Here is a 115,343-nt window from a genome sequence, read left to right as displayed (position 1 = left end):
CCGCCAGGCAGGCCGCGTCGAATGCCTCCATGCCCTGGGCCAGCAATGCGCCGACCAGACCGGCCAGTACATCGCCCAAACCGGCGGTGGCCATGGCCGGGTGCCCCTGATGACACAGCGCCAGGCGCCCATCGGGATGGGCGATCAGGCTGCCGGCACCTTTCAGGACGACGACCGCTGTATATTTTTTACTCAAGGCATGGGCCGCTGCCGGTCGATCGGCTTGAACCTGGGCCGTACTCATTCCGAGTAAACGCGCAGCTTCGCCCGGATGCGGCGTGAGCACGCAACTCTTGGGTAAACTCACACGATCCTCGGCCAACATATTCAGCGCATCGGCGTCCCAGACTTGCGGCAGCGGCGCGTTGGCGGCGGCGGACAACAAGCTGCGCCCCCAGCCAGCCTGGCCCAGCCCCGGACCGACAACCAACACAGAAACTTTTTGAAGCAAACCCATCAACTGATTGGCCGACGAAGTGCCCAGCACCATCGCCTCGGGGATCCGCGCCAGCGCGGCGGACACGTGTTCGCTGCGAGTCGCCACCGACACCATGCCCGCCCCGCTACGCAGCGCACTTTGCGCACTCAGCAGGATCGCGCCACCCAACCCACGATCACCACCGATCAGCAGCACATGGCCGAATCGGCCTTTATGGGAGGTCGGGGTCCGGGGTGCTGGACGCGAAAGGTTAGCGGCCGTCAGACGACGAGCGGTGAACGCCGCGTCACCAATCAACTGCGAATCGGCGTGCAAGTCATTGAACACCAGTTCGCCGACCACATCCGCCGCATCACCGGTGAACAACCCCACCTTCAAGCCAATGAACGTGACCGTAAGGTCGGCATGCACGGCATGACCTAGGATGCGGCCCGTATCAGCGCACAACCCTGACGGAATATCCACCGCAGCAACCGGCAGTCCGCTGGCATTGATCGCGGCGATGGCACTGGCATACGGCTCACGCACATCGCCGCTCAGACCAGTGCCAAGCAAAGCATCCAGCACAATGCCGCGCAATCCGGATTGTGCCGTCCAGGGCTCGATGAGCACGTTTTCAGACACCGCCTCGGCATGGGCCAACACCGCATCACCCTGCAAGCGCTGCGGATCCCCCACCGCCAGCACCCGCACCGACCAACCGGCACGCTGGGCCAATACGGCCACCAGATACCCGTCCCCAGAGTTGTTGCCATGACCGGCCAGCACGCTCAGTTCGTTCGCTGTCGGCCATTGCCGCACCAGCGCCCGCCACGTCGCCCGCGCCGCGCGCTGCATCAATTCGAAGCCCGCTGTGCCGGCGGCGATCAGGCTCGCGTCGAGTGCTCGCACCTGGGCGGTGCTGTACAGCACGTCGGGTAATTCATCTTTAGTGTGCGGCATGCGTCTTCGGGCTCCGATGTCTGGCAGAATTATACGCACCTCAGCTCCGGTTTCTCTCGCCTCATGCCCGCTATTACCACAGACCTGCCTGCCCTCGCCCAATCCATCAAGGACTGGGGTCGCGAGCTGGGCTTCCAGCAAGTCGGCATCAGCGGCCTCGACCTGGCCGAGCATGAGCAGCACCTGGAACGCTGGCTCGAAGCCGGCTACCACGGCGAAATGGACTACATGGGCGCCCACGGCAGCAAACGCTCGCACCCCGAAGAGCTGGTGCCGGGCACTTTGCGCGTGGTTTCGCTGCGCATGGACTACCTGGCCGGCGACACCCAAATGGCGAAAGTGTTGGCCCAACCGGAAAAAGCCTACGTCTCGCGTTATGCCCTGGGTCGCGATTACCACAAGCTGATCCGCAAACGCGTGCAACAACTGGCGGAAAAAATTCAGGCAGAAATCGGCCCGTTTGGGTATCGCGCCTTCGTCGACAGCGCGCCGGTGCTGGAAAAAGCCATCGCCGAACAGGCGGGTCTTGGATGGATCGGCAAAAATACCCTGGTCTTGAATCGCAAGGCAGGCAGTTATTTCTTCCTCGCCGAACTGTTCGTCGACCTGCCGCTGCCGGTCGACCCGCCCCACGCTACCGAACACTGCGGACGGTGCAGCGCCTGTCTCGACATCTGCCCAACCAACGCCTTTGTCGGCCCCTATGTGCTGGATGCCCGACGCTGCATTTCCTACCTGACCATCGAACTCAAAGGCGCGATCCCTGAAGACCTGCGGCCACTGATCGGCAATCGGGTGTTCGGTTGCGATGACTGCCAGATCGTCTGCCCGTGGAACCGCTTTGCCCGCCCGTCCGGTGAAAGCGACTTCAAGCCGCGGCACAACCTGGACAACGCCGGGCTGGCAGAACTGTTCATGTGGGATGAAGAGAAATTCCTGAGCAGCACCGAAGGCTCGCCGCTGCGCCGGACCGGTTACGAAAACTGGTTGCGCAACCTGGCGGTGGGGCTGGGTAATGCGCCTTCAACGATTCCGGTGCTGGAAGCGCTGAAGGCGCGACGGCAGCATCCTTCGGAACTGGTGCGTGAGCATGTCGAATGGGCGTTGCGGCAACACGCCGAGCGTCAGGCTTCGTCGTTGTAGACGAACTTGGGCATTTCCCAATGAAAACGGATCGCCAGCAAGCGCAGCAGAAAACCGCCGAACAAGGTGATCAGAATCGATTGTTCATCGGGTAATTGCAGATAGATGCAGAGCATGTAGCACCACGCTGCCGCAAACGAGACGCTGGCATAAAGCTCACGCCGGAAGATCAGCGGAATATCGTTGCAGAAGATGTCCCGCAGGATGCCGCCGAAGACGCCGGTGATCACGCCACTGACCGATGCCACCAACATGCCATGGCCCATTTCCAGGGCGGTGATGCAGCCGATCAGGGTAAATGCCACGAGCCCCATGGCATCAAGCACCAGGAACAGTGAGCGCAAATGGCGCATCCAGCGCGCCGTGAACACCGTAATCATCGCGGCGGCAGACGTCAGCACCAGGTATTCCGGGTGTTTGACCCAGGTCAGCGGGTAATGCCCAAGCAATACGTCGCGCACCGAACCGCCACCCAGCGCCGTGACACAAGCGATCAACACCACACCGAACCAGTCCATGCCACGACGGCCGGCAGACAAGGCGCCGGTCATGGCTTCGGTGGTGATGGCGATCAGGTAGAGCATCAGCAGCATAGTGGCGGTCCTTGCAGAAAGGCGCGCAGTCTACTCAGTTCACAGAAGCACCAAAAGAGGGCGCCTGAGAATCGACCCAACCATCTATGGTGACTGAACTGACGCCATCGTCGGAACGCCGCCCGGAGCAAGCTCGCTCCCACAGGGTCGGCGCTCTACCTGTGGGAGCGAGCTTGCTCGCGATGGGGCCGGTACGGACGGCCGTGATTCAAAACTTGATGAAATGCTTGCGGTAGTGCTGCAACTCAGCGATCGATTCACGGATATCGTCGAGCGCCAGGTGGGTGCTGCCCTTCTTGAAGCTGTCACGCACATCCGGTGCCCAGCGCGCAGCCAGCTCTTTGAGCGTGGACACGTCGAGGTTGCGGTAGTGGAAATAGCTTTCCAAAGATTTCATGTGGGTATAAAGGAAGCGACGATCCTGGCAGATGCTGTTGCCGCAGATCGGCGACTTGCCCTTGGGCACCCACTTCTCCAGGAAGGTGATGGTTTCGGCTTCGGCTTCGGCCATGCTGATGCGGCTGTCGCGAACCCGCTGGGTCAGCCCGGAACCGCCGTGCTGACGGGTGTTCCACTCGTCCATGCCGGCGAGGATTTCGTCGCTGTGGTGAATGGCGATCACCGGGCCTTCGGCCAGGGTGTTCAGGTCACTGTCGGTGACGATAGTGGCCATTTCGATGATGACGTCGGTGTCCGGGTTCAGACCGGTCATTTCCAGGTCGATCCAGATCAGGTTCTGTGGGTTTTGCATGTGTCGGCTCCTAGGCAATGCTGCGCAGTTTAGCCTAGGCCGGTAGCCGGGCGTGCTAAACTCGCGGCCGTTTTACCTAATCGCTGCATTCTTTATACGGAACACCCATGGCCAAACGCCAACTCAATCGTCGTCAAAACTGGCGCATCGAAAAGATTCAGGGCGAACGCGCTGCCCGCGCCGCCAAACGCGAGTCCTCGGCTGTCGAGGCGCTTGAGGGCGGCGATCTGGGCCCGGAACAGCACGGTCTGGTGATCGCGCACTTCGGCGTGCAGGTCGAGGTCGAGGCCCGCGACGGCGAACTGGCCGGCCAGGTATTCCGTTGCCATCTGCGCGCCAACCTGCCGGCGCTGGTGACCGGCGATCAGGTGGTCTGGCGTGCCGGCAACCAGGGCATCGGCGTGATCGTGGCGCAACTGCCGCGCAACACCGAGCTGTGCCGCCCGGACAGCCGTGGTCAGCTCAAGCCTGTGGCGGCCAACGTCGACATGATCGTCATCGTGTTTGCGCCGCTGCCCGAGCCCCACGCCAACCTGATCGACCGCTATCTGGTCGCAGCCGAGCATGCGGGCATCAAGCCGCTGCTGTTGCTGAACAAGTTCGACCTGATCGACGACAACAATGCGCCAGCGCTGAATGCCTTGCTCGCGGTTTACCGCACCCTTGGCTATCCGGTACTGGAAGTGTCGGCGCACCACGGCAACGGTATGGAGCAGTTGCAGAAGCAACTCGACGGACGTATCAGCGTGTTCGTCGGCCAGTCTGGTGTCGGCAAATCGTCGCTGGTCAACAGCCTGCTGCCGGAAGTCGAAACCCGTGTCGGCCCGTTGTCCGAGCTATCCGGCCAGGGCACTCACACCACCACCACCGCGCGGTTGTTCCACTTCCCCGGTGGCGGTGAGTTGATCGACTCCCCGGGTATCCGCGAATTCGGCCTGGGCCACGTCAGCCGTGCCGACGTCGAAGCCGGCTTCATCGAGTTCAACGATCTGCTCGGCACCTGCCGCTTCCGTGACTGCAAGCATGACCGCGAACCCGGTTGCGCCCTGCTCAAGGCCCTTGAAGACGGCCGCGTGCAGCAGCAACGGATGAACAGCTACCGCTCGATCATCGCCAGCCTGCCGGAAAACGGCTACTAAACAGACATGCCGACCGCCCTGCCTTCAGCGGGGCGGCCGGCGGCTGGATCTTCCCCCGCTGAAACATCAGACCTTTCTGTAAGACGCCCGTACCGGCGCTTGTAGGGCATTTCTCTTTAAGTCAGATCCCCTTGTAGCCACCAGCCAATAGCCTAGTTTCAGACCCTCTTCGCACTCCAGCGACACCGAGGGACACCCATGCAAACCTACCACCTGTTCATCAGCCACTCGTGGAACTACTCCGACGCCCACGACAATCTCGTGCGCCTGCTCAACGCCAAGCCCGGTTTCACCTACAAGAATTTTTCGGTGCCACCGGACAACCCGATTGTCGGCGCGAAAACCGACAAACAACTTGAGGAGGCCATCGAAAACAAAATTCGCCCGTGTTCGGCGGTATTGATCATGGCCGGTATGTACTCCACCTACAGCAAGTGGATCAACAAGGAAATCGAGATCGCCAAGCGCATGGGCAAGGTGATCATTGCGATCAAGCCGTTCGGTGCCGAGCGCATTTCCACGGTGGTACGTGACGCGGCACATGCCGAATGTGCGTGGAACACCAACAGCATCATCGATGCGATTCGCCAGCATACGGCGGTGTAACCATGCGCAAGGGACTGTTTATCGGCATCAACGACTACACCCATGTATCGCGCCTGAGCGGTTGCAGCAATGACGCCATGGCCATGGCGTCCGTTTTGAAGACCGACGCCAATGGCGATCCGAACTTCAAGAACATCGTACTGACCTCTGCCGAGGACTACCTGAGCCGGGAAAAACTCGAAGACCAGATCCGCGAGCTGTTTTCCGGGGACTGCAATGTCGCGCTGCTGTATTTCGCCGGCCACGGCAGTTTCGACACCGACACCGACGAAGGCATGTTGATCCCGCAGGATTACAAGAGCGCCAAGGACGGGATTCGCCTCAGCGACATTCTCAATTGGGCGAGCAAGGCAACCAAGATCAAAAACAAAGTGATCATTCTCGATTGTTGCCAGAGCGGCTCCGCCGGCGAACTGCGCGCCTTGCGCAGTGAAGGCAGCGTGGTCGGCGAAGGCATGACCATCCTGACCGCCTGCAAAAAGGAAGAGCCGGCGATGGAGGGCGTGCAGCACGGCGTGTTCACCGGATTGCTGCTCCAGGCCTTGCACGGTGGGGCAGCGAACATCCTGGGCAAGATCACCCCCGGCAGCCTCTATTCGTTTGTCGACAACGCCCTTGATGCCTGGGAACAGCGTCCGGTGTTCAAGACCAACGTCTCGCAGTTCATTTCCCTGCGCGAAGTGTCGCCGCTGATCCCCAAGGAAATCCTGCGCAAACTCCCCGAATGGTTTGCCGAAGCGGAGTCGGTATACCCCCTCGCCCCCAGCTTTGAGCCCACCGAACCCGAGTTCAACCCTGAACACGGCGAAGTCTTCGCCCAACTGCAAAAGTGCAACCGCCACAGCCTGGTCGAACCGGTGGACGCCGAACACATGTACTACGCCGCCATCCACTCCACCGGCTGCCGCCTCACCGCCCTCGGCGCCTATTACCGCGAACTCGCGATCAAGGGACATTTCTGATGCCAGTGTTTATCAGCTACCGCCACATGGATCGCGCCCACGCGGTCAAAATCAACGGGCGCCTGATCCAGGCCAATATCAAGACCTACCTCGACGTACTGGATATCGAATCCCAGACCACCGATGACATCACCGGGGTGATCACCCGCAACATCAGCGAATGCACGCACCTGCTGGCGGTGGTGTCGGAGAAAACCGCGCTGTCCTGGTGGGTGCCGTTCGAAATCGGCGAGGCGACCATCACCAACCGACGTATCTGCTCGTTCAAGACCGGCCCGACGGAGCTGCCGCTGTTCCTCGACAAGTGGCCGAAACTCACCAACGACAGGGACATCGACTTCTTTATCGATGCCTATCGAAACGAAGCGACACTCAAGCGCTCGATGTCACTGGAGTCGGTGACCGGCAGCGAGTCGGTGCGCAGCGTCAACAAATCCAATGCGGATCGCTTTCACGCCGACCTCAAGTCGCGAATCATCCGCGGCTTTTAATACAGAAAGCGCCGACAAAAAAGCCGACATCGCTGTCGGCTTATTTGTCGGTCACTGCTTAGGCGGTTCAGCCGGTTTCGGTGCCGGGTCATCGAACAGGTTCAGACGCTCACGAAGCTCGTGAGCCGGCAGAGGCTCCTTGTCCGCCGGCAACGCGTTCGGGTCGACCGGTGCGGCTCCCGGAGCAGCCGAACCTTGCGGCGCATCAGGAGCAGGCTCCGCCCCTTGCGAACCTTCGATCGCACGCTGGGCTTTCTTGGTCAGCACCACGATGTCGATACGGCGGTTAACCGGGTTGAACGGATGCTCGCGATCGAACAAAGCCGACGAGGCATAACCAACCACACGCGCCACCTGTGCATCCGGATAACTGCCCGCCACCAGCGCACGCCGTGCGGCGTTTGCACGGTTGGCCGAAAGCTCCCAGTTGCCGAAATCACCCATGCCGGTGTACGGCTTGGCATCGGTGTGGCCGCTGATGCTGATCTTGTTCGGCACCGCCTTGATGGTGTCGGCCATGGCCAGCAGGATGTCTTCGAAATACGGTTTCAGACGGGCCGAGCCTGAGTCGAACATCGGGCGGTTTTCCGCGTCCATGATCTGGATACGCAGGCCGTCCTGAGTGATTTCGAACAGGATCTGGTCCTTGAACTTCTGCATCTGCTGGTTTTCTTCGACCTTGTTCTGCAGTTCCTGCAGCAACAGTTCGAGGCGCTCTTTTTCGACCTGTTCGGCCATGCCTTCGACCTGGTCGGTATCGATGGTGACCTTGTCCGGCTGCGGCTGGGACTTCACCTCGGGGTTGAGGGTGTTTTCCGGCGCCAGGGTCGGCGTGCCGCCCAGATCGATGATGTACGGCGTGCCGCTTTCGGAAAAGCCGATCGGGTCCTTGAAGTAACCGGCGATGGCGATCTTCTGTTCCGGCGTGGCGGTGGACAGCAGCCACAACACCAGGAAGAACGCCATCATCGCCGTGGCGAAGTCGGCGAAGGCGATTTTCCATGCGCCCCCGTGATGCCCGCCGGCGATGCGCTTGACGCGCTTGATGATTATCGGCTGGTTATTTTCCATGACCTAAGTGCTCTGTCTCACAAATACTGTTCCTTTTTGGCAGTGCCTGTTGTCGCCATACCGCGTTGCCGCTCCTCGCCATAGCGGGCTATGACTCGTCGCGGCGCCTTGTCTGGCAACAACAGTCACTTGCCAAAAAAGGAACGTATTTGCGAAACAAAGCACTAACGACCGCGAACCGCTTGTTCCAGCTCGGCGAAGCTAGGACGGTGTGCCGGGTACAGAACCTTGCGCCCGAACTCCACGGCCAGCGATGGCGGCATGCCGGAAGCCGAAGCCACCAGCGAGGCCTTGATGGCTTCGTAGACGTTCAGTTCTTCCTTGGCATCGTGGGCCAGGGAATGGGCCAGCGGGCCGAAGAAGCCGTAGGCGGCGAGAATACCGAAGAAGGTACCCACCAGTGCCGCACCCACGTGCAGGCCGATGGATTTCTGATCGCCCTCACCCAGCGAAGCCATGGTCACCACGATCCCCAGTACCGCCGCGACGATACCGAAACCGGGCATGGCGTCGGCGATGCCGTTCACGGCGTGGGATGGGTGTTCCAGGTCTTCCTTGAGGCTGAACAGCTCCATGTCGAACAAGCCTTCCAGCTCGTGCGGGGCCATGTTGCCGGAGGACATGATGCGCAGGTAATCGCAGATGAACGCGGTCATGCGTTCGTCCTTGAGAACGGTCGGGTACTTGGCGAAGATCGGGCTCGCGGCAGCATCCTCGATGTCACCTTCGATGGCCATCATGCCTTCGCGGCGGCTCTTGTTGAGGATCTCGTAGATCAGGCCCAGCACTTCCAGATAGAAGCCGTGGTTGAAACGCGATCCGAACATGCTCAGGGACTTCTTGAGCACGTGCATCGTCATGTAGCCGGGGTTGGCCTGCAAGAAGGCGCCGAGGGCGGCACCGCCGATGATCATGACCTCGAAAGGCTGGATCAGGGCGGCAATCTTGCCATGGGAAAGCACGTATCCGCCGAGCACGCTCGCGAATACGACGATGATGCCGATAATTTTAGCCATAGGTTAGGAGAGCACTTACTGAGTCGGGTTCAAGGTCATATTCGGAAGTTAAAAAATCTCTTCTTCTCCTTATCGGCAAAACTGCGCCAGACTATAGCCAGTTCAGGCGAAAAACTGATTTGACCCCATCCGGGCACAGGTAATGTTGACGATGATCGCCTCCCACCATGGTTAACGAAACGAACGTTCCAACCCCGAAACCGACCACTCTCGAAGGCTGGGTCAAGCTTCTCGATGGCGTACGCCTGCCGGTTCCGCAAGCGAGCCACGACCGGGTCTGCAAGGCCATCGGCGACAATCGCAGCTCGCTGCGCGACATCGCTGACTTGATGCAAGGCAGTCCGGCCCTGGCCTTGAGCGTGATTCGCGAAGCCAACCGGCATACCCATGGCAGCATGACCGAGCCTGCGGAAAATCTTGAGATTGCGATCAACCGCCTCGGTTTGAAGCGCACCGAAGAACTGCTCGCGCGCCTGCCCGCCGAACCCCAGTCCGAGATTCCCAAAGCCCTGCGTCAGTTGCAGATGATCAGCCAGCACGCCACGCAACAGGCCAACGGTTTTTTTGCCAGTCGCCTGGCGCGCCTGTGGCAGGACATCCACTGGGGCAGCCTGCTGTTTCTTTCGCCCCTGTGGCCGCTGGCGCTGACCCATCCAGAACTGCTCGAAGACTGGGAACTGCGGGTCATCCATAAAGGTGAGTCGGCACGCAAAGTCGAACAACAACTGTTTGGTGTGCGCCTGCTGGACATCGGCCAGGCACTGGTGGAGATCTGGCGCTTGCCGATCTGGGTACGGCAGGGCTATCGACTGATGCTCACTGAACAGCGCGAACTGGTGAAAGTCCTGCGCATCGCCCGTGACAGCGAGCACCCACTGCGCCAGCAGAACCGCCTCGATGACGACCCGACCCTGCGTCGCTGGCTCAATCAACCGGCCAATACGGTGCTGCTGGCCAACGGTCTGGCGCTGTCGGCACAACACGCCTGGGACAGCCCGCACAGTGAGCGCTGGCAGTACCTGACCAGCCTTTACCTGCAAATGCCGATGGACGAGCTGCAGCAACAATTGCACCAGCAAGCCGCCAACAGCGCACGCCAACACGCCATGCCCGACCTCTGGCACCCCGCCGAGTCGCTGATCTGGCCGTGGGGCATGAACCGTGTCCACGCAGGCTTGCTGCCGGCAGCGGCACCCACCGCCGAAGACTTGGCGAAGTGGCGCAAGCAATGCGCCGAACTGCTGGTCGAGCCGAGTCGCTTCACCAACGCCATGCACTTGACCATCGCCGCCCGGGACGCCCTCGTGGCCTGCGGCATGCGTCGGGTGATGATCCTGATGGCCGACCGCACCCACGCCAACCTGCGCGTGCACCAGACGGCCGGCCTGCCGAAGGAAGCGGCCGGGCTAAACTTCGTGGTCAGCCAGAGCAACGTGTTGCAGCGCCTGCTCGCGCAACAGGCCCAGGTGCGCCTGACGCCAGCCAACAACACGCAATTCTCGGCCCTGCTGCCCAACGGCCTGCGCTCACAGTTCAGCGGCGAACACTTGCTGCTGCGTTCGCTGGTCAACAATGGCCGGGTGATCATGATCGTCGTGGCGGATCAAGGCGGCGGGCCGTTTTCGGAAATTTCCGTACAGGCCTTCGGCAAAACCGCACAGTGCATCGAAAAAGCCCTGCACAGCTTTAGCCACCGTGGCCAATAAGCTGCGTTACAATCCTCCCTTTTGTGCTCTGGAGACCTCACATGTCTGACTTCTCTGGCTTGCCGCTGGTGATCGAGCCGAGCGACTTGCTCCCTCGCCTCGACGCCCGCGAACTGATTCTGGTGGACTTGACCAGTCCCGCCCGCTACGCCGAAGGGCACATTCCCGGCGCGCGCTTTGTCGATCCGAAGCGCACGCAGCTCGGCCAGGCCCCTGCCCCGGGGCTGATGCCCCCGCAGGCAGCACTCGAAACGCTGTTTGGTGAGTTGGGACACAACCCCGACGCGGTCTACGTGGTGTATGACGACGAAGGCGGCGGTTGGGCCGGGCGCTTCATCTGGCTGCTGGATGTCATCGGCCACAGCAAGTACCACTATGTCGACGGCGGCCTGACGGCCTGGCTGGCAGAAGGCTTGCCCATGTCGATCCAGATCCCGCCACCCGTGGGCGGCCCGGTTCAACTGACCTTGCACGACGAACCCACCGCCACCCGCGAATACCTGCAAAGCCGTCTCGGCGCCGCCGACCTGGCAATCTGGGATGCGCGCGGGCCGCTGGAGTACTCCGGCGAGAAAGTCCTGGCAGCCAAGGGCGGGCACATTCCCGGCGCGGTCAATTTCGAATGGACCGCCGGCATGGATCGGGCGCGCCAGCTGCGCATCCGCACCGACATGCCGCAGATCCTCGAACAACTCGGGATCAGCAAAGACAAAGAAGTGATTACCCACTGCCAGACCCACCATCGTTCTGGCTTCACCTATCTGGTGGCCAAGGCTCTCGGTTATCCGCGGGTCAAGGGCTACGCCGGCTCCTGGGGCGAATGGGGCAACCACCCCGATACCCCGGTAGAAATTTAAGATTTTTAAGGACCGTTAATGAACAAGCGTCTGTTTCTCCTCGGCCAGTACCTGCTGCCCCACAACTTGCTCTCGCGTCTGGCCGGCTGCATCGCCGAATGCCGCGTGCGCTGGTTCAAGAATGCCTTTACCGCCTGGTTCGCCAAGCGTTATCAGGTGGATATGTCCCTGGCGCTGGTCGAAGACCTGACCGCCTACGAGCACTTCAACGCGTTCTTCACCCGTGCGCTGAAAGACGGTGCCCGTCCGCTGGACGAAACCCCGGGCGCGGTCCTCAGCCCGGCCGACGGCGCGATCAGCCAGCTCGGCCCGATCGAGCACGGCCGCGTGTTCCAGGCCAAGGGCCACAGCTTCAGCGTGCTGGAACTGTTGGGTGGCGATGCGGCAAACGCTGCGCCGTTCATGGGTGGTGACTTCGCGACCATCTACCTGTCGCCGAAGGACTATCACCGCGTGCACATGCCACTGGCCGGCACCCTGCGCGAGATGGTCTACATCCCGGGTCGTCTGTTCTCGGTCAACCAGACCACCGCTGAAAATGTTCCGGAACTGTTCGCCCGCAACGAGCGTGTGGCGTGCATTTTCGACACCGAGCGCGGGCCGATGGCCGTGGTGCTGGTGGGCGCGATGATCGTTGCCTCGATTGAAACCGTCTGGGCCGGTCTGGTCACGCCGCCGAAACGCGAGCTGAAAACCTTCCGCTACGACGAAGCCGCGCGCGCGCCGATCCATCTGGAAAAAGGTGCGGAACTGGGTCGCTTCAAGCTGGGTTCGACCGCTGTCGTGCTGTTCGGGCCGGATCAGGTGAAGTGGGCTGAAGAAATGACCGCCGGTACTGCGGTGCAGATGGGTCAGGGCATGGGCTCGCCAAAAGCCTGACCTGTAGAGATCTAATGTGGGAGCGAGCTTGCTCGCGATTGCATAGTGTCAGTCGACTTCTTCGTTGACTGATACACCGCTATCGCGAGCAAGCTCGCTCCCACATTTATTTGTGGTGCCTAGAGCTGCCCGTCGCGATCGCGGAAGCCCAGCAGATACAGCACGCCATCCAGCCCCAGCGTCGATATCGCCTGCTTGGCCGACTGCTTCACCAGCGGCTTGGCGCGGAACGCCACGCCCAACCCGGCAATCGCCAGCATCGGCAAGTCATTGGCACCGTCACCGACCGCAATGGTCTGCTCCAGGCGCAAGCCTTCCTTGTGTGCCAGTTCCTTCAGCAAATCCGCCTTGCGCTGCGCATCGACAATCGGCTCGACCGCCACGCCGGTGACTTTGCCGTCGACCACTTCCAGTTCGTTGGCAAACACGTAGTCGATACCCAGCTTTGCCTGCAGTTGCTTGGCGAAGTAGGTGAAGCCGCCCGACAGAATCGCGGTCTTGTAGCCCAGGCGCTTGAGTTCGGCGAACAGGGTTTCGGCGCCTTCGGTCAGGCGCAGCGAGGCGCCGATGGAATCCAGCACATTGACGTCCAGACCTTTGAGCAAGGCCAGGCGCTCCTTGAAGCTGGCGCGAAAATCCAGTTCACCGGCCATCGCTCGCTCGGTGATTTCCGAGACCTTGTCACCGACGCCAGCCGCCTTGGCCAGTTCGTCGATCACTTCGGCTTCGATCAGCGTTGAATCCATGTCGAACACCGCCAGGCGACGGTTGCGACGGAACAGCGAATCTTCCTGGAAGGCGATGTCGACGTTCAGTTCCTGGGCGACGCTGAGGAATTCGGCACGCAGCGCCTGCGGATCAGCCGCTTCGCCGCGCACGGAAAACTCGATGCAGCCCTTGCCCTTGTCGGCCGGGGTGTCCAGCGGCATGCGCCCGGACAGACGATCGATGTGGTCGATGTTCAGGCCATATTTGGCGGTGATCGAGCTCACGGCCTGCAACTGCCCGGCTGTCACCTTGCGGGTCAACAGGGTCACGATGTGGCGCTTTTTGCCCTGGTTACCGACCCACTGCTGGTAATCCACTTCGGACACCGGAGTGAAACGCACCTGTTGATCGAGCTCGTAACCCTTGAACAGGATGTCCTTGAGCACAGACTTGCCTTGCTCGGTGTCGGGAATTTCAACCAGGATGCCGAACGACAAGGTGTCGTGGATCACCGCCTGACCGATGTCGAGAATGTTCACACCACCCTGGGCCAGAACGCCGGTAATGGCCGCAGTCAGACCCGGACGGTCGACTCCCGTGATGTTTATCAGGACGATTTCGCGCAAGGCGCACCCCCGCAGGTGGAAAAAAACCGCATTCTACCCACTTTCAGTGACCATCGGGCACCGTGAGCGCTTTGACGGCCTAGGGCCTGTCGCTATACTGCGCGTCAACTTCACGGACAAAAGAGCCGAGCTCAAGTGAACCGGCCCACGCCAGTAAAAACCGACAACTTCTTCCTGCTGATCTTCCGGGCACTGCGCCACCGCCGTGTACCGATTGCATTGCGCATCGCCAGCCATAACGTGATCCTGGTCGCCCTGGCCCTGGTCATCTATGCCGGTGTGATGGGCTTGCAGTTCAAGCAGGCCATGCACGAGCAGGCGGATGCGCTGGGCGAAAGCCTGACCACGCAGACGGCCACCTCGGCCACCGAGCTGTTGGTGTCCAACGACATCCTCAGCCTCAACGTGCTGCTCAATAACCTGACCAAGAACAAGCTGGTGGCCCACGCCGCCATCTACAGTCCGGACAACCGCATCCTTGCCGAATCCGGCCAGCGTCCCAAGCATGGCCTGCTGGGCGAAGCCGAGGGCATGTACCAGAGCAAGATCACCTTCCAGGACGTGACCGCCGGGCAATTGCGTATCAGCCTGGACATGGACCAGTTCCAGCAGCCGATGACCATCAGCCTGCAAAGCATGGGCATTCTGAGCGCCATCCTGCTGGCCCTGTCTTTGGCCCTGAGCCTGCGCATGGGGCGTTATCTCTCAACGCCGCTGCTGCAATTGCGGGTGTGGCTGCGCAATATCGATGAATACACCCCGGCCACCGACCGCCAGGACGAAATCGGCGACCTGGCGCGTCAGCTCCACGCCAACTTCGCCCCAGAGCCCGCCCCTGTGCCGGAACCGGAATTCGACGACATGGATGACGAGGCCGACCCGGCCTTCGAAGTCCGTAACCTGCGCGACCCGAGTTTCGACGAGAGCCGCCCGGTAGCCGCGCTCAAGCCAGCGCCACGGCAGATCGTCAACACCGTCGAAGACGACGATGACGAAGACCCGTTCGCCGATCTGCGCGACGAGTCGCTGGACAGCACCCCACAACCGGTGGTTCGCAAGGCCACGCCGAGCGTGCCGCAACACAGCGCGGTGCTGGCAGTGCAACTGGGCTCCCAGGAGCAACTGCGACGCCTGCCACGGGCGCGTCTTGAAGAACTGCTCGAACGCTATCGCGATTGCCTCGATCAGGCCGCTTCGCTGTATCAAGGCGAAGTGGAGACCTTGAACGATGGCAGCACGTTGATGCTGTTCCACACGGAAGACTGCGGTGACGACTACCTGACCAACGCCATTTGCTGTGGCGAGCTGCTGCGGGCCCTCGGCCACCAGTTGCAGATCGAAGTCGCGGACAGCGGCATCACCCTGCAATTGCAGCTGGGCCTGACCCTGGGCGACGAACTGTTCGGCCTGAGTCAGATCGACTTGCTGCTGACCGACCCCGCCCAGGACGCCCTGGCCCTGTCGCAACACAGCCGCAACCTGCTGCTGGTGGAGCGCAAGATCAGTGACGACGCGTTGATCCGCCAGCGCGCGCGGATCCGTCCGATTGCCAGCCCTGAAGGTGCATGCTGCGTGGAACGATTGATGGAGCCGTATCCATCGATGCTGGAACGGCAATTGGCGCGGATGCACGAGCGTCGCGCTTAAGCCTTGACCCCGATGTGAAGAAGCCCGCAGATGAGTGATCGTCTGCGGGCTTTTTGTTGCCTGTTCTGGCCTCATCGCGAGCAAGCTCGCTCCCACAGGGGACGTGGTCGTACACAAGATCTGTGTTCACAGAGATAATTGTGGGAGCGGGCTTGCTCGCGAAGAGGCCAGAACTGACGCCAGATATCTCCAACCTGCAGAAACAACAAAGCCCGCATCAATGCGGGCTTTGTTTCAAATCCATCCAGGCTTAGAAGCGGAACACTTCCATATCCGTACGAATAGGCGCAGCCATTGGGATTTTCGGCTGCTTTTCCTGCTCTACCGCTGGCGCTGCCGCCTTGGCTGCCGGCTTGCGCGGGACGTCGGCGATCGGCGGCTGATTGGCCAGCGGCTTGAGCGCCACCGACAGTTGTTCGGCCAGGCGTTGCAGCAATACGCCCTGCGCCTGGACCTGAGCCGCCGTGGTACCGGCATGCTGTTCCTGCAAATGGATGATGCGGTTGTCGCGGACCTGCCCGCGACGGTCGATCAGACGCCATTGCGCGTCGAGGATCGCCGGTTGTTTTTCACCCGAGTCCAGGCGCGTGATGGTCAGCAGTACCTGAACGTCCGGGGTGAAGCCCACAGTTGCCGGGGCCAGCACTACGCGCTGGCTGTCCAGGCGACCAGCGACCTGACGCAGCAGCAACTGATCGATATCCGACGAAAGGCTGCCCGCCCAACGACCGTCGGTCGAGGCTTGCAGGCTGCCATCCGGCTGACGCTGCAACAGGGTTTCGCGTTGCAGGTAATCAGCCACGGTGACTGGCCCCAACAATACCGCCATGCCCGCGTTCTGTGCGGGCTGAACCGGACTACCAGCGTCCAGCTGATACAACGACACCGGTTGGTGAACGCTGCAACCCGCCAGGCCAAGAACGCCGGCGAGCAAAAGAATAAAAGGAAGGCGCAGAGCAGTCATCGTCCCATCCAGGTGATCGCTAAAAGGCTGACCACAGTGAAAATACTCAATAAATATGAAGAACGCGCGGCAATGCCGGCGCTTGAAAGGCCATATCATCCGTGAATATGCGTTCCGACTCCAGCGCAAAGCGCCGAACTACGGGTTAAATCGTAGTTCGGCGCTTCTAAGTCGCCTAATTGAGGTTTTCGACGAGCAGCGCATCGACCCTCTGGAAGCCACGCGGCAACTTATTGCCACGACGGCCACGTTCACCCTTGTAGTGTTCGAGGTCGTCCGCTTTCAGTGACAAGGTACGTTTCCCGGCCTGCAACACCAGCGTTGCACCGTCCGGCAATACGGCGATGTCCGTCACATACTCTTCACGACTGGCCACTCGCTCACCGGGAATCCCGATGATCTTGTTGCCTTTGCCCTTACCTAATTGTGGCAGGTCGCTGATTTTGAAGATCAGCAGGCGACCTTCGGTCGTCACCGACGCCAGCCAGTTCTGCTCTCGATCGGCCACTGGGCGCGGCAGCATGACCTTGGCGTTGTTCGGCAGGCTCAGCAGGGCCTTGCCCGCCTTGTTCTTGGCCTGCAGGTCTTCACCCTTGACCACGAAACCGTAGCCGGCGTCCGAGGCGATCACATACAACGCATCGTCTTCGGGCATCAGCACGCATTCGAAACTCGCCCCTGGCGGCGGCGTCAGGCGACCGGTCAGTGGCTCGCCCTGGCCACGGGCCGACGGCAGGGTGTGGGCGGCCACCGAATAACTGCGGCCGGTGGAGTCGATAAACACGGCAAACTGGTTGGAGCGCCCGGCTGCCAACGCCTTGAAACCATCTCCGGCCTTGTAGGAAAGCCCGGTGGCGTCGATTTCGTGGCCTTTGGCGGAGCGAATCCAGCCTTTTTCCGACAGCACCACCGTCACTTTCTCGTTCGGCAGCAGATCGTGCTCGGTCAGGGCCTTGGCTTCGGCGCGCTCGACGATAGGCGACCGACGGTCATCCCCGTAGGTTTCAGCGTCCTTGATCAGTTCGCTGCGCACCAGTTTTTTCAACTTGGCTTCGCTGCTCAGCAGGGCTTGCAGCTTGGCCTGTTCCTTGAGCAGTTCATCCTGCTCGGCGCGCAGCTTCATTTCTTCCAGTCGCGCCAACTGACGCAAACGGGTGTCGAGAATGTAGTCGGCCTGGATTTCGCTCAGGGCGAAACGCTCGATCAGCGCGGCTTTCGGATGCTCCTCGGTACGGATGATGTGGATCACTTCATCCAGGTTGAGGTAGGCAATCAACAAACCGTCCAACAGGTGCAGCCGACGCTCGACCTTGTCGAGGCGGAATTGCAGGCGACGACGCACGGTCTGCACCCGGAACTCCAGCCATTCGACCAGCAGCGCCCGCAGGTTTTTCAGCTGCGGCTTGCCGTCCAGGCCGATGATGTTGATGTTGACCCGGTAGCTCGACTCCAGCTCGGTGCTGGCGAACAGGTGCTGCATCAGCGCATCGTGGTCGAAGTTTTTCCGCGCCCCCGGAATGATCACGATCCGGCACGGGTTTTCGTGGTCGGATTCGTCACGCAGGTCGGCAATTTGCGGCGCCTTGGACGGTTTGGCCTGCATCATCGCGGCGATCTGTTCCAGCACCTTGGCGCCCGAGACCTGGTGCGGCAGTGCGGTGACGATGATATCGCCGTCTTCGATGTGATACACGGCGCGCATGCGCACCGAACCACGACCGGTTTCGTAGATTTTCAGCAGGTCGGCGCGCGGGGTGATGATTTCCGCTTCGGTCGGGTAGTCCGGGCCCTGGATGTGTTCACAAAGCTGTTCGACCGTGGCCTTGGGCTCATCGAGCAAACGCACGCACGCCGTGGCGACTTCCCGCAGGTTGTGCGGCGGAACGTCGGTGGCCATGCCCACAGCGATACCGGTGGTGCCGTTGAGCAGAATGTTCGGCAAGCGCGCTGGCAACACCAGCGGCTCGTCCAGCGTGCCGTCGAAGTTCGGGCCCCAGTCCGCCGTGCCCTGGCCCAGCTCGCTGAGCAGCACTTCGGAATAACGCGACAGCCGCGCTTCGGTGTAACGCATGGCGGCGAAGGACTTGGGATCGTCCGGCGCACCCCAGTTGCCCTGGCCGTCGACCAGCGTGTAGCGATAGCTGAACGGCTGGGCCATCAGCACCATGGCTTCGTAGCAGGCCGAGTCGCCGTGAGGGTGGAACTTGCCGAGCACGTCACCGACGGTACGCGCCGATTTCTTGTGCTTGGAATCGGCGTCCAGCCCCAACTCGCTCATCGCATAAATGATGCGGCGCTGTACCGGTTTCAGGCCGTCGCCGATATGCGGCAGGGCACGGTCCATGATCACGTACATGGAGTAGTTGAGGTAGGCATTTTCGGTGAAGTCAGCTAGCGAGCGGCGTTCTACACCGTCCAGGCTGAGATCAAGGGAGTCGCTCATGCGGGCCTCATCGGTTCGTTGTCTGGCGCAGCAGCATGGTGCCACCGCGCTGGGTAAATTCAAGTTTGTTCAGTGCGCTCATGCCGAGCAACACCTGATCGCCATGCAGCCCCGGGGCCACCAGTGCGCGTACATCCCGCAACACGATGTCGCCCAGTTGCAGGCGTTCGATACGGGTGCGATAGCCCTGGCTCAGGCCATTGGCCGTGCTCAGGGTCACGCCGAATCCTTCTTCGAGCTTCAAGCGCTTGGCCAGGCCCGCCGGAATCGACACATCGGTCGCCCCGGTATCGAGCATGAAGTCCACCGGCTGGCCGTTGATCTGTCCGCTGGCGACGAAATGCCCCTGAGCGTTGCTCACCAGTTTCACCTCGATGAAACCTTCACCCTGCTCCGAGCTGACCACCACATTCGGATTTTGCTGACGCGCTTCCCACTGAGCGAAAAATCGCGTGGCCAGAAACAGCGCGGCACACCAGGCCAGCACCATGAACACCCGGCCGATACGCTGCCCCGGGCGTTGTTGTCTCATGGCCTGGCACTCCAGCCACCTTCCGGTGCAGCGAAGCGCCAGACCACAGGACGGACTTCGCCATCGGCTCGCGCACCAAAATTGTTGTCGACACCGATCCAGGCGCCATCGGCATCCACGATCAACGCTTCTTCCAGCCCGTAGTTCTGTGGATAACGACGGTTTTCCTGCAACAACTCGGCGGCGTACGACCAGCAGCGCTCGACCTTGGCCGTCTGCGGATCCCGGCGGCAGATCTGGTAGGCGTTGCGTTCAAGGGTGAACAGCTTGCCATTGAACAGCGACAGGTCAGAAAAATCCCGCGGCACGGGCTTGGCATGGGGAAACTGCTCTGGCTGCATTTCCATGCCCGCCTCGCTCAGCAGCACGCAACCACCGTCGCAATCCCACAGGGTCTGTTTGCGCTTGATCATCAGCAGTCCCCGGCCTTGCCGCTCGGCGGCGAACCACATCTGATCGCCTGCCAAATTGACCGCCAGCCCTTCGAACAATGCATTGAACTGCAACAGCAGGCCTCGGGCCCGGGCCTCGCGAACCAGCATCGGCGAGATTTTCAGCCAGGTGACGGGCCCCGCGGGTGGCACTTGCAAGACAGCGGCATGGCCTTCGCTGACGATGTAGCGATTGCCGGCGCCGTCGCAGGTGATGCCTTCGAAGTCCAGATCACCGCCACGCACGAACGAAGCCCCCCAGACGCGAGACTTCAGCCCCCAGGGCAAACCGCTGTCAGGCACCGGCGGTACGTCGATGTGCACCGTTTGTGCCTGCCACACGGATTCGCGGGTATCGAGGCGGTAGATCTGATCATCGTCGCGGTCGGAAACTGCCCACAGGTCATTGCCGCACTGCGCCAGCCCGGACAGGTTGCCACCGCGCATGCCGTCGACGACATGCCCGGACAACACGCGCAGCTGTGGCGCCGGCTCGGCAGATACCGTAATCGACGTCAGCAGCAACCCACAGGCCAGGGCAAAGCCCAGACGCATCAGCCCAGCACCTCGGCCAGGTTGCCCTTGGACTCCAGCCAGGTCTTGCGGTCGCCAGCGCGTTTCTTCGCCAGCAGCATATCCATCATTTCCGAGGTGGCCTCGAAATCTTCCAGGGTCAACTGCACCAGACGCCGGGTGTTCGGGTCCATGGTGGTCTCGCGCAGCTGTGGCGGGTTCATTTCGCCCAGACCCTTGAATCGGGTAACTTGCGGCTTGCCGCGCTTCTTCTCGGCCACCAGGCGATCGAGGATGCCATCGCGTTCGGCTTCATCGAGGGCGTAGTAGATCTCTTTGCCCAGGTCGATACGGTACAACGGCGGCATCGCGACGTAGACGTGACCGGCATCCACCAACGGGCGGAAATGCTGGACGAACAAGGCGCAGAGCAAGGTTGCGATGTGCAGGCCGTCGGAGTCGGCGTCGGCGAGGATGCAGATCTTGCCGTAGCGCAGCTGGCTCATGTCCGCCGCACCCGGGTCGACGCCGATGGCCACGGCGATGTTGTGCACTTCCTGGCTGGCCAGCACTTCGCTGCCGTCGACTTCCCAGGTATTCAGGATCTTGCCGCGCAACGGCAGGATCGCCTGGAATTCCTTGTCCCGCGCTTGCTTGGCCGAGCCGCCGGCGGAATCACCTTCCACCAGGAACAGCTCGGAACGCATCGGGTCCTGCCCGGCACAGTCGGCCAGTTTGCCCGGTAGCGCCGGGCCTTGGGTAATGCGTTTGCGCTCGACCTTCTTGCTGGCCTTGAGGCGACGGCCGGCGTTGTTGATCGCCAGTTCTGCCAGCAGCATGCCGGTTTCCGGGTTGGCATTGAGCCACAGGCTGAACGCATCCTTGACCACACCAGAGACGAACGCCGCCGCCTCACGGGACGACAGGCGCTCCTTGGTCTGGCCAGAGAATTGCGGTTCCTGCATCTTCATCGACAGCACGAAGGCGATGCGTTCCCAGACGTCTTCCGGCGCCAGCTTCACGCCGCGCGGCAACAGGCTGCGGAACTCGCAGAACTCGCGCATCGCATCGAGCAGGCCCTGACGCAGACCGTTGACGTGGGTGCCGCCCTGGGCGGTCGGGATCAGGTTGACGTAGCTTTCCTGGACCGCGTCGCCACCTTCGGGCAGCCACAGCAGTGCCCAGTCCACCGCTTCCTTGTTACCGGCAAAAGCGCCGCAGAACGGTTCGTTCGGCAGGCGCTCGAATTCGCTGACCGCGTCGACCAAATAGGAACGCAGGCCGTCTTCGTAATGCCATTCGACTTTCTCGCCGGTGGCCTTGTCTTCAAAGCTGACCAGCAGCCCCGGGCACAACACAGCCTTGGCCTTGAGCACATGTTTGAGGCGGCTGATGGAGAATTTCGGGGAGTCGAAGTATTTCGGATCCGGCGCGAAGAACACGCTGGTGCCGGTGTTGCGCTTGCCGACCGTACCGATGACTTCCAGCTCGGTGGCCTTGTAGCCATCCTTGAAGGTCATCTGGTATTCGTTGCCGTCACGCTTTACACGCACCCGCACTTCGGTGGACAAGGCGTTGACCACGGAAATACCCACCCCGTGCAGACCGCCGGAGAACTGGTAGTTCTTGTTGGAAAACTTGCCACCGGCATGCAGCTTGGTGAGGATCAACTCAACGCCCGAAACTCCTTCCTCGGGGTGAATGTCCACCGGCATGCCACGGCCGTCGTCGCTGACTTCCACGGAATGGTCGGCATGCAGGATCACTTGTACCGATGTGGCATGCCCGGCCAAGGCTTCGTCGACACTGTTGTCGATGACTTCCTGGGCAAGGTGGTTCGGCCGACTGGTGTCGGTGTACATGCCGGGGCGTTTGCGCACCGGGTCGAGGCCCGAGAGGACTTCGATGGCGTCTGCGTTATAAGAGCTAGCGCTGGGAGTGGCCATGGGGTCTCGTCGTCAGTGTTCGGTGAAAAAAGAATTCATGGGCTATCGCTCACAATGCAGTGAAATCGATTGCCTGATACAAATCGGCGCCAATGCCGGCAAAACTCAATATGGCCGGCAGTCGCGTGGCAAAACCCTGGAAACTGTGGTCGCCGCCGGCCTGGATACGCAAGGCGCATGCCCGGTAATACTGCTGGGCGAGGCGATAGTCCAGCGTTTCGTCAGCTGTCTGCAACCATACCTGATAACGCTGCGGATCCTGGGGCGCCGGCACTTCCAGTTCGGCCAGGGCCGTCACGTGGTCGTGGGTCATTTCCCAGGTCTGTTCGGTGTACAGGTTTTTCTGCGTTCCCAGAAAGCCGTCGAACATCCGGTGCGGGCTGACGGCAGGGTTGATCAACAGGGCATTCAAGCCAAGGCGCTCGGCCAGGTGAGTGGCATAGTAGCCGCCGAGCGAGCTGCCGACCAGCAGTGGCCGCCCCAGCTCGGCAATCGCCTGCTCCAGCTGCTCGATAGCCTGGCGCGGGTGATGATGCAATGCCGGAACGCGCAAGTGTTCGCTCAGGCCCAGACGGTCCATCACCTCGATCAACTGGCAGGCCTTCTTCGATAACGGCGAGCTGTTGAAGCCGTGGATATAAAGGATCGAACCGGACATTTGAGCTCCCTGTGCGTCGGCTAAAGTGGTGGAGTTTACAGGGACTCGGGGGAATCGGGGATATCCACAGAATTCACGGCTTCTGTGTAGACGCCTTCGCGAGCAAGCCCGCTCCCACACTGGACCTGCGTCGGTCACAAGCCCCCCTGTGGGAGCGGGCTTGCTCGCGAAGGGCGCGACTAGGTTTTCCAAAAAAAATGAAAACCTCAGTAGCCGTTGGAACCGTAATCCACAGTGAAATCGAACCCGGTGACCCGCTCCACCCCGGTTTCCAGCCGCCCATCGGGCAGCAACCGCAGCCAGCGATACCCGGGCGCCTGCTCCCCGACCTTGAAATCCTCGCTGCCGGGCTCGAACTGGATGCAGGTCGAGGGCGAGGCAATCAACCGCACGCCATTGCGCATCTGGTCGATTTCCTGGTGCACATGCCCCCACAACACCGCGCGCACCTGTTCGAAACGGTCCAGCACGGCGAACAGCGCCTCGGGATTACGCAAGCCAATCGGTTCCATCCATGCACAACCGATGGACACCGGGTGATGGTGGAAGCACACCAGATGATGACGTTCCGGTGCTTCGCTCAATGAGCGGGCAAGCAACTGCAGCTGCTCATCCTGCAAATACCCCGGCACCGAGCCTGGCACCGCCGAATCGAGCAACGTGACCCGCCAGTTACCGATATCCACCACCGGTTCGAGCAAAGCGCTCTGCACCGCCGCCTCAGCCATGATCCACGGCTCATCGTGATTGCCGGGAATCCAGCGCGCCGGCGCATCGAGCTGGCGTGTCATGTCGCGAAACTGCTGGTAGGACTCCAGCGTCCCGTCCTGGGACAGATCACCCGTGGCCAGGATCAAGTCAATCCGCGGCTGTTGCGCGCGCACCAGCTCGATGACCTTTTGCAGGCTGTCGCGGGTGTTCATGCCCAGCAGCGCGCCGTCCGCTTCGGCAAACAGGTGGCTGTCGGAGAGTTGCACCAGCAACGCCGGATCGGCGGTGGTCAATGTGGATACGCTCGGCAAGGCGTTCTCCCAGGGCGTGATCACGGGGATGGGTAAGTGCCGCAATTATGCTGGGGGACGATCGAAAGAGGAAATCCGTGAACCTGACGCAGTTCACAACTGCGCTTCACAACTAACGTACTACTTCGTACTCATGCCCCAGCGCCAGGCAATGGCTCAGCCATTCGCCCAGAAACATGTTCAGCTGGGCCTTTTCGTCCGGCTGGTGCATCGAGGCGTTCGGGTAAGGATAGATGCCGCGAAAGCGTCGTGCATGTTCGGCGCTGACCACTTCGGCCATGCGCGCGTCGTGATAGACCTGCACTTCCAGTTGCGGCACCGGCAGCCAGGGCAGGCTGTGTTCCTGACGCACTTGCAGGGTCGTGGTGTAAGGACAGGTCAGCAGCACTTCCAGCGCCAGCACGCCGAGCATCTGGTCGCCATGGGTCACGGCGATGCGCCGCGCGGCGGGCTCGCTGCGCATGTCCGGCAGCAGTCGCATCAGGCGCGCGTAGTTCGCCTCGCAGGATGCTTGCAGCCCCACCAGGTCCACCCGATAGCGATCGCGCAGCTTGTTTACGACCATAACCCCCTCACTTCAACGCGGTTCAAAGCCAGCCATTGCAAGGCAATGATGCTCGCCGCGTTGGCAATACGCCCGTCGCGCACGGCTTGCAGGGCATCTTCGAAAGCCCAGACCGTGACGCGGATGTCTTCTGCCTCTTCCTCCAGCCCATGCAGGCCGCCAACCCCGGTAGTGTCGCAACGCCCCAGGTACAGATGCACGAATTCGTTGCTGCCGCCCGGCGATGGAAAGTATTTGGTCATCGGCCAGAGCGCCCCGATTTCAAGCCCAGCTTCCTCCTGCGCCTCGCGGTGAGCAACTGCTTCCGGCACTTCATCCTTGTCGATCAGACCAGCGACCAGTTCGATCAGCCACGGATTGTCGGTCTTGTCCATGGCACCGACGCGAAACTGCTCGATCAGCACCACTTCATCGCGTTGTGGATCGTAAGGCAGCATGCATACCGCGTCATGGCGAACGAACACTTCACGATTGATCTCGCGGCTCATGCCCCCGGCGAACAATTCGTGGCGCAAGTGCACGCGTTCGAGTTTGTAGAAGCCCTCGTAGCACTTTTCGCGCCGCACGATATCAACGGCGGTCGGAATGGCGTTGGCAAAATCCGTCATGACTATCCTCTTTTACTGCAAATCCTGTTCGAGGCTGCTTTTTTTCCTGGGCCTCGACTTCGCGCCATCCTAACGCGCCCGTGATGTTTGATGCAGCCCCTTTCCCGTCAGCGGGATGGACGGTGAGGGCGAAACCCACTCTAATTAGCTTAGTGGCGAACTGACTGCCCCGTTGATAGTCGAAGCGGGTAACTTTTTGCCTTCCCCTGTTTCAGAAAGGACGCTCATGTCGCTTTTCAAAATTGCTTCCGTGGCCGCTATCGCCCTGACCCTGGGCGCTTGCGCGAGCCTGTTCCAGCCCAATTACCGGGCGCCGCTGGAAACCACCCGCGACGCCTCCGAGCAACTCAAGCCCGGTTGCAGCAACCCGGATTGCCCTCTGGTCAACATCGACACCCTGCACTTCCCGGACGAGCCAGCACTGGACGGCATCATCGAAAAGCGCCTGCTGCAAATGACCCGGACTTCCCCTGATGCGCCGGTCGCGCCGACCCTGGCGGCCTATCGCGAAGAGTTTTTGCGTACAGCCGGCCCGCGCAACAGCAGCTACTTGCAGGCAAAGGTACGTGAGCAGCATGACGGCTTGGTGATCGTCGAATTGTCCAGCTATCTGGACACCGGCGGTGCCCATGGCACGCCGGGCCGGGGCTTCATCAACTATTCACGCCAGCAACATAAAGTGCTGACGCTGTCGGACATGCTGGTGCCAGGGCAGGAAGACGCGTTCTGGAAAGCCGCGCAGGTGGCACACAACAGCTGGCTGATCAGCACCAAGCTCGATCAGGAACCGGAGTTCGTGAAGAGCTGGCCGTTCCAGAAAACCCAGAACGTGGCGCTGACCTACGGCGGTGTGATCCTCAAGTACGAAACCAGCACCATCGCGCCTTACGCGCTGGGCCATGTCGAACTGAAGATCCCCTACCCTCGCCTGAACGGCATCATCAAGCCCGAGCTGTTTCCCGGCCGTAACTGAAGACCCGGCCCAGCACTAGCTGGAGCAACCCTGCCACTACCAGTGCCGGCAGGGTTGCACCGACATCCGGATACAGGTTGGCCAACAAGTGATAGGTGCTGACCCCGCCCAGCCAGGCGAGCAGCGCCGGCCAGCGCAATGCGGCCGAGGCCACCTGGGCGCTGCGCTTGCGCAGGATGAAGTGGTCCACCAGCACCACACCGAACAACGGCGCAAACACCGAACCGATCAGCAGCAGGAAGTTCTGGTACTGGGCCAACGGCGCCAACAGGGCAATCAGCGTGCAGATAACGCCTATGGCCAGGGCCAGGTGCTCGACTTTGGCGCGCAACAAAATCCCGCTGGACACCGCTGCCGAGTGAATATCGGCAAAGGCGTTTTCCGATTCATCCAGAAGAATCAGCAGCAGCGGAATCCCCAGGCCCGCACCGGCCAGCGCCAGCAGCAAGGCATTGACTTCACCGCTCGGCGCGAACGCCAGGGTGTAGGCCACGCCCAGGCTCATCAGCCAGAAATTACCGATGAAGAAACCGATGGCGGTGCCACCGAAGACGTTTTTCGCCCGCTTGCCGAAGCGCGAATAGTCGGCGATCAGTGGCAACCACGAGAGCGGCATGGCAATGGCGATGTCGAAACCCACGGCAAACGGCATCGAACCGTCACCGGCCTGGGCCCACAACGCGGCCAGGTCAGCCTTGGCGAACAAGTTCCAGGTCAGCCAGATGCACGCGGCCAGCAGCAGCCAGATGCCCCATTTGCGCAGGATCTTCCGCACGAACGTCAATGGGCCGCTAACGGCCAGCAAGGTCGCCAGTGCGCCGAAGAACAGCGTCCATATTATCGGATTGGACAGCCAGCTACCGTCGCTGAAAGCCTTCGCGCCCAGCAGGCTGGCGGCATCGCGCATGACGATGATTTCGAACGAACCCCAGCCGATCAGTTGCAGCAGGTTCAGCACCGCCGGCAGGCTCGCGCCTTTGGCACCGAGGCTGAGCTTGAGCGCGGCCATCGACGACAGGCCGGTGTCACTGCCAATCACCCCGACGGCGGCCAGCAGCAGAACGCCGACCAGGGTGCCGAGAAAAATCGCCAGCAACGAACCGGACAGGCCCAGGCCTGGCGCGAGCAATGCACCGGTCTGCAACACCATCAGGCCGATGCCAAGGGAAAACCACAGGGAAAACAGGTCGCGGCCGCCGAAGACACGTTTGTCGGTCGGCACCGCGATATCAGGAGAGTAAGTGCTGGGTTGAATGCTCAAGGTGTTATCTCAGAGGGACACATTTTGTTATTGGGAGTTTCGGTGTCTGAACTGGCGCTTTCGCGAGCAAGCCCGCTCCCACAGTTGACCGAGTTGTCCGGGCGGACGCGGTCTAATGTGGGAGCGGGCTTGCTCGCGAAGACGGCACCAAAGGCACCGTCAATCCCGGGTCAGATCAAACTTTCTGATACAGCTGACTGCCTTCCTGCTTGAAGCGCTCAGCCTGTTCGGCCATGCCCTGGGCGACGTCCACGTCGACCGCTTCGATCCGCTGGTTGGCCGCATACTCGCGGACTTCCTGAGTGATCTTCATCGAGCAGAATTTCGGCCCGCACATCGAGCAGAAGTGCGCGACCTTGGCCGAATCCTTCGGCAGGGTTTCATCGTGATACGAACGCGCGGTGTCCGGATCGAGGCCCAGGTTGAACTGGTCTTCCCAACGGAATTCGAAACGCGCCTTGCTCAAGGCATTGTCGCGGATCTGTGCGCCCGGGTGCCCCTTCGCCAGATCGGCGGCATGCGCGGCGATCTTGTAGGTGATGATCCCGGTCTTCACGTCATCCTTGTTCGGCAGGCCCAAATGTTCTTTCGGCGTGACGTAGCAGAGCATGGCGCAACCGAACCAGCCGATCATCGCCGCACCGATGCCGGAGGTGATGTGGTCGTAGCCCGGCGCGATGTCGGTGGTCAGCGGGCCGAGGGTGTAGAACGGCGCCTCGTCGCAGCACTCCAGCTGCTTGTCCATGTTCTCTTTGATCAACTGCATCGGCACGTGGCCCGGGCCTTCGATCATGCACTGCACGTCGTGCTTCCAGGCAATCTTGGTCAGCTCGCCGAGGGTCTCCAGTTCGCCGAACTGCGCTTCGTCGTTGGCGTCGGCAATCGAGCCCGGACGCAGGCCATCGCCCAGCGAGAAGCTGACGTCGTAGGCCTTCATGATTTCGCAGATGTCTTCGAAATGGGTGTAGAGGAAGTTCTCTTTATGGTGCGCCAGGCACCACTTGGCCATGATCGAACCGCCGCGGGAGACGATGCCGGTCACGCGCTTCGCGGTCATCGGCACGTAACGCAACAGCACGCCGGCGTGGATGGTGAAGTAGTCGACGCCCTGCTCGGCCTGCTCGATCAGCGTGTCGCGGAACAGCTCCCAGGTCAGGTCTTCAGCCGCGCCGCCGACTTTTTCCAGGGCCTGGTAGATCGGCACCGTACCGATCGGCACTGGCGAGTTACGGATGATCCACTCGCGGGTTTCGTGGATGTGCTTGCCGGTGGACAGGTCCATGACCGTGTCCGAACCCCAGCGAATGCCCCAGGTCAGTTTCGCCACTTCTTCTTCGATGGACGAACCCAGGGCGCTGTTGCCGATGTTGCCGTTGATCTTCACCAGGAAGTTACGGCCGATGATCATCGGTTCCAGTTCGGTGTGGTTGATGTTGGCCGGAATGATCGCGCGGCCACGGGCGATTTCGTCACGAACGAATTCGGGGGTGATGATTTTCGGCACGCTGGCGCCGAAGCTGTGGCCGGCATGTTGCTGGTCCAGCAGGCCGGCGGCGCGGGCCACTTCCAGCTTCATGTTTTCGCGGATGGCGACGTATTCCATCTCGGCGGTGATGATGCCTTGGCGCGCGTAGTGCATCTGGCTGACGTTGGCACCCGGCTTGGCGCGGCGCGGGTTGTTGACGTGGGCAAAGCGCAGCTTGGTCAACTCCGGATCGGCAAGGCGCTCCTGGCCGAAATTCGAGCTCAGGCCGCTCAGGCGCTCGGTGTCGCCACGGGATTCGATCCACGGCGAACGCACGTCGGCCAGGCCTTTGCGCACATCGATGATGACATTGGGGTCGGTGTACGGGCCCGAGGTGTCATACACCACAACCGGTGCGTTGACCTCGCCGCCGAAATCGGTCGGCGTCACGTCCAGGCTGATTTCGCGCATTGGCACGAGGATGTCCGGGCGAGTGCCCTGAACATAGATTTTTTGCGAACGGGTAAACGGCTGAACCGATTGCTGATCGACCTTGGCCGAGTCACTCAGGTTGGTGGCGATTTTTGCTTTTGTAGTCATCACGGGCTCTCCAGACACACATCCAGGCAGTGGATTTTTGTCGGAGCGAACCTGTAAACGAATGGACGCACGGGCGCTGGGAAAACCAGCTGTGCTGTGCTCAGTGCTCGAGGGGTGTTCGATTGTCGAACAACATCCCGGACGAAGCACAAGAGGACTCGCCGGGTGACGAGAAATCTTGTTCCCTACGCAGGCGCTAACCTGATCAGGTTCAACGGGATCCGAAATTATTCGATCTCAGCCTCATAGCAAGGCACCCCGACAAGAACCCGGCCAGTCTAGACACAACTGGCAAAGAACGCCAACCCCACTGCAAATACCATGATGAATGGCGTTATTACACGCAGTATCAGGATTGTTGCCGCCCCAATGCACAACTACACTCGCTACGCTGAGCCGGCATTGACGCTGTCAAAGCAGGGCCTTAGCCTTGGCGCTCAAATTACCTCTGTAATATCAATTCTAGGGATCGTCTATGCTGCGCAAACTCTCACTGGCCCTCGCCGTGTCTTGTGCGTCCAACGGAATGGCCTGGGCAGCAGATGTGCCCTTATCGGCCAAGACGGACCTGGTCAGCGTTTATCAGGAAGCCGTCAACAACAACGCCGACCTGGCGGCTGCCATCGCCCAATACGGCGCGCAGAAAGAAGTCGTGCCCCAGGCCCGTGCCGGGCTGCTGCCGAACCTCTCGGGCGGCGCCAATGTTGCCGAGGTGCGTACCTCGCTCGATCAACCTTCGGGCACGACCAACCGCGATGCTCACTCGTACCAGGCCACCCTGGCGCAACCCTTGTTCCGCGCCGATCGCTGGTTCCAGTTCCAGGCCGCCAAGGAAGTCAACGAACAGGCCGCCCTGCAACTCTCGGCGACCGAGCAAAACCTGATCCTGCAAACCGCTGACAGCTATTTCAACGTGCTGCGCACCCAGGACAACCTGGCCTCGACCAAGGCCGAAGAAGCGGCGTTCAAACGCCAGCTCGATCAATCCAACGAGCGCTTCGATGTCGGCCTCTCGGACAAGACCGACGTATTGAACTCACAAGCCAGCTACGACACCGCACGCGCCAACCGCATCGTTGCGCAGCGCCAGGTGGACGACGCCTTTGAAGCATTGATCACCCTGACCAACCGCCAGTACAACTCGATCTGGGGCATCAGCCATAACCTGCCGATCCTGCCGCCAGTACCGAACGACGCCAAGGCCTGGGTCGAAACCGCGGGCAGGCAGAACCTCAATCTGTTGGCCAGCAACTATGCCGTCAGCGCCGCCGAGCAAACCCTCAAGCAGCGCAGGTCCGGGCACTTGCCAACGGTTGACGCGGTCGCCAAGTACGAGAAAGGCGACAACGACGCACTGGGCTTCAGCAACCCGAATAACCTGCCCCAGGCATACGGCGGCAACGTCGACCAAACGACCCTGGGCCTGCAACTGAACATCCCGATCTACAGCGGCGGCCTGATCAACTCCCAGGTGCGTCAGTCCTATGCACAACTGGACCAGACCGAGCAGCAACGCGAATCCCTGCGCCGCAGCATCGTGGAAAACACCCGCGACCTGCACCGCGCGGTGAACACCGATGTCGAGCAGGTACAGGCGCGCAAGCAATCGATCATCTCCAACCAGAGCGCGGTGGAAGCGACTGAAATCGGCTATCAGGTGGGCACGCGAAACATCGTCGACGTGCTGGATGCGCAGCGCTCGCTTTACACCTCGGTGCGCGACTACAACAACACCCGCTACGACTACATCCTCGACAACCTGCGCTTGAAGCAACAGGCCGGCACGTTGAATCCGGGGGATCTGCAAGTCCTGGCACGCTGGCTCAATCCGAACTACAACCCGGACAAGGACTTCCTGCCACCGGATCTGGCCAAGGCGGCAGAGGAGCAGTTGAAAGCGCGACCTGATCAGTAAAAGCAAAAGCTTCGCGAGCAAGCCCGCTCCCACATTAAACCGAGTTCCTCCCTGTGGAATGCGTTCGAATGTGGGAGCGGGCTTGCTCGCGAATGCGTACGACCAGGTCTAACGGTCGATCAACCGTCCCAACCCGTCCAGCAAGCGCTGCAATGCGCCCTGATTGGCGCGCATCACGTTCAACCCGGCCTCTGCCATGCGCTGCGCATCTCGCGGCAGTTCGAACAGCCGCTGCACCGCCACCGCCAGCCCTTCGGCATCTTCCACTTCCTGCAACGCTCCGGCACTGCGCAACTGCGCGGCGATTTCGAGGAAGTTGAAAAGATGCGGACCGCTCAACACCGGTTTGGCGAGAGCCGCCGGCTCCAGCAGGTTATGCCCGCCATTCGGCACCAGGCTGCCGCCGACGAACGCACTGTCAGCCAGGGCGTAGAGAAACAGCAACTCGCCCATGGTGTCGCCCAGCAGCACTGAAATATTCGCGCTGACCGCATCGCCACTGGAACGGCGGACCGTGGCAAACCCCTGTTGCTGACACAACCCGTACACCGAATTGAAGCGTTCCGGATGACGCGGCACCAGAATCAGCAAGGCATCGGGGTGATTGACCAACAACTGACGATGGGCCGCCAGCACCACTTCATCCTCACCTTCGTGAGTACTGGCCGCGATCCACACCGGCCGCTCCAGCGCCTGCCATTGCCCGCGCAGCTCAACGGCGCGTTCCAGCAGTTGCGGGTCGATGGTCAAGTCGAACTTGATCGAACCGGTCACTTCGACGGTTTCGGTCCGCGCGCCCAGGTCGCGCAAGCGTTGCGCCTCGGCTTCGGTCTGCACCGCAAACAGGCTCATCTCCGCCAGCATCGGCTGGGTCAGCTTGGGGAACCGGCCGTAACCCCTGGCCGAACGCTCGGACAGCCGCGCATTGGCCAACGCCACGGGGATCCCGCGTTTGGCGCATTGATGGATATGGTTGGGCCACAGCTCGGTTTCCATGATCACCGCCAGTTTCGGCTGGACCCGATCAAGGAAACGCCGGGCAGCGCAAGGCAGGTCATAGGGCAGATAACAGTGCTGGATGCGCGGTTCATTGGCGAACAGTGCATGGATGCGTTCCGAACCGGTCGGGGTCATGCAGGTCACGGTGATCGGCAGATCCGGATAACGCGCCAGCAAGGCGCGAATCATCGGTGCGGCAGCAATGCTTTCGCCCACCGATACGGCGTGCACCCAGATGCCGTCCGGTTTCATTGCCGGCATCCCGCAGGAAAAACGCTCGCCGATGCGCCTGGCATACGCCGGCGCCTTGCGCGCGCGCAGCCAAAGCCGAATCGCTACCAATGGCAGCCCCAGATAAAACAGCGCGGTGTAGAGAGTTCTATTCATGGCGGCGGAGTTTATCGGCTTTTTTCACCAATCGCCTGCAAGTGCACGGCAAAACGTTCGGCGAGCCAACGCGCGGCCGGACCGAGCGGTTCATCCCGGCGCCACACCAGCTCCACCACCAGGGCCGGCGGGGTCCATTCGCTGACCAGTTCGACCATCTGGTTCTGATAAGTCGGGTACTGCACCACGTGGCGTGGCAACCAGGCCCAGCCGAGGCCGCGCACCAGCCATTCGGCCATCACATAGAAGCTGTCGGCGCGCCACACCTGCGGGCTGGCGGGATCACTGCCGGGATAAATGCTCGACTCCGTGGACATCAGCAACTGCCGATGTTGCGCCAGTTGTTGGCCGTCCACTGAACCTTTGCGCGCCAACGGATGATCCTTGCCGCACACCGTGACCATTTCCACGCTGCCCAGCACCCGCCGCTCTAGTGCTTCGGGAATCTGATCGTGAAAGAACAGCAGCCCCAGATCGGCGCGCCGCTCCACCAGCTTGCGCGCGACATCGCCTTGGGCGGCACTGGTCAGTTGCACTTCAAGGCTGGGAAATTTTTCCGCCAGGGCCTCGAAGCTTTCAATGATCGGCTGATAAGGCATCGCCTCATCCTGCGCCACGCGCAGTCGCGCTTCCTGCCCGCGCATCATCGCCAGCGCCCGACCGTTGAGCCGTTCGCACTGGCGCAACACCTCCCGCGCTTCGTCCAGCAAAGCCGTGCCGGCTTCAGTGAGTTTCGGCTGCCGGCCGCTGCTGCGGTCGAACAGGCTGACGCCCAGGTCTTCTTCCAGCAACGCTATCGAACTGCTGACCGCCGACTGCGCCTTGCGCTGATCCCGTGCCACGGCAGAAAACGAACGCTGCTCCGCCACGCTGACAAACAACCGCAGCTGCTCCAGATTCCATTGCATGCTCATGGCTCAACCCATCTTCAGAACAGATAGGTAATGACTTTACCGCATCTGGCGAATCTCTAGAATGCCGACCTCAGAGAGCAACACTTCACACGAGGATTGACCCATGACCGCCTACTACTACCTGGCCATTGCCATCTGCGCCGAAGTGATTGCCACTGTTTCGATGAAAGCGGTCAAAGGCTTCAGCACCCCACTGCCACTGGTGCTGGTCATCGTCGGTTACGGCATTGCCTTCTGGATGCTGACCCTGGTGGTGCGCAGCGTTCCGGTGGGCGTGGCGTACGCCGTGTGGGCCGGCATGGGGATCGTGATGGTCAGCGTCGCGGCACTGTTTATCTATGGGCAGAAGCTGGACGTGCCGGCGATGCTGGGAATGGCGTTGATTGTGCTGGGTGTTGTGGTCATCCAGCTGTTCTCCAAAACAGCCGGCCACTAAGGACGAAGTGAGGTCCGTTGTGGGAGCGGGCTTGCTCGCGAAGGCGTCAGTTCAGTCAATATCAATGTTGAATGAAACACCGCCTTCGCGAGCAAGTCGGAATGCCGCACCACCGCTCCCACAGGTTCTGCGTTCACCTCTCCCCGGCACATTGAGTCTGTATACTGCGCCCTCGTCTTGAACACAGAGGTCGCCGAATGCCATCCGTTATTTCCACCGACGTTCTGATTGTCGGCGCTGGTGTCGCCGGCCTCTGGCTGAATGCGCGCCTGCGGCGCCAGGGTTTTTCGACCGTGCTGGTGGAAAGCGCCAGCCTCGGCGGCGGGCAGAGTGTGAAGTCCCAGGGCATCATCCACGGCGGCGCCAAATACGCGCTGCACGGCGCCCTGACCGGCGCCTCGGAAGCCATCGCCGACATGCCGCGCCGCTGGCGTGAAGCCCTGGCCGGTAACGGCGAGCTGGACCTGTCCGGCGTGCGCCTGCTGTCCGAAGCCCATTACCTCTGGTCCCCCGGCACCCTCGCCGGCAACCTCACCAGTTTCTTTGCCAGCAAAGCCGTGCGTGGTCGCGTCGATCAGGTCAAGGGCGAGCAATTGCCGCCGGCCCTGCAAGACAAGCGCTTCAAGGGCAAGGTCTATCGCCTGGCGGAACTGGTGGTCGACGTGCCGAGCCTGATCCAGCGCCTGGCCGACCTGGCCGGAGATGGCTTGCTCGCCGGGCAGAAGATCGAGCCTCTGCTCGAAGGCGGCGTGCTGGTCGGCCTGAAGGTGGACGAGCGCGAGATCCGTGCCCAGCGCATCGTCCTGAGCGCCGGCGCCGGAACCGCAGCATTGCTTGAAACGCTGGGGCTGAGCCAACCCGCCATGCAGCGCCGCCCGTTGCACATGATCATCGCCAAGGGGCCGAGCCTCAAACCGCTGTACGCCCACTGCCTGGGTGGTGGCACCAAACCGCGTATCACTGTGACCACGCACCCGGCGGCAGATGGTCAATGGGTCTGGTACCTGGGCGGCGATATCGCGGAATCCGAAGGCGTGACCCGTGAGCCCGCCGAGCAGATCGCCACCGCACAGAAAGAACTCGGCCAATTGCTGCCATGGATCGACCTGAGCACGGTGCAATGGGCGACCTTGCGCGTGGATCGCGCCGAACCGCTGCAATCAGGCCTGACCCGTCCCGACAACGCCTTTGTGGCCGAGGAAGGCCGACTGCTGGTGGGCTGGCCGACCAAGCTCGCCCTGGCGCCGGACTTCGCCGACCGTGTGATCGCCAGCCTGACCCGCGACGGTATCCAGCCAAGCCCCCCGGCAGCACTGCCTGAGCTGCCGAAGCCACCGATGGGCGTACCGGCCTGGGAGCAACTGCTGCCATGAGCCAACCGACCCTGCACGACTTGCATCGCCCGCTGGGCAGCACCGGCCTGCTGGTTTCACCCCTGGGCCTGGGCACGGTGAAACTGGGCCGCGACCAAGGGGTGAAGTACCCCAACGGCTTCCAGATCCCCGATGACGATGAAGCACGCATGCTGCTCAAACTCGCCCGCGACCTGGGTATCAACCTGATCGACACCGCCCCGGCCTATGGTCGCAGCGAAGAACGCCTCGGCCCGTTGCTGCGCGGTCAGCGTCAGGATTGGGTGATTGTCAGCAAGGTCGGCGAAGAGTTTGCCGACGGCCAGTCCCGTCACGATTTCAGCGCCGCACACACACGCATGTCGGTGGAACGCAGCCTGCAACGCCTGGAAACGGACTTCATCGACCTGGTGCTGGTGCACTCCGATGGCAATGACCTGGCAATCCTCAATGACTGCGAAGTCTACGAGACTCTCGCCGAGCTCAAGGCCGAAGGCAAGATTCGCGGTTTCGGCTTTTCCGGAAAAACCGTCGACGGTGGCTTGAAGGCGCTGGAGCAAGGCGACTGCGCGATGATCACCTACAATCTGAACGAACAAAACGAGAAGGCCGTCATTGACTATGCTGCTGCACACGGCAAAGCCATTCTGGTCAAAAAAGCCCTCGCCAGTGGTCATGTCTGCCTGAGTCCGGGCGTGGATCCGGTGCGCGCCAGTTTCGAGTTGTTGTTTGAACATCCGGGTGTTGCCAGTGCTATTGTCGGGACCATCAATCCGCTGCACCTCGCCCACAATGTCGCGACCGTTGCCCAGGTCCTACGTAGCCACTGACGCCGCCCGCGCGGCCTTAAGCAGGAGCCGACATGTCGCGTACGCTCATCAGAAAGAACCCGAGCAACTTCAAGACCCTGCCGTTATTCGTCGAAGCGACCCCCGAAGGCCTGGCTTATCAGAGCGTCGGCAGGCCGCTGAATTTCTCCCAGACCCTGCAACGTCGTCGGCCGGTGACGGTCGGCAACAGCGAACGGTTTGCCCTGGAACTGGCCAATCTCGGGGTTTCGGTGCGCCTGACCCTGCATTGGCAGAATCGCGACTATTGGGTGCTGGTGCGCCAACGCCGACAGGACCGTGGCGATGTGGTGCTCAAGCTGATCTCCGGGTACGTGCCGGCCCATGAACTGAACCTGCCCTTGCACACGGCGATCCAGGAGATAGCCGAAGAATGCCTGCTGGAAACCCCGGAGGGCTGGCTCGGTGGGCGGTTCAACGACACCTGGCTGCCAGCGCCCTACTCGGCCGCCCTGCATTACCGTGAAGCCCTGCCGTTTCGCTTGTCGCCACTATCCGGCTCGGCGCGGCCGGTACGTTGCGCCAACCTGATGCTGATAGAGCGCCCGCGGGCTTACGTGCATTTGCCAACGGCCTCGCTGCAACTGATCTACGACTTGCGCCTGGACGTTCCCAAGGAAGCCAAATCCCTGAGCCTGTTCCATGTCGATGAAAGGCTGGAAGGCGATCAACTCGTCGCCCGCCTCGACCGCAAGCGACCCGACCTGTACTTGATGCCCTTGCAGGACGGCCACCCGATGGCTGAGCTGTACACCTTGAAAAAGGATCAGCTATACCCGGCCAGCACGCGCGGACTGTATCTGGCCGAGAGTTTTGCCCGACAGGAAGGCTGGCTGGTTCGCGATGAGCGAATTCGCTGGAAGGACTGGGTGAGGCAGCAGGGTCTGACCCCGCCGGTGAAGGATTCAGGGTTGGCGCGGTTGCGCGGGAAGGCCAAATTGCTGCTGAAGAAAATCGTGCCGCGCAAGGCGGCACGATAGCAAGATCAAGTGGGTTTGTTGTGACCAGGGGCTTGCCCCCTGGCCACAACAAACCCGCGCCACATTCAGGACTTGCGGATCTTCTCGACAATCGCGGTAGTGGAGCTGTTCTCCACCAGCCCCAGCACTTTCACGGTACCGCCATAGGCCGTCACGATGTCCGCGCCGACCACCTGGTCGATTCCGTAGTCGCCGCCCTTGACCAGCACGTCCGGCTTGACCGCGCTCAGCAGGCTTTCCGGAGTGCCTTCCGAGAAACTGATGACCCAGTCCACCGCACCCAGGCCGGCCAGTACGGCCATGCGCCGGTCGACACTGTTGATCGGACGGCCCGGCCCTTTCAGGCGACTGACCGAAGCATCGTCGTTGATCGCGACGATCAGGCGATCGCCCTGGGCCCGCGCCTGCTCCAGATAGGTCACGTGACCAGCGTGCAGGATGTCGAAACAACCGTTGGTGAACACGATCCGCTCGTTGTGCGCGCGGGCATCATCGACCGCCAGCAACAGCTGCTCAAGGCCCAGTACACCGCGTTCGGAACCCTCCTCGCGCTGAATCGCACGACGCAGTTCCGGCGCACTGATGGCCGCCGTACCGAGTTTGCCGACCACGATGCCCGCCGCCAAGTTGGCCAGCGCCACCGCGTGGGGCAGTTCTTCGCCAGCGGCAATCGCGGCCGCCAGGGTGGAAATCACCGTATCGCCGGCACCGGTCACGTCGAACACTTCACGGGCCCGGGCCGGCAAGTGCAGCGCCGGATGATCCGGGCGCAGCAAGGTCATGCCGTGCTCGCCACGGGTCACCAGCAAGGCACCGAGGTCCAGGTCGTGCATCAGCTGCGCGCCCTTGCTCACCAATTCGTGCTCATCGGCGCAACCACCGACGATGGTTTCGAATTCGTTGAGGTTTGGCGTGATCAGGCTCGCACCGCGGTAGATCGAGAAATCCTTGCCCTTGGGATCGGCCAGCACCGGAATGCCGCGGGCACGGGCGGCCTGGATCAGCGCCTGATGGTTTTTCAGCGCGCCTTTGCCGTAGTCGGACAGCACCAGCACCTTGATGCCTTCGAGCAACTCGTCGACCTGCGCGGCCAGCGCCAGCGCGTCGGTGGCGAAGGGTTCTTCGAAGTCGATACGCAGCAGTTGCTGGTGACGGCTCATGACCCGCAGCTTGACGATGGTCGGCTGGTGCACAATGCGCTGGAAAATGGCCCGCACGCCGGCGCCCTTGAGGCTGTTGACCAGGCTGTTGGCGGCTTCATCGTCGCCGGTGACACCGACCAGCGAGGCCGGAGCCCCCAGGGCGGCAATGTTCAAGGCAACGTTGGCAGCACCGCCCGGGCGGTCTTCGATGTGATCGACCTTGACCACCGGCACCGGCGCCTCAGGAGAAATCCGTGAGGTACCACCATGCCAGTAACGGTCGAGCATGACATCGCCGACTACCAAGACAGGGGCTTGATCGAATCGCGGCATGGACAACTTCATGGTGCAACCCACATACAGAATGAACAGGGGCGCGATATTAACACAGGGTTGGTGTCGGCTTGTGTGGTGGCTGCAACCGGATGATTCGCCGGGTTTTATTGCTCATTTTTTGAGCAAGAAAGCCGCCAGACGACGACACGCCTCACTCATTTCCATCGCCTGTGTATCGATTTCGCACTCCGCGTGCAGCGGCGCCTCGTAGGGACTGTCGATGCCGGTGAAATCCTTGATCAGGCCTTCCCGGGCAGCTCGATACAATCCCTTGGGATCACGTTGCGCGCAAACCGCGAACGGCGTGCTCACAAATACCTCGATGAAATTTCCGTCGGAAAACAATCGACGCGCCGCCTCACGCTCGGCGCGGAACGGCGAGATTGCCGCAACGATCACAATCAGCCCCGCGTCGACCATCAGGCGCGCCACCTCGGCGGTGCGCCGGATATTTTCCCGCCGACATTCAGCCCCCATCCCCAGATCACGACACAGACCGGCGCGCAGGTTGTCGCCATCGAGCACGAACGTGTGCAGCCCCTGTTGATTGAGTTGCAATTCCAGGGCATTGGCCAGGGTCGACTTGCCGGCACCTGACAACCCCGTCAGCCAGAGACAGCGTGGTGTCTGCGACTTGAGGGCCGCGCGGTCCTCGCTCGACAGCAATAACGGGTAGGGTCTGATCGTGTGGCGGGACAACGACACGGCTTCATTCATATCCAAGCATCTCGTAATCACGCTGATAGACCCGCCGCACCAGCCTGCGGGTGCGTACCGTGCAGAACTCGCGCGCCAGCATCGGGCGCCGCTGCTGCGACCGGTTCACATGGGGCAGTTCCACCGGATAGCCCACTTGCTCGCAAACCAGCCTGAAATCCCGCTCCAGATGTTCCTGGCAGCCGACGAAATCCAGCGCCAGATGCCCCATGGAATCCGTCAGGAAATCCGTTTGCGCGGCGAAGTGTAATTGCCGCTGGATCGTCTCCGGGTGCAGCCAGCGGCCGACGAAGTCGTCAAAGTCACGGTAGTGGCTGACCAGTTTCTGCGCCGCGTGATCCCGTTTCCCCAAGGCATTGCCCTTCAGGAATGCGTAGGCCGAGTAGGCCCTTTCCAGGGGATCGCGAACGAACGCGAACTTGAAGCTGGCGGCAAACTGCTCGGGAAATTGCTGCTCGTACCAGTACAACGGCAAATGGCCCGGGCTCCAGTCGTCAAACATGGCCGCACAGACACTGCTGCCGGCACATTTTGGGACGTGGATGAACAGACATGAACGCTGCTCGAAGGGTTTGGGGAAACTGACGCTGGCCGACATCGACTTGTTCACCACTTGACGGTCCACGACCGACAGGCGCCCCAGCAGAAAAGCCCGTTGCGATTTGGGCAACAGCTTCCAGAGATAACGTTGCAACATAGAGACACCCGCGCGAAAGGGATGGCCCTCTCGATTCAAGTCAAAGTTCGTTCAGGAACCTTAACAAGCGCGTTGCCGAGATTTATTCAGGTTTGGTCAAGAAGCGTAAAGGTCTGGATACAAATCACCGGACGCGTTGCACGCCGGGTGTGCGAAAGGGCGAGCCAGGCTCGCCCTTTCGGGGTCAGGCGATGTCTTCGGCCGGGGCGTCGAGGCCCATCGCGTTGAGGCGCGAGTAGTAGCCGTTTTGCGCCAGCAGTTGTTCATGGGTGCCGCGCTCGACGATTTTCCCCTGATCCATGACCAGGATCAGGTCTGCCTTCTCGATGGTCGACAGGCGGTGAGCGATCACCAGCGTGGTACGACCTTTCATGACCTGATCCAGGGCTGCCTGAATATGCCGCTCGGACTCGGTATCGAGTGCCGAAGTCGCCTCATCGAGAATCAGCAGCGGAGCATTTTTCAACAGTGCCCGGGCAATTGCCAGGCGCTGGCGCTGGCCACCGGACAGCAGCACGCCGTTTTCCCCAACCTGGGTGTCCAGGCCTTCGGGCAATTGGGCAATGAAGTCCATCGCGTAGGCATCTTTGGCCGCTTTTTCAATGTCTTCACGGGGGGCGCCAGCCAAGTCGCCATAGGCGATGTTGTTGGCCACGGTGTCGCTGAACAGGGTCACGTGCTGGGTCACCTGGGCGATATGCCGACGCAGGTTCAACAACTTGTACTGCTCCACTTCGACGCCATCGATGAGGATTTCGCCCTTGTCGTGGTGATAGAAACGCGGAATCAGGTTGGCCAGGGTCGACTTGCCGCTACCCGAACGTCCCACCAGCGCCACCATTTGCCCGGGCTCGACCGAGAAACTGATGTCATTGAGCACCTGACGCTCGGTGTCAGGGTAGGTAAAGCTGAGGTTGCGCACGTCCAGGCGACCGCTGACGACATCACGCTCGACGGTGCCGGTATCGACTTCAGGCTGGACATCCAGTTGTTCGAAGATACTTTCAGCGCCGGCCACACCTTTCTGGATGGTCGAGCTGACTTCGGACAGCTGGCGAATCGGCTTGGGCAGCAAGCCAGCCAGGGTGATGTAGGCCACCATGTCGCCGGCGGACGCATCGCCCCGCAGGAACAGCACCAGGAACATCAGCACAGCCATGGCGGTGTAGATCACCAATTGCAGCAACGGCGTGTAGATGGCGCCGGTGCGGGTCATGCGCAATTGCTTGTCGGTGTTGCCCTGGCTGGCGTCGAAGAAGCGTTTCTCTTCGTATTTTTCACCGCCGAAGCTGCGTACCACGCGATAACCCTGGATCGTTTCGGACGCCACATGCGTCACATCCCCCATGGCCAGCTGGATTTTCTTGCTCTGCTTGCGGAATTTCTTGCTGGCCGTGCGCACCATGAGGGCGATCAGCGGCAGGATGGCGACCATGACCAGCGTCAGACGCCAGTTCATGTACAACAGCGAGGCAAACAGGAAGATCACCGTCATGCCTTCACGGATTACGACCTTGATCGCATCTGTTGCCGCCCCCGTAACCATGGTCACGTTGAAGGTGATACGTGAAATCAGGTGCCCCGAGTTATGCTTGTCGAAATACCGGTTTGGCAGCACCAGCAGGTTGTTGAACAACTGGACCCGCAAGTCATGGACCAGGCCCAGGGAAACCTTGGCCAGGAAGTAGTTGCCCAGGTACGACCCCAACCCCTGCCACGCGGCGATGAGGATGATCAACAATGGCACCGCTTGCAGCAGTTGCAGATCCCGCAGGTAGGGCACGGTTGGAAACAGCACCGCTTCAGGGTTGGATAGACCGTCGACGAAGTACTTGAGGATGTAGCCCAGCATTGGCTGCGTCGAAGCGAAAATCAGAAAACCGACGATGCTGATCAGGAACAGGCTGATGTACGGCCGGACATAGCCGAGCAGGCGGAAGTAGATTTTCAAGCTCGATGGGCTTGCGCAGAGACTGGAGTCGGTCATATCACGCGAATGTCGATGAAAAGGACGCTGACTTTACCACAGCTTCCCCAGGGTTCTGGCAATCGCATACAGTCTGTGTATTGTGGCGCGTCAAATAGCCACCAGATGTCCCTGCCTTGGTATGGTCGCTCAATTCAGGAATAAGTTACTCAGCATGCAATTAAACGCTTTGAACAGCACGTCCAATAGAATCTTCGATTTCATTTGTCTGTGGATCCTTCCGCTCGGTTATTTATTGCTGCTTTGTGCGCTGTTTTTCCTGCCGGGGCGCAGTGTGCTTCACAAGCTTTACTATGGCCTGTTCAGCATACCGGCACTGATTGCACTGTGCCTGCGACCGCGGCTCAGCAAAGAACTGCTGCACGAACCGATCGTCATCGCAGCTCTGTTGTTTGTGGCGTGGGCACTGCTCAGCCTGTACTGGGGGCCGGGCGACGACATCGAGCCTGGTCACTTCAAACCGTCATTGCATACCCTGATGCTGTTCGTTGGCTGCTACCTGCTGGTGCGCTATCGCAGCGAAATCATCCAGCCCCTGCTGTTCTGCGCCGCGACGGTGGCGCTGGTCGTCTCTACCTACAACCTGTACAGGTTCGACCAGTTCTACCAACCGGAAATGCGTCTGATCGGTGTAGGCGCTTTCGACAATCCACTGCTCAGTTCCCACCTATTCGGCTTCTTCTGTACCTACTGGCTGAGCCTGAGCATGACCTGCAGGCGACGCCAGATACTTTGGTTGAGCATACCGGCGATGGCGATCATGTTCGCCACAGTGCTGGCCACCGGTTCCAGGACCCCACTGGTTGCACTGACGCTGGCTGCGCTATGGCTGTGTTTCATCTGCTGGAATCGACGCTCGGTCTTCATGCTTGGCGCCATGTTCATCGCCGGTACGGCGACTTTCGCGTTGTTTGCGGACAAGATCATCGAAAGAGGCAGTTCCTTCCGCATCGAGCTCTGGCAATTGACCCTGGGCAGGATCGCTGAGCACCCATGGATCGGGCACGGCTACAACGCCAGACTGACCCTGGACCCCGGCGTCGGCTACAGCCTTCAGGAACCCCATAGTTTTGCCCTGGGCGTGCTCTACTACGTTGGCATTATCGGTCTGCTGCCATGGCTGTTCTTCCTCGCGTGGAGCTTCATCAGTAGCTGGCGCCATCGCGTGCAACCGCTGTTTGTCATTGCCTCAGCCTGGCTGGCCTTCGGTATCGGCGCAGGCCTGACGGAAGGTGGCGGGATTATCTCTCGCCCCAAGGAGCACTGGTTCCTGCTGTGGATCCCCTTGGCGCTGATTGCCGCATTGAGCATCAATCAACGGGCCCGGCGCCTGCTGGACACGCCGATCAAGACCGCGACACCAAGCGCCCTGCAACAGCTGACTGCCGATGCCAGGGTCATCGAAGAGGATGGTCTGGGCCCCAAAGTCCTGCGCCTGAGCGATGGCAGCTTTCTCAAGCTGTTCCGCCGCCGCCGCTGGTATACCTCGGGCAGTTTCACGCCCTACTCCGATCGTTTTGCGGTCAATAGCATGCAACTGCGCAGCATGGGCATCCCGACACCGCACATCCTCGACCTCTACCGGTTCGAAGACGGCAGCACCGCTGTGCACTACTCTCCATTGCCGGGCAACACGCTACGCCAGATCCTGCAAGGCATCACCGCCCCGGCGGTGCGCCAGGCACTGGTGGAGCGCTTCGGCAAATTCATGGCTCAACTGCATCAGCAAGGGGTCTACTTCCGCTCCCTGCACCTGGGCAATGTGCTGGTGCTGGAGGACGGCGAGTTCGGCCTGATCGATCTGGCCGACCTGCGAATTTACCCTTCATCATTGAGCCCTTCCCTGCGTCGGCGTAATCTGCGCCACATGCAGCGCTACGCAGAAGATCGGCGCTGGCTGTTCGAGGATCACTTCGAAGCGCTGCTGCAGGGATACGCCGCGGCGGCTTCGAAAGCCGACGTGGATAATTTGCACAGGCACGTGCTGGCCGGGAGTCCTCCGGCACAGGCTCACTGATGATAGAAACCAACCCGCTTATCGCGATGACGGCCTACCTGCTCGCCATCGCGACCGCTGCGCTACTGTTGCGCAGCGTGCCGAGATTCACCCGACAGCTGGAGCATTGCGGTGAAAGCCGCTTTGCCGGCATCGACGGCTTACGCGGGTATCTGGCCTTCGGCGTGTTCGTGCACCACTCGATCATTACCTGGATCTTTCTGCAAACCGGCGTGATCGATTTTCCGCCGAGCAACTTCTACTCGCAGCTGGGCCAGGGTAGCGTCGCCCTCTTTTTCATGATCACCAGCTTTCTGTTCTGGGACCGCTTGCTCACCCACGGGCGGCAACACGACTGGCTGGCATTTGCGGTATCCCGGCTGTTTCGCCTCTACCCGCTCTACCTGCCGCTGATGTTGACCGTGTTTGTCTGTGTGTTCTATTTGCAGGACTGGGAACTCAAGGACTCCGGCACCCAGCTCATTGGCCAGACCCTGGCCTGGCTGATCTTCGACCGGCCAGACGTCAACCAGTACCACCAGACCGGCATGCTGATCTCCAACGTCACCTGGACGCTGGGGTACGAGTTGTTTTTCTACCTGGCCCTGCCACTGGCCGCCATGCTGTTCATTTATCGCGGCGGCCGGATGCAGTCGGTGCTGTGCCTGATCGGCATCTACGCCCTGTACGAGGTGGTCGGCTGGGAACACTCGCTGAAGAAGCACTTCCTGGCCAGTTTCCTCGGCGGCATCGCTGCGGCGTACTGGGTTCGCCGTCCACAATGGGTCGCCTGGAGCCTGTCTCCGCCGGCGGGCATCATCGCCCTGCTTGCCTTGGCGATCGCCTTTACGGCGTTCAACCGGGCATTCAACCTGGGAGCGCTGCTGCTGCTTTCACTGTTCTTTGTGATCGTGGCGTCCGGCAACACCTTGTTCGGCGCCCTGAGGCCACGCAGCATCCGCTGGCTGGGGGAGATCAGCTACAGCACGTATTTGCTGCACGGTTTCGTGCTCTGGGTACTGGTGCAGCGACTGCCGCCGGTATTGCATCTTGACGCCCGGCAAGCCTGGGTCTTCCTGCCGTTGATGGCCGTGTGCAGTTGCCTGCTGATCATCATCAGCAGCCTGACTTACCAGTACATCGAAAAGCCCGGTATCAATGCTGGCAAGAAAACCCTGCACTGGTTACGCCAGAACAGGAAGCCGAGGAAAGAACTTTTGGAGGAGACGGCTCAACAACGTTGAGCCATTGCCGGGGCATATCTTCGAGGACAATGCCCCGCCTTCCGCCCCCCTTGAATCCAGCCTTTGGCTCAGTCTTTCTCCAGCCGTGAGAAATACATCCGGCCCAACCCACGCCAGGTTTTCTTGTTCCAGGCCTTGAACGGAATCTGCGCCAGCAACTCCCGCGCCAGCTTGCGATCACGGTTGGCGGTCTTGAGGAACATGGAATTGAGAAACTTGTAGCGCACCTCGTCATACAGCGGGTGATCGCTGAAGAGCGCGTAGGTGCGCAGGATGCTGTCGATCATGAAGCGGTGGTTCTTGTAGGAGTTGGTGGCGTGCTTGCGATAACGCGCCATCAACACGCCCAGACCGTCGATGAAGTAACCGGCATGGGTCACCTTCAGCTCGATCAGCAAGTCTTCCAGGCGAATGGTCGGGTCGAAACCGCCCACCTTCTCCAGTGCTTCGCGACGGATCATCAGGGTGGGAGCCGGAGGATAGGGCTTGCGCTCCAGGAACATGTCATCGAAGTCCAGGCGACGGAACGGCACATCCCGGCGCTGGCGCTTCTCCGGGTAGAGGTTGCCGTCGGCATCGATCAGCTCGATGTTACCGGCGCAAATGCCGACCTCGGGCTTGCCGTCCATATGCGCGACCTGGGTGGCGATTCGCTCCGGCAGCATGATGTCATCCGAACCGAACGGCACGATCAGGCTGCCCTTGGCCCGGGCAATCGCACCGTTGAGGGTATTGGTCAGCCCCTGGTTTTCCTGGACCCGGAAGTCGAAACCATGGATGGCCTGCAACGCCTTGATCCGCTCGACGCTGTCATCTTTCGAGCCATCGTCGACCACCAGCAACTCAATATTCTGGTAGGTCTGGTTGAGGACGCTGAGAATGCTTTCCTCGATGTAAGCGGCGTGGTTGTACGACGCGATAATGACCGTGACGATGGGTTGCGCGTCGTTCATGGCTGTTCCTTGCGGGCCTGTTCCAGGCCGGAGTCGATCAGATTGAGGTATTCGCGACGGAACTCCTCGATGTCATGGTGTTGCTGCAAATAACGGAAGGCCTGCTCGCCCTTGGCCTTGAGCTCGTCATCCGACAGCCCGAGGTAAGTGTCCAGCGCCGCCTGCAGCGTCGGCACATCCTTCGGCGTAATCGCCAGGCCACCAGCCCCTTCGATGAGCGGCAACATGGCCGGCACGTTCGAGGCGATCACCGGCAAATGCCCGCTCATGCCTTCGAGCAGCGCCAGCCCGAGACCTTCGGCCAAAGAAGGCATGGTCCAGATATCGAAAGCGCGAATGTACTGCAGGGCAATTTCCTTGAACCCCAGCAAATGGGCGCGACCGCTGAGGCCGAGGCGGTCGATTTCCGCCGCCAGACGCGACTCCTCGCGGCCGGCACCGATGATCGCCAGCTGGGTATTGGGGTATTTGTCCTTGAGCGCGGCAAAGGCCTGCAGCAAATAGATATGACCCTTGACCGGCACCAGTCGCCCCAACGCACCGATCAGCCGCACCGACGGATCGATGCCCAACAGTTCACGGGCCTTTTCACGACTGTGTTGCAGACCTTCGGCCTGCTCGATGTCGATGGCATTGGTGATGGCGTAGGTGTTCTGGTCGGTGAAGCCGCAGTCACAGTCCAGCAGATACTGTTTCACCGCTGGCGACACGCCAACGAAGCGCCAGTGACGATCGATCAGGCGCTGGGTCTGGCGGCGCCGGTAAAAACGGTCGTACTCGCCAAAGCCGTGGGAAATGCCGATGCACAACGGCACTTTCAACCAGCGGTTGAGTGCCAGCATCATGTTCACCGGCTTGAAGCGGTTGCAGATCACCACATCGAATTTTTCCCGACGGCAGAACTTGTACAGCTGCCACATGGCCCGCAGGCGCATGCCCTTGAGGGACTTGTCGGAAAATTCGAAGTACACCGAACGGTCGGCTCGGCTCACCGCTTCGCCCGGCCCGGGTTTGCCGCGCAAAAACGCAGCGGTCACTTCATAGCGATCACTGGGCAGGGCCTTGACGATTTGCTCCGCGAGGTCGGCGAAATCATGGGCTTTGACGTTGTAGTCAGGCTGCAGTTGCAGGACCTTTGACCGCTGACTCATAACTCTCCCCGCTGAGAAACATTGCCTGGTGTGTGCTTGAGGGACCACAAAAGCTCGTGGCGCCGGACTGCCTTGCGAAAGAATTCGTTCTCGCCATAGGTGGGCGGCAACCGGCCGGCCAACACGCGTTGTATCAACCGACGCAAGCGACGCTTGAACGGCATCGCCGGCTGCAGGTCGTGCATCATGCCCAACGCCATGGCCTTGTCTCGCTGTTGCTCCAGCGGCAAGGGCAGGCAATAAGGCTGCATCGGCTGGGCCGGATCGAAGGCGGGCGGTAAGGCGATGCCATCACCGGTATCGCCCATCGGCCAGCGGTCGTTGTCGTGCAGGTGGTTGGCATAGCCCAATAGCGTGGTCGGCTGCCAGTCCAGGCCTTGCAAGGCTTCGAGGACTGCTGCCTGGGCGCAGATATGATCGGGATGCGGATCCAGGGTCGGATGCGGCAGGACGATGACTTCGGGCCGGGCCCGCAGCAGCAACTCACGCAGATCCGCCAGCAGGTTGTTCCAGGTCGGCGCGCCATCGGCATCACCGGGCAGCGCGAAAGGATTCAACTGACGGAACAGCCGGATGTCGCTCAGGTCCGCTTCCCGCGATCCCGCCGCCACCGCAGGCGCGGCCTGCATGCTCGCCAGTTGCAGGCAGAAATAACCCAGTTGTACGCAGTGGGCCTCGGGTACACCGGCCCAACGTGGCACCGCGATGCTGTCCCAGGTGCGCAGACGACCCTTCAAGCGGGCTGCATCGACCTTGTTCAGGCCCATCTGCCGATAGTGTTCGGCTTCGATTTCGCCCGCTGTCAGCGTGACGATCCAGGTTTCGTCGGCCTGGCTGTACAAACCGTAGGCCGCCAGCTCGGCGTCATCGGCGTGGGGCGCGATGACCATCACCCGCTGACGCCGGTAATCCGGATGTTCCAGCGCCCACAGCACAGGCTCACCGAACACCCGACAGAAACGCCCGCGCAAGCGCAGCTCACCACGGGACAGCGCCTGAGCCTGACCACTGAGATTGAGGTAACGCAGGCCGTTCACGCCCCGTTCGAAAGTTTGTCGGTCAGGGTTTTCGCCCCCCGCCAACTCGACCACCGGATCGAGAAAACGACCCAGCCAGGTGCTTTTCACCCGCAGGGCCAGCACCAGCGTCGCGTCGTCGACCAGCATCACGCCCTCGTCCAGCCGCAACTGTTCACCGCTCAGGTGCACCTTGGGCTGTGGCGTGTACGGGGGAAAGCTGTACTGGTAATCGTCTTTCGGTGAGTAGAACAGATGGTCGGCAAACCAGGCTTCGTGGGCAATCCAGCCCAGAACCGCCAGCACCAGCGGCAACCACCAGGCCACCGCCACACCCATGACAATCAACAGCACCAGCGCAATCAACAGGCCGATGCGTTTATTGCGCCGATGGCGCTTGAGCAGTTGCTGTTTGCGGCTCATGGCTTGGCTCATACGGTGAAGACCGGCACGGGGTTGCACCAGCGATCCTTGTATTCACGGTCGGCGCGACCGAAGGAAAAGCGCAACGGCTTGTCCTGCGCCCGGGCATGCTCCCAGGCACTTTGGGTATTGAGGAAACTCAACACACTGCCAGGACTGAACTCGCGAGTCTCGGGGTCGACCCCACCGTTGATGTACTCGACGCTGATCCACTGCGGAGTTTCGACGCGGTACACCAGTTGAATCGCAATCGGCGCATCGTTGAGGAAAATCACCGAGCCGATCAGCAACTCGCGCAGCAACTCGATGACCTCGGCCATGCGTTCGGCTCCCGTCGCAGGGAAGCCCCAGCGGCGCTGGAACAGGTCGCAGTAAATCGCCGCCAGCTCAGTGCTGGAAAATTCGGACACCGGCCGCACCACGCCACCGGCCTCTTCCAGCAAGCGCAATTCGCGGCGTTGGTTATAGCGAAATTTTTTCGACAATTCTTCGGGCGTGCGGGCCATGGCCAGTTGTTCGGTTTGCAACTTGATGCCAGTGAAACGGCCTTCGTTCAGCGCCGACAGATACCGCGCACGATGGCGCAAAGGCGCCTGGGTATCGGCAGCGGCCGGCAGGATGATCTCGGCGTTGCCCAGGTCGAAAAGACCTTTCTTGCCGCGACGCTTGAGCACGTCCTTGGACAAGGCCAGGTCGCGGCCCCAGGTCGGGATCGCCGCCTTGACCTCATCACCCTGCACCCAGGCCAGGTAACGCACCGGAATGTCGGCCAGTTGCGCCAGCCGCTCGACCACCACGGGATGAGTCGCGACGCTGCCGCCATAACGCTGCCAGGTTTCGGCGTAAGTCGAGGCGTCGACTACCGCCCAGCCACGCTCGCGCCAGCCTTGAAATCGGTTGAGCATCAGCCCCTCTGTGCCAGTTCGGTAACGTGCGGCAAGTGCCAGAAAGCATCGCGCACAGCGCGATCGGAGAAGCGTTCGCGCAAGCGCTCGAGCATCAACTCGGCACACTGCCGGCGTTGCTGATCATCCATGCCGAGCAGATGTTGCAGCCCCTGGGCCAGACGCTCGGCATCGCCCAACGGGAACAGGATGCCCACGCCTTCGACCACCTCTTTCGCTCCGCCGCACGCCGTGGCCAGCAAAGGAACACCAGCGGCCATGGCCTCCAGCAGCACCATGCCGAACGGTTCGTGATCGGAACTCAGGGCGAACACGTCAAAGGCCCGGAAGTAGTTACGCGCATCCGGCACCTGACCGAGGAACAGAACCCGGTCACCGATACCCAGTTCCCGGGCTTGGGCCTTGAGGTTTTCCTCCAGGCGCCCCTTGCCGAGAATCACCAACTGGCTGTTGCCGGGCAACCCCGGCAATGCCTCGGCGAAGCCCTGCAGCAATGTGGCCTGGTCCTTATCCGGATGCAGTCGTCCGACGTTGCCGACGATCCAGGCATCTGCCGCCAAACCGAGGGTTTCCCGGGCCTCGCGAGCCGACACCTGGGTCGCCTGCAAGGCGTCCACATCGATACGGTTGTACAAGGTCTGAATCCGCGAAGCCGGCCACTTCGGCAGGCATTGGCGCATGTCGTCGCGCACGGCGTCGGACACACCGAGCAAACTCAAACGCTTGCGAAAGATATGCGCGAACAGTTTGCGGCTGCCACGTTTGTAATCGTCAAAAGCGTGATGCACGCCAATCACCGGCAGCGACGTGCCGAGCAAGGCGATATAGATCGGCTTGAAGCGGTGGGCGATGCAGAAACTGAAGTTGCGCGACGCGGCGATCTTGCGCAGATCGCCGATGGCCCCCAGCTTCAGGCCACGAATGGCCTTGGAGCTGTACTCCATGAACAGCACTTCGTCGGAAGCGCAGCCCGCGGCGACTTCGGCATTGGCAACCCCGGTGAGAAACACCGTGGTCACTCGATAACCGGTCCCCGCGAACAGGCTGGCGTACTGCCGTGCGCAGTCCAGGAACGGCCCGTCATAGCCGTGGCAGAACTGCAGCACATGACGTTCAGCCGAACGTGTCATAGGCGTTTGCGCCCTCTTTGACCACCAGGATGTCTTCCATGATCAGATACTGTAGATCCGAACCGAAGAACATGTTCAGGGCGTCAGTCGGCGAGCAGATCATCGGTTCGCCGCGACGGTTGAGCGAGGTGTTGAGCGACACGCCGTTGCCGGTGAGCACTTCCAGCGCTTTCATCATGTCGTAGTAGCGCGGGTTGTATTCGCGCTTGAGCACCTGGGCGCGGGAGGTGCCATCTTCATGGACAACTTCCGGCACGCGGGTCTTCCATTCTTCCGCCACTTCGAAGGTGAAGGTCATGAACGGAGCCGGGTGATCGATCTTGATCATCTGCGGCGCCACGGTGTCGAGCATCGACGGGCAGAAAGGCCTCCAGCGCTCGCGGAACTTGATCTGGTGGTTGATGCGGTCAGCCACGCCCGCAATGCTCGGGCAACCGATGATCGAACGCCCGCCCAGTGCACGCGGACCGAACTCCATGCGGCCCTGGAACCAGGCCACCGGGTTGCCATCGACCATGATCTTGGCGATCTGCTCCGGCATGTTGTCGAGCTTGCGCCAGGTCGGCTTGTTCTCGTGACGGGCACATGCGGCAATCACGTCTTCGTTGCTGTACGACGGGCCGAGGTAGACGTGTTCCATCTTCTCGACCGGTACGCCACGGGCGTGGGACACATAGGCCGCTGCACCGACTGCTGTGCCGGCATCGCCGGATGCAGGCTGTACGAACAGCTCTTTGACGTCGTCGCGGGCAATGATTTTCTGGTTCAGCTTGACGTTCAACGCACAGCCACCGGCGTAGGCCAGTTTGCCGGTTTCCTTGAGCACGTCGCCCAGGTAGTGGTCGATCATCTGCAGCGAAATTTTTTCGAACAGCGCTTGAATGCTGGCGGCGTAGTGGATGTAAGGCTCGTCGGCGATGTCGCCTTCGCGCTTGGGACCCAGCCACTCGATCAGCTTCGGCGAGAAGTAATAACCCTTGCCCTTCTCTTTGTAGCGACGCAGGCCGATGACGTTGGCGTAGTCGGTGTTGATTACCAACTCGCCGTTTTCGAACGAAGCCAGGCGCGAGAAATCGTATTTGCTGGCGTCACCGTACGGCGCCATGCCCATGACCTTGAACTCACCGTCGAGCATATCGAAACCGAGGAACTCGGTGATCGCGCCATACAGGCCGCCGAGGGAGTCCGGATCGAAGAATTCCTTGATCTTGTGGATCTTGCCGTTTTCGCCGTAACCGAAGAAGGTCGTGGCATATTCGCCCTTGCCGTCGATGCCCAGGATCGCGGTTTTCTCTTTGAAACCGGAGCAGTGATAAGCGCTGGAGGCGTGGGCCAGGTGGTGTTCGACCGGCTCGATCTTGATCTTCTTCGGATCAAAACCCAGTTGCTCCAGGCACCAGACGATCTTGTTGCGATAGCGCTTGTAGCGACGGTTGCCCATCAGGATCGCGTCGAGTGCACGGTCCGGGGCGTACCAGTAACGCTTGGCATACTGCCAGCGGGCCTTGCCGAACAGGCTGATCGGGGCGAACGGGATCGCGACCACGTCGACATCGGACGGCTTGATACCGGCCTGTTCCAGGCAGAATTTCGCCGATTCGTAGGGCATGCGGTTCTTTGCATGTTTATCGCGTACGAAGCGCTCCTCTTCAGCCGCCGCGACCAGCTTGCCGTCGATATACAGGGCTGCGGAAGGATCATGGCTAAGGGCGCCGGACAGGCCAAGAATCGTCAATGCCACAGGGGTCTAGCCTCTTTAGTCTGCATGCAGGCGCAAGCGCCTCAAAAATTAATGTGCCCTCGCAATGGGCGAGAGACAGCTAAAGGGCGGGATTATAGCGTAAAAGCGGCGGCAAGCCTCTAGCCGCAAGCGGCAAGCAACTGCGGCGGGGACCTCGCGGTATTTTTATCCGCGCGCAGGTCGCCAATAGATAGAGATACTGCCGTCCACGCTTTGCCGGTAAATCGTGTACGGCAAGACCACGGTGTCCAGCGCGCCAGACAGGGCCAAGTCCACTAAAACGAGCGGCACAAGGAAACCCGTAGGGTCTGGTGGCGCATTTAATACACAGAAGTCGTAAGCCAGTCCGCTGTAGACCCGGGGAATGGACTGGCAATAGGTCTTTTGCCTGCGCAGCCCCTGCGCTGCGTCGGCTTCATCCTGCAGGACGGTGGCAGCGGTTCCGCAGCCCATTAGCGACACTGATAAAACACCCGCTGAAACTGCCATTTTGATCGTCACAGCCTGACCTCCGAGAACGTCAGGCAAACTAGCATCGGGGCGATTTGGGCCACAGTTCATGACTTCCCAAGATCGCGTAGGACGGATCACAAGAACCTGTCTGCTTTCTTGGTTGGTAGTTCCGACCCCTTCGCGAGCAAGCCCGCTCCCACAGGTTTTGTGTTCACCAACAACCCCTGTGGGAGCGAGCTTGCTCGCGATAGCGGTTTAAGCAGCGCCTGAGATGTCCTTGGGCAACCGCTGATCGATGACCTGGTAAAGGGCACTGCCTTCAGGCCAATTGCGCATGAACCGCGCGCGATCCCTGGCATACGCCGGGGCGAAACTGCCGAGAGAACCGTGCTGGCACATCGAGTCGAGGTCGATCAACGCCCAGCGATCCTGTTCCCAGAACAGGTTATGCCCCTTGAAGTCGCCATGGCTGATGCGTTCGCGAATCAACTCGGCAAACAGATGATCCAGTGCCACCAGCTCGGCTTCCGGTGCATCGCCACGCTCAACATACGGCGCAAAACGCTCGATGATGTCCGGCCCCGGCAGGTACTCGGTGATCAGGTAAGCCCGGCTGCGCAGCCACAGAAAACGCTTTTCCAGCAACGCCAGCGGCTTGGGCGTGGCAATCCCGAGGAACGCCAGGCGGTTGCCTTCGCGCCATGAATGCCAGGCCCGGCTCGGGCGCCAGAAGCGCTTGAGCCAGTGGGCAAAACCCTTGATGTTGTAGCGCTTGATCACCAGTGTGCGGCCATCCACCTCGACCTTGCCGACACTCGCCGCACCGCCGGTCTTGTACAGATGCCCCTGATCGAGCAAGGCGTCGGCCTGCTCCAGCACCGGCACCATCGACGACTCTTCCTCGCGGCGAATCGCCCGCAATCCGAAGGCCCCGCGCTGGACGCTGAACAGCGTGCACTCGCGGCCAACCTTGATCAGGAAGTCCTTGAGACGCCAACTGCGGACCTTGTCGATCTGCTTCTGCAGCGCTTCCATGGGCAAGGCGTGCTCGCCGTTGCTGAGCAGGTAATACACCAGCAACTCTTCAATGAAGGGTTCGATCGACTTCGGCAACTGGGCAAAGAACACCCCGAGGTTTTCCAGAACCTTCTGCCGGGACAGCGGCTGGCCAGGCGTCTCGCCGCAGATACCCGCGCCATCGATCAGGTACAGGCGACCGCCCTGGCGCAGCAAGTTGTCCAGATGCAGGTCTTCCTGCCACAGGCCCTTGCGATGCATCTGACCGATCGCACCCAACGCCTCGGCCAGCACCGCGCCTTGCCCATCGGACAGTACGGGCTGCTGCTCAACCTGCTTCCAGGTGTCGCCCAGGCTTTCGGCATGCTCAAGGAAATCAAACAGCAGCCAGCCACCCTCGCCTTCCTTCAGGCCATCGGCCAACAGCTGCGGCGTGGTCAGCCCTTGGGCAGAGAGCAGGCGCACGCCGTCCAGCTCACGCTGAAAATGCCGTGGGGCCTTGCTGCCGACCAGCAATTTGGCCAACACCGGCCGGCCACGCCAGACGCCGGCACCGACATAACGCTGCCCCGGCAACACCCGCAACAGGCTCAGCAGTTGTAGCTCGGCGGGGCCGGCGGCGTCGGCCAGCGAAACGCTCAGCGGCAAAACCGGATTGCGGCCGGCGGACTTCAACTCGGATAAACGCATCAGCGCGGCCCCTTCTGGCTGCGCCGAGCGGTCAAACGCTGCAGCCAGTTGTCGATCAGCGAGCTGTCCTGCGGTTGATCCAGATAGGCGGCCAGCAATTGCCGCAGTTGCGACTCACCCCACTCGGGCGCGCGACGCGTCAGCGGCTCCAGATCCTTGATTCGGTCACGCTGCCCGTACAGCAGCGGCCGGGTCTTTTCCAGATCGATCAATTGAGCCTGATAGCCATTGCCGGTGGCGCGCATGAAAATGTGCTTGGGATAGAAGCAACCATGCACCTGGCGTGCGGCGTGCAGTTGCCGGGCCAGTTCGCCACTGGCCTTGAGGATTTCCGAGTGCTGCTCAGGGCTCAATTGAGCCCAGCGCTGCAACAGCGAGTCGAGGTCGTCCCAACCGTCCAGGGCGCGGGTCAGCAGGATCGCGCGGACCTCGCCATTGACCTTGCGCTCCCCGTAGAACACCGCTTCCAGCGCCGGAATGCCCATCTTCCGGTAACGGGAGATGTTGCGAAACTCGCGAGCGAAACTCGGCTCGCCGAACGGCGCGCGCAAGGTGCGGGTCAGGTAGTTGCTTTGACGCTTGAGGTAGAAACCATGACCTTCCAGATCCAGCCGAAACACGCTGCTCCAGCCGCCGCGACCGGTGTTGGGTTCGTCCACCGCATCGAGCTGTTTGGCCCAGAGCGCCTCGAACGTGCCGAGGCCATGGCGCTCAAGCAGCGCACGGTCTTCAGCGGCCAGAAAATCAGTCATTCGCGTCCCTCGAAAAATCTCACCACGTGCCGGATGCGTTTCTTGTCCGAAGCATTGAGCCGGGTCCGGTTGCGGTATTGCAGGTAAAAGCGCAGGCGCTGGGTAGCCGACAGTTGATACTTGGCGACCTTGTCCAGGCACGCCAGATCCTTGGTAATACGGTACTTGAGCCAGAAACCGCGCCAGAAATCGCCGTTGGGGCAATCGATCAAAAACACTCGAGCCTCATCGTCGATCAGCAGGTTGCGCCACTTCAAATCATTATGGGTGAAGCGGTGGTCGTGCATGGTCCGGGTGTATTGGGCCAGCTGACGACTGACGGTATCGACCCAGGCGCGATCCGACAATTTCGGATCGCGCCGCTCGGCCAATGCCGACAAGTCTTCGGTACGCGGCAGCTCCCGGGTAATCATCGCGCCGCGAGCGTAGGCCGCACCACGTCGTTCCAGCCCCCAGGCCACCACTTCGGCAGTGGGGATGCCCCACTTGGCGAAGCGCTTGAGGTTCTGCCATTCCATCTTCACCCGAGGCTTGCCCAGGTAACGCCGCAAGCCTTTGCCAGCGCCCACATACCGTTTGACGTAATAGTTGACGCCATTGCGCTCGACACGGATGACCTCCGAGAGCACGTCACTGGTCAAACGCTCGCCTTGCAGCGCAAACACAGCCTCGAGGCTGCCAAAGTCATCGGCCAGCTCGCTGTAGGCCGGATCCAGTTTCCAACCCGACATCAGAGCGCATCCCCGTATCGCTGTTTACGCTCGTAGAGCTTGTTGGCCTTGCCGTCGAGCCAGCTCAGCAGCCCAGCTTCTTCGCTCAGGATCTGACGCAGCGGCTGCTGGAAATAGCCCTTGAGGAAACGCAGCTTGTCGCGGCGGGTCAGGCCAATGTCCAGGGCCGAAAAGTACAGGGCCGCCAGATCCTTGTTACGCCAGCGCGAGGTGATCGTCGGGCGGGTCTGGGCTCGGTGCAGGTCGATTACCGAAAGCTTGAAGTCATCAAAGGTCACCGGCTTGTCGGTGTGCAGCAGGAAATGGCAGATGTAGCAGTCGCGGTGGTTGACCCCGGCGCGGTGCATCATGCCGGTCATGCGTGCGACTTCGGCGATCAGCGCGCGCTTGAGTTTTGGCTCGGGCGGCTGCCGGATCCAGTTGATACTGAAGTCTTCGAGGCTGACCGTGGGCGCCAGCTCTTCGGTGACGATGAACGAGTGCTGGTCGGCCGGGTTGCTGCCCTTCTCGCCATACGCGACGGCGGTCATGGTCGGCACGCCGACTTCCTGCAGGCGCTGAATGGCCTTCCACTCCTGGCCTGCGCCGAGAACCGGCAACTTGGCGGTGAGCAGGTTCTTGAAGATTTCGCCCCAGCCGATGCCACGGTGGATTTTCACGAAAAACCCGTTGCCGTCGACTTCCGTGCGTAATGTCCGGCGCGCTTCCAGCTCGCGGTACACCTCGCCCTTGAGCCCCTCGACTTCGGCGAACGGGTCGCGTCCGGCCCAGAGGCTCTTGAACGGTTCAGCCAGCATCAACTTCATTTAAGCGTGCTCCGCCAGAATCACATCGGCCGCGTGCTGCGGCATGCTGTAGAGGTCGGCCGTTTCGGCGAAGGCCAGACCCTTGCGGCTCCAGGCCGCCCTTGCTTGAGCGTCGTTCAACATGCCGGTCAGGTACTGCGTCAGTTGTGCCTGATCGAACGGTTCGTCCAGCACCAGGCCCGCATCGGCCTCGGCAATGTAATGGGCGTAACCGCACACCGCGCTCACCAGCACCGGCAGGCCGGCCACCAGGGCTTCGAGCAGCACGGTGCCGGTATTTTCGTTGTACGCCGGATGGATCAACAGGTCGGCACCCAACAGGAAACGCGGAATATCGCTGCGCCCCTTGAGGAAGGTGACGTTGTCGCCCAGCCCCAATGTCGCGCTCTGCATCTGGAATAATTTGGGGTCGTCCTGGCCGATTACAAACAGGCGAGTGCGTTTCTTCAGATCAGCGGGCAATGCCGCCAATGCCTTGAGGCTGCGGTCCACGCCTTTGGTCTTGAACCCGGAGCCGATCTGCACCAGCAGCAGTTCGTCGTCCTTGAGATCGAACTCAGCGCGGAACCCTGCGCGAATTTCATCGGCATCGGCCGGTCGGCGACGGTCCTGGGCGATGCCCGGTGGCAGCAGGTGGAAGCGCTCCAGCGGCGTGTCGTAATGCTTGATGAACAACGGCTGCTGGACCTCGGAAATCATCAGCACTTCGGTCTTCGCCTCTTTGGCGAACACCGCCCGCTCGTATTCGGCGAAGTGGCGATAGCGGCCCCAACGGCGATACAGCGAGTTACGCAGGTTCTGTGCCTTGTCTTCGAAGCAGCCGTCGGCGGCGTAGTAGACGTCCAGGCCCGGCATCTTGTTGAAGCCGATCAGGCGGTCCACCGGGCGCTTGGCCAGGTCCGCCTCCATCCACTCGCTGAGCTTCTCGTTGCGGCGATGGTTGAAGAACGCCTTGACCGGCGCCACCAGCACTTCGAAACCCGGCGGTACGTCGCCTTCCCAGATCAGCGTGTAGACACGAATCTGATGGCCGCGCTTCTGGCACTCCAGGGCGATTCGCATGAAATCGCGCTGCAAGCCGCCAAACGGAAAATACTTGTACAAGACAAATGCCAATTGCATCAGCGCAGCTCCTCAGCCATTAACAACGTGCTCAGTCGGCTGGCGACACGCTCGGGATTCAGACGCGTGAAGCACAGGGGCCACTCGCGTTTCAGGTCAAACTGACGGCCATCTTCGGCCGTCGGTTGGTAAGTGCATTTCTTTTGCAGGCACGGCGCGCAAGGGAAGTCGCTGGCCATGTGAATCTGCACTTTGCCATAGGCGCCGGTCAGGCCCGGATTGGTCGGGCCGAACAGCGACAGCGTCGGCACATCCAGTGCGGCGGCCAGATGGCCCAGGCCGGTGTCCACCGCCACGCAGGCCTGTGCGCCCGCCAGCACCTTGCCGACACCGGCCAGGTTCAGTTTGGGCAACACTTCGGCGTGTTTGAAACCGGCAGCGATGCGCTCGGCCCGGGCTTTCTCCAGGGCATTGCCCCACGGCAACTTCACCCCGACACCCAGGTAGCCGACCCGTTCGGTCAGCTCACGCCAGTAGGCTTCGGGCCAGTGCTTGGTGTCCCAGGTGGTGCCATGCAGAAACACCACGTACGGATTCTTGCGCGGCAATTCCACCAGACGCTCGATATTCAGTCCGTAATCGCCCAGGCCTTTGGGCAAGTCATAGCCCAGCGCGATGGCGAACAACTGACGCACTCGCTCCACCGCGTGCTGCCCACGGGCAACGGCCAGGCGTCGATCGTAAAAGCGCGCAGCGATGGGCTCGCGCGCCGAGTTTTTATCGAGGCCGGCCACCGGGGCCTTGACGTAACGGGTCAGCCAGGCGCTTTTCAGCAAGCCCTGGGCGTCGATCACCAAGTCATATTGGGTGGCGCGAACGCTTTGCTTGAAGCGCTTCCACTCACCGCTCTTGATGGTCTGCCAGATGTTTTTGCGCCAGCGACGGATCGCTACCGGAATCACCTTGCCCACCGCCGGATGCCAGGTCGGGATCTCGGCAAAGCCTTCTTCCACCACCCAGTCGAATTTGATGCCGGGAATCGCCCGCGCCGCGTCGGTCAACGCCGGCAACGCGTGAATGACGTCGCCCAGCGAAGAAGTCTTGATCAACAGAACCCGCAAGCTATTTGACCTCGACCGGAGTGCCTTGCAACCGCTGCAAGGCTTCGTTCACGGCCTGCGGCATGAGCTGACGCAGGCAGTTGTAATGGCCGAAACGGCAGGTGCGATCGAAGCACGGGCTGCACTCGATGCCCAGGCGTACGATTTCGACATGCTCGGCCAACGGTGGCGTGAAACCCGGCGACGTCGAACCGTAGACCGCGACCAGCGGGCGGTTCAGCGCGGCGGCGACGTGCATCAGGCCGGAGTCGTTGGACACCACCGCATCGGCACAGGACATCAGGTCGATGGCTTCGGCCAGCGAGGTGCCGCCACTGAGGTTCACTGACTCTTCACGCAGACCGGGAATCAGCCGCGCGCGGATGTCTTCGCCCACGGCGTGATCGTTTTTCGAACCGAACAGCCAGACTTGCCAGCCTTCGCGGATCTTCGCTTCGGCAACCTTGGCGTAATGCTCGGATGGCCAGCGCTTGGACTCGCCGAACTCGGCACCGGGGCACAGGGCCAACACTGGGCGGTCGAGGGTCAGGCCGAATTTGGCCAGCGCCGCTTCGCGGGTAACCGGGTCGATCTGCAGTGTCGGACGCGGATAGGGTTTTGGCAGTTCAACGCCCGGCTCGTAAGCCAGGGCCATGAAGCGCTCGATCATCAGCGGATAACGATCCTTGTCCAGCGTGCGCACGTCATTGAGCAGGCCATAGCGAAATTCGCCACGCCAGCCGGTGCGTTTCGGGATGCCGGCAAAGAACGGCACCAGCGCCGACTTAAGGGAGTTGGGCAACAGGATCGCCTGGTCGTACAGGCCAGCCAGGGATTTGCCGATGCGCCGACGTGTCGCCAGCTCCAGGACACCGTGACCGAGCGGAAAGCTCAAGGCCTGGCGAACTTCGGGCATGCGCTCAAGAATCGGCCGGCTCCACTCGGGGGCCAGCACGTCGATTTCGCATTGCGGGTGGCGTTGTTTCAGACACTGGAAAAGTGTCTGCGCCATCACCATGTCACCGACCCAACTGGGCCCAACGATCAGAATTTTCATGTGGTTTCCATAAACGAACCGGGGAGGCCTACGCCTCCCCGCCTCGAAAATCTCTGCGGGAGCACGGCGGCTTGCGATGGGTCATCACCTTCAACATTGCTGTCGACTGTCACTCCGCTATCGCGAGCAGGCTCGCTCCCACATTGGGTATTTATGTACATCTATCTGCATGACATTGCAGATTTACTGTGGGAGCGAGCTTGCTCGCGATGAGGGCGTCACATCCAACATCAATGGTGACTGTACCTCCGCCATCGCGAGCAAGCTCGCTCCCACAGGGGATATTGGGCGTATCAAATATCCCGTTTCAGCTTAGCCCCAGCTCACGCCAGATCCGCATGACCTGCCGCCGTTCGTCCGTGAACTGGTCGCCCGGAATCACCCCGGGGTCCTTCTGCAAGGCCTGCCGGTGGGCGGCGGAGCGGTACGCTTTATACGCTTCACGCAACAGGCTGGCATCTTCGACGGGCATCAGCCCTTCATGCTCCAGCTCTTCCAGAATGCGGATGTTGTCCGTCCAGCGCAGCAATGGCGGGTGTGTTTCAGACCACGCCAGGGCGGCGTATTGCACCATAAATTCAATATCGACGATACCTCCGGCGTCCTGCTTGATATCGAACGGCGCCGTGGCTTCGAAGGCATTTGCCCCGGTGCCGGCCGCCGTGCTCTTGCTGCCGAGGTTATCGCGCATCTTGGCGCGCATCTCGCTGACCTCCTGGCGCAGGGTCGGTAGATCACGCGTCTTGCCCAATATCGCGGCGCGGACTTTCTCGAAGGCCTGGCCGACATCCTGACTGCCCACCAGCACTCGCGCCCGCACCAGCGCCTGGTGTTCCCAGGTCCAGGCTTCGTTCTCCTGATAACGGGCAAACGCCCCCAGGGAACTCACCAGCAAGCCCGACGCACCGGACGGCCGCAGACGCATGTCCACTTCATACAACTGCCCGGAGTTGGTCTGCGCCGTCAGCAAGTGAATGATCCGCTGCCCCAGCCGGGTGAAAAATTGCGCGCCATCAATGGGTTTGACGCCATCGGTTTCAGCCTGCGGATCGCCGTCGTGGATGAACACCAGGTCCAGGTCCGAACCATGCCCGAGTTCCAGGCCGCCGACTTTCCCATAACCGACAATGATGAAGCCGGGATCGCACAAGGTGCCGTCGGTGCGCAGCGGCGTGCCGTACTTGGCCACGGTTTGCCGCCAGGCCAGTGCCAGCACCTGCTCCAGGATCGCTTCGGCGAGCCAGGTCAGGTAATCGCTGACTTTCATCAGCGGCAGGCTGCCGGCGATTTCCGAAGCCGCCACCCGCAAGCGGTGCGCCAGCTTGAAGTGACGCAGGGCTTCCATCTGCTGTTCGAGGTCGTCCTCGGGAATCCGTGTCAGGCGCTCGCGCAATTCAGCCGCCAGTTCTGGCGCCAGTGGCGGTTTGAACAGCCGGCCTTCGTTGAGCAATTCGTCGAGCAGCAACGGGAAGCGGGTGATTTGCTCGGCGATCCACGGGCTCGCCGCGCACAGCGTCAGCAACCGCCGCAACGCACTGGGGTTCTCGGTTAGCAGCACCAGGTACGCGGAACGACGGGCCACGGCTTCGACCAGCGGCAGCACCCGTTCCAGTACCAGGTCCGGATTGTCATGTTCCACGGCCTGTGCCAGCAAACGCGGAATAAAAGCATCGAGACGTTCGCGACCCAGACGCTGCATTGCCCTCAATTGCGGGCTACCGCGCAATCCGGCCAGGGCTCTCAAGGCTTTGGGAGCATCCTTGAAACCACCCTCCTCCAGTTGGCGGCAAGCGGCCTCGTCGTCCTGGGCCTCTTCCCACAGCGGCAACCACTCACCGCCGACTACCACTTCACTTTCGGCGCCCTGCTCTTCATCAGGATCGGCGATCACCTGCCCGAAGTGCCAAGCCACGCGGCCGCGCCAATACATCAGTTGCTCGTGGAACGCCGTCCAGTTGGCGAAACCCAGCATAAAGGCAATGCGCGCCTGATCCTGCTCGCCAACGGGCAACATTTGCGTCTGGCGGTCGGCAATCGCCTGAATCGCGTGTTCGGTGTAACGCAGGAATTCGTAACCTTCACGCAGCTCGCTGATCACGGCCGGCGGCAGGTAACCCTGACCTTCCAGCGTGCTCAGCACCTTTAATAGTGGACGCTGTTGCAAGCTCAGATCGCGGCCGCCGTGGATCAACTGAAAGGCCTGGGCAATGAACTCGACTTCACGAATTCCGCCGGAACCGAGCTTGATGTTGTCGGCCATGCCCTTGCGCCGCACTTCCTGCTGGATCAGCTGCTTCATGGTGCGCAGCGCTTCGATGGCGGAAAAATCCAGGTAACGCCGGTAGACGAATGGCCGCAGCATGTCTTGCAGTTGCGCCCCGGCTACTTGATCCCCGGCCACCACCCGCGACTTGATCATCGCGTAGCGTTCCCAGTCGCGCCCCTGATCCTGGTAATACTGCTCCAGCGCGTTGAAGCTCAGCACCAGTGCGCCCGCCGAACCGTAGGGACGCAAGCGCATGTCGACGCGGAATACAAAGCCGTCGACCGTCATCGGGTCCAGGGCCTTGATCAGCCGCTGGCCGAGACGGATGAAAAACTCCTGGTTATCCAGCGGGCGTTTGACGCCGACGGTTTCGCCACCCTCGGGATAGGCGAAAATCAGGTCGATGTCCGACGACAGGTTCAACTCCACGGCACCGAGCTTGCCCATGCCGAGGATGACCATCTGCTGTGGCTCGCCACTGCGCCGGCCAGTCGGCACGCCGAACTGCTGGCAATGCCGCGTGTACAACCATTGATAGGCCTGATCGATGCTGGCATCGGCCATGTCCGAAAGGTCGCGACAGGTCTGGATCAAATCGGCCTGGCGGGTCAGGTCGCGCCAGATGATCCGCACCTGATGGCGCGCACGCTGGCGGCGCAAGGCGCGGCCAAGCAGATCGTCGGTCTCGGCCACGCTCACGGCGGCCGCGATCTGCCCGCACAACTCGCCGGGAGCGAAGCCGCGGTCCAGTTCGCCGGACTGCACCAGCTCCAGCAACATCAAAGGGTCACGAACACACTGTTCAATCACGAAATCGCTGGCGGCGGTGACGCGGGCAAATTGCGCCCAGCGTTCCGGCGTCCAGGCAGACAGCCCGTGGTCATCGTCCAGAGCGGCGACGGCAGCCCGGAACGACTGCTCGGCGCGGGTGATAAACGGCAGGAGAATGGCGGGCAGTTCGGCAAGCGAAGGGAGGCTCATGGTCTATCCTTGATCGGCGTACAACGGACTGCATGTAGTGGTTTGCGAAAACCCACTACCTGAGGGACTGTCGAACAAAAGTTAGAAATAGCTGAAATTTCTTTAATTTTGGCAGCCAGCATCAAGCTTTTACCTTCTGTAGTTGGAAAAAGACCAACCTTAACGATTATTCTCACAACGCAGCCGGGGGCCACAAGCCGCTCTTCTGTAGTTTTACTACTCGTATATACATTAGCCGGGCTGAAATGCCGGAAGATTTGTAGTAAAACTACACGCCGCCGGAACAACCTATCGGCAATCCAAGAATTTATATCGTCTGCCCACAAGGCCAGTCGCAAACTCAGGCAACCGATTCTGGAAGCCTTTCCGCCCTGGAGCAAGCCATGCAAGACCTCGATCCCGTCGAAACCCAGGAATGGCTGGACGCCCTGGAATCGGTTCTCGACAAAGAAGGCGAAGACCGTGCTCACTATCTGATGACCCGTATGGGTGAACTGGCGACCCGCAGCGGTTCGCAGTTGCCTTACGCCATCACCACGCCTTACCGCAACACCATCCCGGTAACCCACGAAGCACGCATGCCTGGCGACCTGTTCATGGAACGCCGCATTCGCTCGCTGGTACGCTGGAACGCGATGGCCATGGTAATGCGTACGAACCTGAAAGATTCTGACCTCGGCGGTCACATCTCCAGCTTCGCCTCCAGTGCGACCCTGTATGACATCGGCTTCAACTACTTCTTCCAGGCCCCGAGCGACGAACACGGCGGCGACCTGATCTACTTCCAGGGCCACACCTCGCCAGGCGTTTACGCCCGCGCATTCATGGAAGGCCGCATCACCGAAGACCAGATGAACAACTTCCGCCAGGAAGTCGACGGTCAGGGCCTGTCGTCCTACCCGCACCCTTGGCTGATGCCTGACTTCTGGCAGTTCCCGACTGTATCCATGGGTCTGGGCCCGATCCAGGCGATCTACCAGGCACGCTTCATGAAGTACCTGGAACACCGTGGCTTCATTCCTGCCGGCAAGCAAAAAGTCTGGTGCTTCCTGGGCGACGGCGAGTGCGACGAACCAGAATCCCTGGGCGCGATCTCCCTGGCCGGCCGCGAGAAGCTCGACAACCTGATCTTCGTCATCAACTGCAACCTGCAGCGCCTCGACGGCCCGGTTCGCGGCAACGGCAAGATCATCCAGGAACTCGAAGGCGTGTTCCGCGGTGCTCAGTGGAACGTGACCAAAGTCATCTGGGGCCGTTTCTGGGACCCACTGCTGGCCAAGGACGTCGACGGCATCCTGCAACGTCGCATGGACGAAGTCATCGACGGCGAGTACCAGAACTACAAAGCCAAAGACGGCGCGTTCGTGCGTGAGCACTTCTTCAACACGCCTGAACTCAAGGCAATGGTCGAAGACCTGTCCGACGACGAGATCTGGAAACTCAATCGTGGCGGCCACGACCCGTACAAGGTCTACGCGGCGTACCACGAAGCGGTCAACCACAAAGAACAACCGACCGTGATCCTGGCCAAGACCATCAAGGGTTATGGCACCGGTGCCGGCGAAGCGAAAAACACCGCGCACAACACCAAGAAGGTCGATGTCGAAAGCCTGAAGTTGTTCCGCGACCGCTTCGACATCCCGGTCAAGGACGATGAACTGGAAAACCTGCCATTCTTCAAACCGGAAGAAGGCAGCGCCGAAGCCCGTTACCTGAGCGAGCGCCGTACCGCACTGGGCGGCTTCGTACCTCAGCGTCGCGCCAAGAGCTTCAACATCCCGACTCCGCCACTGGACACCCTCAAGGCGATCCTGGACGGCTCGGGCGACCGCGAAATCTCCACCACCATGGCCTTCGTGCGGATCCTCGCGCAACTGGTCAAGGACAAGGAAATCGGCCCGCGCATCGTGCCGATCATCCCGGACGAAGCCCGTACCTTCGGTATGGAAGGCATGTTCCGTCAGTTGGGCATCTACTCCTCCGTCGGCCAGCTCTACGAGCCAGTCGATAAAGACCAGGTGATGTTCTACAAGGAAGACCAGAAGGGCCAGATCCTCGAAGAAGGCATCAACGAAGCGGGCGCCATGAGCTCCTTCATCGCTGCCGGTACTTCGTACTCCAGCCACAACCAGCCGATGCTGCCGTTCTACATTTTCTACTCGATGTTCGGCTTCCAGCGTATCGGCGACCTGGCATGGGCCGCTGGCGACAGCCGCACCCGTGGCTTCCTGATCGGCGGCACCGCCGGCCGTACCACCCTGAACGGTGAAGGCCTGCAACACGAAGACGGTCACAGCCACCTGCTGGCCGCGACCATCCCGAACTGCCGCACTTACGATCCAACCTACGGCTACGAGCTGGCGGTGATCATTCAGGACGGCATGAAGAAGATGACCGAAGAGCAACAGGACGTCTTCTACTACATCACCGTGATGAACGAGTCGTACCAGCAGCCAGCCATGCCGGCCGGTGCCGAAGAAGGCATCAAGAAAGGCATGTACCTGCTCGAAGAAGACAACCGCGAAGCGGCGCACCACGTTCAGCTGATGGGCTCCGGCACCATCCTGCGTGAAGTGCGTGAAGCAGCGAAGATCCTGCGCGAAGAATTCAACGTCGGCGCCGACGTGTGGAGCGTTACCAGCTTCAACGAACTGCGTCGCGACGGCCTGGCCGTTGAGCGCACCAACCGTCTGCACCCTGGCCAGAAGCCTAAGCTGAGCTACGTCGAAGAGTGTCTGAACGGCCGTAAAGGTCCGGTCATCGCGTCTACCGACTACATGAAACTGTTCGCCGAGCAGATCCGTCAGTGGGTACCGTCCAAGGAATTCAAAGTCCTGGGCACCGACGGTTTCGGCCGCAGCGACAGCCGCAAGAAACTGCGTCATTTCTTCGAAGTCGACCGTCATTTCGTGGTGTTGGCAGCCCTGGAAGCACTGGCTGACCGTGGCGACATCGAACCTAAGGTTGTGGCCGAGGCCATCGCCAAGTTCGGTATCAACCCGGAAAAACGCAACCCACTGGACTGCTGAGGAGAGATTCTGTGAGCGAACTCATTCGCGTACCTGACATCGGCAGCGGTGAAGGTGAAGTAATTGAACTGTTTGTAAAGGTCGGCGACCGTATCGAAGCCGACCAGAGCATCCTGACACTTGAGTCGGACAAGGCGAGCATGGAAGTGCCTGCGCCGAAGGCCGGTATCATCAAGAGCCTGAAAGTGAAGCTGGGCGATCGCCTGAAAGAAGGCGACGAACTGCTGGAGCTGGAAGTCGAAGGTGCCGCTGCTGCGGCTCCTGCGGCTGCCGCTGCGCCAGCCGCCAAGGCTGAAGCCAAACCGGCTGCCGCACCTGCCGCCGCCCCTGCTCCTGCTGCGCCGGCTGCTGCTGCCAGCGTTCAGCAAGTGCACGTGCCGGACATCGGTTCGTCGGGCAAGGCCCAGATCATCGAGATCCAGGTCAAGGTCGGCGACACCGTCGCGGCTGATCAGTCGTTGATCACCCTGGAATCCGACAAGGCGAGCATGGAAATCCCGTCGCCTGCCGCTGGCGTGGTCAAGGCCATCAGCGTCAAGCTCAACGACGAAGTCGGCACCGGCGACCTGATCCTGGATCTGGAAGTGGCAGGTGCTGCTGCACCGGCTGCTGCTCCGGCCCAGGCTGCCGCTCCAGCTGCCGCCGCTGCGCCTGCTCCTGTAGCAGCTCCGGCTGCACCGGTTGCCGACAGCGTTCAGGACATCCACGTTCCGGACATCGGCTCGTCGGGCAAGGCCAAGATCATCGAAGTCCTGGTCAAGGCCGGCGACACCGTTGTGGCCGACCAGTCGCTGATCACCCTGGAATCCGACAAGGCGAGCATGGAAATCCCGTCGCCAACCGCTGGCGTGGTGGAAAGCGTTTCCATCAAGCTCGATGACGAAGTCGGTACCGGCGACCTGATCCTCAAGCTGAAAGTCAAAGGCGCTGCACCGGCCGCACCTGTTGCTGCGACCGCACCTGCCGCTGTTGCACCTGCCGCCGCACCTGTTGCTGCCCCGGTTGCCGCTCCAGCCAAGCCTGACGCGAAAGTTCACGCCGGCCCTGCCGTGCGTCAACTGGCCCGTGAATTCGGCGTCGAGCTGAACGCAGTGGGTGCCAGCGGTCCGCACGGTCGCATCCTGAAAGAAGACGTGCAGGTTTACGTCAAGGCCATGATGCAGAAGGCCAAGGAAGCACCGGCCGCTGCTGCTGGCGCAACCGGTGGCGCGGGCATCCCGCCGATTCCGGTCGTGGACTTCAGCCGCTTCGGTGAAATCGAAGAAGTGCCGATGACCCGCCTGATGCAGGTCGGCGCCGCCAACCTGCACCGCAGCTGGCTGAACGTGCCGCACGTGACGCAATTCGACTCGGCGGATATCACCGAACTCGAAGCGTTCCGTGTTGCCCAGAAAGCCGTTGCAGAGAAGGCTGGCGTCAAGCTGACCATCCTGCCGTTGCTGCTCAAGACCTGCGCGCACCTGCTCAAGGAACTGCCGGACTTCAACAGCTCGCTGGCGCCAAGCGGCAAAGCGATCATCCGCAAGAAATACGTAAACATCGGCTTCGCCGTCGACACCCCGGATGGCCTGCTGGTACCGGTCATCAAGAACGTCGACCAGAAGAGCCTGCTGCAACTGGCCGCCGAGGCTGCTTCCCTGGCTGAAAAAGCCCGGACCAAGAAGCTCTCGTCGGACGAGATGCAAGGCGCGTGCTTCACCATTTCCAGCCTCGGCCACATTGGCGGCACCGGCTTCACGCCGATCGTCAACGCACCGGAAGTGGCGATCCTCGGTGTTTCCAAGGCAACCATCCAGCCAGTCTGGGACGGCAAAGCCTTCCAGCCGAAACTGATGCTGCCGCTGTCGCTGTCCTACGATCACCGTGTGATCAACGGTGCCGCTGCTGCACGCTTCACCAAGCGTCTGAGCGACCTGCTGGGCGACATCCGCACCATGCTCCTGTAACACCGACCGGCCCTCCTTCACCGGAGGGCCGATCGCGTTCCACGTTTCCGAGCGCCACGCTCGTACCTCAACCCCGCCAATTTGGCGGGGCTTTTTTTGCCTGCACAAAACGCAGGCAATGTCCTACATGCCTGGTTTGATTGCCCCACACCCCCCATCCCTTTTTGCCCGATATTTTCCCGCCAGCAAACACTTAGCCTTAACACCCAAAACTACGCTGGCAACTTTTAAAGCCACTGGTTGATTAGTTCATTATTCGAATGGATTCGAACATGCTAAAACTCTCTGTCGGCCCAATAGTTGGGCACACTACAACTGATCACGCGCGTATCTTTGTGCGCGGCAAAGCGCAAAAAGATGCACCCGTATTTGCCGGCATCCGTTATCGGCAGTCCGGGCATGAGCAATGGCTTAAAACTACCTTTGCAAGGCTGACAAACCTGCAAGACATGTCCGATGTCATTACTCTCAATAACCTGGCGGCCGATACCGAATACGAATACCAGGCCGGCTGGTTCAGCACCACGAGTGCCGGGCACTCTGCGGATTCACTGCAAGAACTGCCGCTGCGATGGCCGCTAGAACTCTATCGTTTGCGCACCCGATCCGGCACGCTCGGCACGCCACGAGCCTATTTCGTTGGCTCATGTCGTTACTTGCGGATGACCGCCGGCATCCCGTCGGCGCCACACCTGGGCGACCGGATATTTGCCTCGATGACACAACTGGCACAGCAAGCCGACCCGCCGGTCAGCGCGATGTTGATGACTGGCGATCAGATCTATGTCGATGATTTGAATTTTTTCGCGCCTGACCGCGAATATCAGCAAATTCTCGCAAAATACCGTGCAGCTTTCTCCCAGCCGCATATTTCCAGGTTAATGGCCAACCTATCGACTTACATGATCCTCGACGATCACGAAATTGAAGATAACTGGCCGGCCAAGAAAAGATCAGGCGATGATGTTCTATATAAAAACGCCATCACTGCTTATGAGTTATATCAAGCCAGCCACAGCCCGGCATTTGAATTACTTGACGATGGGCGGATCCGCCGGCATCCGAAGCACTATTGGTATCAGTTCACCGATGGCGATATCGAATGGTTCGTCACCGATAGCCGCACCCAGCGTAATCTGTCCGCCGATGATCGACGCATCCTTGATGTTGAACAGGAATATGCCTTGTGCCAATGGCTGATCCACAGCCCTGCCCGGGTGAAGTTGGTGGTCACCAGCGTGATGTTCTATCCCGACGCCAAACACAACGGGGATGACGCCTGGGCCGGTTTTCCCGGGCAACGGCTGCGGTTGCTGGAGACCATTCGTTCGCACCGGTTGAAGAATGTCATTTTCGTTTCCGGTGACGTCCACGGCTCCTTGACCAGTCGACTGACCCACAGCGAAGACCCGGACTTTGAGGTGCACACCATCGTGTCTTCGCCATTGTGCAACATCAAACTGATGCCCTATGCCAGTCGATCCAGCTTTATCCTCGACCAGCCGTTGGCACACAACGCCGCAGGCGAATATCGACAAGAATTGACCGGCAAAGTCATCAGTCAGGATAACTTCGCCCACCTGGTCATCGATGCAGATCGCATTCAGGTGAATTACCACGATCGGGATGGCAAGTTGCTGCAATCGACAGGCATCAATTTGCGCTGATGGCAAAAAATCACAGCCTTCGGGACGCTCCCCAAGGCTGCGATCTGATCAATAACAATACTTTCTGCCGGGAACTGCAGAAATCTTCACGCCTGCCGACATATTCTTATAGCACTTGGCCTTCATCTCTCTTGTCAGTCGGTGTCGCAATGATGCAACCTTGCCGCAGGCAACAGTCAAGAGGGCGAGAGCCCAGCGCGTTCAGCATATTCGAAGCGAGTTTCCCTCCATGAAAAGCCAACCCGATGCCGCCAGCCGTATGGTGGCCGAGGTAGTGACGCAGTTGCCTGTGCCCTCGCGGCTCGGCATGCTGCGTTTCGAACGGCTAAATGAACCCAGCTGGGCACTGCTGTTTCTCGATCCCAATTGCGAACGCCAGTTCGGCCTGCCCGCCGTTGAGCTGTGCGCGCTGGTGGGCTCGCCGTACGCCAGCCTGATGGAGCCGCAAGCGCGCTATGAACTGCACGACGCGATCCAGCAGCAACTGAGCGAAAGCACGCACTACCTGATCCGCTACACCCTGCACACCGCCTCGGGCTCCCTGAATCTGCTGGAACTGGGCGAAGCCTACAAACAACACAATCGACACCTGTTACGCGGCTACCTGTTGGTCATCGACGGCCTGTTCGAGGATGACCCGCTGCAACCGGCCCTGGATCTGGAAACCCAGAACTCGCGCCTGCAAATCGCCCTGGAACTCAATCAGCGTGCCCAGCAGGAACAACTGCTGCATCTGGACCGGGTGCGTGCCCAGCAGGACCTGATCCTGCTGCTCACCCGTCAACGCTACAGCAGCAACAACTCCTTGCGCGAAGCCGCCGAGTTGATCACCCGCAGCGCCTGCGACATCTACGAAATCGACTGCGCCAGCCTGTGGCACCTCGAAGGCTCGATGCTGGTGCCGATCTCGGCCTATCACCGCACGACTCAGGAATACCTGCTACCGCAGCCGATCGATGTCAGCGTGTTCCCCGATTACCTCGACGCCCTGCACACCGGCCGTGCCATCGACGCCCATAACGCCATGCGTGACCCGCGCACCCGGGAGATGGCCGAAAGCCTGCGCCCGCGCGACGTCAACGCAATGCTCGACGCCAGTATCCGCGTCGATGGCCAGGTGGTCGGCGTTTTGTGCCTGGAGCAAACCGGCGCGACCCGCGCCTGGCAGTCGGATGAAATCGCCTTCGCCGGAGAACTGGCGGACCAGTTTGCCCAGGTCATCAGCAACCACAACCGAAGAACCGCCACCAGCGCCCTGCACCTGTTCCAGCGGGCGGTCGAACAAAGTGCCAACGCGTTTTTGCTGGTCAACTGCGACGGCGTGGTGGAATACGTCAACCCGAGCTTCACCGCGATCACCCAATATTCCACCGAAGAAGTGCACGGTCAGCGCCTGTCAGAACTACCGGCCCTGGAGAACCTCAGCGAACTGCTGTTCGATGCGCCTTCGGCACTGGCCAAGAGCAACAGTTGGCAAGGCGAATTCAAGAGCCGCCGGAAAAACCTCGAACCCTATTGGGGCCAGTTGTCGATCTCCAAGGTTTACGGCGACAACCGCGAGCTGACCCACTACATCGGCATCTACGAAGACATCACCCAGACCAAGCTCGCTCAGCAACGCATCGAGCGCCTTGCGTACACGGACAACCTGACCAATCTCGGCAACCGCCCGGCGTTCATCCGCAACCTCGATGAACGCTTCGCCCGGGACAGCGACGCGCCGATCAGCCTGTTGCTGGTGGACATCGACAACTTCAAGCGGATCAACGACAGCCTCGGCCACCAGACCGGCGACAAACTGCTGATCAGCCTGGCCCGGCGCCTGCGCAACAGCCTGATCCCGAGCGGCAGCCTGGCGCGGTTCGCCAGTAATGAATTCGCCGTGCTGCTGGACAACACTGACCTGTCGACGGGCCAGCAAGTGGCCAACCAATTGCTGGCGACCCTCGACAAACCGATGTTCGTCGACAACCAGTTGATCAGCGTCACCGGCTCCGTGGGCCTGGCCTGCGCGCCGCTGCACGGGCGCGACCCGCAAACCCTGATGCGCAACGCCGGGTTGGCGCTGCACAAGGCCAAGGCCAACGGCAAACACCAGGTGCAAGTGTTCACCGAAGCGCTGAACGCCGAAGCCAGCTACAAGCTGTTCGTCGAGAACAACCTGCGCCGCGCCCTGACCCAGAACGAACTCGACGTGTTCTATCAGCCAAAACTGTGCCTGCGCAGCGGGCGCCTATTGGGGATGGAAGCCCTGCTGCGCTGGGACCATCCGGAAAAGGGCATGATCCGCCCGGATCAGTTCATCAGCGTCGCCGAAGAAACCGGGCTGATCATTCCGATCGGCAAATGGATCGCCCGCCAGGCCTGCCGCATGAGCAAAGCGCTGACCGCCGCCGGCCTGGGCAACCTGCAAGTGGCGATCAACCTGTCGCCCAAGCAGTTCTCCGATCCGGACCTGGTGGCCTCCATTGCCAACATCCTCAAGGAAGAAGCCCTGCCAGCTCATTTGCTGGAGCTGGAGCTGACCGAAGGCCTGCTGCTGGAAGCCACCGAAGACACCCACTTGCAGCTCGACCAGCTCAAGCGCCTGGGCCTGACCCTGGCCATGGACGATTTCGGCACCGGTTACTCGTCGCTCAGTTACTTGAAAAAATTCCCCATCGACATCATCAAGATCGATCGAAGCTTCATCCACGAAATCCCGGACAACCAGGACGACATGGAAATCACCTCCGCGGTGATCGCCATGGCGCACAACCTGAAAATCAAGGTCGTGGCTGAAGGCATCGAAACTGCCGAGCAGTTGTCGTTCCTGCGCCGTCACCGCTGCGACGTCGGCCAGGGCTACTTGTTCGACCGCCCGATCCCGGGCAATGAGCTGATCGACAAGCTCAAACGCTACCCGCGTGGCCCAATCGCCTGACAGACACAGATTCTGTGGATGACACAAAACCTGTGGGAGCGGGCTTGCTCGCGAAGGCGTTGAGTCAGTCAGTAACCACGGCTCTGACACACCGCCTTCGCGAGCAAGCCCGCTCCCACAAGGTAGTGCGTATCTGGCCAGCATTGGGCACACTGACAGCCTGTTTTTTTACAACCCAACCTGACTGAGAGGACTGATCATGGTTCTGCGCTCGGAAATTCTGGTGAACAAAAACGTGCTCCCTACTAAAGAACAAGCTCTGCCTGGCCGCGAAACCGCGATGACCCTGTCTGAAAAGCACTTTGTGTTTAAAGACACCCCCTTGCTCGGCCCGTTCTTCGAAGATGTCGACTTCGCGATCTTCGGCCTCGGCTGCTTCTGGGGTGCGGAACGCCGCTTCTGGCAGCGTGAAGGGGTGGTCAGCACCGTGGTCGGCTACGCCGGCGGTTTCACGCCGAACCCGACCTACGAAGAAGTCTGCTCGGGCCTGACCGGCCACTCCGAAGTGGTGCTGGTGGTGTATGACAAGGCCAAGGTCAGCTACGAAGAGCTGCTGGCGATGTTCTGGGAACTGCACAACCCGACGCAGGGCATGCGCCAGGGCAATGACATCGGCACCCAGTACCGTTCGGTGATCTACGCCACTAGCCAGGAACAACTGGACGCGGCGCTCAAGAGCAAGGAAACCTACCAGGCCGAGCTGTCCAAGGCCGGTCTCGGTGAAATCAGCACCGAAATCGACCAGGCCCCGACCGTCTATTTTGCCGAGACGTATCACCAGCAATACCTGGCGAAAAACCCGGAAGGTTATTGCGGCATTGGCGGTACCGGCGTGACCTGCCCTATCTGATCGCTAAAGCAAAAGATCGCAGCCTACGGCAGCTCCTACGGGTGTACGCATAACCCTGTAGGAGCTGCCGCAGGCTGCGATCTTCTGATCATGCAGCTTGTTACTCAGCTATCAACCAATCCATCTGCCACCCACCCTGGGTCTGCCCCAGCTTCTGGGACAACCACGGCAGCAGCTCACGCAACTCTTCCTCAAGCCCCCACGGCGGATTGGCAATCGCCAGCCCGGAGCCGTTCAGGCTGTTGGGCGTATCCAGCGGATGCACCAGCAACTCCACCCGCAACAACTTCGGCGCACCGGTACCGGCCAGGTCCTGATAGAAGCGGCGCAGCGCGCGCTGATCCTTTACCGGGTACCAGATAGCCGCAACGGTCTGGCGCATCCGGCCAATCGCTTCCTTCAACGACGCGGCACAGCGCTGCATCTCGTCGAGCTTCTCGAATGGCGGATCGATCAGCATCACCGCACGCTTCTCCGGCACCGGCAGCAAGGCTCGCGGCACATGCCAGCCTTCGCCCAGGTGCACCTTGACCCGGCGATCACCAGCCATGTTGTCCTTGAGCAGCACACCGTCTTCCGGATGCTTCTCGTTGAGCAACACACGGTCCTGCGGACGGGTCAGGCGCCGCGCCAACTCCGGCGACCCCGGGTAATAGCGCAACTGGCCATCCGGGTTCATCTCGTGCAGCACTTGCATGTAATCAGCGGTCAGGATCGGCAGATCCGGCTGATCCCACAAACGCGCAATGCCTTCCAGGTACTCACCGGTACGGTTGGCCTGATCACCCTGAAGGTCATACAGACCGATGCCGGCGTGAGTGTCGAGATAGGCAAACGGCTGCTCCTTGCGCGACATCAGGGCGATGAGGCGGGTCAAGGTCAGGTGTTTGAACACATCGGCGTGATTGCCGGCATGGAAGGCGTGACGATAATTCATGGCTGCTCCTGCGAAGGGCGGGAAGTTTACCTTTTACTGGGTGGCAAGTCAGGGGGTCGCAGCCGAGCGGCGAACCCGCCACGCCCCTGCAGGAGCTGCCGAAGGCTGCGATCTTTTGATCTTGATCTCGTGGCGACGCCTACACCACCGCCGAAGGCCGCGCCCGCAACCGCCGCCCAACCACATCCAGCACATCACAGCCATCGCGCAACGCAATGGCGCAGAGCAAGGCAAAATCGCTGAGGATGAAGGACTCGCACTCGATCGAACCGCGCATGGACAGGTTCTCAAGCACTTGGGTGACTGCGCGGATTCTGTAGTTGGCGGCGTCGGTGAGGATGTCGAGTGGCGCGTGGGTGTCGACGAACAGGGTGGGCATATCGGTGCAGTTGCTGGTCAATGCCATGAAGCGGTTGTCGGGATGGGGGATCGGTTTTTCGTAGGGTGGGTCGGGATGTATTGATTTCATTTTTAATGCTCTAAGGAAGAAATGGACCTGCCATTAGCCTTCCTACGGGCTAGGGTGGCAGCTATGCACGGGGTAGGAATATCGAGACCCTTAGAGCAAAACTCGACCACGCCAAAGCGTGCCCGCGCATAGCCGCCGCAACTGATCTTACGGCCGCATGCAAACGGCCGCAAACCAGGCTGTGACGCCAAAGTAGCTCTAACGGTCTTGAGAGGTTCCTACACCCCACCACTGAATTGTCAGTGACCGCCAAAGACTATCGACGGAAATCTCATCGCACCACTTCATGAAAACCACTACGTTTTGAAGGAAACGTCCGAAGACCCTGCCCGGAAAATTCGCAGATGATGACGGGCACCACGGATATTGGAGAAGCAAAAAAAACGGCCCGCAGCATAAAGCTGCGAGCCGTTCTTTTATCAGGGATGGGTAGAGTTCAACCCATCACTCATCACTTGTTCAGGCGGTAATCATTCTCTGCAGCAGCAAAACGCTGGAACATGCCGGCAGTCGGCGTGCCCATTTTGCTGACGAAGTAGATCGCCAGGCTGGCGAAGATGAAACCAGGGATGATTTCGTACAGGCCCAGCAGTTCGAAGTGTTTCCAGACGATCACGGTGATCGCGCCGACCAGGATACCGGCCAGTGCGCCGTTGCGGGTCATGTCTTTCCAGATCACGGAGATCAGCACGACAGGACCGAATGCGGCACCGAAACCGGCCCAGGCGTAGCTCACCAGGCCCAGTACACGGTTTTCCGGGTTGGACGCCAGGGCGATCGCAACCAGGGCAACAAGCAGCACCATGGCACGGCCGACCCAGACCAGTTCCAGCTGCGAAGCGGATTTACGCAGGAAGGTCTTGTAGAAGTCTTCGGTCAGGGCGCTCGAGCACACCAGCAACTGGCAGCTCAGGGTACTCATCACCGCAGCCAGGATGGCCGACAGCAGGATACCCGCGATCCATGGGTTGAACAGGATCTTGGCCAGTTCGATGAACACACGCTCGTGGTTCTCGGAGACTGCGCCCGCCATGTCCGGGTGCGCCGAGAAGTAGGCGATACCGAAGAAGCCGACTGCCACGGTGCCGCCCAGGCACAGGATCATCCAGGTCATGGAGATGCGGCGGGCCTTGGCGATCGATTTAACCGAATCGGCAGCCATGAAACGCGCCAGGATGTGCGGTTGGCCGAAGTAGCCCAGACCCCAGCCCATCAGCGAGATGATGCCGATGAAAGTGGTGCCCTTGAGCATGTCGAAGTTGCTTGGATCTTGCGCTTCGATGGCCAGGAAAGTGGTGTCGACGCCGCCAGTGGCCAGCAGCACGATAACCGGCGTCAGGATCAACGCGAAGATCATCAGGGTGGCTTGTACGGTATCGGTCCAGCTCACGGCCAGGAATCCGCCGATAAAGGTGTAGGCAATCGTCGCCGCAGCACCGGCCCACAGCGCCGTCTCGTAGGACATGCCGAAGGTGCTTTCGAACAGACGGGCACCGGCCACGATGCCGGAAGCGCAGTAGATGGTGAAGAACACCAGGATCACGACCGCAGAGATGATCCGCAGCAGGCCGCTTTTGTCTTCGAAACGGCTGGCGAAGTAGTCCGGCAGGGTCAGTGCATCACCGTTGTGCTCGGTCTGTACACGCAGACGGCCGGCGACGAACAGCCAGTTCAGGTAGGCGCCGACGATCAGGCCGATGGCGATCCAGCTTTCGGAAAGGCCGGACATGTAGATCGCGCCGGGCAAGCCCATCAACAACCAGCCGCTCATGTCGGAGGCACCGGCGGACAGTGCGGTCACGACGCTGCCCAGGCTACGGCCGCCCAGAATGTAGTCGGAAAGGTTGTTGGTGGAGCGATAGGCCATCAAGCCGATCAGCACCATTGCTGCGATGTAGATCACGAACGTGATCAGGGTTGGATTGCTTACGCTCATTAAGTTACGCCCTGGCTTTGTTTTTATGTAGCGGCGGCTGGTGAACCGCTCGCAAACGCATACGTTTGACAGACGATCCGGATTCCCGCGCATTTATGACTGATGTTTCCCCAGGAAAGCCATCAGCCGGAGCACCCGGATTTTTCCGGGTTGCACCTTGGTGCGCGAATGCTATTCAACAAAGCAAATAAGGTGCAACCAGTTTCTTGAGAATAAGTTGCACCTAGTCGGAAATAAACGTTAAAAATCGTTTTTTGCTCCTTTTCGGAGCAAAAACGAGTGTTAACTCTCTGAAAAAGCACCAAGCAAATGCAGCACAGCCGTACCAGAATTTATTTCCTGACGAGCTGCGTAATATTCCGACAAAAAAAGGGTTGCACCCGGTTGCACCTCAACAGTCGCACGGCTAATCTTGCCGCCAGCTGATGCCACGCAGTCGTGGCAAACATGAGGATAAAAACATGGCTACCACCACCCTTGGGGTCAAACTTGACGACCCGACCCGCGAACGCCTCAAGGCCGCCGCGACCTCGATTGATCGCACGCCGCACTGGCTGATCAAGCAGGCAATCTTCAATTACCTGGAAAAACTCGAGGGTGGTGCAACCCTGACCGAGCTGAGCGGTTTGACCAAGGATTCCGACGACAGCGTCGACGCGCCTCTGGATCACGCCCACCAGTGCTTCCTCGAATTCGCCGAAAGCATCCTGCCGCAATCGGTACTGCGCGCATCGATCACCGCCGCTTACCGTCGCCCTGAGCCGGAAGTCGTGCCGATGCTGATCGAGCAGGCACGCCTGCCAGCACCGATGGCCGAAGCCACCAACAAACTCGCCGCCTCGATTGCTGAAAAACTGCGCAACCAGAAGAGCGCTGGCGGCCGTGCCGGCATCGTTCAGGGCCTGCTGCAGGAATTCTCCCTGTCGTCCCAGGAAGGCGTGGCACTGATGTGCCTGGCCGAAGCGCTGCTGCGTATCCCGGACAAAGGCACCCGCGACGCCCTGATCCGCGACAAGATCAGCACCGGCAACTGGCAGCCACACCTGGGCAACAGCCCGTCGTTGTTCGTCAACGCCGCCACCTGGGGTTTGCTGCTGACCGGCAAACTGGTGTCGACCCACAACGAAGCCGGCCTGACTTCGTCCCTGAGCCGCATCATCGGCAAGAGCGGCGAGCCGATGATCCGCAAGGGCGTCGACATGGCCATGCGCCTGATGGGTGAGCAGTTCGTGACCGGCGAAACCATCGCCGAAGCCCTGGCCAACGCCAGCAAGTTCGAAACCAAGGGTTTCCGCTATTCCTACGACATGCTGGGTGAAGCCGCACTCACCGAGCACGACGCGCAGAAGTACCTGGCCTCGTACGAACAAGCCATCCACTCGATCGGCAAAGCCTCCCACGGTCGCGGGATTTATGAAGGCCCGGGCATCTCGATCAAGCTGTCCGCCCTGCACCCGCGTTACAGCCGCGCCCAATACGAGCGCGTGATGGACGAGCTGTACCCACGCCTGCTGTCGCTGACCCTGCTGGCCAAGCAATACGACATCGGCCTGAACATCGACGCCGAAGAAGCCGACCGCCTCGAGCTGTCGCTGGATCTGCTCGAGCGCCTGTGCTTCGAGCCGCAGCTGACTGGCTGGAACGGCATCGGTTTCGTCATCCAGGCTTACCAGAAGCGTTGCCCGTACGTGATCGACTACGTGATCGACCTGGCTCGCCGCAGCCGTCATCGCCTGATGATCCGCCTGGTGAAAGGCGCGTACTGGGACAGCGAGATCAAGCGCGCCCAAGTCGAAGGCCTGGAAGGCTACCCGGTCTACACCCGCAAGGTGTACACCGACGTGTCCTACATCGCTTGCGCCCGCAAGCTGCTGTCGGTGCCGGAAGTCATCTACCCGCAGTTCGCCACGCACAACGCCCACACCCTGTCGGCCATTTATCACATCGCCGGTCAGAACTATTACCCGGGCCAGTACGAGTTCCAGTGCCTGCACGGCATGGGTGAACCGCTGTACGAACAGGTTGTAGGCAAAGTCTCCGAAGGCAAACTGAACCGTCCGTGCCGCGTGTACGCTCCGGTCGGCACCCACGAAACCCTGCTGGCCTACCTGGTGCGTCGCCTGCTGGAAAACGGCGCGAACACCTCGTTCGTCAACCGCATCGCCGACCAGTCGATTTCGATCCAGGAACTGGTGGCCGATCCGGTAGCCAGCATCGAGCAGATGGCGACCGTGGAAGGTGGTTTCGGCCTGCCGCACCCGCGCATTCCGCTGCCGCGTGACCTGTACGGTTCCGAGCGCGCCAACTCCAGCGGCATCGACATGGCCAACGAACATCGCTTGGCTTCGCTGTCCTGCGCGCTGCTCGCTACCGCACACAACCACTGGAAAGCCGCGCCGATGCTCGGTTGCGCCTCCAGCACCGAAGCGCCGGCACCGGTCTTGAACCCGTCCGATCTGCGTGACGTGGTCGGCCATGTGCAGGAAGCGACTGTCGAAGACGTCGACAACGCGATCCAGTGCGCCCTCAACGCTGCGCCGATCTGGCAGGCCACCCCGCCAGCCGAACGCGCCGCGATCCTGGAACGTGCTGCTGATTTGATGGAAGCCGAGATCCAGCCGCTGATGGGCCTGTTGGCTCGCGAAGCCGGCAAGACCTTCGCCAACGCCATCGCCGAAGTGCGTGAAGCCGTGGACTTCCTGCGTTATTACGCGGTGCAGGCACGCAACGACTTCACCAATGACGCTCACCGTCCATTGGGTCCGGTTGTATGCATCAGCCCGTGGAACTTCCCGCTGGCGATCTTCAGTGGTCAAGTGGCTGCCGCACTGGCTGCCGGCAACCCGGTATTGGCCAAGCCTGCGGAGCAAACGCCGCTGGTCGCTGCTCAAGCCGTGCGCCTGCTGCTCGAAGCCGGTATTCCGGAAGGTGTATTGCAACTGCTGCCGGGTCGCGGTGAAACCGTCGGTGCCGGTCTGGTGGGTGATGAGCGCGTCAAAGGCGTGATGTTCACTGGTTCCACCGAAGTCGCGCGCTTGCTGCAACGCAACATTGCCGGTCGTCTGGACAGCCAGGGTCGTCCGATCCCGCTGATCGCCGAAACCGGCGGCCAGAACGCGATGATCGTCGACTCTTCGGCACTGACCGAACAGGTTGTGATCGACGTGGTTTCGTCGGCGTTCGACAGCGCCGGTCAGCGTTGCTCGGCCCTGCGCGTCCTGTGCCTGCAGGAAGATTCTGCCGACCGCGTCATCGAAATGCTCAAGGGCGCGATGGCCGAAAGCTGCCTCGGCAACCCTGAGCGTCTGTCCGTGGACATCGGCCCGGTGATCGACGCCGAAGCCAAGGCTGGCATCGAGAAGCACATCCAGGCCATGCGCGACAAAGGTCGCAGCGTGTACCAGGTGGCCATCGCCGATGCCGAAGAAGTCAAACGCGGCACCTTCGTGATGCCGACGCTGATCGAACTGGAAAGCTTCGACGAACTGCAGCGGGAGATCTTCGGCCCGGTGCTGCACGTAGTCCGCTACAAGCGCAAGGACATCGATCAACTGATCGGCCAGATCAACGCTTCCGGCTACGGCCTGACCCTGGGCGTGCACACCCGCATCGACGAGACCATCGCCAAGGTGATCGACAACGTCAATGCCGGTAACGTCTACGTCAACCGCAATATCGTCGGTGCAGTAGTAGGCGTGCAGCCATTCGGCGGCGAAGGCCTGTCGGGTACTGGCCCGAAAGCCGGTGGCCCGCTGTACCTGTACCGCCTGCTGTCGACGCGTCCTACCGATGCGATCGAACAATCCTTCGCTCGCAGTGATGCTGCTGCAGCACCGGACGTTCGTCTGCGCGACGCCATGAGCAAGCCGCTGACCGCCCTGAAAGCCTGGGCCGACAGCCACAAGTTCGCCGACCTGAGCACCCTGTGCGTGCAGTTCGCCGCGCAATCGCAAAGCGGCATCACCCGCCTCCTGGCCGGCCCGACCGGCGAGCGCAACAGCTACGCGATCCTGCCACGGGAACACGTGCTGTGCCTGGCGGAAGTCGAAGGCGATCTGCTGACTCAACTGGCAGCGGTATTGGCAGTCGGCGGTTCGGCGGTATGGCCGGAAGCTGACATGACCAAGGCCTTGTTCGCACGCCTGCCGAAGGACATTCAGGCACGCATCAAGCTGGTTTCCGACTGGAACAAGGACGAAGTGGTGTTTGATGCGGTTGTGCATCACGGCCATTCCGACCAGTTGCGTGCGGTGTGCCAGCAGGTTGCCAAGCGTGCCGGCGCCATCGTTGGCGTGCAGGGCCTGTCGCAAGGCGAATCCAACATTGCACTGGAACGCCTGGTGATCGAGCGGGCGTTGAGCGTCAACACGGCTGCGGCGGGTGGTAATGCCAGCCTGATGACCATCGGCTAAACCGCAACAAATCAGGCGCCCGTAATGGGCGCCTGAAATGCAAAACCCCTGTGGGAGCGGGTTTGCTCGCGAAGGCGGTGTGTCATTCAACATAGATGTTGAATGTGCCGGCCTCTTCGCGAGCAAGCCCGCTCCCACATTTGTTTTGTGGTGCCTGCTAAGTCGCTGCTCTGCCCCACCATCACGCTCATCAATCATCCTGTTCAGTCTTTATTCCCACGCCTAGACTCGGTCCATTCCAACAAAAGGTAGGCCGCCATGTCCGAGACGTTGCTCAGTTCCCGAAATCTGGCTTTCGAGCTGTATGAAGTCCTTGATGCCGAGGGCCTGACCCAGCGTGAGCGTTTCGCCGAGCACAACCGCGAAACCTTCGATGCGGCCATTGGCACCGCCCGCAGCATCGCCGAGAAGTTCTTCGCCCCGCACAATCGCAAGGGCGACGAGAACGAGCCGCGCTACGAGAACGGTCAGGCAATTCTGATTCCGGAAGTGAAACCGGCGGTGGATGCCTTCCTCGAAGCCGGTTTCCTCAACGCCGCGCGCAGTTTCGACGCTGGCGGCATGCAGCTTCCTACCTTGCTCTCGCAGGCCTGCTTTTCGCACTTCCAGTCGGCCAACGCCGCATCGACCTCCTATCCGTTCCTGACCATGGGCGCGGCGAACCTGATCGAAAGCTTCGGCACCGAAGAGCAGAAACGCCGCTTCCTGCAACCGATGATCGATGGCCGCTTCTTTGGCACCATGGCCCTGACCGAACCCCACGCCGGCTCGTCACTGTCGGATATTCGTACCCGCGCAGAGCCGGCGTCCGACGGCACTTATCGCCTCAAGGGCAACAAGATCTTCATTTCCGGTGGCGATCACCCGTTGTCGGAAAACATCGTGCACATGGTGCTGGCCAAGCTGCCGGACGCGCCGGCCGGGGTGAAGGGCATTTCGCTGTTCATCGTGCCCAAGTTCCTGGTCAACGATGATGGCAGCCTCGGCAAGCGCAACGATGTGTTACTGGCCGGACTGTTCCACAAGATGGGCTGGCGTGGCACCACGTCCACGGCGCTGAACTTCGGCGATAACGGTGAGTGTGTCGGCTATCTGGTGGGCAAGCCGCACCAGGGCTTGAGCTACATGTTCCAGATGATGAACGAGGCGCGCATCGGCGTAGGCATGGGTGCGGTGATGCTCGGTTACGCCGGCTACCTGTACTCGCTGGAATATGCCCGCGAACGCCCGCAGGGCCGCGTGCCGGACAGCAAGGACCCGAATACAGCGCCAGTGGCGATCATTCAGCACGCTGACGTGAAACGCATGCTGTTAACGCAAAAGGCTTACGTCGAAGGTTCGTTCGACCTCGGCCTGTACGCAGCGCGGCTGTTCGATGACACCACCACGCTTGCGACTGAAGCCGAACGCAAGCAGGCCCATGAACTGCTGGACCTGCTGACGCCGATCGTCAAATCCTGGCCGTCGGAGTTCTGCCTGAAGGCCAACGAACTGGCGATCCAGATCCTCGGCGGCCACGGTTACACCCGCGAATATCCGGTGGAGCAGTACTACCGCGACAACCGCCTGAACCCGATCCACGAAGGCACCCATGGCATTCAGTCGCTGGACCTGCTGGGGCGCAAACTCGCGCAGAACGGCGGTGCGGGGCTCAAGCAACTGATCCGCCTGATCGCCGACACCGCCGAGCGCGCCCAGGCGTTTGATTCGCTGACGCCGCTGCGCGAACCGCTGGAGAAACTGGTGGCGCGCCTGCAAACCGTGACCATTGGCCTGCTGACTGATCTGGCCCAAGGCAAGGTCAACAGCAGCCTGGCGAACTCGGCGCTGTACCTGAAGGTGTTTGGTCACACGGTGATTGGCTGGCGCTGGCTGGAGCAGGCGATCCGTGCCGAGGAAGGCTTGGCCAAGGGTAATGCGGCGGATGTGGCCTTCTATAAAGGCAAGTTGCAGGCGGCGCGGTACTTCCTGACGTGGGAAGTGCCGGGTTGCCACCATGAGCTGGCGATTCTTGAGGCTCGGGATGATGTGTGCCTGGGCATGCAGGATGAGTGGTTCTAACCCCAAGTATTTGTAGTGCTGCTTAGATCCATTCGCGAGCAAGCCCGCTCCCACACTGGTTCAGGGTTGAACACATAATAGGTGCGCACCCTGAATCAAATGTGGGAGCGGGCTTGCTCGCGAAGGCGTCAGAATACACAACACATCACTTCAGCTTGAACCCCCCCATCTGCCGCGCCAGATCATCCGCCAACCGCTGCAACGTCTGGCAATCATCCCGACAGGCCCTGACCTCCCCCGCCGTCGCCCGGGCCAGATCGGAAATCCCCTGCACGTTGCGATTGATTTCTTCAGTCACCGCCGATTGCTCTTCGGTCGCCGTCGCCACCTGATGGTTCATGTCGCTGATGCGTTCCACTTGCCCGGTAATCGCGGTCAACGAGGCGCCGGTACGCTGGCTCGACTCGACACCCGTGCCCGTCGCGGCCTGCCCGGAATGCATCGACGACACCGCGTTTTCCGCACCTTGCTTGAGGCTGCCGATCATCTGCTGGATTTCATCGGTGGACGATTGCGTGCGCCGCGCCAGAGTGCGCACTTCATCGGCGACCACGGCAAACCCACGCCCCATGTCCCCGGCCCGCGCCGCTTCGATAGCGGCGTTGAGCGCCAGCAGGTTGGTCTGCTCGGAAATCCCGCGAATCACCGCCAGCACCTGATCGATCGACGCCACCTGATGCGCCAATTCACCCACAGCGCTGGCGGCGACACCGATTTCGTCGGACATGCTTTCAATATGCCGGATCGAACCACCCACCACTTCCCGTGCCTGCATCGCCTCATCCCGAGCCGTTTGCGACGCGACCGCCGCATTACCGGCGTTTTGGGCGATTTCCTGAACAGTCAGGCCCATTTCATGGACAGCAGTGGCGACCATGTCGGTCATTTCCTGCTGGCGGCCAGAGCGTTCAGCGGTGTTGTCCACAACTCGGGCCACTTGCCCCACAGCCGTGCGCAAACGTTCGCTGGTGGTCAGCACTTCGCCGATCATGTCGCGCTGGCTATCCAGGAACCGATTGAAACCGCGAGCCAGATCGCCCAGCTCATCGGCGCGACTGGAATCTAACCGGCGGGTCAAATCCCCACCACCGCTACCGATGGCCACCAATGCCGCTGTTACCTGACGAATCGGTCGTACCAACCCACGGGCCAGCAACACCACCAGCAACAGGCAAACAATCGCCACCGCCAGGCCGATGCCGCTGCTCATCCACATGGCGCTGCGGGCTTCGGCGTAGATCTGTGATTGCGGCACTTCGGCCACCAGGGTCCAGCCGAGATCGCGCAATGGAAGGCTTAACGCGAGGAAGTCTTCACCGTCACGCTGGAAGCCGCGGCTGGTGGCGGATTTTTGACCCATTACTGCTTGTGCCGCCGCAGCGCCTATTTGCTCCGTAAGATTGCGTTTGCCACTGAATTGCGCCTCGGGATGCACCTGGATCAAACCGTCGGAACGCACGAGATAGACCTTGCCACGCTCCCCGAAGTTGAAGTTGTGAATCAGCTCCGAGAGCTCTTTCATGCTCAGGCCAAGCCCGGCAACACCCACGACTTTACCGGCCTGCTCGACTTTGAAGTCGATGAAAAGCGCCAATTCTCCGGTCGCCGTGTCATTGTCGATATTGAGGGTGCGCGGCTGGTTGCTGTCGAGAAAGGAGTAGAACCAGGCGTCTTTGGGATTGGAACGACTGAGGGTCCGGTCCAGGCCTTTTTCGGTGAAGTAATGGTTGGACGCGGTGCCGACAATAATCGCGGTAAAGGCCTTGTGCTCGGCGCGAACACCTTCGAGATAGGTAGTAAACGTGCCGGCCTGGGCACTGTCTTCACCCCCGGCCAACCAGTCGCGCACCATGCTGTTGCTGGCGATGTCCCTGGCGGCGGTGAGAGGTTGAACGAGGATCCGTTCGATGTCGTTGCGCATCGCTTCGATGCTCGACGGCAAGGCTTGCTCGACCAGATAGCTCTGGACGAGGCGGTTGAGCACCAGGGTATAAATGCCCACCACGATCAGGATACTGACGAGCAGGGCGGTGCCCATACTCAGGATCAACTGCCATTGAATACTGCGTCGCCAGAACTGCATGGAGCACCCCCAAAGAATAAGAGGCTGAAACACTGCAACAGCCGTGCCGATTGTATACAAACCAACCGACAATCTATTCTTTGGTTGTGCGCAAAGCCGATCAGGCCTGATTGATCGTCTTGGAGATCACTTCAACCGTGGCGCTGACTTGCTCTTGGTAACGGTCGAGTTCGAGCTTGTGCTGTTTCTGCATTTCGATCTGCTGGGAGCACAGATTCATCGCCGCCAGCACCAGCAGTCGGTCACCGATCAGCGTCGGGTACTTCCTCTTGGTTTCGGCCAGGGCTGCCTTCAACATCATCGCGGCGTCCAGCAGGGTTTGTTCTTCCCCGACCGGTGCCTTGATCGAATAGTCCTCCCCCAGGATCGAGACGACTTTTACCCCTGCGGCGTTGTAACTCATGCGCTGACAGGGCCTGCGCTGACGCGCTCAACCAGGGCCTGGATGCGAGCCGCCGTGGCGCCTTGTTTCTCTTCGTGTTCCATCAGACTCAGTTGCAGGCTTTCGTTTTCATCTTTGGCCTGGGCCAGTTCCGCGGTCAGGTTCTGGTTCTGTTGCACCAGGTCGCTGACCAGTTGTTCCAATTGGCTGAGGGATGCTTCCAACATTTTGATTTTCCGGGCTTTTTCAAAGGGCGCGTACGATAAAGAAAAGTCACCCTGGATGCCAGGGTTATACAGGCGCAAAGCCTTGATATTGCTGACGGGCGACCTTTCTCGCGAACTGTAGAGACTGTGATTGACCGATCTGGTTCCTGCACTTCGTCGCCGTGGCGTTTGTGCGACATCCCTGCTTCGGGTTTCCGCCTCCCACCATTTGGCCTCTGCCGCCGAGGAACACAACAGCGTGACCGACCCGGCAGAACAATGAAATCGAACGGGCCGCCACCGCGAGCAACAAAATCAATAAATACATCCGACCCTCACTTCACCCCATCCAACTTCCCCTGATTCGGCGCCACAACGCCAATTCAATATAAAGAAAATTGCGCACTGAACAACTCTACACTTCAGGCAAGCTCGACAAACTCAAATAATCATTAACGCTCCCACTAACTGTATAAAACAACCAAGAAACACCTCGAATAGAACCCGCGCTCGCAATAACAATTCAGACCATGGAATAATTTACTCACCGCCGAATAGCGGACTGAACAAAACAACTAATCAAAACACCTTTACTTATACCCAAAGAGAACCAACCCATCATGACAAACAATCAAAATAACTTCACACCCCTTACTTCAGAAACTGCAGACCCCGCGCCACAGCACACCGCTACTGCAGCAAGCCCTGGCATTACCCTGACACCAAACGACAGAGGCGGCGTTACCTATGGCATAGTCGAATTTCTCGAAGTATCCAGAAAGCCTCAATACATCTCTAATTTCGAAACAGGCAAAGACCGCATCGACATGTCAATAGCCCTGAAAAAGGCCGGAGTGGGTTCATTGAATTTCAATCTTTCGGACATCTCCGAATTCAAGAATCCAGGCGATGCATTTCTGGATTACTTGCCTCACAACAACCAGAGCAATATTCTCGTAAAAGGTCAAAGCGCTAAATCAATGATGATCATTTCAGTAACAGGTCTCGTACGCTTGGGAGATATCGTCGACTCTGGATGGTCCTGACACATCGTAGAAAACAACCGCCAGCATTTATCAAAATGCGGACTCAAAGATCCAGCAAGACAGTCGCTTCATCCTTGAAAGCCTATTGAGCAACGCCAATTGAAAATCCAACTCAATTCAAGTCCGGGGCGGATAACCAACGCCCCGCTCGAATGGATCTTTCATCGACGCAACACTAGCCAATCATAGAGACAGCATCTGAGCAGGCGGCCTCAAAACCTTTTTTGACAGCGACGCAATTCAACAGGTTAGAATCGCTGGCACGCAGACTGCATGGTCAGTTTGCGCCCGCCTTTCAGCTTTCTGGAGTACTGCCTTTGAATGCGACGACCATCAACAGCCTGTTCTTGATCGGCGCGTTGCTGGTAGGTGCGAGCATTCTGGTGAGCTCACTTTCGTCCCGTCTCGGTATCCCGATTCTGGTGATCATCCTGGCCGTCGGCATGGCGGCCGGTGTCGATGGCGCTGGCATTATTTTCGATAATTACCCCACGGCTTATCTGGTCGGCAACCTCGCGCTGGCGGTGATCCTGCTCGACGGCGGCTTGCGCACCCGGGTGTCGAGTTTCCGCGTGGCGTTATGGCCGGCGTTGTCCCTGGCCACGGTCGGGGTACTGATTACCACCGGGCTGACCGGCATGGCAGCCGCGTGGCTGTTCGACCTGAACCTGATTCAAGGCCTGCTGATCGGCGCCATCGTCGGCTCCACCGACGCCGCGGCGGTGTTCTCGCTATTGGGTGGCAAAGGCCTGAACGAACGGGTAACCGCCAGCCTTGAAATCGAATCCGGCAGCAACGACCCGATGGCGGTGTTCCTCACCGTCACCCTGATCGACATGCTCGCCAGCGGCCAGACCGGCCTGCACTGGAGCCTGCTGACGCATCTGATCCGCGAGTTCGGTATCGGTGGCGTCATCGGCCTGGGCGGTGGCTGGCTGATGCTGCAACTGGTCAATCGCATCAATCTGGCCACCGGTTTGTATCCGATTCTGGTCATCGCTGGCGGGTTGGTCGTCTTTGCCCTGACCAACGCCCTGCACGGCAGCGGCTTCCTGGCGGTGTATATCTGCGGCCTGGTGATCGGCAACCGTCCGGTGCGCAGCCGCCACGGCATTTTGCACATGCTCGATGGCATGGCCTGGCTGGCGCAGATCGGCATGTTCCTGGTGCTGGGGCTGCTGGTGACGCCTCACGATCTGCTGCCTATTGCCTTGCCGGCACTGGCACTGGCGCTGTGGATGATTCTGTTTGCCCGGCCACTGTCGGTGATGGTTGGCCTGCTGCCGTTCAAGGCGTTTCACGGGCGTGAGAAAGCGTTCATCTCCTGGGTCGGCTTGCGCGGCGCGGTTCCGATCATTCTGGCGGTGTTCCCGCTGATGGCCGGCCTGCCCAACGCCCAGCTGTACTTCAACCTCGCGTTCTTTATCGTGCTGGTGTCGCTATTGGTTCAGGGCACGAGCCTGCCTTGGGTCGCCAAGCTGCTGAAGGTGACGGTACCCCCGGAGCCTGCGCCCATCTCCCGCTCGGCCCTGGAAGTGCACGTCACCAGCGAGTGGGAGCTGTTCGTCTATCGCCTCGGCGCGGAAAAATGGTGCATCGGTTCGCCCCTGCGCGAGCTGAAAATGCCCGAGGGCACCCGTATCGCGGCCCTGTTTCGTGGCCAACAATTGCTCCATCCGTCGGGTAGTACGGTGCTCGAAGTCGATGATTTGTTGTGTGTTATCGGCCATGAACACAACCTGCCGGCCCTCGGAAAACTCTTCAGCCAGGCGCCACAACGGGGCCTCGATCTGCGCTTCTTCGGCGACTTCGTACTCGAAGGAGACGCCCAGCTGGCCGCGGTTGCGGCCCTGTATGGCCTGAAGGTCGAAGGCATCGATCCGGACATGTCCCTGGGCCACTTCATTGCCCAGAAGGTTGGCGGCGCGCCGGTAGTGGGCGACCAGGTGGAATGGAACAACACCATTTGGACCGTGGCCGTCATGGACGGGAACAAGATCGGTAAAGTGGGCGTCAGATTCCCCGAAGGAAGTCGCCCGGGTCCCGGACTCTTCCTCTAAACTGCTTCCACTATCACTTGCTTGACCGGTCTTTATGCCTAACCTGCGCTCCATTTTCGCCATCGCCCTTTTGGGCTTGAGTCTCTCTGTCAGTCCTTTGCAAGCGGCCGAACCGCCTTCCAGCGAAGCCGTGCAGGCGAGCCTGGACAAGATCGCCGACCGCAAACTGCCGGAAGCCGATCAGAAGGCCCTGCAATCCGTCCTGCAAGGCACGCTGAGCCAGCTCAACAACAAGCGTGACTACGAGCAGAAGCTGGTCGCGCTCAAGCAGCAATTGAGCAGTGCGCCCAAACAGACCATCGAGAACCAGCGTGAACTGACCCGCCTCAAGGCCAGTTCCGTGGTGCCGGTGGCGCAGCGTTTCGCCAAGGAGCCGATCCAGCAGCTGGAACAACTGCTCACCGAGCGTTCCACCCAGCAAAGCGACCTGCAAAAGGCCCTGGCCGATGCCAACAGCCTGATCATCACCGCCCAGACCCGCCCCGAGCGCGCCCAGGCGGAGATATCCAGCAGCCAGACGCGCATTCAGCAGATCAACACCATCCTCAAGAACGGCAAGGACGCCGGCAAGACCCTGAGCGCCGAGCAGCGCGACCAGCTCAATGCCGAGCTGGCGGCGCTGAACGCGCTGATCCCGCTGCGGCGCCAGGAACTGGCCGGCAATACCCAATTGCAAGACCTCGGCAGCAGCCAGCATGACCTGTTGTCGGAGCGATCCGATCGCCTGGATAAGGAAATCCAGGAACTGCAAACCCTGATCAACCAGAAGCGTCTGGCGCTGTCCCAGGAAACGGTCACCCAGCAATCCATCGAAGCGCAGAAAGCCGGCGGCAGCAGCCTTCTGGCCACCGAAAGCGCGGCCAACCTGAAGCTCTCGGACTACCTGCTCAAAAGCACTGACCGCCTGAACGAAGTCACCCAGCAGAACCTGCAGACCAAGCAGCAACTGGACAGCCTGACCCAGAGCGATGCGGCCCTGGACGAGCAAATCAACGTGCTCAAAGGCAGCCTGCTGCTCTCGAAGATTCTCTACAAACAGAAACAGGCGTTGCCGCGCCTGCGGCTCGACCGCAACCTGGCGGATCAGATTGCCGACATTCGCCTGTATCAGTTCGAAGTCAGCCAACAACGGGAATTGCTGAGCAATCCGACCACCTACGTCGAAAACCTGCTGTCGACCCAACCCCCCGAGCAAGTCACGCCGCAGCTGCGCAAAAGCCTGATGGAACTGGCCACCACCCGCGCCGACCTGCTGGAGCGACTGAACCGCGAACTGAGCGCGGTGCTCAATGAATCCATCACCCTGCAACTGAACCAGAAGCAATTGCTCAGCACCGCGCAAAGCCTGCGGGCGACCCTCGATGAGCAGATGTTCTGGATTCCCAGCAACAAGCCGCTGGACCTGGAGTGGATTCACAGTGTGCCGGATCGCCTCGAGCGGCAACTCGATTCGCTGCCGGTACTTTCAAGCCTGAGCGAACTGACCGATGGCCTGACCCAACGCCCGCTGCTGTTCCTGCCACTGGCACTGCTGATCGGTGCGCTGCTGTGGCGGCGCAAGAATCTGTACGCGCGACTGATCAAGGTTCACCAGGACATCGGTCACTTCAAGCGCGATAGCCAGTGGCACACGCCGCAGGCGATTCTGATCAACATTCTGCTGGCGATGCCGGTTTCCCTGGGCCTCGCCTTGTGCGGGCTGGCCCTGCAAATCGACGCCCGCGGGCAGAACGCCAATATGGGCGCGGCGCTGCTGCAAATGGCCGGAGCCTGGCTGGTGTTCTACACCGCCTACCGGATCCTCGCGCCAGGTGGCGTGGCGGAACTGCATTTCCGCTGGGAAAAGCCCCAGGTGGAGTTCCTGCGCAGATGGATCCGCCGCCTCGGCATCGTGGTCATGGCACTGGTGACCGTCGTCGCCGTAGCCGAACTGCAACCGGCGGCACTGGCCGATGACGTGCTCGGCATGCCAGTGGTACTGATCTGCTACGCCTTGATGACCTTGTTGCTCAGCCGCCTGCTCATCAGCAGCCCGACCCACGAAAACGCTTCGCTGTTCCGCAAACTGGTAGGGATCCTGTTCACCGCCCTGCCCGTCGCGCTGTTCGTGGCGGTGTGCTTCGGCTACTACTACACCGCGCTGAAACTCAGCGACCGCTTGATCAACACCCTGTACCTGCTGATGTTCTGGCTGGTGATCGAAGCCACCTTCGTGCGCGGCCTCAGTGTGGCGGCCCGGCGCCTGGCCTACCAGCGCGCCCTGGCCAAACGGCTGGCCGCCAAAGAGGCCGGCGATGGCGAAACCCTGATCGAAGAACCGACGATGGACATCGAGAAAGTCAACGAACAGTCCCTGCGCCTGATCCGCCTGGCACTGCTCGGCGGCTTCATGGCGGCACTGTATTGGGTCTGGGCCGACCTGATCACGGTGTTCTCGTACCTGGACAACGTCACCCTCTACGAATACACCAGCGGTACCGGCGCCAACATGAGCATGGTACCGATCAGCATCGGCGACATGCTTGGTGCGCTGATCATCATCGGCATCACCTTCGCCCTGGCGCGCAACCTGCCGGGCTTGCTCGAAGTGTTCGTGCTGTCCAAGCTCAATCTTGCCCAGGGCAGCGCCTACGCGACTACCACATTGCTGTCGTACGTGATCGCCGGCGTCGGTTTCGTCTCGACGCTGTCGACCCTCGGCGTGAGCTGGGACAAGTTGCAATGGCTGGTGGCGGCGCTGTCGGTCGGCCTCGGTTTCGGTATGCAGGAGATCTTCGCCAACTTCATTTCCGGCATCATGATCCTGTTCGAACGTCCGGTGCGGATCGGTGACACCATCACCATCGGCAACCTGTCGGGCACGGTGAGCAAGATCCGCATCCGCGCCACGACCATCACCGACTTCGACCGCAAGGACATCATCGTCCCGAACAAGACGTTCATTACCGGGCAACTGATCAACTGGTCGCTGACCGACACAATCACCCGGGTGACCCTCAAGCTCGGCGTCGACTACGGCTCGGACCTGGACCTGGTGAAAGAGCTGTTGCTCAAGGCCGCACGCGATAACCCGCGCGTGCTGAAAGACCCGGAACCGCACGTGTACTTCCTGAATTTCGGCGAAAGCACCCTCGACCACGAGTTGCGCATGCACGTGCGCGACCTCGGCGACCGTAACCCGGTGCTCGACGAGGTCAACCGCTTCATCAACCGCGAGTTCAAGAAGCAGCACATCAACATCTCGTTCCGGCAGATGGAGGTCTACCTCAAGAACCTGCACGGCCAGGAATACAAGATGGTGCCGATCGAGCCGGAAGCGAAAACCATCGTGCCGATCGTCGATGGCAAGTCGTCGCAACAACCGCCGGCCGCCAAACTCGACTAACCGGCCTTTCCCCAGCAGAATGCTCGGACATTCTGCTGGAGCCGGCCCTTGAAAGCCCTCGACGAACTCACCTTCGATAACCGCTTCGACCGCCTGGGCGATGCGTTTTCCGCCCATGTGCTACCCGAGCCCATCGATAATCCGCGCCTGGTCGTGGCCAGCCCCGCCGCCATGGCGCTACTGGACCTCGACCCGGCCGAGGCCGAAACCCAGGAGTTCGCCGAACTGTTCAGCGGCCACAAGCTCTGGGCCGACGCGATTCCAAGGGCAATGGTCTATTCCGGGCATCAGTTCGGCTCCTACAACCCGCAACTGGGCGATGGTCGCGGCCTGTTGCTCGGCGAGGTGTACAACGAGGCCGGCGAACACTGGGACCTGCACCTCAAGGGCGCCGGCCAGACGCCGTTTTCACGCATGGGCGATGGCCGGGCGGTACTGCGCTCGTCGATCCGCGAATTCCTCGCCTCCGAAGCCCTGAATGCCCTGAACATCCCGACCACCCGCGCCCTGTGCGTGATCGGCTCCGATACCCCGGTGTGGCGCGAAAAGCAGGAGCGCGCGGCCATGGTCCTGCGCCTGGCGCCGAGCCATGTGCGTTTCGGGCACTTCGAATATTTCTACTACACCAAGCGCCCCGAGCAGCAGAAAGAGCTGGGTGATCACGTGCTGGCCATGCACTTCCCGCAGTGCCTGGAACAACCGGAGCCGTACCTGGCGATGTTCCGCGAAGTGGTGGAGCGCAATGCCGAACTGATTGCCAAGTGGCAGGCCTATGGCTTCTGCCACGGGGTGATGAACACCGACAACATGTCGATCCTGGGCATCACCTTCGATTTCGGCCCGTTCGCCTTCCTCGACGATTTCGACGCCAACTTCATCTGTAACCACTCCGACGACCAGGGTCGTTACTCCTTCAGCAACCAGGTGCCGATTGGCCAGTGGAACCTCAGCGCGTTGGCCCAGGCACTGACGCCGTTCATCAGCGTCGAAGCCCTGCGCGAAACCCTCGGCCTGTACCTGCCGCTGTTCCAGGCCCATTACCTGGACCTGATGCGCCGCCGCCTCGGCCTGACCACGGCGGAGGATGACGACCAGAATTTGCTGGAGAACCTGCTGCAACTGATGCAAAACAGCGGCGTCGACTACAGCCTGTTTTTCCGCCGTTTAGGTGATGAAGCACCGGAACAGGCCATCACCCGCCTGCGTGACGACTTCGTCGACCTCAAGGGCTTTGACGCCTGGGGCGAACTCTACGTCGCCCGAGTGGCCCGTGACGGTACGCTTGATCAAGAGCAGCGCCAACAGCGGATGCATGCGGTCAATCCGCTGTACATCCTGCGCAACTACCTGGCGCAAAAGGCCATCGAGGCAGCGCAGAGCGGCGACTACTCGGAAGTCCGTCGGCTGCACGCTGTGCTGAGCAACCCGTTCGAGGAACAACCCGGGATGGAAAGCTATGCCGAGCGACCACCGGAATGGGGCAAGCATCTGGAGATCAGTTGTTCGTCGTGAGGCGGGTCAGATAAAGACCTCTGCCGACACACCAAAGCGCTCGGCCAGCCAGCGGATCTGTCGCAAGTTGAGCTGGCGCTTGCCGCTCAGGATCTCGGAAACCACAGACTGAGGGCCGATGCCAGGCAGGTCACTCTGACTCAGGCCGTGTTCACGCATCAAGTAGCCAAGAACCTCGACCCCGCTAGGCTTCGGCATCGGGTGATGCTTATGGTCCCACTCCTCAATCCAGTCACCGATGATATCCACCAGACTCATCAGCGGGTGGGACTCATCATCGCCGGTCATCTCGAGCAACTCGTCCAGCGCATGCGCCAGCAGGTCATAGTCATCTTCGCTTTTCGGCTTTCGAAGCAGCGGTGAGACGAATTCCCAGTGCTCGGCAACTCTTTTGATCAGGACACTCATGCTCTTTCCTCCTTCCATTTGCCGCGGTCATATTCGCGGTGATCCAGCACATGCTTGATATAAAGCTTTTGCGATCGATATCTGACAAAAGCTATCAGCCGCAACTTGTTGCCACCGATATCGAAAACATGAAACTCACCTACCTTGTCGACAGCAGGGAATGTGGCTCTCATCGCCGCAAAATCCGGCGGTTTGCTTCCTTTGGCTAATTGATACCAATGATCCAGCGCGTTGGCTGCCATTGGCCATTTGGCCTTGGCTTCACGTACTCTTTTTTCGGTGAGAACATGCATGCAACATCCTTATCGCATTTTGCTATGGTGAGTTAATCACAGATCAAAAATATCGCAAGTTGCGATAATCCTTGGCAGACCAGCGGTGTGGCTCGGCACGACCCAGCCTAGTTTCATTGCCGGACACTACTCGATTGAAAACATGAGCAAACGTCTCCAACTAAGTGTTATCAGCTTCCCATTGGATCTTGCTCATGACCGACCCACTCCTCATCCCCTGCCCCCACTGCAACGGCCTCAACCGCGTTCCCACCGAGCGCCTCGACGACCACCCGAAATGCGGGCGCTGCAAGGCCGAAGTCCTGCTGAACAAGCCGTTTGAATTGAAGCAAGGCGACTACGCCAGCCAGATCAAGGGCGATCTGCCGCTGCTGGTGGATGTGTGGGCGGACTGGTGTGGGCCGTGCAAGTCGTTTGCACCAGTGTTCGAGCAGGCGGCCGGGCAACTGGCGGGCAAGTGTCGGCTGGCCAAGCTGGACAGCGAGTCGAACCAGCAGTTGTCGGCGCAGTTGGGGATTCGCTCGATTCCGAGCCTGATCCTGTTCAAGAACGGCCGGGAAGTCGCCCGGCAGAGCGGGGCGTTCCCGTTGCCGCAACTGATGAGCTGGTTGCGTAGCCAGGGGATCTAAGGACTAGCCGAATCCCATGTGGGAGCGGGCTTGCTCGCGAAGGCGTCGTGTCAGTCAACTTAGATGTTGAATGTAACGGCCTCTTCGCGAGCAAGCCCGCTCCCACAAGGGGTTCTGTGTTGACAGCTAGAGTCAGGCGTTTTCCAGCAGGTTGTGCAGCTCGACAAATTGCTGGGTCAGCTTGTGCCGCGGGTCGAGATGAATCAGCGGCGTATTGGCCTGGTGGGATTCGCGCATGCGTACCGAGCTGGCCAGGTACACCGGCAACACCGGCAGGCCTTCGGCGATCAGCTCATCGAGCATTTGCTGGGGCAGGCTGGCGCGGGCCTGGAACTGGTTGACGACGATGCCTTCGACTTCCAGGCCTTCGTTATGGTCTTCCTTCAACTCTTCGATTTCCGCCATCAGGCCGTACAGTGCCTGGCGTGAAAAGCTGTCGCAATCGAAGGGAATCAACACACGATCGGCGGCAATCAACGCTGAAACCGCATAGAAGTTCAGCGCTGGCGGGGTATCGAGGTAAATCCGGTCGTAGTCTTCGCTCAGCTCTTCCAGCAACTTACGCAGCTTGTTGATCTTGTGCTTGGCTTCAAGCTTTGGCTGCAAGTCCGCCAGTTCGGCGGTGGCAGTAACAACGTGGAGGTTATCGAAGGGGGTTTCGTAGATGTCGACCTGATTCTTTTTGGAGAACGGCCCGGAAGACAGCGTCTGCTTGAAGAAATCGGCGATGCCCATCGGGATGTCCTTACCGGTGAGCCCCGTCAGGTACTGAGTGGAGTTGGCCTGGGCATCGAGATCCACCAACAAGGTGCGAAAGCCCTCGCTGGCACTGACTGCCGCCAGATTGCAGGCAATGCTCGATTTGCCAACACCACCTTTCTGATTGAACACCACGCGCCGCATGTCAAAACCTCCGTGTATCAAAGAATGACCGAGTGTAGTGGCCCACGGTATGGCTACGCTACCTCACCAGTGCAAGGACTACACAGTCAGTTGCCTTCTCTTGCTTGAAAAGCCCTGAACGGCTCGGTGATTCGACGCCAGAACCGACAGACGGAGTAAAATTTTGTGAATAATTACCAATCGTTCAATTTTTTGCGCGACGGTCGCTTCATCTTGCTGAGCAAAATGTAACCAGCATTTGCTACACGTTCCCGGCACCGGGATAATGCGCGCCACTCGGCGCCAAACGCCACGCAGGGTAAGTCCCGGCTCTCGGCCACTCCCCCGCGTCAAGTAAGCCCGTGAGGGTGGGATGAATGTCTGTGATCAACTTCAACATCGCCCAATGGCGCGCCTGGGCCCCGGGGCTTGAAAGTGTGAACGATTGGCAGGCCTGGTGCCGACAACCGGTCGTGCTGCCGGACAGCGATGCCGTTCCCGACGTTTCCTTTCTGCCGGCCATGCAGCGTCGGCGGCTCAGCCGTCTGGCGCGCATGGCATTCAGTGTCGGCTGGCCATTGGCCGAAGGTCGGCAGGATCTGCCATTGGTCTTTGTTTCCCGTCACGGCGAAACGCCCCGCACGATCGAGATTCTCAGCGATCTGGCCACCGATCAGCCACTGTCGCCAACCCGGTTCAGCTTGTCGGTGCATAACGCGATCATTGGCTTGTGGTCGATCATGCGTGGCGAAACCAGCGAAATGACCGCCCTGGCCGCCGCAGGCGATGGCCTGGAACATGGCATGCTCGAAGCTGCCGCGCTGCTGGCTGAAGGCGCTGGCGCGGTACTGCTGGTGGTCACCGAAGAGCGGCCGCCGGAGGCTTACTCAACCTGGATCGACGACGTGCCGCTTCCTTATGCCGTCGGCCTGCTGATCACGCCCGGCACCGACTGGCAGTTGTCCCTGAACAGCCCCTCGGATGCGTTGTCCAAATCCCGCTGGCCCCACGCGCTGAATCTGCTGTGTACGCTGCTCGGCCAGCAAACCAACTGCCAACATGCCTGGAAAAATCGTGTATGGACCTGGCAACGCAACCTGTGACCGAGAAAAACCGCGACGCCTACTACTGGCGCTTGCTGGCCACCGCCGCGAGCTTTGCCCTGTTCGGGCTGGGCGGGCTGTGCCTGCGCCTGGTGATTTTCCCTTTGCTGAACTGCCTGCCCGGCGACGCCCGGACCCATCGGCTGCGGGCCCGGCAAACGGTCAGCCGCTGTTTCTGGATTTTTGTGCGTTTCATGGCCCGTACCGGGGTGCTGACCTACAACATTGAAGGCGCGGAAAAACTCGGTCGTCCCGGGCAAATGATCATTGCCAATCACCCATCGCTGATCGACGTGGTCTTTCTGATCGGCCTGGTGCGTCACGCCAACTGCGTGGTCAAGCAAAGCCTCTGGGAAAATCCTTTCACCCGCGGACCACTGCGCTGCACCGAATACATCAGCAACGACGGCAGCATGGACATGCTCGACGCGGCTGCCGACGCGCTGAAAGACGGCCAGACCCTGATCATTTTCCCCGAAGGTACGCGCACCCAACCCGGCCAGGCACCGGCCTTTCATCGGGGAGGCGCGGCAATCGCCCTGCGTGGTGCGAAAATCCTCACCCCGGTCATTATCAAGGTCAGCCCGACTACATTGACCAAGGCCGAACCCTGGTATCGCATCCCCAAGCGGCGCGTGCACTTCAGTTTCCGGGTCGGGGCCGATATAGACCCACAGACCTTCGCCACGCAGGGGCCGGCTCCGCAGGCCTCGCGCAAGCTCAACGAACATCTACATTCTTACTTTATTAAGGAGCTCGCCGAAGATGAGCGATCTGCACCGTGATATCAAAATGCTTATCATCGACGCCCTTGGCCTCGAAGACATCAGTGCCGACGACATCGGCAATGACCAGATCCTGTTCGGCGAAGGCCTGGGCCTGGACTCGGTGGACGCCCTGGAACTGGGCCTGGCCATCCAGAAAAAATACGGCATCAAAATCGACGCCGATGCCAAGGACACACGTAATCACTTCAGTAACGTGGCGAGCCTTGCGGCGTTCGTCAGCGCAAAACAGGCAGCTTGAGACCGGACCATGCAAACTCGTGACGACATTTTCAACACCCTGCGCGATGCCTTGGTCGAGCTTTTCGAACTGGACCCGGAGCGTGTGAGCCTGGAATCCAACCTGTATCAGGACCTGGAAATCGACAGCATCGACGCGGTCGACCTGATTGATCACATCAAACGTCAGACCGGCAAGAAAATCGCCGCCGAAGAATTCAAATCGGTGCGTACCGTCAGTGACGTGGTCGAGGCGGTCTACCGTCTGGTTCAACCGGCCGCATGAATCGACTGATTGGCCTCGGCCTGCTGCTGGCGGGTCTTTTGTATCCCTTCGCAGTGTATTTCGGCATGGAGCATTTCGCCCCGTGGCAGTTCGGGCTGCTGCTGGGCGGACTGTGGCTGGCCCGGGCGCTGACTGGCAAACGACGGCCGGGCAGCCTGTGGATGGCCACGGTAGCCATTGTGTTCTGCCTGTTGCTGGCGCTGTTCGACAGCCCGGCGCTGTTGCGCTGGTATCCGGTGTTGATCAGCAGCTTCATGCTGGTGCTGTTCGGATCGAGCCTGACATTCGGCCCACCGATCGTTGAACGCCTGGCCCGGGTACGCGAGCCGCAATTGCCGGCCGAGGGCATTCGCTATACCCGTCAGGTGACCATCGCCTGGAGCGTTTTTTTTCTATGCAACGGTTTGTGTGCCGCCGCCCTGACCCTCTGGGCACCGCTGAGCTGGTGGACGCTGTACACCGGCCTGATTTCCTACGGATTGATAGGCCTGATGTTTGCCATTGAATGGCTCATACGACAAAGGGTACGAGGCCGCCCATGAATTGGATAAAACTTGAGCACCTGCTGCTCAAGGCTCAGCCGGAGCGCGCCGTAACGACCGCTCCGGCACTGGATCACGCCCGACTGTGCGAACAGGCGCTGCGCCTGGCCGCCGGCCTGCAAGCCCGGGGTGCACGGCAGATGGCCGTGCACCTTGAGGATGCCGCCGACCTGGCGATTGCCCTGCTCGGCGCCTGGCGTGCCGGGGTCAGCGTGCTGTTGCCGTCCGACCTGCAACCGCAGACCCGCCAACGCTGGTCAGGCGAAGTCGATCTGTGGCTGAGCGATCAGCCCGACGATGCACACATTGGCGACCTCCAACAACCGCCGCTCAGTGCCGCCGCCCTGGACCTGGACAACTGCCGACTCAGCCTGTGCACCTCCGGCTCCAGTGGCGAACCCAAGCGCATCGAAAAAAACCTGCGCCAACTGGCTAATGAAGTCGAAGCCCTGGAACAGCTGTGGGGCGCAGGCCTGGGCCCGGCGTGCATCATTGGCAGCGTCGCCACCCAGCACATCTACGGTCTGCTGTTCCGGGTGCTGTGGCCGCTGTGCGCTGGCCGCCCATTCGTACGTCGGCAGTTGGCCTTTCCAGAGGACCTGCAACGCGCAAGCCGCGAGTACCCGGCCTTCGCCTGGGTGGCCAGCCCGGCGCTGCTCAAGCGCATGGGCGACAACCTCGACTGGCCTGCGTTGAGCTCCGTACGCCGGGTGTTTTCCTCCGGCGGTGCATTGCCGGTCGAGGCCGCACAGAGCCTGCATGAGCGTCTGGGGCAATGGCCAACGGAAATTTTCGGCAGTTCGGAAACCGGTGGCATCGCCTGGCGTCAGGGCGCGGAACTCTGGCAGCCCTTTGCCGATGTCACGCTGACCCAAGACAGTGAGGGTGCGCTGCTGATCGCTTCGCCGTATTTGCCCAATGGCCAGGTCGAACACACTGCCGATGCCGCGCGCATCGCTGTCGATGGCCGCTTCGAATTGCTTGGGCGACTGGACCGGATCGTCAAGCTGGAAGAAAAACGCATCTCGCTGCCGATGCTGGAACAGGCGCTGACGGCCCATGAATGGGTCGTCGAAGCGCGGCTCGGTGTCGTTCAGGAAAACCGCGCCTCCCTTGGGGCGTTGTTGGTGCTGAGCGAGGCCGGTTTGCATGTGCTGCGCAATCAGGGCCGACGCAGCCTCACCGAGCAACTGCGCCAGCACCTGAGCCAACACTGCGAAGCCCTGGCCCTGCCAAGACGCTGGCGCCTGCTGCGACAACTGCCGCTGAACACTCAGGGCAAACTGCCCCAGGCCGACGTCGACGCCTTGCTGCTGGCGCCGCGCCCCAAATCGCCTGAGGTGCTGGAGCAAATCGAAAGCAATGGCGAGTGGAGCCTGCAACTGGCCGTGCCACCGGACCTGGCCTATTTCAGCGGGCATTTCCCCAAGGCGCCGGTGTTGCCTGGCGTGGTGCAGGTGGACTGGGCGCTGAGCCTGGGCCAGCAACTGATGAACCTGCCGAAAAAATTCGCCGGCATGGAAGTCTTGAAGTTCCAGCAACTGGTGCGCCCGGGGGATGAAATCCAGCTGCACCTGCGCTTCGACCCGGTGCGCGGCAAATTGTATTTCGCCTATCGCAACGAAACCGCCACCTGCTCCAGCGGGCGGATCTTGCTGGAGGCGGCGCATGCATGAGTTTGGAGAGTGCTGCGCACTCCTTCGCGAGCAAGCCCGCTCCCACAGGGGAGCTGTGTCGCTCACAAATCCAGTGTGGGAGCGACGGTGCGACGATTCGACCTGCTCGCGATGCAGACACCTCGGTCCTGCAGAGGTGAACCGACATGCATAGCCCCTGCGCCATCGTCCCGGTGTACAACCACGAAACAGCCATCACCACGGTGGTCGATGCGCTGATCGCCAGCCATCTGCCGTGCATTCTGGTGGACGATGCCAGCAGCCCGCGCTGCGCCAAGGTGCTGGATCGCCTGGCCCAACGTGAAATGGTTTACCTGATCCGTCTGGCCGAAAACCAGGGCAAGGGTGGCGCGGTCATGACCGGCTTGCGCGAAGCTTCGCGCCTGGGTTTCAGCCATGCCTTGCAGGTGGATGCCGATGGCCAGCACGATTTGCAGGACGTCCAACGCTTCATCGAACAGTCACGCTGCCACCCACAGGCGGTGATTTGCGGTTATCCGCAATATGACGCCAGCGTACCGAAAGGCCGCTTGTATGCGCGCTACCTGACTCACGTCATGGTCTGGATCAACACCCTGTCGCTGCAGATTCGCGACTCCATGTGCGGTTTTCGGGTTTACCCATTGCCACCGGTCCTGGCGTTGATCGAGTCAGCGAAAATCGGCAAGCGCATGGACTTCGACTCGGACATCCTGGTGCGCCTGTCCTGGCGCAATCAGCCGATGCACTGGTTGCAAACCAAAGTCCACTATCCGTTGGACGGCGTTTCGCATTTTCGGATGTTCCACGACAACGTGCTGATTTCCAGCATGCACACGCGGCTGTTCTTCGGCATGTTGCTGCGTGCGCCAGTGATCCTCTGGCGACGGTGGCGGGCATGAGCGCAGACAAGCAGCACTGGGCCGACCGCGAAGAACGGGGCAGTTTCTGGCTGATGAAGCTCACCGCGTTCGGCGCCAAAGTGCTGGGCCGTCGGGTACTGAGCCCAGTGTTGTATGGCATCGTGTTGTACTTTTTCCTGTTCGGCCGCAGCGCCCGACACAGTGCCTGGCAATACCAGCAACGCCTGACCGACTGGAGCGGGCGCAGCGAGTTACGCCCGAGCCATTGGCGGGTGTTCGGCCAGTTCATGGCTTTCGCCGATTCCATGCTCGACAAACTCGACGTATGGAACGGCAAGCTGAGCATCGAACAGATCGAGATCATCGACCCGGCGCTGCTGCGTGACCAGTTGCGCGGTGCCCGCGGGCAGATGCTGGTGGGCGCACACCTGGGCAATCTGGAAGTCTGCCGTGCACTGGCAGAGATCGGCGAAAAGGTCACGATGAACGTGCTGGTGCACACCAAACACGCCGAACAGTTCAATCGTTTACTGGGCGAAGCCGGGGCGACCAATTTGCGCCTGATCCAGGTCAGCGAACTGGACCCCGGGATCATGCTGCAACTGAGCGAGCGCCTGGAGCGTGGCGAGTGGCTGGCGATTGCCGGCGACCGCGTGCCGCTGCATGGCGGCCGCTGCGCGACCGTGGACTTCCTCGGTCATCCGGCCAGGTTCCCCCAGGGCCCGTGGCTGCTGGCCGGCCTGCTGAAATGCCCGGTCAACCTGCTGCTGTGCCTGAAAAAGCCCGACGGCGACTATCGACTGACCATTGAACCCTTCGCTGACGCAATCACCTGGAAGCGCAGCGACCGCGAACAGGTCATTCATCAGTGGGCCTCCCGCTACGCCGAACGCTTGGGTCACTATTGCCTCGAAGCGCCCCAACAATGGTTCAACTTTTACCCTTTCTGGAAGACCGATGACGACGCCAACGCTTGAGCCGGTAACCTTCGGCGAACGCCCTTTGCGCATTGAAGACGTGCTGGCACTGGCCAACCGCAAAGTGCCGACGCAGTTGCAAAGCGATCCCGCCTACCGCGAGCGCATCGCCAAGGGCGCGCGTTTTCTCGACTCGCTGCTGGACAAGGAAGGCGTGATCTACGGCGTGACCACCGGTTACGGCGATTCCTGCGTGGTCGCGGTGCCGTTGCATCACGTCGAGGCGCTGCCCCGTCATCTGTACACCTTCCACGGCTGCGGCCTGGGCAAACTGCTCGACGCCCAAGCCACCCGCGCGGTGCTGGCGGCGCGTTTGCAGTCGCTGTGCCATGGTGTTTCCGGAGTGCGAGTGGAGCTGCTGGAGCGCCTGCAGGCGTTCCTTGAACACGACATCCTGCCGCTGATTCCGGAGGAAGGCTCGGTGGGCGCCAGTGGTGATCTGACGCCGCTTTCGTACGTTGCCGCCACGCTGTCGGGCGAACGCGAGGTGATGTTCCGCGGCGAACGCCGGCAGGCTGCCGATGTGCACCGCGAACTTGGCTGGCAGCCACTGGTTTTGCGTCCGAAAGAAGCCCTGGCATTGATGAACGGCACTGCGGTGATGACCGGTCTGGCCTGCCTTGCCTACGCCCGCGCCGATTACCTGCTGCATCTGGCCACGCGCGTCACCGCGCTGAACGTGGTCGCGCTGCAAGGCAACCCGGAGCACTTCGACGAGCGCCTGTTCGCCGCCAAGCCTCACCCGGGGCAGATGCAGGTCGCCGCGTGGTTGCGCCAGGATCTGGCCATCGACGCACCGACTGCGCCGCTGCATCGCCTGCAAGACCGCTACTCCCTGCGCTGCGCCCCCCATGTACTGGGCGTACTGGCCGACAGCCTGAACTGGCTGCGTTCGTTCATCGAGATCGAACTCAATAGCGCCAACGACAACCCGATCATCGACGCCGAAGCCGAACGCGTGTTGCACGGCGGGCACTTCTACGGCGGCCACATCGCCTTCGCCATGGACAGCCTGAAAAACCTCGTGGCCAACGTCGCCGATCTGCTGGATCGGCAACTCGCGCTGCTCGTGGACGAGCGCTACAACCATGGCTTGCCGAGCAACCTGTCCGGCGCCACGGCCGACCGCGCCATGCTCAACCACGGCTTCAAGGCGGTGCAGATCGGCACCAGCGCCTGGACCGCCGAAGCGCTGAAGAACACCATGCCGGCCAGTGTTTTCTCGCGCTCCACCGAATGCCACAACCAGGACAAAGTCAGCATGGGCACCATCGCCGCCCGGGATGCGATCCGCGTGCTGGAACTCACCGAACAGGTGGCGGCCGCCACGCTGTTGGCGGCCAATCAGGGCGTCTGGCTGCGCGGCCAGGCCGAAGATGCACGCCCCCTGCCACCCGCTTTGGCCGCCATGCATGAAGCCTTGGCCAGGGACTTCTCACCGGTCATCGAAGACCGCGCGCTGGAAGGCGAATTGCGCCTGTGCCTGCAACGCATCGCCGAACAACACTGGAGGCTGCATGCGTAGCAAGGGATTTCTCTACACCGACACGGAAATCGTCGTACCGTTCTTTGATGTCGACAGCATGCACGTGGTCTGGCACGGCCATTACGTCAAATACCTGGAAGTCGCCCGCTGTGCGCTGCTGGACAAGATCGGCCACAACTACACGGCGATGAACGAATCCGGCTATGCCTGGCCGGTGATCGACCTGCAATTGCGCTACGTGCGCGGCGCGGTGTTCGGCCAGACACTCAACGTGCGCGCCAACCTGGTGGAGTGGGAGAACCGCCTGAAGATCAACTACCTGATCAGCGACCTGCAAACCGGTGAGCGCCTGACGCGGGCCATGTCGGTACAGGTGGCCGTCGACATCGCCAGCCGTGAGATGCAACTGACCTCGCCGAAGGTCTTCACCGACGCTGTTGAGAGGGCCCTGCCATGAGGTTCTACGTCCCCCGCTCCCCTGTAGGAGCGAGCTTGCTCGCGATGGTCGTGAACGATGACACTGGACATCTGACAATCCGCGGCGCCCTCAGGTTTTTCGCGAGCAAGCTCGCTCCTACAGTGTTCTGCGTGCTACTGGGCATTCCTGGACTGGCCCATGCCTTCGACCTGCAACAACTCAGCGATCAACTGGCCAGGCCCGAGGTGATCCACGGCAGTTTCATTCAGGAAAAACACCTGCGCGCCCTGCCTCAGCCGCTGACCAGCAAGGGCACGTTCGTGCTGGCAAAAAACCACGGCCTGTTGTGGCTGCTGAAAACGCCACTGCAACAGGACTATCGCATCACTGCCAAAGGCATTGCCCGGCGTGACGGCATAGTTTGGCAAATGCTGCCGGGCAAAAGCGCCGGTGCCGAGCAGAACCGTTTGTTCCTCGCCGTGCTGCAAGGTGACAGCAGTGGCCTGCAACGGGATTTCGAGCTGTCCCTGAGCGGCGACGCGCAGAACTGGAAGCTCACGCTGCTGCCGCGCTCGATGCTGCTCAAGCAGGTGTTCAACCAGATCAACATTACCGGCGCAGAACTGGTGCATAGCATCGAGCTGCTCGAGACCCAGGGCGACAGTACGTTGTTGCGCATGCATGACAGCACCAGCACGCAACCATTGAGCGACGCGGAGCAACATGACTTTGCCGAGTGAACGGTGGTTGCCACGGCTGTTCCTGCTCCTGCTACTGGCAGTACTGGCGCTCGCCGGTTGGCAATGGCGTGGCGCCGCGCCGTTGTCGGCCAACCTGATGGAACTGGTGCCCGGTACAGCGCCCGATGCCCTGGAACTGCGCGCCGAACAACGCATGCAAGAGCCGCTGAACCGCGAAATGCTGGTGCTGGTCGGCCACAGCGATCGCCAGCAGGCCGTCGCCATGGCGCAGACACTCGGCGAGCAATGGCAGGCCAGCGGCTTGTTCGAGAAGGTCCAGTGGACCCTGCAAGCCGACTTACCAGCACTGCGCACGCAGTTGCTGCAAGGTCGCCTGGCGATGCTCCAGGCGGCGGACCGACAACTGCTGATCGAGCACCCCGACACCTTTATCCAGCAACGGGTGCAGGCGTTGTTCGATCCGTTCAACGGTTACAGCCTGGTGCCCAGCCAGGACGACTGGCTGGGCCTGACCGGGCGCATCCAGAACAGCCAGCCGCAACGCGGTTCGGTGCAACTGGACATCGGCAGCGGCGCCCTGGTCGCCGATGCCGATGGCAAGAGCTGGGTGCTGCTGCGCGCGCGCACCACCGGCAACGCCTTCGACATGAATCTGCCGCTGCAAGTGGCCGACCTGCTCGAGCATAGCCGTGAAGAAGCCGCCCGGCACGACGTGCAACTGCTCGCCGCCAGCGGCCTGTTGTACGCGGCCAGCGGACAGCAGCAGGCCGCCCGGGAGATGACCTGGGTCGGTGGCGGTGCCACCGTGGGGATTTTGCTGTTGCTGCTGTTGGCCTTCCGGCGCTGGCGCGTCTTGCTGGCGTTCGTGCCGGTGCTGGTGGGCATGCTCTTCGGTGCGGTGGCCTGCGTGGCGTTGTTCGGCCATATGCACGTGATGACCCTGGTGCTGGGTTCGAGCCTGATCGGTGTTGCGGTCGATTACCCGCTGCATTACCTGTCCAAGAGCTGGAGCCTGAAACCCTGGCACAGCTGGCCGGCCCTGCGCCTGACCCTGCCCGGCTTGACCCTGAGCCTGATCACCAGCGGCATCGGTTATCTGGCCCTGGCCTGGACACCCTTCCCGGCGCTGACCCAGATTGCCGCATTCTCTGCCGCCGGTTTGCTCGGTGCCTATCTGTCCGCCGTGTGCCTGTTGCCGGCATTGCTCAAGGGCGTAGACCTGCGCCCGGCGCAGTGGCCATTGCGCATTTGCGAGCTTTTGCTGGACTGTCGTGAAGCGCTGCTCAAACAGCTGAAAACGCCTGTCTTGCTGGCGCTGCTGATCGCCTTTTGCGTCGGCGGCCTGTTGCAACTGGGCAGCAAAAACGACATCCGCCAGTGGATCAGCGCGCCGCAACAATTGACCGACGAAGCCCAGGCCATTGCACGGATCACCGGCTATCAACCCACCAGCCAGTTCTTCCTGATACGCGCTGCCAATCAGCAGCAGTTGCTCGAACGCCAAACCGCCTTGAGAGAGCGACTGGATCAATTGATTGGCCTGGAAAAGCTCCAGGGTTATCTGTCGCTCAATCAACTGGTCAGCCCGCCGAACGAACAGCAACAGGTGCGCGACGCGCTGAGCAAACTGCCTTCGTTCTGGCAACCCTTGCTCGACATCGGCGTACCGGCCGAGGCGCTGCAAGCGGAGCTTGCGAAGCTACAGGCATTGCCGACCGTGGACATCGACGCAGCGCTCGGCGGCCCGTTGGCAGAACCCTACCGGCCCCTGTGGCTGGGGCCGACCGATGACGGCGTGGCGGCGATGGTCAGCCTGCAAGGCATCAACAACCCGGCCCTGCTGCGGCTCCAGGGTGAGGACTTACCCGGCGTGACACTGGTGGATCGACTGGGTGAATTGAACAACGTCTTCGCGGCCACCCAAATCAGTGCTGCGGAACTGAAACTCGCCTCCTGTGTGTTGATCGTGCTGGTGCTGATCCTGCCATTCGGCCTCGGCGGCGCGTTGCGTATCGTGTCCCTGCCCCTGCTGGCGGCGTTGTGCAGCCTGGCCAGCCTCGGCTGGCTGGGGCAGCCGTTGACCCTGTTCAGCCTGTTCGGCCTGCTGCTGGTAACGGCGATCAGCGTCGATTACGCGATCCTGATGCGCGAACAGGTCGGCGGCGCGGCCGTGAGCCTGCTGGGCACCCTGCTGGCAGCGTTGACCACCTGGCTGTCGTTCGGTCTGTTGGCGGTGTCGAGTACCCCGGCGGTGAGCAACTTCGGACTGTCGGTGAGCCTGGGCCTGATCTTCAGCTTCCTGCTCGCGCCGTGGGCCGGTCGCCAGGTGCATGAGCCCACGGCCGTGGAGCGGGCAACATGATGGTCGTTCTGTTCTGGGCGATGGCGCTGGTGTTGTTCGCCGTGGCGACTCGCGTCGGCCGGCATTTCGGCCTGATTCCCATCGTCAGCCAGTTGTTGCTGGCGACCCTCGGCTTGCCGCTGTTGATGTACTTCTGGATCGAGCCCCAATGGCAATTGAGCGGTGCGTTGCTGGTGTCGCCGGGCTGGCTGAAGAACCTCTACAGCCTGAGCTTTGCCCTGTTGCTGGGCTACATCCTCAGCGATGTGATCGACCTGCAACTGGATCGCCAAAGCCTGAAAATCGCCCTGCCCAGTTTTTGCATTCCGTTTGCCTGCGGCCTGGCCACGGCGGTCTGGTTGCTGCCGGCGCAACCGTGGATCAGCTCGCTGGCCGTCGGCCTGTTGTTCGCCATCACCGCGATTCCGGTGTTGTACCTGTACCTGCGGCACATCGACTACCCGCCCGCCGCCACCCGGCGACTGGTGCAAACCGCGATCCTCATCGACCTCGCCTGCTGGACACTGTTCGGCATCGCCCAGGGCAGCCTGCACCTGAGCAGCCTGTTGCTGCCCTTGGCCGGCGCGTGCCTGCCGGTGCTGCTGCGATTACTCGGTTTGCGCCAGACATGGCTCTACAGCCTGAGCTTTTTCGCCCTGCTGGTCGTCGCTGAACACTTCAAGCTCAATGCGCTGATTTTCGGCATCGGCTATGTGTTGATCATGGCCGCGCTGAAAGCCCCACTGGTCCTCCCGTTGCCGGCCATGTGGATGGGCCGCTTGCAGACATACATCGCCATCCCGCTGATCCTCACGTTCGGCATTGTGCAGATCAACGTGCACAGCGCGATGGACAGCCTCGGCTGGGTGCAACTGGTCGCCCTGCTGCTGTTGCCGATGCTGAGCAAACTGCTGGGCAACTGGCTCGGCCTCGGCTGGGCCGGGGCCTCGTTCCAGGGTGCCAGCCGCTGGCGGGAAAGTGTGCTGCTGAACATCCGCGGCTTGAGCGAGATCGTTTTTCTCAACCTGCTGCTGCAACAGCAACTCATCAGCCCGCCGCTGTACTTTGCCCTGATGCTGATGGGCCTGATCGCTACACTGCTGCCAGCACTGACCGGCATGCACCGAATCCCCCTGAAAGCCGCTGTCCCGGCAAGGAGCCCCCATGCCAACCGTTGAAATGGAATGTCGTCAAGTCGTGGTCATCGGCGCCGGTCCATCCGGTGCCATCGCCGCCGCATTGCTCAAACGCAAGGGACACGATGTGCTGGTGATCGAGCGCCAGCATTTTCCACGGTTTTCCATCGGTGAAAGCCTGTTGGCCCACTGCCTGGATTTCATCGAAGAAGCGGGCATGCTCGACGCCGTCAACGCGGCCGGCTTCCAGCTGAAAACCGGTGCCGCGTTTGCCTGGGGCGAGCGCTACAGCGCGTTCGATTTCGGCGAGACGTTCAGTGACGGCAAATCGACGACGTTTCAGGTCCAGCGCGCCGATTTCGATAAGCTGCTGGCCGATCAGGCCGCGCTGCAAGGCGTGGAGATCCGCTATGGCGAAACCATCGTCCGCGTCGACATCGACCCCGGAAAACCGCAGCTCGGCGTGCGCCGCGAGGACGGTAGCGAGTACCGCGTCGAGGCCGGTTTCCTGCTCGATGCCAGTGGTTACGGCCGCGTGCTGCCGCGCTTGCTCGACCTCGAAGCGCCGTCGAACTTCCCGGTGCGTCAGGCCGTGTTCACTCACGTCGAAGACCGTATCGACCTCCCGGCCTTCGACCGCAGCAAGATCCTCGTGACCACTCATCCGACCCAGCGCGACGTATGGTTCTGGACCATCCCGTTCAGCAACGGGCGCTGCTCGGTCGGTGTGGTCGCGGCAGAGGAGCGTTTCGCCGGCCGCAGCGACAATCTGGACGAGTGCCTGCGCAGCTTTATCACCGAGACGCCAAGCCTGGCCAGCGTGTTGCAAAATGCGCAGTGGGACACAGAGGCCCGAACCATCGGTGGTTACTCGGCCAACGTCAAAACCCTGCACGGTCCGGGTTTCGCGCTGCTGGGCAATGCCGCGGAATTCCTCGACCCGGTATTCTCCTCCGGCGTGACCATCGCCATGCGTTCGGCGAGCATGGCCGCCGGGGTCTTGCACCGTCAGCTGCAAGGCGAAGCCGTCGACTGGCAAACCGAGTTCGCCGAACCGCTCAAGCGCGGCGTCGACACGTTCCGTTGCTATGTCGAAGGCTGGTACGCCGGGACCTTCCAGGACGTGATTTTCCATGAGGGCAGTTCTCCGGAAATCCGCGGGATGATCAGCTCCATACTTGCCGGATATGCCTGGGACCCAAGCAACCCGTTCGTCAGCGAAGCCAGGCGCCGGTTGAAGGTGATATCGGAGTTTTGTGCAATGGATGCGTCATGAACTACTTGAGCGACAAGTACGTAGAAGAAACCCGTTTCGGCTTGTGGTTCCTGCGCAGCCAGATCTGGCAACACTATGTGCTGCGGTTGGCGATCGACGATTTGCGCAGCCTGTTCAGCGAAACGCTACCGGTTAGCCCGGTGCTGCTGGATGCCGGTTGTGGCCAGGGCAAGTCATTCCCGCTGCTGCGCCAGGCCTTTGCGCCCGGTCGCCTGATTGGCGTCGATGCTGATCCCCAGAGCCTGGACCAGAGCCGCGCAGAAGCAGCCCGCCAGGGCATGGAAGTGGAGTTGATCGGCGGCGACTGTGCCAGCCTGAACTTGCCGGACGCCAGTATCGACCTGCTGTTCTGTCACCAGACCTTCCATCATCTGGTGGAGCAGGAACAGGCACTGGCCGAGTTCTACCGCGTGCTCAAACCCGGCGGTTATCTGCTGTTCGCCGAATCCACCGAGGCTTACATTGATACCTGGGTGATCCGCTGGTTGTTCCGCCACCCCATGCACGTGCAGAAAAGCGCTGCGCAGTACCTGCAAATGATTCACCAGCAGGGCTTCGAATTTACCGCGCAAAACGTGTCTTATCCGTACCTGTGGTGGAGTCGCGCCAAGGATTTCGGCCTGCTCGAACACTTGGGTGTGTGCAAGCCAAAACCCTTTGGCCAACGGGAAGAAACCCTGGTCAATGTGGTGGCGCGCAAACCTTTTGAAGGAACTGTGTGATGTTCATTGCCAACCGCTCGAAGCACCAAACCTGTGGGAGCGGGCTTGCTCGCGAAAGCGGTGGGTCAGCCAGCGGATATGCCGGATTTGCCGCCGCCATCGCGAGCAAGCTCGCTCCCACAGGGGTAGTCGGTGCATTTCGATTTCTGTTAATCGCCGCAACCCTGATGCTGAGCGCCTGCGCCGGCCGGGCGCCGCTGCCCGTGCACAATCCGGATCTGCCGCTGCCGCTGCAATTGCACATCCAGCGTGGGCAGGCCGACGAACGCGAGGACTGGGTGCTGGTGATCCAGCGTGAAGAGTCAGGTATCCGTTGGTCGATGATGGACCTGTTGGGCATTCCCCAGGCCCGCCAGAAATTGATCGATAAAACCTGGGAGTCCGATGGTTTATTACCGCCCAATCCGCGAGCCCGGGAGCTGTTCGCGGCGCTGCTGTTTGCGCTGACGCCGCAAGATGAACTGGCGGCCAATTATCCCGGCGCCTGGCAGCACGGCAGGCAACGGTACCTGCCCGAGCGCTGGGACATCCGCTACGCACAACCGCAGAATTTTGAATTGAAGCTACCGCGTGGTCCGAGCTATCAAGTCACCCCCCTGAGCGGTGAAACGCCATGACGGCCTACCTCAACGCCCTCGGATTGGTCTGCGCGCTGGGCCGGGACAAGCAGGAAGTTGCCCGCAACCTGTTTGCCGGCGACTGCGGCGGCATGCGCGAACAAGCCGGGTGGGTGCCGCAACGCACGCTGCCGGTCGGTGCGGTCCAGGGCAAACTGGCAACCCTTCCAGCCGAGATGTCGCGCCATCAAAGTCGCAACAATCAGTTGTTGCTGGAAGCCTCGCTGCAAATCCGCCCGGACATCGACAGCGCGATCCAGACCTACGGCCGCGACCGCATCGGTGTGGTGCTGGGCACCAGCACCTCGGGCATCGACGAGGCCAGCCAGGGCCTGGCGCATTACCTGCGCGAAAAGCAGTTCCCTGCCGAGTACGACTATCAGCAACAGGAACTCGGGGCACCGGCGAACTTCCTCGCCGAGTGGCTGCAATTGAGCGGGCCGGCCTATGTCATTTCCACGGCTTGCACCTCCAGCGCCCGGGCCTTGATGAGCGCCCAGCGACTATTGGACCTGGGCATTTGCGACGCGGTGCTGTGTGGCGGTGTCGACACCTTGTGCAAACTGACCCTCAACGGTTTCTCGGCGCTGGAAGCAGTCTCGGAACAACGTTGCAATCCGTTTTCGGTGAACCGCAACGGCATCAACATTGGCGAAGCGGCGGTGCTGTTCCTGATGACCAAGCGTGCAGGCGACAGCCAAGCGATTGCCCTGCTCGGCAGCGGCGCCAGTTCCGATGCGCATCACATCTCCGCCCCGGAGCCGACCGGGCGTGGCGCCCTGCAAGCGATGCGCAAAGCCTTGGGCCGCGCCAACCTGCAACCGAAGCAGATCGCTTATCTGAACCTGCACGGCACCGCCACCCAGCACAACGACGCCATGGAAAGCCAGGCCGTGGCGACGCTGTTCCCGGCCGGCGTGCCCTGTTCGTCGAGCAAACCCATGACCGGTCACACCCTCGGTGCCGCCGGGGCGCTGGAAGCGGCGTTCTGCTGGTTGAGCCTGAGCCCGGACAATCGCGAGCATGCCCTGCCGCCGCACGTCTGGGACGGACAGCCCGACCCCGAACTGCCACCGCTGCAATGGGTGACCCCAGCCACGCGCCTGACGTCCATTGCACCCCGCTACCTGATGAGCAATTCCTTTGCCTTCGGTGGCAACAACGTCAGCCTGATTATCGGAGACGCCCCATGATTGACTGGCCGCTCGCCGAATTGCTGCCACACGCTGGCGATATGATCCTTATCGACCGGATCCTGGCGTTCGATGAAGAGCAGATTCACACGCGCCTGACCGTCAAGCCCGATGGCCTGTTCAATCTCCCCGACGGCAGCCTGCCGGCCTGGGTCGGCATCGAACTGATGGCCCAGAGCGTGGCCGCCTTCGCCGGTTGCCATGCGCGCCAGCGCGGTGATGCGGTGGAATTGGGTTTCCTGCTCGGCAGCCGCAAATTCGAATGCAACGTCGAAAGTTTTCCGGCCGGCACCGAGTTGACCATCCACGGGATTCGCTCCCTGGAAGACGATAACGGCATGGGCGTGTTCGAGTGCCACATCAACGCCCCCGGCATACACGTCACCGCCCGTCTGAACGTGTTCCGCCCACCCCAGGCCGCTCAATATCTCCATGAACCCGAAGGAGTTCAGTGATGACTGAATCCGTACTGGTCACCGGTTCCAGCCGTGGCATCGGCCGCGCCATCGCCTTGCGCCTGGCCCAGGCCGGGCACGACATCGTGTTGCATTGCCGCAGCGGCCTGGCCGACGCCGAAGCCGTCAAGGCCGAAGTCGAGGCTTTGGGCCGTCGTGCGCGCATCCTGCAGTTCGACGTGTCCGACCGCGCCCGCAGCAAGGAAATTCTCGAGGCCGACGTGGAAACCCACGGCGCCTATTACGGCGTGGTGCTCAATGCCGGCCTGACCCGCGACGGAGCCTTTCCGGCCCTGAGCGAGGACGATTGGGATGTGGTGATGCGCACCAACCTCGACGGTTTCTACAACGTGCTGCACCCGGTGATGATGCCGATGATCCGTCGTCGCGCCGCCGGGCGGATTGTCTGCATCACTTCGGTGTCGGGGCTGATCGGCAACCGTGGCCAGGTCAACTACAGTGCCTCCAAGGCTGGGTTGATCGGCGCGGCCAAGGCATTGGCGATCGAGCTGGGCAAGCGCAAAATCACCGTTAACTGTGTCGCACCCGGCCTGATCGACACAGCCATGCTCGACGAAAACGTGCCGGTGGAAGAACTGATGAAAATGATCCCCGCACAACGCATGGGCACCCCTGAAGAGGTGGCCGGCGCGGTGAATTTCCTGATGTCGGCGGAAGCCTCGTACATCACCCGGCAGGTTCTGGCCGTCAACGGAGGCCTGTGCTGATGAAGCGCGTCGTCGTCACCGGCATGGCCGGCATCACCTCACTGGGCAGCGACTGGGAGACCATCGCCGGCAACTTCGCGGCCAACCGCAGCGGCATCCGCCGGATGGACGAGTGGGATCGGTTTACCGAGCTCAACACGCGTCTGGCTGGCCCCATCGATGACTTCAAGGTGCCGAGCCACTGGACCCGCAAGCAACTGCGCAGCATGGGCCGGGTCTCGCGGCTTGCCGTGGGCGCTGCCGAGCAAGCATTGGCCGACGCCGGTCTGTTGGGCGACGAGTCGATCAAGGACGGGCGCATGGGCGTTGCCTGCGGCTCCTCCACCGGCAGCACCGACGAGATCAAGGCGTTCGGCAACATGCTGCTCAACTCGGTGGCCGAGGGCCTCAACGCCAACTCCTACGTGCGCATGATGCCGCACACCACGGCAGCCAATATCAGCATCTTCTTCGGCCTCACCGGTCGCCTGATCCCGACGTCCAGCGCCTGCACCAGCGGCAGCCAGGGCATCGGCTATGCCTACGAGGCGATCAAGTTCGGGCGCCTGCCGCTGATGCTCGCCGGCGGCGCCGAGGAACTGTGCCCGACCGAAGCCATGGTCTTCGACGCGCTCTACGCCACCAGCCTGAAAAACGACACCCCACAACGCAGCCCACGCCCTTACGACACCGCTCGCGACGGCCTGGTGATCGGCGAAGGCGGCGGCATGCTGGTGCTCGAAGAACTGGAACACGCCCTGGCCCGTGGCGCGCGCATCCATGCCGAGATCGTCGGTTTCGGCAGCAACGCCGACGGCCAGCACACCACCCGTCCCGAACAAGTCACCATGCGCCGGGCCATGGAACTGGCCCTGGAAGACGCCGGGCTGAAGCCGTCGGATATCGGCTACGTCAACGGCCATGGCACCGCCACGGAACAGGGCGACATCGCCGAAACCCTGGCCACCAGCAGCCTGTTCGGCGAACACATGCCGATCAGTTCG

At 61.0% G+C, this 115,343-nt stretch carries 96 protein-coding genes, 1 pseudogene and 1 riboswitch (2 of these 98 cut by a window edge); of the genes and pseudogenes, 49 read left to right on the top strand and 48 right to left on the bottom strand.

Annotated features, from left to right (window positions below; genetic code table 11):
- Positions 1-1,381 carry the 5' portion of an NAD(P)H-hydrate dehydratase gene (locus KGB28_RS20695; protein ID WP_223447603.1) on the bottom strand. It extends 119 nt beyond the left edge of the window, so 1,381 of the gene's 1,500 nt are visible here — the first part of the coding sequence; the start codon lies at positions 1,379-1,381; its stop codon lies off the left edge, out of view.
- Positions 1,382-1,444: 63 nt separating this feature from the next.
- Here KGB28_RS20695 and queG point away from each other — a divergent pair, with 63 nt between their 5' ends.
- Positions 1,445-2,524 carry a tRNA epoxyqueuosine(34) reductase QueG gene (gene queG, locus KGB28_RS20690; RefSeq protein WP_223447600.1) on the top strand — a complete coding sequence of 360 codons (1,080 nt, stop codon included), beginning with the start codon at positions 1,445-1,447 and terminating at the stop codon, positions 2,522-2,524.
- Here the strand turns inward: queG and KGB28_RS20685 are convergent.
- Positions 2,506-3,117, bottom strand: a complete 612-nt coding sequence (locus tag KGB28_RS20685) for a trimeric intracellular cation channel family protein (RefSeq protein WP_223447598.1) — start codon at positions 3,115-3,117, stop codon at positions 2,506-2,508. The genes queG and KGB28_RS20685 overlap by 19 nt on opposite strands.
- Positions 3,118-3,325: 208 nt before the next feature.
- Positions 3,326-3,868 carry an oligoribonuclease gene (gene orn / locus KGB28_RS20680; RefSeq protein ID WP_223447597.1) on the bottom strand — a complete coding sequence of 181 codons (543 nt, stop codon included), beginning with the start codon at positions 3,866-3,868 and terminating at the stop codon, positions 3,326-3,328.
- A 107-nt stretch (positions 3,869-3,975) separates the two neighbouring features.
- Here orn and rsgA point away from each other — a divergent pair, with 107 nt between their 5' ends.
- The 4 genes from rsgA (at position 3,976) to KGB28_RS20660 (ending at position 7,066) form a co-directional block, all read left to right on the top strand.
- Positions 3,976-5,007 carry a small ribosomal subunit biogenesis GTPase RsgA gene (gene rsgA / locus KGB28_RS20675; RefSeq protein WP_095943175.1) on the top strand — a complete coding sequence of 344 codons (1,032 nt, stop codon included), beginning with the start codon at positions 3,976-3,978 and terminating at the stop codon, positions 5,005-5,007.
- A 198-nt stretch (positions 5,008-5,205) separates the two neighbouring features.
- Positions 5,206-5,613 carry a TIR domain-containing protein gene (locus KGB28_RS20670; protein WP_056725477.1) on the top strand — a complete coding sequence of 136 codons (408 nt, stop codon included), beginning with the start codon at positions 5,206-5,208 and terminating at the stop codon, positions 5,611-5,613.
- 2 nt (positions 5,614-5,615) lie between these two features.
- Complete coding sequence (locus KGB28_RS20665) at positions 5,616-6,575, top strand: caspase domain-containing protein (RefSeq protein ID WP_223447595.1); 960 nt, start codon at positions 5,616-5,618, stop codon at positions 6,573-6,575.
- The gene (locus tag KGB28_RS20660) at positions 6,575-7,066 is read left to right on the top strand and encodes a toll/interleukin-1 receptor domain-containing protein (RefSeq protein WP_223447594.1); all 492 of its coding nucleotides are present in this window, start codon (positions 6,575-6,577) and stop codon (positions 7,064-7,066) included. The genes KGB28_RS20665 and KGB28_RS20660 overlap by 1 nt, the downstream gene beginning before the upstream one ends.
- Before the next feature lie 51 nt (positions 7,067-7,117).
- Here the strand turns inward: KGB28_RS20660 and motB are convergent, their stop codons facing one another.
- Entirely contained in the window at positions 7,118-8,137 is a 1,020-nt protein-coding gene (gene motB / locus KGB28_RS20655; RefSeq protein ID WP_223447592.1) for a flagellar motor protein MotB, read from the bottom strand.
- 164 nt (positions 8,138-8,301) lie between these two features.
- Positions 8,302-9,153 carry a flagellar motor stator protein MotA gene (gene motA / locus KGB28_RS20650; RefSeq protein WP_150754807.1) on the bottom strand — a complete coding sequence of 284 codons (852 nt, stop codon included), beginning with the start codon at positions 9,151-9,153 and terminating at the stop codon, positions 8,302-8,304.
- A 167-nt stretch (positions 9,154-9,320) separates the two neighbouring features.
- Here motA and KGB28_RS20645 point away from each other — a divergent pair, with 167 nt between their 5' ends.
- From KGB28_RS20645 to asd, 3 genes are read left to right on the top strand one after another with little or no spacing between them, the layout of a single operon-like run.
- Complete coding sequence (locus tag KGB28_RS20645; RefSeq protein ID WP_223447590.1) at positions 9,321-10,859, top strand: HDOD domain-containing protein; 1,539 nt, start codon at positions 9,321-9,323, stop codon at positions 10,857-10,859.
- A 41-nt stretch (positions 10,860-10,900) separates the two neighbouring features.
- Positions 10,901-11,716 (top strand): rhodanese-like domain-containing protein, encoded by an 816-nt coding sequence (locus KGB28_RS20640; protein WP_223447588.1) that lies wholly within the window; start codon positions 10,901-10,903, stop codon positions 11,714-11,716.
- 18 nt (positions 11,717-11,734) lie between these two features.
- Positions 11,735-12,595: an archaetidylserine decarboxylase gene (gene asd / locus KGB28_RS20635; protein ID WP_223447586.1), complete on the top strand. Its 861-nt coding sequence runs from the start codon at positions 11,735-11,737 to the stop codon at positions 12,593-12,595.
- A gap of 119 nt (positions 12,596-12,714) precedes the next feature.
- Here asd and serB read toward each other — a convergent pair whose 3' ends face one another.
- Positions 12,715-13,929, bottom strand: a complete 1,215-nt coding sequence (gene serB, locus KGB28_RS20630; protein ID WP_046039796.1) for a phosphoserine phosphatase SerB — start codon at positions 13,927-13,929, stop codon at positions 12,715-12,717.
- Between the two features lie 135 nt (positions 13,930-14,064).
- Between serB and KGB28_RS20625 the strand changes: the two genes are divergently transcribed.
- Positions 14,065-15,576 (top strand): AhpA/YtjB family protein, encoded by a 1,512-nt coding sequence (locus tag KGB28_RS20625; RefSeq protein ID WP_223447584.1) that lies wholly within the window; start codon positions 14,065-14,067, stop codon positions 15,574-15,576.
- 250 nt (positions 15,577-15,826) lie between these two features.
- Here the strand turns inward: KGB28_RS20625 and KGB28_RS20620 are convergent, their stop codons facing one another.
- From KGB28_RS20620 to KGB28_RS20580, 9 genes are all read right to left on the bottom strand, one after another.
- Positions 15,827-16,540: a membrane integrity-associated transporter subunit PqiC gene (locus KGB28_RS20620; protein ID WP_223447583.1), complete on the bottom strand. Its 714-nt coding sequence runs from the start codon at positions 16,538-16,540 to the stop codon at positions 15,827-15,829.
- A 175-nt stretch (positions 16,541-16,715) separates the two neighbouring features.
- Entirely contained in the window at positions 16,716-18,983 is a 2,268-nt protein-coding gene (parC, locus tag KGB28_RS20615; protein ID WP_150754803.1) for a DNA topoisomerase IV subunit A, read from the bottom strand.
- Positions 18,984-18,990: 7 nt separating this feature from the next.
- Positions 18,991-19,515 (bottom strand): TIGR02281 family clan AA aspartic protease, encoded by a 525-nt coding sequence (locus KGB28_RS20610; protein WP_223447581.1) that lies wholly within the window; start codon positions 19,513-19,515, stop codon positions 18,991-18,993.
- Entirely contained in the window at positions 19,512-20,501 is a 990-nt protein-coding gene (locus tag KGB28_RS20605) for an esterase-like activity of phytase family protein (protein WP_223447580.1), read from the bottom strand. Before KGB28_RS20605 ends, KGB28_RS20610 begins: the two co-directional genes overlap by 4 nt.
- Positions 20,501-22,405: a DNA topoisomerase IV subunit B gene (gene parE / locus KGB28_RS20600; protein WP_223447578.1), complete on the bottom strand. Its 1,905-nt coding sequence runs from the start codon at positions 22,403-22,405 to the stop codon at positions 20,501-20,503. The genes KGB28_RS20605 and parE overlap by 1 nt, the downstream gene beginning before the upstream one ends.
- A gap of 49 nt (positions 22,406-22,454) precedes the next feature.
- The gene (locus KGB28_RS20595) at positions 22,455-23,063 is read right to left on the bottom strand and encodes a YqiA/YcfP family alpha/beta fold hydrolase (protein ID WP_223447577.1); all 609 of its coding nucleotides are present in this window, start codon (positions 23,061-23,063) and stop codon (positions 22,455-22,457) included.
- Between the two features lie 206 nt (positions 23,064-23,269).
- Positions 23,270-24,085 (bottom strand): 3',5'-cyclic-AMP phosphodiesterase, encoded by an 816-nt coding sequence (cpdA, locus tag KGB28_RS20590; RefSeq protein ID WP_223447575.1) that lies wholly within the window; start codon positions 24,083-24,085, stop codon positions 23,270-23,272.
- A 112-nt stretch (positions 24,086-24,197) separates the two neighbouring features.
- Positions 24,198-24,650 (bottom strand): DUF1249 domain-containing protein, encoded by a 453-nt coding sequence (locus tag KGB28_RS20585; protein WP_007977461.1) that lies wholly within the window; start codon positions 24,648-24,650, stop codon positions 24,198-24,200.
- Entirely contained in the window at positions 24,641-25,258 is a 618-nt protein-coding gene (locus KGB28_RS20580; RefSeq protein ID WP_150754798.1) for an NUDIX domain-containing protein, read from the bottom strand. The genes KGB28_RS20585 and KGB28_RS20580 overlap by 10 nt, the downstream gene beginning before the upstream one ends.
- A gap of 226 nt (positions 25,259-25,484) precedes the next feature.
- On the opposite strand from KGB28_RS20580, the gene KGB28_RS20575 reads away from it, so the two are divergent.
- Positions 25,485-26,231, top strand: a complete 747-nt coding sequence (locus KGB28_RS20575; RefSeq protein ID WP_223447573.1) for an RsiV family protein — start codon at positions 25,485-25,487, stop codon at positions 26,229-26,231.
- On the opposite strand, the gene cytX is transcribed toward KGB28_RS20575, so the two are convergent.
- Entirely contained in the window at positions 26,200-27,492 is a 1,293-nt protein-coding gene (gene cytX / locus KGB28_RS20570) for a putative hydroxymethylpyrimidine transporter CytX (protein WP_223447572.1), read from the bottom strand. The genes KGB28_RS20575 and cytX overlap by 32 nt on opposite strands.
- A 175-nt stretch (positions 27,493-27,667) precedes the next feature.
- A complete protein-coding gene (thiC, locus tag KGB28_RS20565) occupies positions 27,668-29,557 on the bottom strand; it encodes a phosphomethylpyrimidine synthase ThiC (protein ID WP_046039775.1) in 1,890 nt (629 codons plus the stop codon).
- Positions 29,558-29,722: 165 nt separating this feature from the next.
- Positions 29,723-29,828, bottom strand: a riboswitch (TPP riboswitch).
- Between the two features lie 204 nt (positions 29,829-30,032).
- On the opposite strand from thiC, the gene KGB28_RS20560 reads away from it, so the two are divergent.
- Complete coding sequence (locus KGB28_RS20560; RefSeq protein ID WP_223447570.1) at positions 30,033-31,472, top strand: TolC family outer membrane protein; 1,440 nt, start codon at positions 30,033-30,035, stop codon at positions 31,470-31,472.
- Positions 31,473-31,580: 108 nt separating this feature from the next.
- Here KGB28_RS20560 and waaA read toward each other — a convergent pair whose 3' ends face one another.
- Entirely contained in the window at positions 31,581-32,858 is a 1,278-nt protein-coding gene (waaA, locus tag KGB28_RS20555) for a lipid IV(A) 3-deoxy-D-manno-octulosonic acid transferase (protein ID WP_223447568.1), read from the bottom strand.
- Between the two features lie 11 nt (positions 32,859-32,869).
- A complete protein-coding gene (locus tag KGB28_RS20550; protein WP_223447566.1) occupies positions 32,870-33,772 on the bottom strand; it encodes a LysR family transcriptional regulator in 903 nt (300 codons plus the stop codon).
- A gap of 103 nt (positions 33,773-33,875) precedes the next feature.
- Here KGB28_RS20550 and KGB28_RS20545 point away from each other — a divergent pair, with 103 nt between their 5' ends.
- The 4 genes from KGB28_RS20545 to KGB28_RS20530 all read left to right on the top strand — a co-directional run bounded on the left by KGB28_RS20545 (position 33,876) and on the right by KGB28_RS20530 (position 37,388).
- A complete protein-coding gene (locus KGB28_RS20545; protein WP_015093202.1) occupies positions 33,876-34,208 on the top strand; it encodes a DMT family transporter in 333 nt (110 codons plus the stop codon).
- A gap of 197 nt (positions 34,209-34,405) precedes the next feature.
- Positions 34,406-35,581, top strand: a complete 1,176-nt coding sequence (locus tag KGB28_RS20540) for an NAD(P)/FAD-dependent oxidoreductase (protein ID WP_223447563.1) — start codon at positions 34,406-34,408, stop codon at positions 35,579-35,581.
- The gene (locus KGB28_RS20535) at positions 35,578-36,390 is read left to right on the top strand and encodes an aldo/keto reductase (RefSeq protein WP_223447561.1); all 813 of its coding nucleotides are present in this window, start codon (positions 35,578-35,580) and stop codon (positions 36,388-36,390) included. Before KGB28_RS20540 ends, KGB28_RS20535 begins: the two co-directional genes overlap by 4 nt.
- Before the next feature lie 32 nt (positions 36,391-36,422).
- Positions 36,423-37,388, top strand: coding sequence for a metal ABC transporter ATPase (locus tag KGB28_RS20530; RefSeq protein ID WP_223447559.1), 966 nt, complete (start codon positions 36,423-36,425; stop codon positions 37,386-37,388).
- Between the two features lie 65 nt (positions 37,389-37,453).
- On the opposite strand, the gene hldE is transcribed toward KGB28_RS20530, so the two are convergent.
- The 4 genes from hldE to msbA all read right to left on the bottom strand — a co-directional run bounded on the left by hldE (position 37,454) and on the right by msbA (position 42,267).
- The gene (gene hldE, locus KGB28_RS20525; protein ID WP_223447556.1) at positions 37,454-38,875 is read right to left on the bottom strand and encodes a bifunctional D-glycero-beta-D-manno-heptose-7-phosphate kinase/D-glycero-beta-D-manno-heptose 1-phosphate adenylyltransferase HldE; all 1,422 of its coding nucleotides are present in this window, start codon (positions 38,873-38,875) and stop codon (positions 37,454-37,456) included.
- 102 nt (positions 38,876-38,977) lie between these two features.
- Positions 38,978-39,583 (bottom strand): adenylyl-sulfate kinase, encoded by a 606-nt coding sequence (gene cysC, locus KGB28_RS20520; protein WP_223447554.1) that lies wholly within the window; start codon positions 39,581-39,583, stop codon positions 38,978-38,980.
- Positions 39,576-40,280 carry a sulfotransferase family 2 domain-containing protein gene (locus KGB28_RS20515; protein WP_223447552.1) on the bottom strand — a complete coding sequence of 235 codons (705 nt, stop codon included), beginning with the start codon at positions 40,278-40,280 and terminating at the stop codon, positions 39,576-39,578. The genes cysC and KGB28_RS20515 overlap by 8 nt, the downstream gene beginning before the upstream one ends.
- A gap of 184 nt (positions 40,281-40,464) precedes the next feature.
- Positions 40,465-42,267 (bottom strand): lipid A export permease/ATP-binding protein MsbA, encoded by a 1,803-nt coding sequence (gene msbA / locus KGB28_RS20510; protein ID WP_057712276.1) that lies wholly within the window; start codon positions 42,265-42,267, stop codon positions 40,465-40,467.
- A gap of 154 nt (positions 42,268-42,421) precedes the next feature.
- Here msbA and KGB28_RS20505 point away from each other — a divergent pair, with 154 nt between their 5' ends.
- Positions 42,422-44,284 (top strand): bifunctional O-antigen ligase/aminoglycoside phosphotransferase family protein, encoded by a 1,863-nt coding sequence (locus KGB28_RS20505; protein ID WP_223447551.1) that lies wholly within the window; start codon positions 42,422-42,424, stop codon positions 44,282-44,284.
- Positions 44,284-45,507 (top strand): acyltransferase family protein, encoded by a 1,224-nt coding sequence (locus KGB28_RS20500; protein ID WP_223447549.1) that lies wholly within the window; start codon positions 44,284-44,286, stop codon positions 45,505-45,507. Before KGB28_RS20505 ends, KGB28_RS20500 begins: the two co-directional genes overlap by 1 nt.
- Before the next feature lie 68 nt (positions 45,508-45,575).
- On the opposite strand, the gene KGB28_RS20495 is transcribed toward KGB28_RS20500, so the two are convergent.
- The 15 genes from KGB28_RS20495 to glnE all read right to left on the bottom strand — a co-directional run bounded on the left by KGB28_RS20495 (position 45,576) and on the right by glnE (position 63,741).
- Entirely contained in the window at positions 45,576-46,460 is an 885-nt protein-coding gene (locus KGB28_RS20495; protein WP_223447547.1) for a glycosyltransferase, read from the bottom strand.
- Positions 46,457-47,611: a glycosyltransferase family 4 protein gene (locus KGB28_RS20490; RefSeq protein WP_223447546.1), complete on the bottom strand. Its 1,155-nt coding sequence runs from the start codon at positions 47,609-47,611 to the stop codon at positions 46,457-46,459. Before KGB28_RS20490 ends, KGB28_RS20495 begins: the two co-directional genes overlap by 4 nt.
- Positions 47,608-49,050, bottom strand: a complete 1,443-nt coding sequence (locus tag KGB28_RS20485; RefSeq protein ID WP_223447544.1) for a PIG-L deacetylase family protein — start codon at positions 49,048-49,050, stop codon at positions 47,608-47,610. The genes KGB28_RS20490 and KGB28_RS20485 overlap by 4 nt, the downstream gene beginning before the upstream one ends.
- Positions 49,051-49,058: 8 nt before the next feature.
- Complete coding sequence (locus KGB28_RS20480) at positions 49,059-49,955, bottom strand: antimicrobial resistance protein Mig-14 (RefSeq protein WP_150756755.1); 897 nt, start codon at positions 49,953-49,955, stop codon at positions 49,059-49,061.
- The gene (locus KGB28_RS20475; protein ID WP_223447542.1) at positions 49,955-51,085 is read right to left on the bottom strand and encodes a glycosyltransferase; all 1,131 of its coding nucleotides are present in this window, start codon (positions 51,083-51,085) and stop codon (positions 49,955-49,957) included. Before KGB28_RS20475 ends, KGB28_RS20480 begins: the two co-directional genes overlap by 1 nt.
- Positions 51,069-52,826: a carbamoyltransferase gene (locus KGB28_RS20470; RefSeq protein WP_150727926.1), complete on the bottom strand. Its 1,758-nt coding sequence runs from the start codon at positions 52,824-52,826 to the stop codon at positions 51,069-51,071. Before KGB28_RS20470 ends, KGB28_RS20475 begins: the two co-directional genes overlap by 17 nt.
- A gap of 165 nt (positions 52,827-52,991) precedes the next feature.
- Positions 52,992-53,327 carry a YceK/YidQ family lipoprotein gene (locus KGB28_RS20465; RefSeq protein WP_223447540.1) on the bottom strand — a complete coding sequence of 112 codons (336 nt, stop codon included), beginning with the start codon at positions 53,325-53,327 and terminating at the stop codon, positions 52,992-52,994.
- Positions 53,328-53,534: 207 nt separating this feature from the next.
- Complete coding sequence (locus KGB28_RS20460) at positions 53,535-54,986, bottom strand: lipopolysaccharide kinase InaA family protein (RefSeq protein WP_223447538.1); 1,452 nt, start codon at positions 54,984-54,986, stop codon at positions 53,535-53,537.
- The gene (locus tag KGB28_RS20455; RefSeq protein WP_223447536.1) at positions 54,986-55,738 is read right to left on the bottom strand and encodes a lipopolysaccharide kinase InaA family protein; all 753 of its coding nucleotides are present in this window, start codon (positions 55,736-55,738) and stop codon (positions 54,986-54,988) included. The genes KGB28_RS20460 and KGB28_RS20455 overlap by 1 nt, the downstream gene beginning before the upstream one ends.
- The gene (locus KGB28_RS20450) at positions 55,735-56,469 is read right to left on the bottom strand and encodes a lipopolysaccharide kinase InaA family protein (RefSeq protein WP_150754782.1); all 735 of its coding nucleotides are present in this window, start codon (positions 56,467-56,469) and stop codon (positions 55,735-55,737) included. The genes KGB28_RS20455 and KGB28_RS20450 overlap by 4 nt, the downstream gene beginning before the upstream one ends.
- On the bottom strand, positions 56,469-57,275 hold the full coding sequence (gene rfaP / locus KGB28_RS20445; RefSeq protein ID WP_223447534.1) for a lipopolysaccharide core heptose(I) kinase RfaP: 807 nt from the start codon (positions 57,273-57,275) through the stop codon (positions 56,469-56,471). The genes KGB28_RS20450 and rfaP overlap by 1 nt, the downstream gene beginning before the upstream one ends.
- Entirely contained in the window at positions 57,276-58,397 is a 1,122-nt protein-coding gene (locus tag KGB28_RS20440; RefSeq protein ID WP_223447532.1) for a glycosyltransferase family 4 protein, read from the bottom strand. It abuts the gene before it with no gap.
- The gene (gene waaC, locus KGB28_RS20435) at positions 58,397-59,458 is read right to left on the bottom strand and encodes a lipopolysaccharide heptosyltransferase I (RefSeq protein ID WP_223447530.1); all 1,062 of its coding nucleotides are present in this window, start codon (positions 59,456-59,458) and stop codon (positions 58,397-58,399) included. Before waaC ends, KGB28_RS20440 begins: the two co-directional genes overlap by 1 nt.
- A 1-nt stretch (position 59,459) precedes the next feature.
- Positions 59,460-60,494 carry a lipopolysaccharide heptosyltransferase II gene (gene waaF / locus KGB28_RS20430; RefSeq protein ID WP_223447528.1) on the bottom strand — a complete coding sequence of 345 codons (1,035 nt, stop codon included), beginning with the start codon at positions 60,492-60,494 and terminating at the stop codon, positions 59,460-59,462.
- Positions 60,495-60,801: 307 nt separating this feature from the next.
- Positions 60,802-63,741, bottom strand: a complete 2,940-nt coding sequence (gene glnE / locus KGB28_RS20425) for a bifunctional [glutamate--ammonia ligase]-adenylyl-L-tyrosine phosphorylase/[glutamate--ammonia-ligase] adenylyltransferase (protein ID WP_223447526.1) — start codon at positions 63,739-63,741, stop codon at positions 60,802-60,804.
- A gap of 383 nt (positions 63,742-64,124) precedes the next feature.
- Between glnE and aceE the strand changes: the two genes are divergently transcribed.
- From aceE to msrA, 5 genes are all read left to right on the top strand, one after another.
- Entirely contained in the window at positions 64,125-66,770 is a 2,646-nt protein-coding gene (gene aceE, locus KGB28_RS20420) for a pyruvate dehydrogenase (acetyl-transferring), homodimeric type (protein WP_223447524.1), read from the top strand.
- Positions 66,771-66,781: 11 nt separating this feature from the next.
- Positions 66,782-68,716, top strand: coding sequence for a dihydrolipoyllysine-residue acetyltransferase (gene aceF / locus KGB28_RS20415; RefSeq protein ID WP_223447522.1), 1,935 nt, complete (start codon positions 66,782-66,784; stop codon positions 68,714-68,716).
- 272 nt (positions 68,717-68,988) lie between these two features.
- Entirely contained in the window at positions 68,989-70,383 is a 1,395-nt protein-coding gene (locus KGB28_RS20410; protein WP_223447520.1) for an alkaline phosphatase D family protein, read from the top strand.
- A 229-nt stretch (positions 70,384-70,612) separates the two neighbouring features.
- The gene (locus KGB28_RS20405; RefSeq protein ID WP_223447518.1) at positions 70,613-73,306 is read left to right on the top strand and encodes a GGDEF and EAL domain-containing protein; all 2,694 of its coding nucleotides are present in this window, start codon (positions 70,613-70,615) and stop codon (positions 73,304-73,306) included.
- 199 nt (positions 73,307-73,505) lie between these two features.
- Positions 73,506-74,156: a peptide-methionine (S)-S-oxide reductase MsrA gene (gene msrA / locus KGB28_RS20400; RefSeq protein ID WP_223447516.1), complete on the top strand. Its 651-nt coding sequence runs from the start codon at positions 73,506-73,508 to the stop codon at positions 74,154-74,156.
- Between the two features lie 100 nt (positions 74,157-74,256).
- Here the strand turns inward: msrA and KGB28_RS20395 are convergent, their stop codons facing one another.
- The 3 genes from KGB28_RS20395 to putP form a co-directional block, all read right to left on the bottom strand.
- On the bottom strand, positions 74,257-75,093 hold the full coding sequence (locus KGB28_RS20395; RefSeq protein WP_223447514.1) for a 23S rRNA (adenine(2030)-N(6))-methyltransferase RlmJ: 837 nt from the start codon (positions 75,091-75,093) through the stop codon (positions 74,257-74,259).
- 139 nt (positions 75,094-75,232) lie between these two features.
- Positions 75,233-75,562 (bottom strand): hypothetical protein, encoded by a 330-nt coding sequence (locus tag KGB28_RS20390; RefSeq protein ID WP_223447512.1) that lies wholly within the window; start codon positions 75,560-75,562, stop codon positions 75,233-75,235.
- Between the two features lie 451 nt (positions 75,563-76,013).
- Positions 76,014-77,498, bottom strand: a complete 1,485-nt coding sequence (gene putP, locus KGB28_RS20385; RefSeq protein WP_223447510.1) for a sodium/proline symporter PutP — start codon at positions 77,496-77,498, stop codon at positions 76,014-76,016.
- 461 nt (positions 77,499-77,959) lie between these two features.
- Between putP and putA the strand changes: the two genes are divergently transcribed.
- Positions 77,960-81,910 (top strand): trifunctional transcriptional regulator/proline dehydrogenase/L-glutamate gamma-semialdehyde dehydrogenase, encoded by a 3,951-nt coding sequence (gene putA, locus KGB28_RS20380; protein ID WP_223447508.1) that lies wholly within the window; start codon positions 77,960-77,962, stop codon positions 81,908-81,910.
- A gap of 258 nt (positions 81,911-82,168) precedes the next feature.
- Complete coding sequence (locus KGB28_RS20375; protein ID WP_223447506.1) at positions 82,169-83,971, top strand: acyl-CoA dehydrogenase; 1,803 nt, start codon at positions 82,169-82,171, stop codon at positions 83,969-83,971.
- 145 nt (positions 83,972-84,116) lie between these two features.
- On the opposite strand, the gene KGB28_RS31840 is transcribed toward KGB28_RS20375, so the two are convergent.
- The 4 genes and pseudogenes from KGB28_RS31840 to KGB28_RS20360 all read right to left on the bottom strand — a co-directional run bounded on the left by KGB28_RS31840 (position 84,117) and on the right by KGB28_RS20360 (position 86,663).
- The gene (locus tag KGB28_RS31840) at positions 84,117-84,848 is read right to left on the bottom strand and encodes a methyl-accepting chemotaxis protein (RefSeq protein ID WP_411740594.1); all 732 of its coding nucleotides are present in this window, start codon (positions 84,846-84,848) and stop codon (positions 84,117-84,119) included.
- A gap of 132 nt (positions 84,849-84,980) precedes the next feature.
- Positions 84,981-86,009 (bottom strand): annotated as a pseudogene (locus tag KGB28_RS31835) (cache domain-containing protein); the annotation flags it as partial.
- 145 nt (positions 86,010-86,154) lie between these two features.
- Positions 86,155-86,457 (bottom strand): cell division protein ZapA, encoded by a 303-nt coding sequence (locus KGB28_RS20365; RefSeq protein WP_150754767.1) that lies wholly within the window; start codon positions 86,455-86,457, stop codon positions 86,155-86,157.
- Entirely contained in the window at positions 86,454-86,663 is a 210-nt protein-coding gene (locus KGB28_RS20360; protein WP_095943263.1) for a hypothetical protein, read from the bottom strand. Before KGB28_RS20360 ends, KGB28_RS20365 begins: the two co-directional genes overlap by 4 nt.
- Before the next feature lie 599 nt (positions 86,664-87,262).
- Between KGB28_RS20360 and KGB28_RS20355 the strand changes: the two genes are divergently transcribed.
- From KGB28_RS20355 to selO, 4 genes are all read left to right on the top strand, one after another.
- A complete protein-coding gene (locus KGB28_RS20355; RefSeq protein ID WP_223447503.1) occupies positions 87,263-87,688 on the top strand; it encodes a hypothetical protein in 426 nt (141 codons plus the stop codon).
- A gap of 317 nt (positions 87,689-88,005) precedes the next feature.
- Positions 88,006-89,748 (top strand): potassium/proton antiporter, encoded by a 1,743-nt coding sequence (locus KGB28_RS20350; protein WP_223447501.1) that lies wholly within the window; start codon positions 88,006-88,008, stop codon positions 89,746-89,748.
- Between the two features lie 34 nt (positions 89,749-89,782).
- Entirely contained in the window at positions 89,783-93,133 is a 3,351-nt protein-coding gene (gene mscK / locus KGB28_RS20345) for a mechanosensitive channel MscK (protein WP_223447499.1), read from the top strand.
- Positions 93,134-93,181: 48 nt separating this feature from the next.
- Positions 93,182-94,645 carry a protein adenylyltransferase SelO gene (gene selO, locus KGB28_RS20340; RefSeq protein WP_223447497.1) on the top strand — a complete coding sequence of 488 codons (1,464 nt, stop codon included), beginning with the start codon at positions 93,182-93,184 and terminating at the stop codon, positions 94,643-94,645.
- Between the two features lie 6 nt (positions 94,646-94,651).
- On the opposite strand, the gene KGB28_RS20335 is transcribed toward selO, so the two are convergent.
- Positions 94,652-95,053 (bottom strand): type II toxin-antitoxin system HigA family antitoxin, encoded by a 402-nt coding sequence (locus KGB28_RS20335; protein ID WP_223447495.1) that lies wholly within the window; start codon positions 95,051-95,053, stop codon positions 94,652-94,654.
- Complete coding sequence (locus KGB28_RS20330) at positions 95,050-95,346, bottom strand: type II toxin-antitoxin system HigB family toxin (RefSeq protein WP_108216275.1); 297 nt, start codon at positions 95,344-95,346, stop codon at positions 95,050-95,052. Before KGB28_RS20330 ends, KGB28_RS20335 begins: the two co-directional genes overlap by 4 nt.
- 194 nt (positions 95,347-95,540) lie before the next feature.
- Between KGB28_RS20330 and trxC the strand changes: the two genes are divergently transcribed.
- Positions 95,541-95,975: a thioredoxin TrxC gene (gene trxC / locus KGB28_RS20325; protein ID WP_223447493.1), complete on the top strand. Its 435-nt coding sequence runs from the start codon at positions 95,541-95,543 to the stop codon at positions 95,973-95,975.
- Between the two features lie 132 nt (positions 95,976-96,107).
- Here trxC and KGB28_RS20320 read toward each other — a convergent pair whose 3' ends face one another.
- Complete coding sequence (locus KGB28_RS20320) at positions 96,108-96,878, bottom strand: ParA family protein (RefSeq protein ID WP_223447491.1); 771 nt, start codon at positions 96,876-96,878, stop codon at positions 96,108-96,110.
- Between the two features lie 356 nt (positions 96,879-97,234).
- On the opposite strand from KGB28_RS20320, the gene KGB28_RS20315 reads away from it, so the two are divergent.
- The 20 genes from KGB28_RS20315 to KGB28_RS20220 all read left to right on the top strand — a co-directional run.
- Entirely contained in the window at positions 97,235-97,960 is a 726-nt protein-coding gene (locus tag KGB28_RS20315; protein WP_223447489.1) for a beta-ketoacyl synthase chain length factor, read from the top strand.
- The gene (locus KGB28_RS20310; RefSeq protein WP_223447487.1) at positions 97,936-98,745 is read left to right on the top strand and encodes a lysophospholipid acyltransferase family protein; all 810 of its coding nucleotides are present in this window, start codon (positions 97,936-97,938) and stop codon (positions 98,743-98,745) included. The genes KGB28_RS20315 and KGB28_RS20310 overlap by 25 nt, the downstream gene beginning before the upstream one ends.
- On the top strand, positions 98,726-98,986 hold the full coding sequence (locus KGB28_RS20305; RefSeq protein ID WP_223447485.1) for a phosphopantetheine-binding protein: 261 nt from the start codon (positions 98,726-98,728) through the stop codon (positions 98,984-98,986). Before KGB28_RS20310 ends, KGB28_RS20305 begins: the two co-directional genes overlap by 20 nt.
- Before the next feature lie 9 nt (positions 98,987-98,995).
- Positions 98,996-99,250, top strand: a complete 255-nt coding sequence (locus KGB28_RS20300; RefSeq protein ID WP_007992314.1) for an acyl carrier protein — start codon at positions 98,996-98,998, stop codon at positions 99,248-99,250.
- Entirely contained in the window at positions 99,247-99,792 is a 546-nt protein-coding gene (locus KGB28_RS20295; RefSeq protein ID WP_046039701.1) for a membrane protein, read from the top strand. The genes KGB28_RS20300 and KGB28_RS20295 overlap by 4 nt, the downstream gene beginning before the upstream one ends.
- Positions 99,789-101,468, top strand: coding sequence for an acyl-CoA synthetase family protein (locus KGB28_RS20290; protein WP_223447483.1), 1,680 nt, complete (start codon positions 99,789-99,791; stop codon positions 101,466-101,468). The genes KGB28_RS20295 and KGB28_RS20290 overlap by 4 nt, the downstream gene beginning before the upstream one ends.
- A gap of 146 nt (positions 101,469-101,614) precedes the next feature.
- Positions 101,615-102,349: a glycosyltransferase family 2 protein gene (locus KGB28_RS20285; protein ID WP_223447481.1), complete on the top strand. Its 735-nt coding sequence runs from the start codon at positions 101,615-101,617 to the stop codon at positions 102,347-102,349.
- Positions 102,346-103,287: a glycosyl transferase gene (locus tag KGB28_RS20280; RefSeq protein ID WP_223447479.1), complete on the top strand. Its 942-nt coding sequence runs from the start codon at positions 102,346-102,348 to the stop codon at positions 103,285-103,287. The genes KGB28_RS20285 and KGB28_RS20280 overlap by 4 nt, the downstream gene beginning before the upstream one ends.
- On the top strand, positions 103,268-104,812 hold the full coding sequence (hutH, locus tag KGB28_RS20275) for a histidine ammonia-lyase (protein WP_223447477.1): 1,545 nt from the start codon (positions 103,268-103,270) through the stop codon (positions 104,810-104,812). The genes KGB28_RS20280 and hutH overlap by 20 nt, the downstream gene beginning before the upstream one ends.
- Complete coding sequence (locus tag KGB28_RS20270; RefSeq protein ID WP_223447475.1) at positions 104,805-105,230, top strand: acyl-CoA thioesterase; 426 nt, start codon at positions 104,805-104,807, stop codon at positions 105,228-105,230. The genes hutH and KGB28_RS20270 overlap by 8 nt, the downstream gene beginning before the upstream one ends.
- Positions 105,227-105,931, top strand: coding sequence for an outer membrane lipoprotein carrier protein LolA (locus KGB28_RS20265; RefSeq protein ID WP_223447473.1), 705 nt, complete (start codon positions 105,227-105,229; stop codon positions 105,929-105,931). Before KGB28_RS20270 ends, KGB28_RS20265 begins: the two co-directional genes overlap by 4 nt.
- Entirely contained in the window at positions 105,915-108,254 is a 2,340-nt protein-coding gene (locus tag KGB28_RS20260; RefSeq protein WP_223447471.1) for an MMPL family transporter, read from the top strand. The genes KGB28_RS20265 and KGB28_RS20260 overlap by 17 nt, the downstream gene beginning before the upstream one ends.
- Entirely contained in the window at positions 108,251-109,411 is a 1,161-nt protein-coding gene (locus tag KGB28_RS20255) for a sodium:proton antiporter (RefSeq protein ID WP_223447468.1), read from the top strand. The genes KGB28_RS20260 and KGB28_RS20255 overlap by 4 nt, the downstream gene beginning before the upstream one ends.
- Complete coding sequence (locus tag KGB28_RS20250) at positions 109,398-110,645, top strand: NAD(P)/FAD-dependent oxidoreductase (protein ID WP_223447466.1); 1,248 nt, start codon at positions 109,398-109,400, stop codon at positions 110,643-110,645. The genes KGB28_RS20255 and KGB28_RS20250 overlap by 14 nt, the downstream gene beginning before the upstream one ends.
- Positions 110,642-111,367: a class I SAM-dependent methyltransferase gene (locus tag KGB28_RS20245; protein WP_223447464.1), complete on the top strand. Its 726-nt coding sequence runs from the start codon at positions 110,642-110,644 to the stop codon at positions 111,365-111,367. The genes KGB28_RS20250 and KGB28_RS20245 overlap by 4 nt, the downstream gene beginning before the upstream one ends.
- Positions 111,367-111,984, top strand: coding sequence for a hypothetical protein (locus KGB28_RS20240; RefSeq protein ID WP_223447462.1), 618 nt, complete (start codon positions 111,367-111,369; stop codon positions 111,982-111,984). The genes KGB28_RS20245 and KGB28_RS20240 overlap by 1 nt, the downstream gene beginning before the upstream one ends.
- Positions 111,981-113,177 carry a beta-ketoacyl-[acyl-carrier-protein] synthase family protein gene (locus KGB28_RS20235; RefSeq protein WP_223447460.1) on the top strand — a complete coding sequence of 399 codons (1,197 nt, stop codon included), beginning with the start codon at positions 111,981-111,983 and terminating at the stop codon, positions 113,175-113,177. Before KGB28_RS20240 ends, KGB28_RS20235 begins: the two co-directional genes overlap by 4 nt.
- Positions 113,174-113,632, top strand: coding sequence for a hotdog family protein (locus KGB28_RS20230; protein ID WP_223447458.1), 459 nt, complete (start codon positions 113,174-113,176; stop codon positions 113,630-113,632). Before KGB28_RS20235 ends, KGB28_RS20230 begins: the two co-directional genes overlap by 4 nt.
- Positions 113,632-114,360 (top strand): 3-oxoacyl-ACP reductase FabG, encoded by a 729-nt coding sequence (gene fabG / locus KGB28_RS20225; protein WP_223447456.1) that lies wholly within the window; start codon positions 113,632-113,634, stop codon positions 114,358-114,360. The genes KGB28_RS20230 and fabG overlap by 1 nt, the downstream gene beginning before the upstream one ends.
- Positions 114,360-115,343 carry the 5' portion of a beta-ketoacyl-ACP synthase gene (locus KGB28_RS20220; protein WP_223447454.1) on the top strand. 243 nt of this gene lie beyond the right edge of the window, so the window shows 984 of its 1,227 coding nt (coding positions 1-984); the start codon lies at positions 114,360-114,362; its stop codon lies beyond the right edge, outside the window. Before fabG ends, KGB28_RS20220 begins: the two co-directional genes overlap by 1 nt.

Origin of the sequence: Pseudomonas sp. BF-R-19 (genome assembly GCF_019956445.1) — a bacterium.
In the GTDB taxonomy this organism is placed as follows: domain Bacteria; phylum Pseudomonadota; class Gammaproteobacteria; order Pseudomonadales; family Pseudomonadaceae; genus Aquipseudomonas; species Aquipseudomonas fluorescens_BH.
Note: the sequence above shows the minus strand (reverse complement) of the source record. Positions and strands in the feature narration are given on the sequence as shown.

Coding starts and splice junctions, on each gene's coding strand:
- KGB28_RS20450 (WP_150754782.1), bottom strand. CDS start 56,469: ATGTCGGGTTGGAAACTGGATCCGGCCTACAGCGAGCTGGCCGATGAC.
- KGB28_RS20440 (WP_223447532.1), bottom strand. CDS start 58,397: ATGCAATTGGCATTTGTCTTGTACAAGTATTTTCCGTTTGGCGGCTTG.
- fabG (WP_223447456.1), top strand. CDS start 113,632: ATGACTGAATCCGTACTGGTCACCGGTTCCAGCCGTGGCATCGGCCGC.
- KGB28_RS20575 (WP_223447573.1), top strand. CDS start 25,485: ATGTCGCTTTTCAAAATTGCTTCCGTGGCCGCTATCGCCCTGACCCTG.
- KGB28_RS20580 (WP_150754798.1), bottom strand. CDS start 25,258: ATGACGGATTTTGCCAACGCCATTCCGACCGCCGTTGATATCGTGCGG.
- KGB28_RS20365 (WP_150754767.1), bottom strand. CDS start 86,457: ATGAGTTACAACGCCGCAGGGGTAAAAGTCGTCTCGATCCTGGGGGAG.
- KGB28_RS20665 (WP_223447595.1), top strand. CDS start 5,616: ATGCGCAAGGGACTGTTTATCGGCATCAACGACTACACCCATGTATCG.
- KGB28_RS20285 (WP_223447481.1), top strand. CDS start 101,615: ATGCATAGCCCCTGCGCCATCGTCCCGGTGTACAACCACGAAACAGCC.
- putA (WP_223447508.1), top strand. CDS start 77,960: ATGGCTACCACCACCCTTGGGGTCAAACTTGACGACCCGACCCGCGAA.
- KGB28_RS20390 (WP_223447512.1), bottom strand. CDS start 75,562: ATGAAATCAATACATCCCGACCCACCCTACGAAAAACCGATCCCCCAT.
- queG (WP_223447600.1), top strand. CDS start 1,445: ATGCCCGCTATTACCACAGACCTGCCTGCCCTCGCCCAATCCATCAAG.
- KGB28_RS20320 (WP_223447491.1), bottom strand. CDS start 96,878: ATGCGGCGCGTGGTGTTCAATCAGAAAGGTGGTGTTGGCAAATCGAGC.
- KGB28_RS20490 (WP_223447546.1), bottom strand. CDS start 47,611: ATGAGTCAGCGGTCAAAGGTCCTGCAACTGCAGCCTGACTACAACGTC.
- asd (WP_223447586.1), top strand. CDS start 11,735: ATGAACAAGCGTCTGTTTCTCCTCGGCCAGTACCTGCTGCCCCACAAC.
- KGB28_RS20410 (WP_223447520.1), top strand. CDS start 68,989: ATGCTAAAACTCTCTGTCGGCCCAATAGTTGGGCACACTACAACTGAT.
- waaA (WP_223447568.1), bottom strand. CDS start 32,858: ATGAATAGAACTCTCTACACCGCGCTGTTTTATCTGGGGCTGCCATTG.
- KGB28_RS20530 (WP_223447559.1), top strand. CDS start 36,423: ATGTCGCGTACGCTCATCAGAAAGAACCCGAGCAACTTCAAGACCCTG.
- putP (WP_223447510.1), bottom strand. CDS start 77,498: ATGAGCGTAAGCAATCCAACCCTGATCACGTTCGTGATCTACATCGCA.
- KGB28_RS20620 (WP_223447583.1), bottom strand. CDS start 16,540: ATGACTGCTCTGCGCCTTCCTTTTATTCTTTTGCTCGCCGGCGTTCTT.
- aceE (WP_223447524.1), top strand. CDS start 64,125: ATGCAAGACCTCGATCCCGTCGAAACCCAGGAATGGCTGGACGCCCTG.
- KGB28_RS20660 (WP_223447594.1), top strand. CDS start 6,575: ATGCCAGTGTTTATCAGCTACCGCCACATGGATCGCGCCCACGCGGTC.
- cysC (WP_223447554.1), bottom strand. CDS start 39,583: ATGAATGAAGCCGTGTCGTTGTCCCGCCACACGATCAGACCCTACCCG.
- KGB28_RS20540 (WP_223447563.1), top strand. CDS start 34,406: ATGCCATCCGTTATTTCCACCGACGTTCTGATTGTCGGCGCTGGTGTC.
- KGB28_RS20260 (WP_223447471.1), top strand. CDS start 105,915: ATGACTTTGCCGAGTGAACGGTGGTTGCCACGGCTGTTCCTGCTCCTG.
- KGB28_RS20300 (WP_007992314.1), top strand. CDS start 98,996: ATGCAAACTCGTGACGACATTTTCAACACCCTGCGCGATGCCTTGGTC.
- KGB28_RS20595 (WP_223447577.1), bottom strand. CDS start 23,063: ATGTCCGGTTCGATCCTTTATATCCACGGCTTCAACAGCTCGCCGTTA.
- KGB28_RS20310 (WP_223447487.1), top strand. CDS start 97,936: ATGGACCTGGCAACGCAACCTGTGACCGAGAAAAACCGCGACGCCTAC.
- KGB28_RS20515 (WP_223447552.1), bottom strand. CDS start 40,280: ATGTTGCAACGTTATCTCTGGAAGCTGTTGCCCAAATCGCAACGGGCT.
- hutH (WP_223447477.1), top strand. CDS start 103,268: ATGACGACGCCAACGCTTGAGCCGGTAACCTTCGGCGAACGCCCTTTG.
- rsgA (WP_095943175.1), top strand. CDS start 3,976: ATGGCCAAACGCCAACTCAATCGTCGTCAAAACTGGCGCATCGAAAAG.
- KGB28_RS20250 (WP_223447466.1), top strand. CDS start 109,398: ATGCCAACCGTTGAAATGGAATGTCGTCAAGTCGTGGTCATCGGCGCC.
- KGB28_RS20475 (WP_223447542.1), bottom strand. CDS start 51,085: ATGACACGTTCGGCTGAACGTCATGTGCTGCAGTTCTGCCACGGCTAT.
- KGB28_RS20460 (WP_223447538.1), bottom strand. CDS start 54,986: ATGCGTTTATCCGAGTTGAAGTCCGCCGGCCGCAATCCGGTTTTGCCG.
- KGB28_RS20395 (WP_223447514.1), bottom strand. CDS start 75,093: ATGAATTATCGTCACGCCTTCCATGCCGGCAATCACGCCGATGTGTTC.
- KGB28_RS20240 (WP_223447462.1), top strand. CDS start 111,367: ATGTTCATTGCCAACCGCTCGAAGCACCAAACCTGTGGGAGCGGGCTT.
- KGB28_RS20605 (WP_223447580.1), bottom strand. CDS start 20,501: ATGCGTCTGGGCTTTGCCCTGGCCTGTGGGTTGCTGCTGACGTCGATT.
- KGB28_RS20235 (WP_223447460.1), top strand. CDS start 111,981: ATGACGGCCTACCTCAACGCCCTCGGATTGGTCTGCGCGCTGGGCCGG.
- KGB28_RS20290 (WP_223447483.1), top strand. CDS start 99,789: ATGAATTGGATAAAACTTGAGCACCTGCTGCTCAAGGCTCAGCCGGAG.
- mscK (WP_223447499.1), top strand. CDS start 89,783: ATGCCTAACCTGCGCTCCATTTTCGCCATCGCCCTTTTGGGCTTGAGT.
- KGB28_RS20685 (WP_223447598.1), bottom strand. CDS start 3,117: ATGCTGCTGATGCTCTACCTGATCGCCATCACCACCGAAGCCATGACC.
- KGB28_RS20485 (WP_223447544.1), bottom strand. CDS start 49,050: ATGAGCCGCAAACAGCAACTGCTCAAGCGCCATCGGCGCAATAAACGC.
- msbA (WP_057712276.1), bottom strand. CDS start 42,267: ATGACCGACTCCAGTCTCTGCGCAAGCCCATCGAGCTTGAAAATCTAC.
- KGB28_RS20545 (WP_015093202.1), top strand. CDS start 33,876: ATGACCGCCTACTACTACCTGGCCATTGCCATCTGCGCCGAAGTGATT.
- KGB28_RS20355 (WP_223447503.1), top strand. CDS start 87,263: ATGACAAACAATCAAAATAACTTCACACCCCTTACTTCAGAAACTGCA.
- KGB28_RS20335 (WP_223447495.1), bottom strand. CDS start 95,053: ATGAGTGTCCTGATCAAAAGAGTTGCCGAGCACTGGGAATTCGTCTCA.
- KGB28_RS20585 (WP_007977461.1), bottom strand. CDS start 24,650: ATGGTCGTAAACAAGCTGCGCGATCGCTATCGGGTGGACCTGGTGGGG.
- KGB28_RS20670 (WP_056725477.1), top strand. CDS start 5,206: ATGCAAACCTACCACCTGTTCATCAGCCACTCGTGGAACTACTCCGAC.
- thiC (WP_046039775.1), bottom strand. CDS start 29,557: ATGACTACAAAAGCAAAAATCGCCACCAACCTGAGTGACTCGGCCAAG.
- KGB28_RS20535 (WP_223447561.1), top strand. CDS start 35,578: ATGAGCCAACCGACCCTGCACGACTTGCATCGCCCGCTGGGCAGCACC.
- KGB28_RS20455 (WP_223447536.1), bottom strand. CDS start 55,738: ATGACTGATTTTCTGGCCGCTGAAGACCGTGCGCTGCTTGAGCGCCAT.
- trxC (WP_223447493.1), top strand. CDS start 95,541: ATGACCGACCCACTCCTCATCCCCTGCCCCCACTGCAACGGCCTCAAC.
- KGB28_RS31840 (WP_411740594.1), bottom strand. CDS start 84,848: ATGGTCGCCACTGCTGTCCATGAAATGGGCCTGACTGTTCAGGAAATC.
- hldE (WP_223447556.1), bottom strand. CDS start 38,875: ATGAAGTTGTCCATGCCGCGATTCGATCAAGCCCCTGTCTTGGTAGTC.
- KGB28_RS20330 (WP_108216275.1), bottom strand. CDS start 95,346: ATGCATGTTCTCACCGAAAAAAGAGTACGTGAAGCCAAGGCCAAATGG.
- KGB28_RS20295 (WP_046039701.1), top strand. CDS start 99,247: ATGAATCGACTGATTGGCCTCGGCCTGCTGCTGGCGGGTCTTTTGTAT.
- glnE (WP_223447526.1), bottom strand. CDS start 63,741: ATGAGCCTCCCTTCGCTTGCCGAACTGCCCGCCATTCTCCTGCCGTTT.
- msrA (WP_223447516.1), top strand. CDS start 73,506: ATGGTTCTGCGCTCGGAAATTCTGGTGAACAAAAACGTGCTCCCTACT.
- KGB28_RS20495 (WP_223447547.1), bottom strand. CDS start 46,460: ATGAACGACGCGCAACCCATCGTCACGGTCATTATCGCGTCGTACAAC.
- KGB28_RS20505 (WP_223447551.1), top strand. CDS start 42,422: ATGCAATTAAACGCTTTGAACAGCACGTCCAATAGAATCTTCGATTTC.
- KGB28_RS20500 (WP_223447549.1), top strand. CDS start 44,284: ATGATAGAAACCAACCCGCTTATCGCGATGACGGCCTACCTGCTCGCC.
- KGB28_RS20280 (WP_223447479.1), top strand. CDS start 102,346: ATGAGCGCAGACAAGCAGCACTGGGCCGACCGCGAAGAACGGGGCAGT.
- parC (WP_150754803.1), bottom strand. CDS start 18,983: ATGAGCGACTCCCTTGATCTCAGCCTGGACGGTGTAGAACGCCGCTCG.
- KGB28_RS20640 (WP_223447588.1), top strand. CDS start 10,901: ATGTCTGACTTCTCTGGCTTGCCGCTGGTGATCGAGCCGAGCGACTTG.
- motA (WP_150754807.1), bottom strand. CDS start 9,153: ATGGCTAAAATTATCGGCATCATCGTCGTATTCGCGAGCGTGCTCGGC.
- KGB28_RS20245 (WP_223447464.1), top strand. CDS start 110,642: ATGAACTACTTGAGCGACAAGTACGTAGAAGAAACCCGTTTCGGCTTG.
- KGB28_RS20375 (WP_223447506.1), top strand. CDS start 82,169: ATGTCCGAGACGTTGCTCAGTTCCCGAAATCTGGCTTTCGAGCTGTAT.
- KGB28_RS20645 (WP_223447590.1), top strand. CDS start 9,321: ATGGTTAACGAAACGAACGTTCCAACCCCGAAACCGACCACTCTCGAA.
- parE (WP_223447578.1), bottom strand. CDS start 22,405: ATGGCCACTCCCAGCGCTAGCTCTTATAACGCAGACGCCATCGAAGTC.
- KGB28_RS20315 (WP_223447489.1), top strand. CDS start 97,235: ATGTCTGTGATCAACTTCAACATCGCCCAATGGCGCGCCTGGGCCCCG.
- KGB28_RS20550 (WP_223447566.1), bottom strand. CDS start 33,772: ATGAGCATGCAATGGAATCTGGAGCAGCTGCGGTTGTTTGTCAGCGTG.
- KGB28_RS20270 (WP_223447475.1), top strand. CDS start 104,805: ATGCGTAGCAAGGGATTTCTCTACACCGACACGGAAATCGTCGTACCG.
- KGB28_RS20265 (WP_223447473.1), top strand. CDS start 105,227: ATGAGGTTCTACGTCCCCCGCTCCCCTGTAGGAGCGAGCTTGCTCGCG.
- KGB28_RS20480 (WP_150756755.1), bottom strand. CDS start 49,955: ATGCTCAACCGATTTCAAGGCTGGCGCGAGCGTGGCTGGGCGGTAGTC.
- motB (WP_223447592.1), bottom strand. CDS start 8,137: ATGGAAAATAACCAGCCGATAATCATCAAGCGCGTCAAGCGCATCGCC.
- KGB28_RS20255 (WP_223447468.1), top strand. CDS start 108,251: ATGATGGTCGTTCTGTTCTGGGCGATGGCGCTGGTGTTGTTCGCCGTG.
- KGB28_RS20405 (WP_223447518.1), top strand. CDS start 70,613: ATGAAAAGCCAACCCGATGCCGCCAGCCGTATGGTGGCCGAGGTAGTG.
- KGB28_RS20360 (WP_095943263.1), bottom strand. CDS start 86,663: ATGTTGGAAGCATCCCTCAGCCAATTGGAACAACTGGTCAGCGACCTG.
- KGB28_RS20560 (WP_223447570.1), top strand. CDS start 30,033: ATGCTGCGCAAACTCTCACTGGCCCTCGCCGTGTCTTGTGCGTCCAAC.
- KGB28_RS20610 (WP_223447581.1), bottom strand. CDS start 19,515: ATGAGACAACAACGCCCGGGGCAGCGTATCGGCCGGGTGTTCATGGTG.
- waaF (WP_223447528.1), bottom strand. CDS start 60,494: ATGAAAATTCTGATCGTTGGGCCCAGTTGGGTCGGTGACATGGTGATG.
- orn (WP_223447597.1), bottom strand. CDS start 3,868: ATGCAAAACCCACAGAACCTGATCTGGATCGACCTGGAAATGACCGGT.
- KGB28_RS20230 (WP_223447458.1), top strand. CDS start 113,174: ATGATTGACTGGCCGCTCGCCGAATTGCTGCCACACGCTGGCGATATG.
- KGB28_RS20305 (WP_223447485.1), top strand. CDS start 98,726: ATGAGCGATCTGCACCGTGATATCAAAATGCTTATCATCGACGCCCTT.
- rfaP (WP_223447534.1), bottom strand. CDS start 57,275: ATGAAGTTGATGCTGGCTGAACCGTTCAAGAGCCTCTGGGCCGGACGC.